Origin of the sequence: Salinicola acroporae, assembly GCF_003206615.1 — a bacterium.
Lineage (GTDB): Bacteria > Pseudomonadota > Gammaproteobacteria > Pseudomonadales > Halomonadaceae > Salinicola > Salinicola acroporae.
Map to the genome: position 1 here is coordinate 403,458 of NZ_PZJW01000006.1, position 112,346 is coordinate 515,803.

Annotated in this window: 114 protein-coding genes, 1 tRNA gene and 1 riboswitch (2 of these 116 cut by a window edge); of the genes, 64 read left to right on the forward strand and 51 right to left on the reverse strand. The window is 63.5% G+C overall.

The features are described 5' to 3' along the window. Both cyoB and cyoA read right to left on the reverse strand, forming a co-directional pair. Positions 1-380 carry the 5' end (the start) of a cytochrome o ubiquinol oxidase subunit I gene (cyoB, locus tag DOM54_RS11195; RefSeq protein ID WP_110716382.1) on the reverse strand. The gene continues 1,603 nt to the left of window position 1, outside the view, so only the first 380 of its 1,983 coding nucleotides appear in the window; the start codon lies at positions 378-380; its stop codon lies beyond the left edge, outside the window. A gap of 4 nt (positions 381-384) precedes the next feature. Next, the gene (gene cyoA, locus DOM54_RS11200; protein WP_338067022.1) at positions 385-1,377 is read right to left on the reverse strand and encodes a ubiquinol oxidase subunit II; all 993 of its coding nucleotides are present in this window, start codon (positions 1,375-1,377) and stop codon (positions 385-387) included. A 410-nt stretch (positions 1,378-1,787) separates the two neighbouring features. On the opposite strand from cyoA, the gene DOM54_RS11205 reads away from it, so the two are divergent. The 3 genes from DOM54_RS11205 to yidD are packed head-to-tail and all read left to right on the forward strand — an operon-like array spanning position 1,788 to position 2,992. Further along, a complete protein-coding gene (locus DOM54_RS11205; protein ID WP_110716384.1) occupies positions 1,788-2,246 on the forward strand; it encodes a transcriptional repressor in 459 nt (152 codons plus the stop codon). A 21-nt stretch (positions 2,247-2,267) separates the two neighbouring features. After that, positions 2,268-2,711: a phosphoribosyl-AMP cyclohydrolase gene (gene hisI / locus DOM54_RS11210; protein WP_110716385.1), complete on the forward strand. Its 444-nt coding sequence runs from the start codon at positions 2,268-2,270 to the stop codon at positions 2,709-2,711. 8 nt (positions 2,712-2,719) lie between these two features. Continuing rightward, positions 2,720-2,992 carry a membrane protein insertion efficiency factor YidD gene (gene yidD / locus DOM54_RS11215; RefSeq protein ID WP_276309677.1) on the forward strand — a complete coding sequence of 91 codons (273 nt, stop codon included), beginning with the start codon at positions 2,720-2,722 and terminating at the stop codon, positions 2,990-2,992. A 16-nt stretch (positions 2,993-3,008) separates the two neighbouring features. Here yidD and DOM54_RS11220 read toward each other — a convergent pair whose 3' ends face one another. Further along, entirely contained in the window at positions 3,009-3,437 is a 429-nt protein-coding gene (locus DOM54_RS11220) for a SufE family protein (protein ID WP_110716386.1), read from the reverse strand. A 175-nt stretch (positions 3,438-3,612) separates the two neighbouring features. Here DOM54_RS11220 and DOM54_RS11225 point away from each other — a divergent pair, with 175 nt between their 5' ends. Then, a complete protein-coding gene (locus DOM54_RS11225) occupies positions 3,613-4,584 on the forward strand; it encodes a DNA-binding protein (RefSeq protein ID WP_110716387.1) in 972 nt (323 codons plus the stop codon). Between the two features lie 13 nt (positions 4,585-4,597). Here the strand turns inward: DOM54_RS11225 and DOM54_RS11230 are convergent, their stop codons facing one another. Then, complete coding sequence (locus tag DOM54_RS11230; RefSeq protein WP_110716388.1) at positions 4,598-5,563, reverse strand: TAXI family TRAP transporter solute-binding subunit; 966 nt, start codon at positions 5,561-5,563, stop codon at positions 4,598-4,600. 205 nt (positions 5,564-5,768) lie between these two features. Next, a complete protein-coding gene (nfuA, locus tag DOM54_RS11235; protein WP_110599700.1) occupies positions 5,769-6,356 on the reverse strand; it encodes a Fe-S biogenesis protein NfuA in 588 nt (195 codons plus the stop codon). A gap of 185 nt (positions 6,357-6,541) precedes the next feature. Between nfuA and metH the strand changes: the two genes are divergently transcribed. The 3 genes from metH (at position 6,542) to DOM54_RS11250 (ending at position 12,593) form a co-directional block, all read left to right on the forward strand. Further along, positions 6,542-10,297 carry a methionine synthase gene (gene metH / locus DOM54_RS11240; protein ID WP_110716389.1) on the forward strand — a complete coding sequence of 1,252 codons (3,756 nt, stop codon included), beginning with the start codon at positions 6,542-6,544 and terminating at the stop codon, positions 10,295-10,297. A gap of 117 nt (positions 10,298-10,414) precedes the next feature. After that, positions 10,415-12,070, forward strand: coding sequence for a nitrite/sulfite reductase (locus DOM54_RS11245; RefSeq protein WP_110716390.1), 1,656 nt, complete (start codon positions 10,415-10,417; stop codon positions 12,068-12,070). Further along, positions 12,060-12,593 (forward strand): DUF934 domain-containing protein, encoded by a 534-nt coding sequence (locus DOM54_RS11250; protein ID WP_110716391.1) that lies wholly within the window; start codon positions 12,060-12,062, stop codon positions 12,591-12,593. The genes DOM54_RS11245 and DOM54_RS11250 overlap by 11 nt, the downstream gene beginning before the upstream one ends. 102 nt (positions 12,594-12,695) lie before the next feature. On the opposite strand, the gene smrA is transcribed toward DOM54_RS11250, so the two are convergent. Further along, the gene (gene smrA, locus DOM54_RS11255) at positions 12,696-13,295 is read right to left on the reverse strand and encodes a DNA endonuclease SmrA (RefSeq protein WP_110716392.1); all 600 of its coding nucleotides are present in this window, start codon (positions 13,293-13,295) and stop codon (positions 12,696-12,698) included. Positions 13,296-13,468: 173 nt separating this feature from the next. On the opposite strand from smrA, the gene DOM54_RS11260 reads away from it, so the two are divergent. The 6 genes from DOM54_RS11260 to pdxH all read left to right on the forward strand — a co-directional run bounded on the left by DOM54_RS11260 (position 13,469) and on the right by pdxH (position 17,664). After that, positions 13,469-13,897 (forward strand): gamma-glutamylcyclotransferase family protein, encoded by a 429-nt coding sequence (locus DOM54_RS11260; RefSeq protein ID WP_110716393.1) that lies wholly within the window; start codon positions 13,469-13,471, stop codon positions 13,895-13,897. A 149-nt stretch (positions 13,898-14,046) separates the two neighbouring features. Next, positions 14,047-14,391 (forward strand): arsenate reductase family protein, encoded by a 345-nt coding sequence (locus DOM54_RS11265; RefSeq protein WP_110716394.1) that lies wholly within the window; start codon positions 14,047-14,049, stop codon positions 14,389-14,391. A gap of 198 nt (positions 14,392-14,589) precedes the next feature. Further along, on the forward strand, positions 14,590-15,234 hold the full coding sequence (gene wrbA, locus DOM54_RS11270; protein ID WP_110716395.1) for an NAD(P)H:quinone oxidoreductase: 645 nt from the start codon (positions 14,590-14,592) through the stop codon (positions 15,232-15,234). Beyond that, the gene (locus DOM54_RS11275; RefSeq protein WP_110716396.1) at positions 15,231-15,617 is read left to right on the forward strand and encodes a DUF2069 domain-containing protein; all 387 of its coding nucleotides are present in this window, start codon (positions 15,231-15,233) and stop codon (positions 15,615-15,617) included. Before wrbA ends, DOM54_RS11275 begins: the two co-directional genes overlap by 4 nt. Continuing rightward, on the forward strand, positions 15,614-16,864 hold the full coding sequence (locus tag DOM54_RS11280; RefSeq protein ID WP_240613870.1) for a hypothetical protein: 1,251 nt from the start codon (positions 15,614-15,616) through the stop codon (positions 16,862-16,864). Before DOM54_RS11275 ends, DOM54_RS11280 begins: the two co-directional genes overlap by 4 nt. Positions 16,865-17,013: 149 nt before the next feature. After that, the gene (gene pdxH, locus DOM54_RS11285) at positions 17,014-17,664 is read left to right on the forward strand and encodes a pyridoxamine 5'-phosphate oxidase (RefSeq protein ID WP_110716398.1); all 651 of its coding nucleotides are present in this window, start codon (positions 17,014-17,016) and stop codon (positions 17,662-17,664) included. Between the two features lie 97 nt (positions 17,665-17,761). On the opposite strand, the gene DOM54_RS11290 is transcribed toward pdxH, so the two are convergent. From DOM54_RS11290 to DOM54_RS11305, 4 genes are all read right to left on the reverse strand, one after another. Continuing rightward, the gene (locus DOM54_RS11290; protein ID WP_110716399.1) at positions 17,762-18,652 is read right to left on the reverse strand and encodes a glycine betaine ABC transporter substrate-binding protein; all 891 of its coding nucleotides are present in this window, start codon (positions 18,650-18,652) and stop codon (positions 17,762-17,764) included. A gap of 80 nt (positions 18,653-18,732) precedes the next feature. Further along, complete coding sequence (locus DOM54_RS11295; protein WP_110716400.1) at positions 18,733-19,575, reverse strand: ABC transporter permease; 843 nt, start codon at positions 19,573-19,575, stop codon at positions 18,733-18,735. After that, entirely contained in the window at positions 19,575-20,777 is a 1,203-nt protein-coding gene (locus tag DOM54_RS11300; RefSeq protein WP_110716401.1) for a quaternary amine ABC transporter ATP-binding protein, read from the reverse strand. The genes DOM54_RS11295 and DOM54_RS11300 overlap by 1 nt, the downstream gene beginning before the upstream one ends. A 181-nt stretch (positions 20,778-20,958) precedes the next feature. Continuing rightward, on the reverse strand, positions 20,959-23,742 hold the full coding sequence (locus DOM54_RS11305; protein WP_110716402.1) for a bifunctional acetate--CoA ligase family protein/GNAT family N-acetyltransferase: 2,784 nt from the start codon (positions 23,740-23,742) through the stop codon (positions 20,959-20,961). Positions 23,743-23,896: 154 nt separating this feature from the next. On the opposite strand from DOM54_RS11305, the gene DOM54_RS11310 reads away from it, so the two are divergent. The 5 genes from DOM54_RS11310 to DOM54_RS11330 all read left to right on the forward strand — a co-directional run bounded on the left by DOM54_RS11310 (position 23,897) and on the right by DOM54_RS11330 (position 27,696). Then, positions 23,897-24,832: a histone deacetylase family protein gene (locus tag DOM54_RS11310; RefSeq protein WP_110716403.1), complete on the forward strand. Its 936-nt coding sequence runs from the start codon at positions 23,897-23,899 to the stop codon at positions 24,830-24,832. A 110-nt stretch (positions 24,833-24,942) separates the two neighbouring features. Continuing rightward, positions 24,943-25,575: a helix-turn-helix domain-containing protein gene (locus tag DOM54_RS11315; RefSeq protein WP_110716404.1), complete on the forward strand. Its 633-nt coding sequence runs from the start codon at positions 24,943-24,945 to the stop codon at positions 25,573-25,575. 63 nt (positions 25,576-25,638) lie between these two features. Then, entirely contained in the window at positions 25,639-25,974 is a 336-nt protein-coding gene (locus DOM54_RS11320) for a DUF1244 domain-containing protein (protein ID WP_110716405.1), read from the forward strand. Continuing rightward, positions 25,971-26,501 (forward strand): molybdenum cofactor biosynthesis protein B, encoded by a 531-nt coding sequence (gene moaB / locus DOM54_RS11325; RefSeq protein ID WP_110716406.1) that lies wholly within the window; start codon positions 25,971-25,973, stop codon positions 26,499-26,501. The genes DOM54_RS11320 and moaB overlap by 4 nt, the downstream gene beginning before the upstream one ends. After that, positions 26,494-27,696 carry a molybdopterin molybdotransferase MoeA gene (locus DOM54_RS11330; RefSeq protein ID WP_110716407.1) on the forward strand — a complete coding sequence of 401 codons (1,203 nt, stop codon included), beginning with the start codon at positions 26,494-26,496 and terminating at the stop codon, positions 27,694-27,696. The genes moaB and DOM54_RS11330 overlap by 8 nt, the downstream gene beginning before the upstream one ends. 7 nt (positions 27,697-27,703) lie before the next feature. On the opposite strand, the gene DOM54_RS11335 is transcribed toward DOM54_RS11330, so the two are convergent. The 6 genes from DOM54_RS11335 to DOM54_RS11360 form a co-directional block, all read right to left on the reverse strand. Beyond that, positions 27,704-28,252, reverse strand: a complete 549-nt coding sequence (locus DOM54_RS11335; protein WP_110716408.1) for an acyl carrier protein phosphodiesterase — start codon at positions 28,250-28,252, stop codon at positions 27,704-27,706. A 25-nt stretch (positions 28,253-28,277) separates the two neighbouring features. Beyond that, a complete protein-coding gene (locus DOM54_RS11340) occupies positions 28,278-28,628 on the reverse strand; it encodes a TusE/DsrC/DsvC family sulfur relay protein (protein ID WP_110599739.1) in 351 nt (116 codons plus the stop codon). Next, positions 28,628-28,918 carry a sulfurtransferase complex subunit TusB gene (tusB, locus tag DOM54_RS11345; protein WP_110716409.1) on the reverse strand — a complete coding sequence of 97 codons (291 nt, stop codon included), beginning with the start codon at positions 28,916-28,918 and terminating at the stop codon, positions 28,628-28,630. Before tusB ends, DOM54_RS11340 begins: the two co-directional genes overlap by 1 nt. A gap of 16 nt (positions 28,919-28,934) precedes the next feature. Then, positions 28,935-29,321, reverse strand: coding sequence for a sulfurtransferase complex subunit TusC (gene tusC, locus DOM54_RS11350; RefSeq protein ID WP_110716410.1), 387 nt, complete (start codon positions 29,319-29,321; stop codon positions 28,935-28,937). After that, complete coding sequence (gene tusD, locus DOM54_RS11355; protein WP_110716411.1) at positions 29,318-29,713, reverse strand: sulfurtransferase complex subunit TusD; 396 nt, start codon at positions 29,711-29,713, stop codon at positions 29,318-29,320. The genes tusC and tusD overlap by 4 nt, the downstream gene beginning before the upstream one ends. A gap of 115 nt (positions 29,714-29,828) precedes the next feature. After that, on the reverse strand, positions 29,829-30,500 hold the full coding sequence (locus DOM54_RS11360; protein ID WP_110716412.1) for a Bax inhibitor-1/YccA family protein: 672 nt from the start codon (positions 30,498-30,500) through the stop codon (positions 29,829-29,831). A 165-nt stretch (positions 30,501-30,665) separates the two neighbouring features. Between DOM54_RS11360 and DOM54_RS11365 the strand changes: the two genes are divergently transcribed. The 5 genes from DOM54_RS11365 to DOM54_RS11385 all read left to right on the forward strand — a co-directional run bounded on the left by DOM54_RS11365 (position 30,666) and on the right by DOM54_RS11385 (position 32,804). Next, positions 30,666-30,756 (forward strand) — tRNA-Ser (locus DOM54_RS11365). A 614-nt stretch (positions 30,757-31,370) separates the two neighbouring features. Next, positions 31,371-31,739, forward strand: coding sequence for a hypothetical protein (locus tag DOM54_RS11370; protein WP_110716413.1), 369 nt, complete (start codon positions 31,371-31,373; stop codon positions 31,737-31,739). A 103-nt stretch (positions 31,740-31,842) separates the two neighbouring features. Continuing rightward, complete coding sequence (locus DOM54_RS11375; protein WP_110716414.1) at positions 31,843-32,085, forward strand: DUF1654 domain-containing protein; 243 nt, start codon at positions 31,843-31,845, stop codon at positions 32,083-32,085. Between the two features lie 107 nt (positions 32,086-32,192). Next, the gene (locus DOM54_RS11380; RefSeq protein WP_162619839.1) at positions 32,193-32,495 is read left to right on the forward strand and encodes a hypothetical protein; all 303 of its coding nucleotides are present in this window, start codon (positions 32,193-32,195) and stop codon (positions 32,493-32,495) included. Between the two features lie 93 nt (positions 32,496-32,588). Further along, complete coding sequence (locus tag DOM54_RS11385; protein ID WP_157958223.1) at positions 32,589-32,804, forward strand: hypothetical protein; 216 nt, start codon at positions 32,589-32,591, stop codon at positions 32,802-32,804. A 15-nt stretch (positions 32,805-32,819) separates the two neighbouring features. Here DOM54_RS11385 and DOM54_RS11390 read toward each other — a convergent pair whose 3' ends face one another. Further along, complete coding sequence (locus DOM54_RS11390; protein ID WP_110716416.1) at positions 32,820-34,529, reverse strand: potassium/proton antiporter; 1,710 nt, start codon at positions 34,527-34,529, stop codon at positions 32,820-32,822. Between the two features lie 82 nt (positions 34,530-34,611). Next, positions 34,612-35,478 (reverse strand): phosphotransferase family protein, encoded by an 867-nt coding sequence (locus tag DOM54_RS11395; RefSeq protein WP_110716417.1) that lies wholly within the window; start codon positions 35,476-35,478, stop codon positions 34,612-34,614. 69 nt (positions 35,479-35,547) lie between these two features. Then, positions 35,548-35,649, forward strand: a riboswitch (TPP riboswitch). Positions 35,650-35,681: 32 nt separating this feature from the next. Here DOM54_RS11395 and DOM54_RS11400 point away from each other — a divergent pair. The 4 genes from DOM54_RS11400 to DOM54_RS11415 all read left to right on the forward strand — a co-directional run bounded on the left by DOM54_RS11400 (position 35,682) and on the right by DOM54_RS11415 (position 39,199). Continuing rightward, positions 35,682-36,425 carry an ABC transporter ATP-binding protein gene (locus DOM54_RS11400; protein WP_110716418.1) on the forward strand — a complete coding sequence of 248 codons (744 nt, stop codon included), beginning with the start codon at positions 35,682-35,684 and terminating at the stop codon, positions 36,423-36,425. Then, positions 36,418-37,194, forward strand: a complete 777-nt coding sequence (locus DOM54_RS11405) for an ABC transporter permease (RefSeq protein WP_110716419.1) — start codon at positions 36,418-36,420, stop codon at positions 37,192-37,194. Before DOM54_RS11400 ends, DOM54_RS11405 begins: the two co-directional genes overlap by 8 nt. 70 nt (positions 37,195-37,264) lie before the next feature. Continuing rightward, positions 37,265-38,275: an ABC transporter substrate-binding protein gene (locus DOM54_RS11410; protein WP_167406512.1), complete on the forward strand. Its 1,011-nt coding sequence runs from the start codon at positions 37,265-37,267 to the stop codon at positions 38,273-38,275. 24 nt (positions 38,276-38,299) lie between these two features. Next, complete coding sequence (locus DOM54_RS11415) at positions 38,300-39,199, forward strand: hypothetical protein (protein ID WP_110716420.1); 900 nt, start codon at positions 38,300-38,302, stop codon at positions 39,197-39,199. A gap of 27 nt (positions 39,200-39,226) precedes the next feature. Here DOM54_RS11415 and DOM54_RS11420 read toward each other — a convergent pair whose 3' ends face one another. Further along, a complete protein-coding gene (locus DOM54_RS11420) occupies positions 39,227-40,018 on the reverse strand; it encodes an alpha/beta fold hydrolase (RefSeq protein WP_110716421.1) in 792 nt (263 codons plus the stop codon). 70 nt (positions 40,019-40,088) lie between these two features. Beyond that, complete coding sequence (locus tag DOM54_RS11425) at positions 40,089-40,769, reverse strand: 7-cyano-7-deazaguanine/7-aminomethyl-7-deazaguanine transporter (RefSeq protein ID WP_110716422.1); 681 nt, start codon at positions 40,767-40,769, stop codon at positions 40,089-40,091. A 272-nt stretch (positions 40,770-41,041) separates the two neighbouring features. Here DOM54_RS11425 and DOM54_RS11430 point away from each other — a divergent pair, with 272 nt between their 5' ends. Continuing rightward, the gene (locus DOM54_RS11430) at positions 41,042-41,344 is read left to right on the forward strand and encodes an ArsR/SmtB family transcription factor (protein WP_110716423.1); all 303 of its coding nucleotides are present in this window, start codon (positions 41,042-41,044) and stop codon (positions 41,342-41,344) included. Between the two features lie 10 nt (positions 41,345-41,354). Here DOM54_RS11430 and sohB read toward each other — a convergent pair whose 3' ends face one another. Next, on the reverse strand, positions 41,355-42,395 hold the full coding sequence (gene sohB / locus DOM54_RS11435) for a protease SohB (protein ID WP_110716424.1): 1,041 nt from the start codon (positions 42,393-42,395) through the stop codon (positions 41,355-41,357). Between the two features lie 128 nt (positions 42,396-42,523). Here sohB and DOM54_RS11440 point away from each other — a divergent pair, with 128 nt between their 5' ends. Further along, positions 42,524-42,844: an SCP2 sterol-binding domain-containing protein gene (locus DOM54_RS11440; RefSeq protein ID WP_110716425.1), complete on the forward strand. Its 321-nt coding sequence runs from the start codon at positions 42,524-42,526 to the stop codon at positions 42,842-42,844. A gap of 8 nt (positions 42,845-42,852) precedes the next feature. Here DOM54_RS11440 and nudC read toward each other — a convergent pair whose 3' ends face one another. The 4 genes from nudC to DOM54_RS11460 all read right to left on the reverse strand — a co-directional run bounded on the left by nudC (position 42,853) and on the right by DOM54_RS11460 (position 45,899). Continuing rightward, positions 42,853-43,623: an NAD(+) diphosphatase gene (gene nudC, locus DOM54_RS11445; protein ID WP_110716426.1), complete on the reverse strand. Its 771-nt coding sequence runs from the start codon at positions 43,621-43,623 to the stop codon at positions 42,853-42,855. Continuing rightward, a complete protein-coding gene (dnaQ, locus tag DOM54_RS11450) occupies positions 43,623-44,372 on the reverse strand; it encodes a DNA polymerase III subunit epsilon (RefSeq protein WP_110716427.1) in 750 nt (249 codons plus the stop codon). The genes nudC and dnaQ overlap by 1 nt, the downstream gene beginning before the upstream one ends. A 53-nt stretch (positions 44,373-44,425) precedes the next feature. Then, complete coding sequence (gene rnhA / locus DOM54_RS11455; RefSeq protein WP_110716428.1) at positions 44,426-44,881, reverse strand: ribonuclease HI; 456 nt, start codon at positions 44,879-44,881, stop codon at positions 44,426-44,428. 100 nt (positions 44,882-44,981) lie between these two features. After that, the gene (locus DOM54_RS11460) at positions 44,982-45,899 is read right to left on the reverse strand and encodes a class I SAM-dependent methyltransferase (RefSeq protein WP_110716429.1); all 918 of its coding nucleotides are present in this window, start codon (positions 45,897-45,899) and stop codon (positions 44,982-44,984) included. Between the two features lie 181 nt (positions 45,900-46,080). Between DOM54_RS11460 and gloB the strand changes: the two genes are divergently transcribed. The 6 genes from gloB (at position 46,081) to DOM54_RS11490 (ending at position 53,814) form a co-directional block, all read left to right on the forward strand. Then, on the forward strand, positions 46,081-46,848 hold the full coding sequence (gloB, locus tag DOM54_RS11465; protein ID WP_110716430.1) for a hydroxyacylglutathione hydrolase: 768 nt from the start codon (positions 46,081-46,083) through the stop codon (positions 46,846-46,848). 77 nt (positions 46,849-46,925) lie between these two features. Beyond that, positions 46,926-48,092 carry a transglycosylase SLT domain-containing protein gene (locus tag DOM54_RS11470; protein WP_162619840.1) on the forward strand — a complete coding sequence of 389 codons (1,167 nt, stop codon included), beginning with the start codon at positions 46,926-46,928 and terminating at the stop codon, positions 48,090-48,092. Positions 48,093-48,194: 102 nt separating this feature from the next. Beyond that, positions 48,195-50,048 (forward strand): extracellular solute-binding protein, encoded by a 1,854-nt coding sequence (locus DOM54_RS11475; protein ID WP_110716432.1) that lies wholly within the window; start codon positions 48,195-48,197, stop codon positions 50,046-50,048. A 9-nt stretch (positions 50,049-50,057) separates the two neighbouring features. Beyond that, positions 50,058-51,131: a microcin C ABC transporter permease YejB gene (locus DOM54_RS11480; protein WP_110716676.1), complete on the forward strand. Its 1,074-nt coding sequence runs from the start codon at positions 50,058-50,060 to the stop codon at positions 51,129-51,131. Continuing rightward, positions 51,131-52,234: an ABC transporter permease gene (locus DOM54_RS11485; protein WP_110716433.1), complete on the forward strand. Its 1,104-nt coding sequence runs from the start codon at positions 51,131-51,133 to the stop codon at positions 52,232-52,234. The genes DOM54_RS11480 and DOM54_RS11485 overlap by 1 nt, the downstream gene beginning before the upstream one ends. After that, positions 52,231-53,814, forward strand: a complete 1,584-nt coding sequence (locus DOM54_RS11490) for an ABC transporter ATP-binding protein (protein WP_110716434.1) — start codon at positions 52,231-52,233, stop codon at positions 53,812-53,814. Before DOM54_RS11485 ends, DOM54_RS11490 begins: the two co-directional genes overlap by 4 nt. A 71-nt stretch (positions 53,815-53,885) precedes the next feature. Here DOM54_RS11490 and DOM54_RS11495 read toward each other — a convergent pair whose 3' ends face one another. From DOM54_RS11495 to DOM54_RS11505, 3 genes are read right to left on the reverse strand one after another with little or no spacing between them, the layout of a single operon-like run. Next, entirely contained in the window at positions 53,886-54,590 is a 705-nt protein-coding gene (locus DOM54_RS11495; protein WP_110716435.1) for a pseudouridine synthase, read from the reverse strand. A gap of 31 nt (positions 54,591-54,621) precedes the next feature. After that, positions 54,622-55,569 carry a magnesium/cobalt transporter CorA gene (gene corA, locus DOM54_RS11500; RefSeq protein WP_110716436.1) on the reverse strand — a complete coding sequence of 316 codons (948 nt, stop codon included), beginning with the start codon at positions 55,567-55,569 and terminating at the stop codon, positions 54,622-54,624. Positions 55,570-55,582: 13 nt separating this feature from the next. Further along, complete coding sequence (locus DOM54_RS11505) at positions 55,583-56,404, reverse strand: amidohydrolase (RefSeq protein ID WP_110716437.1); 822 nt, start codon at positions 56,402-56,404, stop codon at positions 55,583-55,585. A gap of 103 nt (positions 56,405-56,507) precedes the next feature. Here DOM54_RS11505 and rarD point away from each other — a divergent pair, with 103 nt between their 5' ends. Beyond that, positions 56,508-57,488 (forward strand): EamA family transporter RarD, encoded by a 981-nt coding sequence (rarD, locus tag DOM54_RS11510; protein WP_110716438.1) that lies wholly within the window; start codon positions 56,508-56,510, stop codon positions 57,486-57,488. 108 nt (positions 57,489-57,596) lie between these two features. Here the strand turns inward: rarD and fliE are convergent, their stop codons facing one another. Beyond that, complete coding sequence (gene fliE / locus DOM54_RS11515) at positions 57,597-57,923, reverse strand: flagellar hook-basal body complex protein FliE (RefSeq protein WP_110716439.1); 327 nt, start codon at positions 57,921-57,923, stop codon at positions 57,597-57,599. 305 nt (positions 57,924-58,228) lie between these two features. Between fliE and fliF the strand changes: the two genes are divergently transcribed. From fliF to fliR, 13 genes are all read left to right on the forward strand, one after another. Beyond that, positions 58,229-60,067 (forward strand): flagellar basal-body MS-ring/collar protein FliF, encoded by a 1,839-nt coding sequence (gene fliF, locus DOM54_RS11520; protein WP_110716440.1) that lies wholly within the window; start codon positions 58,229-58,231, stop codon positions 60,065-60,067. After that, a complete protein-coding gene (gene fliG, locus DOM54_RS11525; RefSeq protein ID WP_110716441.1) occupies positions 60,064-61,062 on the forward strand; it encodes a flagellar motor switch protein FliG in 999 nt (332 codons plus the stop codon). The genes fliF and fliG overlap by 4 nt, the downstream gene beginning before the upstream one ends. Then, positions 61,049-61,834 (forward strand): flagellar assembly protein FliH, encoded by a 786-nt coding sequence (locus DOM54_RS11530; RefSeq protein ID WP_110716442.1) that lies wholly within the window; start codon positions 61,049-61,051, stop codon positions 61,832-61,834. Before fliG ends, DOM54_RS11530 begins: the two co-directional genes overlap by 14 nt. Next, entirely contained in the window at positions 61,809-63,248 is a 1,440-nt protein-coding gene (gene fliI, locus DOM54_RS11535) for a flagellar protein export ATPase FliI (protein WP_110716443.1), read from the forward strand. The genes DOM54_RS11530 and fliI overlap by 26 nt, the downstream gene beginning before the upstream one ends. Before the next feature lie 173 nt (positions 63,249-63,421). Next, on the forward strand, positions 63,422-63,877 hold the full coding sequence (gene fliJ / locus DOM54_RS11540; RefSeq protein WP_240613889.1) for a flagellar export protein FliJ: 456 nt from the start codon (positions 63,422-63,424) through the stop codon (positions 63,875-63,877). A gap of 290 nt (positions 63,878-64,167) precedes the next feature. Continuing rightward, positions 64,168-65,352: a flagellar hook-length control protein FliK gene (locus DOM54_RS11545; protein ID WP_162619842.1), complete on the forward strand. Its 1,185-nt coding sequence runs from the start codon at positions 64,168-64,170 to the stop codon at positions 65,350-65,352. A gap of 215 nt (positions 65,353-65,567) precedes the next feature. Continuing rightward, a complete protein-coding gene (gene fliL / locus DOM54_RS11550; protein WP_110716677.1) occupies positions 65,568-66,038 on the forward strand; it encodes a flagellar basal body-associated protein FliL in 471 nt (156 codons plus the stop codon). Between the two features lie 18 nt (positions 66,039-66,056). Next, on the forward strand, positions 66,057-67,064 hold the full coding sequence (gene fliM, locus DOM54_RS11555) for a flagellar motor switch protein FliM (protein WP_110716446.1): 1,008 nt from the start codon (positions 66,057-66,059) through the stop codon (positions 67,062-67,064). Continuing rightward, positions 67,057-67,590, forward strand: a complete 534-nt coding sequence (gene fliN, locus DOM54_RS11560; protein ID WP_110716447.1) for a flagellar motor switch protein FliN — start codon at positions 67,057-67,059, stop codon at positions 67,588-67,590. Before fliM ends, fliN begins: the two co-directional genes overlap by 8 nt. Then, the gene (gene fliO / locus DOM54_RS11565; RefSeq protein WP_110716448.1) at positions 67,587-68,015 is read left to right on the forward strand and encodes a flagellar biosynthetic protein FliO; all 429 of its coding nucleotides are present in this window, start codon (positions 67,587-67,589) and stop codon (positions 68,013-68,015) included. The genes fliN and fliO overlap by 4 nt, the downstream gene beginning before the upstream one ends. Positions 68,016-68,077: 62 nt before the next feature. After that, positions 68,078-68,785, forward strand: a complete 708-nt coding sequence (fliP, locus tag DOM54_RS11570; RefSeq protein ID WP_110716678.1) for a flagellar type III secretion system pore protein FliP — start codon at positions 68,078-68,080, stop codon at positions 68,783-68,785. A gap of 57 nt (positions 68,786-68,842) precedes the next feature. Continuing rightward, positions 68,843-69,112, forward strand: a complete 270-nt coding sequence (gene fliQ, locus DOM54_RS11575) for a flagellar biosynthesis protein FliQ (protein ID WP_110599955.1) — start codon at positions 68,843-68,845, stop codon at positions 69,110-69,112. Positions 69,113-69,128: 16 nt separating this feature from the next. Then, on the forward strand, positions 69,129-69,920 hold the full coding sequence (fliR, locus tag DOM54_RS11580; RefSeq protein ID WP_110716449.1) for a flagellar biosynthetic protein FliR: 792 nt from the start codon (positions 69,129-69,131) through the stop codon (positions 69,918-69,920). A gap of 166 nt (positions 69,921-70,086) precedes the next feature. On the opposite strand, the gene flgL is transcribed toward fliR, so the two are convergent. The 11 genes from flgL to flgB all read right to left on the reverse strand — a co-directional run bounded on the left by flgL (position 70,087) and on the right by flgB (position 80,703). Beyond that, positions 70,087-71,298, reverse strand: a complete 1,212-nt coding sequence (gene flgL / locus DOM54_RS11585; RefSeq protein ID WP_110716450.1) for a flagellar hook-associated protein FlgL — start codon at positions 71,296-71,298, stop codon at positions 70,087-70,089. 85 nt (positions 71,299-71,383) lie between these two features. Next, positions 71,384-73,012, reverse strand: a complete 1,629-nt coding sequence (gene flgK / locus DOM54_RS11590; RefSeq protein WP_110716451.1) for a flagellar hook-associated protein FlgK — start codon at positions 73,010-73,012, stop codon at positions 71,384-71,386. A gap of 146 nt (positions 73,013-73,158) precedes the next feature. Next, a complete protein-coding gene (gene flgJ, locus DOM54_RS11595; protein ID WP_110716452.1) occupies positions 73,159-74,250 on the reverse strand; it encodes a flagellar assembly peptidoglycan hydrolase FlgJ in 1,092 nt (363 codons plus the stop codon). Further along, a complete protein-coding gene (locus tag DOM54_RS11600; RefSeq protein WP_240613872.1) occupies positions 74,250-75,320 on the reverse strand; it encodes a flagellar basal body P-ring protein FlgI in 1,071 nt (356 codons plus the stop codon). The genes flgJ and DOM54_RS11600 overlap by 1 nt, the downstream gene beginning before the upstream one ends. A gap of 74 nt (positions 75,321-75,394) precedes the next feature. Further along, a complete protein-coding gene (locus DOM54_RS11605) occupies positions 75,395-76,051 on the reverse strand; it encodes a flagellar basal body L-ring protein FlgH (RefSeq protein ID WP_110716454.1) in 657 nt (218 codons plus the stop codon). A gap of 56 nt (positions 76,052-76,107) precedes the next feature. Continuing rightward, the gene (gene flgG, locus DOM54_RS11610) at positions 76,108-76,890 is read right to left on the reverse strand and encodes a flagellar basal-body rod protein FlgG (RefSeq protein ID WP_110716455.1); all 783 of its coding nucleotides are present in this window, start codon (positions 76,888-76,890) and stop codon (positions 76,108-76,110) included. Between the two features lie 61 nt (positions 76,891-76,951). After that, positions 76,952-77,719, reverse strand: coding sequence for a flagellar basal body rod protein FlgF (locus DOM54_RS11615; RefSeq protein WP_110716456.1), 768 nt, complete (start codon positions 77,717-77,719; stop codon positions 76,952-76,954). A 61-nt stretch (positions 77,720-77,780) separates the two neighbouring features. Then, the gene (gene flgE / locus DOM54_RS11620; RefSeq protein ID WP_110716457.1) at positions 77,781-79,073 is read right to left on the reverse strand and encodes a flagellar hook protein FlgE; all 1,293 of its coding nucleotides are present in this window, start codon (positions 79,071-79,073) and stop codon (positions 77,781-77,783) included. 64 nt (positions 79,074-79,137) lie between these two features. After that, positions 79,138-79,839: a flagellar hook assembly protein FlgD gene (locus tag DOM54_RS11625; RefSeq protein WP_110716458.1), complete on the reverse strand. Its 702-nt coding sequence runs from the start codon at positions 79,837-79,839 to the stop codon at positions 79,138-79,140. Between the two features lie 29 nt (positions 79,840-79,868). Then, positions 79,869-80,279: a flagellar basal body rod protein FlgC gene (gene flgC, locus DOM54_RS11630; protein ID WP_110716459.1), complete on the reverse strand. Its 411-nt coding sequence runs from the start codon at positions 80,277-80,279 to the stop codon at positions 79,869-79,871. Between the two features lie 4 nt (positions 80,280-80,283). Further along, positions 80,284-80,703: a flagellar basal body rod protein FlgB gene (flgB, locus tag DOM54_RS11635; protein ID WP_110716460.1), complete on the reverse strand. Its 420-nt coding sequence runs from the start codon at positions 80,701-80,703 to the stop codon at positions 80,284-80,286. A 209-nt stretch (positions 80,704-80,912) separates the two neighbouring features. On the opposite strand from flgB, the gene flgA reads away from it, so the two are divergent. From flgA to DOM54_RS11650, 3 genes are all read left to right on the forward strand, one after another. Then, entirely contained in the window at positions 80,913-81,686 is a 774-nt protein-coding gene (flgA, locus tag DOM54_RS11640) for a flagellar basal body P-ring formation chaperone FlgA (protein WP_110716461.1), read from the forward strand. 115 nt (positions 81,687-81,801) lie between these two features. Continuing rightward, positions 81,802-82,077, forward strand: a complete 276-nt coding sequence (gene flgM / locus DOM54_RS11645) for a flagellar biosynthesis anti-sigma factor FlgM (protein ID WP_110716462.1) — start codon at positions 81,802-81,804, stop codon at positions 82,075-82,077. A gap of 39 nt (positions 82,078-82,116) precedes the next feature. Further along, positions 82,117-82,569, forward strand: a complete 453-nt coding sequence (locus DOM54_RS11650; protein ID WP_110716463.1) for a flagella synthesis protein FlgN — start codon at positions 82,117-82,119, stop codon at positions 82,567-82,569. A 70-nt stretch (positions 82,570-82,639) separates the two neighbouring features. Here DOM54_RS11650 and DOM54_RS11655 read toward each other — a convergent pair whose 3' ends face one another. After that, a complete protein-coding gene (locus DOM54_RS11655; RefSeq protein WP_110716464.1) occupies positions 82,640-83,017 on the reverse strand; it encodes a histone-like nucleoid-structuring protein, MvaT/MvaU family in 378 nt (125 codons plus the stop codon). Positions 83,018-83,532: 515 nt separating this feature from the next. Here DOM54_RS11655 and DOM54_RS11660 point away from each other — a divergent pair. The 4 genes from DOM54_RS11660 to DOM54_RS11675 all read left to right on the forward strand — a co-directional run bounded on the left by DOM54_RS11660 (position 83,533) and on the right by DOM54_RS11675 (position 86,968). After that, positions 83,533-84,474 carry a GGDEF domain-containing protein gene (locus DOM54_RS11660; protein WP_162619843.1) on the forward strand — a complete coding sequence of 314 codons (942 nt, stop codon included), beginning with the start codon at positions 83,533-83,535 and terminating at the stop codon, positions 84,472-84,474. A gap of 165 nt (positions 84,475-84,639) precedes the next feature. Next, a complete protein-coding gene (locus DOM54_RS11665; RefSeq protein ID WP_110716466.1) occupies positions 84,640-85,272 on the forward strand; it encodes a hypothetical protein in 633 nt (210 codons plus the stop codon). After that, positions 85,269-86,015, forward strand: coding sequence for a DUF3307 domain-containing protein (locus tag DOM54_RS11670; protein WP_110716467.1), 747 nt, complete (start codon positions 85,269-85,271; stop codon positions 86,013-86,015). Before DOM54_RS11665 ends, DOM54_RS11670 begins: the two co-directional genes overlap by 4 nt. After that, positions 86,012-86,968 carry an N-acetylmuramoyl-L-alanine amidase gene (locus tag DOM54_RS11675; RefSeq protein ID WP_110716468.1) on the forward strand — a complete coding sequence of 319 codons (957 nt, stop codon included), beginning with the start codon at positions 86,012-86,014 and terminating at the stop codon, positions 86,966-86,968. The genes DOM54_RS11670 and DOM54_RS11675 overlap by 4 nt, the downstream gene beginning before the upstream one ends. Here DOM54_RS11675 and DOM54_RS11680 read toward each other — a convergent pair. Continuing rightward, positions 86,958-87,509, reverse strand: coding sequence for a helix-turn-helix domain-containing protein (locus DOM54_RS11680; protein WP_110716469.1), 552 nt, complete (start codon positions 87,507-87,509; stop codon positions 86,958-86,960). The genes DOM54_RS11675 and DOM54_RS11680 overlap by 11 nt on opposite strands. 159 nt (positions 87,510-87,668) lie before the next feature. Between DOM54_RS11680 and DOM54_RS11685 the strand changes: the two genes are divergently transcribed. Continuing rightward, on the forward strand, positions 87,669-88,862 hold the full coding sequence (locus DOM54_RS11685) for a benzoate/H(+) symporter BenE family transporter (RefSeq protein WP_110716470.1): 1,194 nt from the start codon (positions 87,669-87,671) through the stop codon (positions 88,860-88,862). Between the two features lie 2 nt (positions 88,863-88,864). Here DOM54_RS11685 and DOM54_RS11690 read toward each other — a convergent pair whose 3' ends face one another. From DOM54_RS11690 to DOM54_RS11700, 3 genes are all read right to left on the reverse strand, one after another. Beyond that, complete coding sequence (locus tag DOM54_RS11690; protein ID WP_110716471.1) at positions 88,865-89,767, reverse strand: transglutaminase family protein; 903 nt, start codon at positions 89,765-89,767, stop codon at positions 88,865-88,867. Between the two features lie 28 nt (positions 89,768-89,795). After that, positions 89,796-92,324, reverse strand: coding sequence for a circularly permuted type 2 ATP-grasp protein (locus tag DOM54_RS11695; RefSeq protein ID WP_110716472.1), 2,529 nt, complete (start codon positions 92,322-92,324; stop codon positions 89,796-89,798). A gap of 175 nt (positions 92,325-92,499) precedes the next feature. Beyond that, the gene (locus tag DOM54_RS11700; RefSeq protein ID WP_110716473.1) at positions 92,500-95,874 is read right to left on the reverse strand and encodes a transglutaminase family protein; all 3,375 of its coding nucleotides are present in this window, start codon (positions 95,872-95,874) and stop codon (positions 92,500-92,502) included. A 219-nt stretch (positions 95,875-96,093) separates the two neighbouring features. On the opposite strand from DOM54_RS11700, the gene DOM54_RS11705 reads away from it, so the two are divergent. Together DOM54_RS11705 and DOM54_RS11710 are read left to right on the forward strand one after the other, a co-directional pair. Next, entirely contained in the window at positions 96,094-97,548 is a 1,455-nt protein-coding gene (locus tag DOM54_RS11705) for a circularly permuted type 2 ATP-grasp protein (protein ID WP_110716474.1), read from the forward strand. A 4-nt stretch (positions 97,549-97,552) separates the two neighbouring features. Beyond that, on the forward strand, positions 97,553-98,551 hold the full coding sequence (locus tag DOM54_RS11710; RefSeq protein ID WP_110716475.1) for an alpha-E domain-containing protein: 999 nt from the start codon (positions 97,553-97,555) through the stop codon (positions 98,549-98,551). 130 nt (positions 98,552-98,681) lie between these two features. On the opposite strand, the gene DOM54_RS11715 is transcribed toward DOM54_RS11710, so the two are convergent. The 3 genes from DOM54_RS11715 to DOM54_RS11725 all read right to left on the reverse strand — a co-directional run bounded on the left by DOM54_RS11715 (position 98,682) and on the right by DOM54_RS11725 (position 101,003). After that, complete coding sequence (locus DOM54_RS11715) at positions 98,682-99,749, reverse strand: zinc-binding metallopeptidase family protein (RefSeq protein WP_110716476.1); 1,068 nt, start codon at positions 99,747-99,749, stop codon at positions 98,682-98,684. A gap of 87 nt (positions 99,750-99,836) precedes the next feature. Beyond that, complete coding sequence (locus tag DOM54_RS11720; protein WP_110716477.1) at positions 99,837-100,256, reverse strand: hypothetical protein; 420 nt, start codon at positions 100,254-100,256, stop codon at positions 99,837-99,839. Positions 100,257-100,397: 141 nt separating this feature from the next. Continuing rightward, positions 100,398-101,003 carry a Yip1 family protein gene (locus DOM54_RS11725; protein WP_206019075.1) on the reverse strand — a complete coding sequence of 202 codons (606 nt, stop codon included), beginning with the start codon at positions 101,001-101,003 and terminating at the stop codon, positions 100,398-100,400. Positions 101,004-101,330: 327 nt separating this feature from the next. Here DOM54_RS11725 and DOM54_RS11730 point away from each other — a divergent pair, with 327 nt between their 5' ends. After that, positions 101,331-103,040 carry a proline--tRNA ligase gene (locus DOM54_RS11730; RefSeq protein WP_110716478.1) on the forward strand — a complete coding sequence of 570 codons (1,710 nt, stop codon included), beginning with the start codon at positions 101,331-101,333 and terminating at the stop codon, positions 103,038-103,040. Between the two features lie 14 nt (positions 103,041-103,054). Further along, entirely contained in the window at positions 103,055-103,660 is a 606-nt protein-coding gene (locus DOM54_RS11735) for a lytic transglycosylase domain-containing protein (protein ID WP_420852749.1), read from the forward strand. Between the two features lie 17 nt (positions 103,661-103,677). On the opposite strand, the gene DOM54_RS11740 is transcribed toward DOM54_RS11735, so the two are convergent. Both DOM54_RS11740 and rfaH read right to left on the reverse strand, forming a co-directional pair. Continuing rightward, entirely contained in the window at positions 103,678-104,193 is a 516-nt protein-coding gene (locus tag DOM54_RS11740; RefSeq protein WP_110716479.1) for an FKBP-type peptidyl-prolyl cis-trans isomerase, read from the reverse strand. A gap of 182 nt (positions 104,194-104,375) precedes the next feature. Then, positions 104,376-104,912 (reverse strand): transcription/translation regulatory transformer protein RfaH, encoded by a 537-nt coding sequence (gene rfaH / locus DOM54_RS11745; protein WP_110716480.1) that lies wholly within the window; start codon positions 104,910-104,912, stop codon positions 104,376-104,378. Positions 104,913-105,104: 192 nt separating this feature from the next. On the opposite strand from rfaH, the gene DOM54_RS11750 reads away from it, so the two are divergent. Further along, entirely contained in the window at positions 105,105-106,562 is a 1,458-nt protein-coding gene (locus DOM54_RS11750; RefSeq protein ID WP_110716481.1) for an AmpG family muropeptide MFS transporter, read from the forward strand. An 18-nt stretch (positions 106,563-106,580) separates the two neighbouring features. Here DOM54_RS11750 and DOM54_RS11755 read toward each other — a convergent pair whose 3' ends face one another. Next, on the reverse strand, positions 106,581-108,401 hold the full coding sequence (locus tag DOM54_RS11755) for an SEC-C domain-containing protein (RefSeq protein ID WP_110716482.1): 1,821 nt from the start codon (positions 108,399-108,401) through the stop codon (positions 106,581-106,583). A 121-nt stretch (positions 108,402-108,522) separates the two neighbouring features. Between DOM54_RS11755 and DOM54_RS11760 the strand changes: the two genes are divergently transcribed. Together DOM54_RS11760 and DOM54_RS11765 are read left to right on the forward strand one after the other, a co-directional pair. Then, positions 108,523-110,436 (forward strand): hypothetical protein, encoded by a 1,914-nt coding sequence (locus tag DOM54_RS11760; RefSeq protein WP_110716483.1) that lies wholly within the window; start codon positions 108,523-108,525, stop codon positions 110,434-110,436. Positions 110,437-110,533: 97 nt separating this feature from the next. Continuing rightward, a protein-coding gene (locus DOM54_RS11765; RefSeq protein ID WP_110716484.1) for a DNA topoisomerase III crosses the window boundary here: on the forward strand, positions 110,534-112,346 show its 5' portion. It continues 215 nt past the right edge of the window; only the first 1,813 of its 2,028 coding nucleotides appear in the window; the start codon lies at positions 110,534-110,536; the stop codon falls past the right edge of the window.

The following is a 112,346-nucleotide window of genomic DNA, read 5'->3' on the forward strand; positions in this document are numbered from 1 at the left end:
ACGACCAGGTTCATCAAACCGATGACCATGGGCATGGCGACGAAGAAGATCATGATCACACCGTGAGCGGTGAAGATCTGATCATAGTGGTGGGGCGGCAGGAACCCTTCGGCACCGCCGGCCGCGATGGCTTGCTGAGACCGCATCATGATGGCGTCGGCGAAACCGCGGATCAGCATCACCAGCGCGACCAGGAAGTACATCACACCGATTTTCTTGTGATCGATGGACGTGACCCACTCGGTCCAGAGATAACCCCACTTGCGATAGTAGGTGATCAGGCCGAGGACCAGGGCACCGACGATACCGATGACCGCCGCGGTGACCATGATGATCGGCTCATGGTATGGAATCGAATCTAAACTGAGTTTTCCGAACATGACGTTACTCCGCTGCCTGCGCACTCATGGGCATTGAAGACTCCCGTGCTTCGTTGTGCTCGCCATGGCTATCGGTACCGCCGTGACCAGCTTTATAACTTTTGATCAGATCGCCGTAGAAGTCGGGCGAGACCTGCGAGAAGTATTCCACCGGATTGGCAATGGAGGGTTTGGCGATCTGGTCATAGTCAGCCGGGAACATCATGCTCTTGGGGGACTGCTTGACCTTGTCGACCCACGCCTGGAAATCCGCATCCGACGTCACGTGCGCGTCGAAGAGCATCTCCGAGAAACCTTCGCCGCTGTAGTGCGTCGAGCGACCACGGAAAGTGCCCACTTCGTTGCCTTCCAGATAGACGTCGTTGTCCATGCCGGCCATGGCGTAGATCTGGCTCCCGAGGTTCGGGATCATGAACGAGTTCATGACCGTGCCCGAGGTGACCCGAAAGTGAATCGGGGTGTCCACCGGAATGGCCAGCTCGTTGACCGTGGCGATACCTTCGTCGGGATAGATGAACAGCCACTTCCAGTCGAGCGAGATCGCGTCGACCGTCATGGTTTCATCTTCGCTGGCGATAGGCTTGTGTGGGTCGAAAGAGTGCGACGTCTGCCATGTCAGGATGGCGAGGAAGAAGATGATGACGCACGGAATTGCCCAGACGAATACCTCGATGATATTCGAGTGTTCCCAGTTCGGCGTGTATTTGGCCGCGAGATTGGTCCCGCGATATTTCCACGCAAACAGGATGGTCATCACGATGACCGGGATTACCACGATCAACATCAAGCCAAAGGCCGTGATGATCAACGACTTCAGACCCTGGCCAATCTGGCCGGATGGATCCATGAGTGCTGATCCACAACCACTCAACAGCAGTGGCGTGGTTAGCCACGTCATCACACTCAAATACTTGAGGGAGTTCCTTTTTCTCATCTCACGACCCCAGTGGAGGAAAGCTTTTCGGCCCTGCAACAATCGGTTAGCGGCCTGCATCATACGCCGCTAGCCAGGGCTGACAACTCTGACACGACGCGCAATGGCGTACCGAGCATCCGACGTCGCCAACGAAGTAGGGATTTCGCGGTCGGCATTGTACCGAAAAATTGGCTTCTGATCAGAGGGTGGCGGGAAACTCTCCGCCTGTGTGGCGATTTGTCGCAGATCGTCGCGACCCGTTTTTGGCCATCTGGATCAGCGTAGCCCAACTCGGTGGCGATCTCAGAATTTTCGTCCTGCACGTGCGCGCCGTGGCGCACTCCAATCATTCGCATAATATATATTATGTTAAATAGGCTATCTCAAGCCGACGCTGGCGAATACCCAGGCCCTGCCGGCCAGCCTCGCCGGTGGCTCCGTGCCACGCGAGCGCGTAGAATGTGCTGCTGTCGATGAAAACGGGAAATTCGATGCTCGATTCGGATGTGCTGCTGAGACAGGCAGATCAACAGTGTCAGGAACGTGGCGTCCGGTTTACGCCGATTCGCCGCCGCGTGTTGGAGATGATATCCAGCACGCCGGGAGGCCTGAAAGCCTACGATCTGCTCGATCGGCTATCGGATGAGCACGCTTCCGCGCGCCCACCGACTGTCTATCGGGCGCTGGACTTCCTGATCGAGCAAGGCCTGGTTCATCGAATCGAATCGCTCAACGCCTATATCGCCTGCCCGTGTCCCGAACACGTGCACCGCTTCCAGCTGTTGATCTGTCGGCACTGCGGCCGTGTCGAAGAGCTTCACCAGGAAGTCGTCGGCGATATGCTGTCGCGGACCGCAAGGGAGCGCGGATTCACGATCCAGCGCCAGACCATCGAGCTGCTCGGCGCTTGTGATGCCTGCCTCGAGAAAGACTCATCCTCGTCTGACTGATTTCAACCTACGGTGACACCCATGTCCGGCCTTTTCCACGATCTCGAGCGTTCTTCATCTGGCGCTCGCGTCGCTATCGGCGATCTACTTTCGGCGGTCAAATGGAATGCCGACGGACTGATTCCCGCCATCGCGCAGCAGCACGATAGCGGCGAGGTCCTGATGATGGCATGGATGAATCGCGCTGCACTGGAAGAGACGCTTGCCACCGGACGTGTCTGCTACTGGTCTCGCTCCCGACAGGCGTTCTGGCGCAAAGGCGAGACATCGGGCCAGCAGCAACATCTCGTCGAGGCCCGCCTCGACTGCGATGGCGATACGTTATTGCTCAAGGTAGACCAGTCGGGACCGGCTTGTCATACCGGCCGACGTCACTGCTTCTATCTGCGTCTGACCCCGGAGTTCGGCGAGGTCGACAGCGACCCCCTGGTTTCACCGGAAACGCTATACGGCCAGAAGCGCTGAGACCCATCGTGATCGCCAAGATAGCCACATGGCTGTTTATCGGGCTGATACAGCTATACCGTTATGGCATCAGCCCGGTGATCGGACCACGTTGCCGATTCTGGCCAACCTGCTCGAATTACGCGCTGGAGGCCATCAACCTGCATGGACCCTGGCGCGGGACGTGGCTGGCCATTCGCCGACTGCTCAAATGCCACCCTTTTCATCCAGGCGGCGTTGACCCGGTGCCCGCCTCCCATCACCGGAAATGCCCATGTCATCAGGCAAATCACCAGAAGTAGGAGCCGGGTCGCCCGGTCAGTGAACCGATCGGCTCCCCTGGGTCTCGCGGGCAATGGCGTAGATGCTTTCGATCATGGCATGCAGTCCATTGCTGCGTGTCGGCGACAAATGCTTGTCCAGCCCCAGCTCTGCCAGAAACCTTGGTTCCCCATTCAGAATTTCTTCGGGTTCGCGATTATCATAGATCCGCATCAGGATCGCGATCAGCCCGCTGACGATAGCGGCATCCGATGTCGCGCGGAATCTCAACCGCCCCGCTTCTTCCGTGGCGCGCAACCAGACGTTGGACTGACAGCCCTCGATCTTGTAATCCGCCACCTTGTCTTCTTCCGGATATTCCGGCAACTGGCGTCCCATATCGATGATGTACTGGTAGCGATCCATCCAGTTGTCGAAGATCGAGAATTCATCCAGTAGCTCGGCCTGGGCCTGCTCAATACTCATTAGCGTCTCCCTAGTCTCTGGTTCGTATTATAAAGGTTGCAGGATCCGATCCCCAGAGTCTGATTCCTTTCATTACATACAGATTTTTACGTATACACCTTACGTAAATCGCCTATGCTGGATACCAGGAGCCACCAGAAGCTCCGGTATCATTGGCAACGCAAGGGAATCAGACATGGCACGCAATGGAATCCGCTACGATGACGTCTGTCGTGCGATCGATACACTCCAGCAGCGTGGAGAAGCGATCAGCGTCCAGAAGGTCCGGGAATTTCTCGGTACCGGCAGCTACACCACCATCAGCGACCATCTGCGCGAATGGAGACTGCGCCAGAGCGGAGACTCGGTACAGGCCATTCCGCGCAACCTCGAGCGCCCCGAGGGACTCGATGCCTGGGTCTCCGATATCTGGGACAAGGCGCAGCGAGCCGCCTACGAGAAACTGGCCGTCTACCGTCAGGAAGCTGACGAGCAGATCCGCGAGGCCGACGACGCCAGCCACCAGGCAAGACGCCAGTGCGAGGATGCCGAACAGCGGCTGCAGGCGCTCAACGAGCATATGCTCCGCGTCCAGGAGCGTCTCGAGAACAAGACCACGGAAGCCGCCCATCTCCAGGCAGAACTGCAATCGCTGCAATCCGCCCAGAGCCAGCAACAGAAGCGTATCGTCCAGCTCGAGCAGACCTGCCAGCGCCATCAATCCAGTCTGGAGCAGGCGGAACAGCAGCATCGTGACGCCATGGCCAAGCAACACCAAGCCAACCAGACCAAACTCGCCCAGGAAGAGAAACGCCACGAATCCGCCGAGTCGCGGTTGATGGGCCTACTGGAGGATGCTCGTCAGGAGCGCTTGAAGCAGGAGAAGCAGTATGAGCAACGCCTGGCGTCGCTGGATCAACGCTGCGAACGCCTGCAGCACGATCTTTCCGAGCAGCGCCGGCAGTATGGCCAACTCCAGGAGTCACTGCGCGCCGACAAGGTCCACATGGAGCAGGCCGAGAGCGAGAAGCGCGTCAGCGACGACCGGGTCAGGTCCATGCAGCAGGAGCGCCAGCGCCTGGAAAGCGAGCTCAAGAATCTCCGTGCCGCCAATCGTGAACTGCACGACAGGCTGTCTCGCGCTGCCCTGCCCCCCACCGCCAGTTGATATCGCACGCCGGTCAATTCTCGGCCGGCAGCAGTCCCACCTCTTCGTAGTAACGACGCGCTCCGGGATGGAGGGGCGCGGTCATTCCCTCGCCAACCATTCTGGCTGGTGCCAACTGCGCCAGTGACGGATGCGAGCGACGCAGTGCCCCCAGATGCTCGAACACCGCCTTGACCAGTCGATAGACATCGTCGTCATCGGCGTCCGAACGTGTCATCAGGGTCGCCCTGACGCCGAAGGTCGTCGTGTCATCGGGCGTGTTGGCATAGGTGCCGCCCGGAATGACAGTGACACTGTAATAAGGCGCGGCCTCGATCAGATGGGCGACGTCGGGCCCGGAAACGTCGACCAGATGGGCACCGCAACGTTGGGTTGCCTCGTCGATGGCTTGCGAGGGATGGCCGACGACGTAGAAAAACGCGTCCAGCTTGCCACTGCACATGACCCGGGTCATGTCCTCGGGTTTCAGTTCACTGGCCAGAGCGAAGGCCCCTTCCGTCTTGCCTTTGACTGCCAGCAAGGCGTTCAGTGTGGCGCGGTGGCCGGATCCGGGATTGCCCACGTTGACACGCTTTCCCAGCAGGTCGTCGAACTCATGGATATCGGCTGACCTGGCGACGACCGTGAACGCTTCGGCATGCAGCGAGAACAGGGCTCTCAAATCGGGGCTGGGGCCGTTGTCGTAGAACTGGGCAATACCTTCGAAGGCCGCATACTGAATATCCGACTGGACGATGCCGAAATCTAGATCTCCATTGCGAACGCTATTGACGTTATAGAACGAGCCCCCGGTCGGCAGGGCCTGACATGTGGCGCCGGTCGCTTGCTGGTAGAGCTGGCAGATGGCGCGCCCAGTGGGGAAATAGACCCCGGATGCGCCCCCCGTGCCGATGACGATGGACGAGTTAGCCCATGTCGGAATAGACCAGAGCAGCGAGGCCAAGGCCAGAAAACCGAAGTAAAACCGCTTCGTGGGCATGGGCGCCTCCGCTCTTGTCACCGCAAAAACCGGCCAGCACAGGCAGGTTGCTGTCATCCAGGTTATCGGCTGCGGCGGCAGAAGCTGAAATCCGGGCAAGTCCGGTGGTTGCCGGGCGATCGCCAGAACGCGAAGAGCGCCCTGATGAGCGCTCTTCGCGGGGGCCGTGAGTCGCAAGCGTGCTGCTTGCAAGCCCTGGCCGGTTTCAGTAGTAGGCGTTGGTGGTATCGGTATGGTCGGTGACGTCGCGAATGCCGGCGAGCTCCGGGATGCGCTCCATCAGGGTCTTCTCGACGCCATCCTTGAGGGTGAGATCGACCGCCGCGCAGCCCTGGCAGCCGCCACCGAACTGCAGCACCGCGACCTGCTCTTCGGTGAGCTGGATCAGGCGGATCTCGCCGCCATGCGATGCCAGGCCAGGATTGATCTCGCTATAGAGGATGTAGTTGACGCGATCCTCGAGCGGACTGTCGGCGTTGACCTTCGGCATCTTGGCGTTGGGCGCCTTGATGGTGAGCTGGCCGCCCATGCGGTCGGCATTGAAATCGACCACCGCCTCTTCCAGGAACGGCACGCTGTTCTTGTCGAGATAGACGCTGAACTTCTCCAGCTCCACCCGCTCGTCGCTGGGCTCCTCCTCGCCAGGACGGCAGTAGGCAAGGCAGGTCTCCGCGTACGGGGTACCAGGCTGGGTGATGAAGACGCGCACGGCGATGTCGTCGACGTTCTGCTTGGCCAGCAACTCGGCCAGATATTCCTGGCCGCTTTCGGTGATCTGAATCGGTTGGCTCATGAGACTGGGGACTCTGCTTGAGATGTACCGTTATGGTAGGAAAAAGCGCGCGCCAAGACAATCCCGAGTGATTTAGTCAGGCTTGTCGTCCAAGTCCCGCCATTCGTGCCTTTCTGATACCATGCGGCCCCTCGGTGTCTCGCGAGGGACGCGACCTGTTTACCTGCCGTTGGAGAGTCACCGCCATGACTGCCATTACCGCCTCTGCCTCGCTCGCCACGCTGAAGAAGACGCTGGGCGAGCGTATCGTGATCCTCGACGGCGGCATGGGGACGATGCTCCAGGATTATGGCCTGGAAGAAGCCGACTTTCGCGGTCAGCGTTTTGCCGATTGGCCTAGCGAACTCAAGGGCAACAACGATCTGCTGACGCTGACGCGATCGGACATCGTCGAATCGATCCACCGCGCCTACCTGGAGGCCGGGGCCGACATCGTCGAGACCAACACCTTCAACAGTACCCGGCTGTCCCAATCCGATTACGGCATGGAGTCGCTGACCGTCGAGCTCAATCGCGAAGCAGCCAGACTGGCAAGGGAGGTCTGCGATGCCGTCGCCGAGGAGACCGGTGTCCCGCGCTATGTCGCAGGCGTGCTGGGTCCGACATCGCGCACCGCCTCGCTGTCACCGGACGTCAACGATCCGGCCAGGCGCAATGTCACCTTCGATCAACTGCGTGACAATTACATCGAGGCCGCCACCGCGCTGATCGATGGCGGTGCCGACATCATCCTGATCGAGACGATCTTCGACACACTCAATGCCAAGGCTGCCATCTACGCCCTGGAGGCCCTGTTCGAGTCCCGCGGCGAACGTCTGCCGGTGATGATCTCCGGCACCATCACCGACGCTTCCGGCCGCACCCTCTCTGGCCAGACGACGGAAGCGTTCTGGAACGCAGTACGTCACGCCCGTCCGCTCTCCGTCGGCTTGAACTGCGCACTCGGCGCCCAGGAGCTTCGGCCCTATCTCGAGGAGCTTTCGAACAAGGCCGACACCTTCGTCTCCGCCCATCCCAACGCGGGGCTACCCAACGAATTCGGCGAGTACGACCAGACCGCCGAAGAGATGGCGGCCATCGTCCGGGAGTTTGCCGACAGCGGATTGATCAACGTCATCGGTGGCTGCTGCGGCACGACGCCGGAGCATATCGCCGCGGTCAAGCGCGCCGTCGACGGCGTTTCGCCCCGGCCCGTACCCGAGCGTCCCGCCGCCTGCCGGCTGTCCGGTCTCGAACCCTTCAACATCGAAGCCGATTCACTGTTCGTCAACGTCGGCGAGCGAACCAACGTCACCGGTTCGGCCCGTTTCAAGCGCCTGATCCAGGAAGAGGACTACACCACCGCGCTTGAAGTCGCCCTGGAGCAGGTCGAGAACGGTGCCCAGGTGATCGACATCAACATGGACGAGGGCATGCTGGAGTCCGAGGAGGCGATGGTGCGCTTCCTCAACCTGATCGCCGGCGAACCCGATATCGCCCGGGTGCCGATCATGGTCGACTCCTCCAAGTGGGAGATCATCGAAGCCGGTCTCAAGTGCATTCAGGGCAAGGCGATCGTCAATTCGATTTCGCTGAAGGAAGGCGAAGCGTCGTTTCGCCACCAGGCCAACGAGTGTCGGCGCCACGGCGCCGCCATCGTGGTCATGGCGTTCGACGAGCAGGGCCAGGCCGACACCTTCGCCCGCAAGACCGAAATCTGCCAGCGCGCCTACCGTCTGCTGGTCGATGAGATCGGCTTCCCCGCCGAGGACATTATCTTCGACCCCAATATCTTCGCCATCGCCACCGGGATCGAGGAGCACAACAACTACGCCGTCGATTTCATCGAGGCCACCCAGTGGATCCACCAGAACCTGCCTCATGCGATGATCTCGGGCGGGGTCTCCAACGTCTCGTTCTCGTTTCGCGGCAACAATCCGGTGCGCGAGGCGATCCACTCGGTGTTTCTCTATCACGCGGTCAAGGCCGGCATGTCGATGGGCATCGTCAACGCCGGCCAGCTGGCGGTCTACGACGATCTGCCGAGCGAGCTGCGCGAGGCGGTCGAGGACGTGGTGCTCAATCGCCGCGACGACGGCACCGAACGGCTGCTGGAGATTGCCGAGCAGTACCGTGGGGACGGCAGCGGCGCGGCAAAGAAAGAAGATCTCGAATGGCGAGGATGGGAAGTCAACAAGCGGATCGAGCACGCCCTGGTCAAGGGGGTCACCGCCTATATCGAAGCTGACACCGAGGAGGCCCGGGCGGCCGCCGCGCGCCCCATCGAGGTGATCGAGGGTCCCCTGATGGACGGCATGAACGTGGTCGGCGACCTGTTCGGCGCCGGCAAGATGTTTCTGCCGCAGGTGGTCAAGTCGGCGCGGGTGATGAAGCAGGCCGTCGCCTACCTGATCCCCTACATCGAAGCGGAGAAATCCGGCGATGTGCAGTCCAAGGGCAAGATCGTGATGGCCACGGTCAAGGGGGATGTTCACGATATCGGCAAGAACATCGTCGGCGTGGTGCTCCAGTGCAACAACTATGAGGTGATCGACCTCGGCGTGATGGTACCGACGGAAAAGATCCTCAAGACCGCGCGAGACGAGAACGCCGATATCATCGGTCTCTCCGGCCTGATCACGCCGTCGCTGGACGAGATGGTCCACGTCGCCAAGGAGATGAAGCGTCAGGGCTTTCAGCTCCCGCTTCTGATCGGTGGCGCTACCACCTCGAAGGCGCATACGGCGGTGAAGATCGCGCCCCAGTACGACGAGCCGGTGATCTACGTCAGCGATGCCTCCCGCGCCGTCGGCGTTGCCAGCCGACTGCTCTCGCCGACCCAGAAACCCACCTACTTCGCCGAGATCCGGCAGGAGTACGACCAGGTCCGCGAGCGCAACGCCAAACGCCGCCCCAAGGCGTCCGATCTACCTTACAGCTCGGCTCGGGAGCGGCGCTTCAAGGTGGACTGGAACCACTTCCAACCGGTCAGGCCTATCCAGCCGGGGATCACCGTGTTCGACGACTACGATCTCGACGAGCTCGTCGAGTTCATCGACTGGACGCCCTTCTTCATGACCTGGCAGCTCTCGGGCAAGTATCCGCGGATACTCGAGGACGAGGTCGTCGGCGAAGCGGCGCGCAATCTGTTTCGCGATGCCCAGGCCATGCTGCGCAAGCTGATCGACGAGCGCCACATTCATGCGCGCGGCGTGATCGGGCTGTGGCCGGCCAACAGCGTCGACGACGATGTGATCGAGGTCTACGCTGACGACAGTCGCGAAACGGTGATCGAACGCCTCCACCATATTCGCCAGCAGAGTACCAAGGGGCGCGACGGCGTGTGCCATAGCCTGGCCGACTTCATCGCTCCGAGGGCAAGTGGCAAGCTCGACTGGATCGGCGGTTTCGCCGTGACTTCCGGCCATGGTGCCGACGAGTTGGCCAAGCGCTACGAGGCCGCCGGCGACGATTACAACGCTATCCTGGTTCAGGCGCTGTCCGATCGTCTGGCGGAAGCCTTTGCCGAGCGCCTCCACGAGCGCGTACGCAAGGAGTTCTGGGGCTACGTGCCAGAGGAGGCGCTGGACAACGACGCCCTGATCGCCGAAAAATATCAGGGGATCCGCCCGGCTCCCGGTTACCCGGCCTGCCCCGATCACACCGAGAAAGCCACACTGTTCCGCCTGTTGGAGGCCACCGCACGCACCGGCATTTCGCTGACCGACAGTTTTGCCATGTGGCCGGCGGCGGCGGTCTCCGGCTGGTATTTCGCCCACCCGTCAGCGAAATATTTCTCCACCGGCAAGATCGGTCGGGACCAGGTCGAGGCGCTGGCCCGGCACAAGGCGATGCCGCTCGCGGAACTGGAGCGCTGGTTGTCGCCCGTGCTCTCCTATGATCCGGAGCGACCAGCAGCCGCTGACGGCGAACGCGACTCCGGATCCGCGCTGGCCTCGTGATGGCGCGGTCGTCATAACGATAAAGCAAGAAATTATGAGTATTTATTCTTTTGTAGAATAAAGCGCACGCGGTAAGGTGCTCTCATTGGCAATCCATGACTAGCAGGATCAGGCCCGATGTATCGCTACGACTCTTATGACCAGACGCTCGTCGACGAGCGCGTTGCGCAGTTTCGCGACCAGATGGATCGCTATCTCGCCGGCAAGCTCGGCGAAGAGGAGTTTCGTCCGGTCAGACTCCAGAATGGTCTTTATATCCAGCGCCATGCGCCGATGCTGCGCATCGCCATTCCCTACGGCATGTTGAGCAGTGATCAGTTGCGCGCGTTGGCAACTATCACCCGGCGCTACGACCGCGGCTACGGCCACTTCACCACTCGCCAGAATCTCCAGCTCAACTGGCCGGCGCAGGAAGACGTGCCCGATATCCTAGCTGACCTGGCCAAGGTCCAGATGCACGCCATCCAGACCAGCGGCAACTGCATTCGCAATACCACCAGCGACCAGTTCGCAGGCATCGCCAAGGATGAAGTGGTCGACCCGCGCCCCTGGTGCGAGCTGATTCGCCAGTGGTCCACGCTGCATCCGGAATTCGCCTATCTGCCGCGCAAGTTCAAGATCGCGGTCACCGGCGCCACCGAAGATCGCGCCGCGATCCACGTCCACGACATCGGCCTGCGACTGTTTTTGAACGACGCTGGCGAGTTGCGCTTCCGCGTTCTCGCTGGCGGCGGCATGGGACGTACGCCGATGATCGGCGAGGTGGTGCGCGCGGACCTGCCCTGGCAGCATCTGCTGACCTACCTCGAAGCCATCGTCCGGGTCTACAACCAGTTCGGTCGCCGTGACAACAAGTTCAAGGCGCGGATCAAGATTCTGGTCAAGGCGCTGGGCGTCGAGGAGTTCGCCCGTCGCGTCGAAGCCGAGTGGGCCCATCTCAAGGATGGCCCGCAGACCTTGAACGAAGGGGCGGTGGACGAAGCCAAGACGCACTTCCCCGAACCGGCGCGTCGCCCGGTCGCCGAATCCGCGATCGTCGCCTACGAGACACTTCGCCAGGAAAATCGCGCCTTCGCCCGCTTCGTGACCAACAATGTCATGGATCACAAGGTGCCTGGCTACAAGGCGGTCACGCTGTCGTTGAAACGTCGCGAGGCAGCCCCGGGCGATATCACCGCAGATCAGATGGACGCCGTGGCGGATCTCGCGGAGACCTTCGGCTTCGGCGAGCTACGCGTCACCCACGAGCAGAACCTGGTGCTGTCGGACGTACCCGTCGACGAGATCGAGGCGCTGTGGCAGCAGCTCGATGCGCTGGGCATGGCCAATCCCACCGTGGGCACCTTGAATGACATCATCTGCTGCCCGGGCGGTGATTTCTGCTCGCTGGCCAACGCGGTCTCGATCCCCATCGCCCAGGCGATTCAGGAGCGCTTCGAGGACCTCGATTTCCTGTATGACCTGGGTCCGATCGATCTCAACATTTCCGGCTGCATGAACGCCTGCGGGCATCACCATGTCGGCAATATCGGCATCCTCGGCGTCGACAAGAAAGGTGAGGAGTACTATCAGATCTCGCTGGGCGGCAACGCCGACGACGACGTGTCGTTGGGCAAGATCCTGGGCCCCTCCTTCTATCGCGAGGATGTCCCGGACGTCATCGACAAGGTTCTGCAGGTCTACGTCGAAAAGCGCCTCGACGAAGAGCGCTTCCTCGATACCTATCGTCGTGTCGGTCACCAGGCTTTCAAGGAGCGGGTCTATGCAGCCTGAACAGGAATTTCAAGAAACGCCGGAGGCCGCGACCGCCACGAGTACGCTGATCAAGCTCGGCAAACCGGTCACCGATACCTGGGGGCTCTCCCGCGACGCGGAGAGCCTGCCCGAGGCTCGCCCCGCCATCGTGCCGCTCGCCTTATGGCAGCGGCATGCGGATCAGGACGGGCTGTCGCCCTGGCTGCCAAGCGACACCGAGTTGACCCCGGAACTGGCGGCGACGCTGGAGAAGTCCCCGCTGGTGGCGATCGACTTCCCCGCATTCACCGATGGCCGAGGCTATACGCTGGCGCGATTGCTGCGGGAACGTTTCGGTTATGCCGGCGAAGTGCGAGCGATCGGCGACGTCCTGATCGACCAGCTCTACTACATGACGCGCTGCGGCTTCGACGCCCTGGCACTGCGCGAGGATCAGGAACTCGAGCCGGCCCTCAAGGCGCTCGCCGCCTTCAGCGTCAGCTACCAGCCCGCCGTGGACCTGAATGAACCCTTGTTCGCCCGCCGCCTGCGGGAGCGCTGATATCGGCTCGGAGCCGGTTTTCCACGCAATGACCCCAGCCAAGGCTGGGGTCATTGCGTTGGGCCAACGATCTCAGTGCTTGTGTACCCGGCACTAGGCAACTCAACCGCGCCGCTTCTGCTGGCGCTCCCGATTGCGCGACCTGGCGCGCTCCGACTTGCGCAGCATCACGAAAGTCGCCCCGATTCCCCCTTGCTGGGCTGGCGCCGAGCTGAAGGCCTGGACCTGCTCGAACTGTTGGAGCCAGTGGCCGAGGTAGGAGCGCACGACGTTGGGGTGACCGTCGTCCTCGCGCGAGCGGCCGTGGACGATGAGCACACTGCGCAGGTCGTGTTCATAGGCATCGCGGAGAAAACCGAACACGGCGCGGCGACACTCTATGACCGGCATGCGCATGATGTGCAATCGCGCCTCGGCGGGATAGCCGCCATGACGCAACCGCTCGAGCACGCCGACCTGGATGCCGTCGCGACGAAACTCGATCGGATCGTGGGCACCGACCAGGTCGACGAATTGGTCGGACAGGAAGTCCCGTTCGTCGTCGCGGGCCTGCTGGGCACTCTCGCGACGCGCGAGCTGGGCGTCGGAGGGTGGCGTCTGGGGCCTGGCAACCGCAGCCTTGTCCCGCCCCTTGCTGATCGGCCGTACATCGGTGCCCAAGGCTTCGCGGAATGCCTGGAAGTCGTTGGCGGCGTGACTCATGATGGCGCTCCTCCGTCGCTGACATCGTTGACGCTTCGACTTCGAATGCTAGCACGGGGTACAGGAGACGCCTCAATGGCCTCTTCGGAACCCGTGCCTGCGTGCGACGCCCGCGCCTGAGGTAAGCTGACGGGCATGTTTCTCGAATTCCATGACGCAGAGCAAGGTTGTCAATGATGCGACGATTCGCCAAGTGGCTGTCGATTCTGCTGGTCGCCGCGGTGATTTTCGCCGGCGGCGGCTTCTGGTACATCTTCATGAGCCCCTACGGCTATCATCCCGCCGAGCCCGCCATCATCGATGAGCGAATTGCCGAGCAGGACGTGTTCGTCTACGGGACACTGCGTCACGACGGCTTGCGCTGGATCATCATGGGAACGCCGATCGAGACGCGGAAGGCGACGCTGAAGGGCTATCGAAAACGGGATCTGGACATTCACCCGCAGCCGGATGGGGAGGTGCACGGCGAGGTGTTGACCGTCGGCCCTGCCGCACTCAGGGCGCTGGATCGCTACGAGCGCCTGGGCGTTCGTTACACGCGGGAGAGCGTCAAGCTGGAAGATGGCACGACGGCCTGGGTCTACAAGCGGTTGCCGGAATAAACCCGACGGTGCTTGCCGTCGTCGGCGGCGATTGAGACCTTCGCTGATCAGCCGCTACAATACCGCTTCCACCCCGTTGCGCTGCCCCGCGTCGATCGATGGCCAGCAACACCTCGCGTCGCACAGCCATAGAAGGTTCCGCCATACCGATGTCAACGCTCACGCTTTACCACAATCCGCGCTGCTCCAAGTCACGCGAGGCCCTGGCGCTCCTGGCGTCGCGGGGGGTCGAGTTCGCCGAACGCCGCTATCTCGATGACCCGCTGTCTCGCCAACAGCTGGAAGGCCTATCCAGGCGACTGGGCGACGACGCCGACCAGATGCTGCGCCGCGAAGAGCCCGAATGGCGGGCGCGAGGCATCGTTGACCCGACCCAAGCGCAAATCATCGACGCTATCGTCGAGCATCCCCGCCTGATGCAGAGACCGATCGCCGATGACGGCGAGTACGCGGTCATCGGGCGCCCGCCGCAGGCTGTCCTGCAACTGATCTAGGCGTTGTACGAAAAATGCCTGCGCTCGGCCATACGGCATTAGAAATCAGCTCAAAGTATTCATCTGCACTCCGTTAGCCGGTGCGTCACTCCGGTCCGCTTTCGCTGATTCTTGCCTTGCCTGGTCATCGCCTGCCGACTTTTCATACAAGGCCTGACGAGCGCGCTTGATGCAAATCGTCCCCTCCGAGGAGAAGTCATGACCGACCATACGGCCTCCAGTGGCCCGATCCTGCCCTACGTCCTGGTGCTCTACTACTCGCGCCAGGGGGCAACGAGAACACTGGCTGAGCAGCTGGCCAGCGGCGTCGAGAGCGTCTCCGGCATCGAGGCGCGACTGCGCACCGTGCCGGCGGTCTCGCCGGTATCCGAGGCGACCGCCCCGGAGATCCCCGACCAGGGGGCGATCTATGTCGAGGAAGCGGACCTGCGCCACTGTTCGGGCCTGGCGCTGGGCAGCCCGACCCGATTCGGCAACATGGCAGCGCCGCTCAAGTATTTTCTCGATACCACCAGCGGGCTCTGGATGAATGGGGCGCTCGTCGACCGGCCGGCTACCGCGTTCACCTCCACGGCCAGCCTGCATGGCGGCCAGGAGAGTACCCTGCTGACCATGCTGATCCCGTTGCTGCATCACGGCATGGTCTACGCTGGCGTGCCGTACAGCGAGACGACGCTGCTTAGCACCCAAAGCGGAGGAACGCCCTACGGCACCAGCCACCTGGCCGGCCCCAATGGCGACCGCGAAGTCGATGCCGACGAGCGCAGACTGGCGTTTGCCCAGGGACGCCGACTGGCCGAGCTCGCCCTGGCGCTCACCTCGATGCGGAGTGCGCGTGCATGAACGAACGTTCTTCGCAACGGCACAACATTGAAGCGCTCCACACGGCCCGGCGCGGCGTGTGGATCGCCTACTCGGCACTGTTGGCGCTGCTGGTGGTGAGCGGTATCTGGCATTATCTCCAGCAGCACGCGCAAGTCGCCGCGCTACTGGTAAGGATCCTGCCGCTGGTGCTGTTCCTGCCGACACTTCTGATGCGACGTCGACGTGGCCACATCTGGCTAACGGCGTTGGGCGTGCTCTACGTCGTCCAGGGCATCATGATCGTGACCAAGGGTGGCGGTTCGGTGCTGGTCGGCGCCGAAATCCTGGCAGCCGGCGCCCTGGCCTTCACGGCCTATCGCTACGTTCGCCTGCGCGGTCGGCTCGACTCACCGTCGGCATGAGACCTTCCAGCGTCCTCATTCTGGCCATGCTGGCCCTGAGCGTGGCCAGCAACCTGTTTGGCTGGCCGATCTGGCCAGCCGCGATACTGGCTTGGCTGGCGACATTGCGGTTGTTCCGCACCCTGCCCCGGACCTCTCGCCGCCAGGCAGGAACGCTGTTTGCGGCCGGTTCGTTGCTGTGGGCGGCAGCGCTGGTGCGCGGCACTCCCTATTCGCCGTTGAACGCGCTGACCATCAATCAGTCGTTGCTGATGATGTTTGCCGGCGTCAGCTTCCTGACCATGGCCACGCCGCAGGCCAGAGCCGACCGCCAGCAGTCGGGCAGTATGCTCGGGACCATGCTGGGTGCGCATCTGTTCGGCGCCGCCATCAATCTTTCCGTGGTCTTCCTTTTCGGCGAACGAATGCAGCGCGAGGGAAGGCTCTCCCGCGCCCAGGCACTCATCGTCGGCCGGGGATTCACCGCCGCCGCGGCCTGGTCGCCGTTCTTCGTCGCGATGGGTGTGGCCTTGACCTACGCGCCGGGCCTCGACTATCTCGGCCTGCTGCCCTGGGGGCTGCTGGCGGCAGCGGCGCTGCTGGCGCTCAACTGGCTTGACGTCCGGCGGCTGAACGCGCCATTCATCGGTTACCCCATCGAAAAGAGTGCGCTGTTGATGCCATGCACGCTGGCGATCGTGGTGATCGGGCTGCACCTGGTCTCACCCGGCCTTTCGATCCCGCTGATCATCGCCATCGTCGCGCCTCTCTTCTCCTTTCTGCTGATGCCTCGCGACAACCGGCGCGAGCGCATGCACCACCAGTTCACCCAGGGTCTACAGCGCCTGGCCCCCCAGTTTGCCCTGTTCCTGGGAGCTGGCGTCATCTCGACGGGGTTGGCGGCACTCCTGGCCAGCCTGCCGGACGGGCTCGACCTGCCGATAGATCACTTCGGCCACTGGCAAGCATGGTTCGCCCTTGGCATCATCGTGGTCGTCTCCTTTACCGGCATTCACCCCCTGATCGGTATCGCCACGTTGGCACCGTTGGTCGCGCCGCTCCACCCCGACCCGACCCTGCTCGGCATGCTGTTTCTCATGAGCTGGGCACTGGGGACCGGCAGCAGCCCCCTTTCCGGCAGCAACCTGGCGATCTGTGTGCGCTACCGGATTGCCGTGCGCGACATGCTGCGCTGGAATCTCCCCTATGCCGTTCTCGGCTGGGGCTGCTGCGGCCTGGTGCTGGCGCTTCACGCGGGCTCGGTCTGACCCGATTCCGCATCAGGGGTGGTTGAGTGTCCAGCGCGGCCAGGCGGGAGAGGTCGATACCCTAGGCTAATGACTGAGAGAGGGTTGACCATCACACTGGCCTGGCGCGCTACAATGATGGCCATTCATCGCATTCGCATGGAGAACAACTGATGAGCGATCTCGCCGGTATGCGACGGGACTACGAAGGTGACGCCCTGGCCCCGGAGAACACGCCCGACTCACCGCTTCCCCTGTTCGAGGGCTGGCTGAAAAAGGCGATCGAGACCGAGGGGTTGGATGCCAATGCCATGACACTGGCAACGGTCGACAGTGCGGGCCATCCCCACGCCCGCATCGTCCTGCTGAAGGGATTCGATCACAGCGGCTTCCGCTTCTACACCAACTACCAGAGCCAGAAAGGCAACGAACTGGCCCACGTTCCCAACGCCGCCGTGGTGTTCTGGTGGCCGGCGCTGCAGCGCCAGATTCGCGTCGAGGGAAGCGTTTCGAAGGTGGACTCCCACCAGTCCGACGACTACTTTGCCAGCCGGCCCCGCCAGAGCCAGCTAGCGGCTTGGGTCTCCCAGCAGAGCGTCGAGATTCCCAATCGCGACTGGATGAAAGAGCGGCTGTCGCGCTTCGAACAGGTCTATTCGGATCAGGATGTCGAACGGCCACCGCACTGGGGCGGCTATCTTCTGGCGCCGCTGGCGGTGGAGTTCTGGCAGGGACAACGCAGCCGGTTGCATGATCGCGTGCGCTACACCCGCCGCGACGAACACGCCCAGGAGTGGCATCGCACCCGCCTGGCGCCTTGAACAGCCACATCGGCTGATCCGCCCGCGGGCTTTTCGCCCAATGCAAAGCGCCCGGTCAGATGACCGGGCGCTTTGCCATGAACTCCAATGAGCGGCGTTACTGGGCCGTGCCGTCGGTCCACTCGGCGACGACATCAGGGTTCTCCTCGACCCACTTCTTGGCATTCTCGTACGGATCCGAACCGTCTTCCTGGTTCATGAGCATGACCTCGCCCATCTGGTCCGGCGTCCAGTGGAAATTATCCAGAATGGCGTAGGCTCCCGGCAATCTCTCCTTCAACCCCTTGTGCACGACCGTATCGATGTGTTCGGCATCACCGTAGGCTTTCTTCGGATCGTCGAGATACTTGAGATCCCAGCGCGCGAACATCCAGTGCGGCGTCCAGCCGGTGACCACGATGTCCGCTTTGTCATCAATGGCACTCGCCAGTGCCGACGTCATGGCGGGACCGCTGCTCGACTGCAGCTGCATGTCGTCGAGGCCGTACTCGTCGATGGCATCTTCGGTCTGCGCCATCAGGCCGGCACCGGGGTCGATACCCACGATCTTGTCGTCGAACAGGTCGGCGTTGGCGTTGAGATCGGCGATCGATGAGACCTTCTCATAGGTATACGCGGGGACGACCAACCCCAGCTTGGTGCCGTTGAGATTGGGGCCGAGGTCCTCGACCTGATCCTTTACCTTGGCCATGTAGTCGCCATGCGTGGTCGGCAGCCAGGCGGCGACGATGGCATCGGCATCACCGGTACCCACCGCCTGCCACATCACCGCGGCGCCCAGCGAGTCCATTTCGACGTCGTAACCCTGCTGCTCGAGCACGGCGCGCACCACGTTGGTGGAGGCGACTTCCGAGGCCCACTCGACATAGGCCAGCTTGACGGTGCCCTTGCTGTCCTGCGCCTGGGCGACACCGGCGGTCATGCTGAGGCCGGCGGCCATCATCAAGGCACCATAGCGAACGGCTTGCGACATTGCGTTGCGTGTCATCGACTTTCCCCTTCTTGTGGTTTACGTACCGCGAGCCTGCTGTCGACGAGCGCTTCGACGACAGCAGGCTCCACCCTGCTTCACTTCGTCTTCTTGCCCCCGCTGAGGGACTGTGTCAGCCGGTCGAGCAGCATCGCCATGATGACCACCGCAATGCCGGCCTCGAAGCCCTCGCCGGGGCGCAGGCGTTGAATGGCTCGCCAGACCTCGCTGCCCAGGCCGTTGGCACCGATCATCGCCGCGATGACGACCATCGACAGCGCCAGCATGATGGTCTGGTTGATCCCGCCCATCAGGGTCGGCAGCGACAGTGGCAACTGGACCTTGATCAGTTTCTGACTGCGTGTCGAACCGTAGGCGTCCGCCGCTTCGATCAGGTCCTTCGGCACCTGCCGAATGCCCAGCGTGGTGAAGCGGATCGCCGGCGGCATCGAGAAGATCACGGTGGCGAAAATGCCGGAGACCGAGCCGATGCCGAAAAACGGGATCGCCGGAATCAGATAGACGAACGCCGGCATCGTCTGCATGAAGTCGAGTATCGGCATGATTACCCGATAGAACCGATCGGATACCGCCGCCAGAATACCCAGTGGCAACGCGATCACGATCGCTACCAGTGTGGCGATGACCACCAGCGTCAGGGTCTGGATCATCGGATTCCACAGGCCCAGATTCCAGATCAGCGCCAGGCCGGCCAAGCCGCCGATCGCCAGACGCCGTCCGCTGAGTTTCCAGCACAACAGTACGATTAGGGCAATCAGCGCCCATTCAGGCAACCACATCAGCCCGTCGTTGAGCAAATTGATGCCGCTTTGCGTCCCTCGCGAGATCGCCCGGGTGACACCGGAAAACTCGGTGGTCAGGAAATCGAGCCCGCTCTCGATCCAGTCGCCCAGCGGGATTCTCGGAATATCGAAATCCATTATTGTTCTCCCGTCTGAGCCAGTTGTTCGAGTACGGCACCCTTGACGATCACGCCCAGCAGGCGTTGCTGGTCATCGATGACTGCCACCGGATAACTCTTACCCTGGAACATGGGGTAGAGCGTCGCCAGCGGCTCATCGGGCCCGATGTGGGGAAAGTCCGTGATCACAAGCTCGTGTATCGAATCCTTGCCAGCCCTCGCCGCCTCATCGACATCATCGACTTCGACGATGCCCAGCAGCTTGCGTTCGCGGTCGACGACGTAGATGGAGTCCAGCGTATTCTCGCTCATCTTGCGCAGCACGGTACGCGGACCGTCGTCGTAGTGGGCGGTGGCACGGACCGGACGCATCACCCGGCGGGAGGTGACGACCCGGGAGCGGTCCACGCCCTCGGTGAAACGAGCGACGTAATCATCCGCCGGGCACGTCAATACCTCTTCAGGAGTGCCGATCTGCACGATCTCGCCGTCACGGAGCAGAATGATGCGGTCGCCGATGTTGAGGGCTTCATCGAGATCGTGGGTGATGAAGATCGTGGTCTTCTTCATCCGGTGCTGCAGTTCGATCAATTCCTGCTGCATGTCCCGCCGGATTAGCGGATCGAGGGCGGAGAACGCCTCGTCCATCAGCAGCACGCTGGCATCGTTGGCCAGCGCGCGAGCCAGCCCGACCCGCTGCTGCATGCCACCGGAAAGCTGGTTGGGATAGGCATGCTCCCACCCCTCCAGTCCGACCTGCTTGAGAGAGTTCTTGGCTTTTTCGGCTCGCTCGGCCTTGTCGACGCCGCGAATTTCGAGACCGTATTCGGCATTCATCTGTACGGTCCGGTGTGGAAACAGCGCGAAGTTCTGGAACACCATCGAGAAGTGCCGGCGACGGCATTGCAGCAGTGCCTTGTCACCGAGCTGAGGAATGTTCTCGCCGCCGATGATGATGTCGCCCTCGGTGGGCTCGATCAGGCGATTGAGGCAACGGATCAGCGTCGACTTGCCCGAGCCGGAGAGCCCCATGATGACGAGAAGCTCTCCCTCCCGGACATCGAAATTGATGTTGGAGAGACCGAGTGTCTGCCCGGTCTTTTCGAGGATCTGGGCACGATTGAGGCCCTCGTCGCGTAGTTTGAGTGCTTTCTTGGCGTCGTCGCCGAACACCTTGCTCAAGTTCCGCACTTGAATCTTGGTTTGCTGTGTGTCGGTCATGTCAGGCCTAGGTTGGCAAAGCAGAAAATGTTCTTCACGCCGTCGTCAGGATACGTGTCGAACGGTATCTGTTGGTGTTGTTAGGTTTCGTATCATACGGTTTTATCGATATCCCTTCAAACGACAATATCCTATAATTGAATGGGCGTTCAAATCACTCCCGTCCCCCCCTCTTCACGGGTCAATCCATCGCCGCATCGAGACGATGACGTTGCCAGTCGCTCTGCGGCTCGTTCAATTTCAGCGTGGCTTCCACGGCGCCCTCCTCGACATTGGTGCGCAACTCGAAACCCAGCGAGACCAGTAGCCGGCGCATCGGCAGGTTGTCGCTGAGGATCGTGCCCACCATGACCAGTGTCCCCACCTGCCGGCTGTAGTCGATCATCTTCCGCATCAGTCGGCGTCCCAGGCCGCTTCCGTGAAGATCGTCCCGAACGATGATCGAGAATTCGGTGCGGATGTTGTCGGAGTCGTTCCATACCCTCACCACGCCAAGCATCTCTTCCGAGGGCGAAGCGGGGCCGGCTGCCCTGCTCTCCTGTCCAGCGGACTGCTCGACACCACGAACCGCGATGAACGCCATCTGGCGGTCGTAGTTGATCTGGCTCAGTTGTGACAGCTCCCGGGGTGACAGCACGGCCTTGTGGTGGAAGTAGCGGTAACGGATGCTCTGCTCGGACAGGAAGGTATGGAAATGGGTGATCAACGGCGCATCCTCGCCACGGATCGGCCGGATCTCGATCTCCATGCCGCTCAATGTCACGGTTTCCCGCAGTTGCTCCGGGTAGGGCATGATCGCCTGGGTCGACGCCGGGCCCAGGTCGAGCGCGAAGTCGACCGCCATCACCCCCTCGTGATTGAGCAGCAACGGGTTGATCTCCAGGCCCTTGAGGCGCGGCAGATCCGAAGCCATCTGAGACAGCTTGACCAGCAGCCGGGCGACCCAGTCGACGGCGCTGGCCGGGTCCTCGCTGTGCTCCCGGATCAAGCGGCCCGCCCGAGTACGGTCCATCAGCTCCTCCGCCAGGCGCATGTTGAGTGGCGGCAGTGCCGTCTGGCGGTCGGCCATGACGTCGACCTTGTAGCCTCCCATACCGAACACGATGACCGGGCCGAACTCCGCATCCCGCGTGATGCCCGCGCATAGCTGCAGCGACCCCTTGCCGCGCTGCATGGTCTGGAGGCAGTAGCTATAGATGGGGCTGTCAGGCAGCGTCTCGCCGACGCGTGCCTCCAGCCGTACGACGGCGTCCACGACGCTGCCCGGCTGCTCCAGATCCTGGATCAGCGAGGCCGCCTGCCGCCGCGACTCGCCCCAGTAGCGAAACGGCTCGCAGTTGTCGCGATGGATGATCTTGACGGCCCAGGGGCCCCGCAGTCGCGCGGTGGCCCGCTCCGCCTGCTCCAGATCGAACACGTACTCGCTGGGCGCGCATTCGATGCCGTAGGCGGCCAGCACCTCGCCGGTCTCCTGGTGCGTCAGCCGGTCTCGCTGGCGGCCCAGGGCGTCGTCGATAAGCGCATGGCAGCGCTGCCGGCTTCCCGTACTGGAGTCGAACGGCAGCGAGGGAGGCGTCTCCTGCAGGAGATGCTGAACCTGGCGATAGCGCACCAGGTGGAGGAAGGCCCTGACGGCCTTTTCCGGCGACACGTAGCTGGGAATGCCGGCGCGATTGCAGGCCGCACGTGCCTCGAGCGCCTCTTTCAGGCCCATCCAACTCACCAGCAGGCGGTGGCGAAAGCGCTGGCGTGCATCGATCAAGGCGTTGGCCGTATCCAGCGATGGCGCTAGCCGCGTCGGCGCGTGAAGCACCAGAACCGCGTCGACATTGGGATCCCGGGTCACGATCTCCAGCGCGCTCAGATAGTCGTCCGGGGTCGCCCTCCCGCCCAGGTCAACCGGGTTGCGTCCCGGTCTACTGACATCCAGCCGGCGCTCCATCAACGCGTCGGCAGCCGCCTCGCCGAGCTCTGCCAGCCGCCCCCCGCCATCGATCAACCTATCGATCGCCAGCAGCGCAGGGCCCACACCGTTCGAGACGATCGCCAGCCGGTCGCCTTTCGGCGGCTTGAGCCGCGACAGCGTCTCCAGGGCGTCGAACAACTCGTCGGAATCACCGACCCGTACGACCCCGGCCCGGGCCAGTGCGGCATCGACGATGGCGTCTCGGCGATCGACACCCGCCGTCGGCGGCACCGGCCTGAGCGTTGCCTCGGCGGTACGCCCGCTCTTGATCGCCAGCACCAGTCGATTGCGCGACGATTCCCGTAGCGCCGTCATGAAGTGACGAGCATTGCCGAAGGCTTCCAGGTGAAGCAGTAGCGCCCGGCAGCGACCGGACTGGTTCAGATAGTCGATAAGGTCGGGCAACTGCACGTCGAGGCTGTCGCCCAGCGTGACAAGGTGGGAAAAACCCACCTCGCGACCGGCTGCCCAATCGATCATCGCGTTCCCCAGCATCCCCGACTGGCCAAGGTAGGCCACGCTGCCATCGCCGATCGGCTGGCTGGCATAGGTCGCATTGAGCTTCATGGAGGGGACCGCGACGCCCAGGCATTCCGGCCCGAGCACGCGCATGCCGGAGCGCAATGTCGCCCGTTCCAGTCGCGCGCGCAATGCCTTGCCGTCGCGGGAATCGTCTTCCAGTGATGCGCCACCCGAGACAATCAGTGCGGCCCTGACCTGCTGGCGCCCCAGCCGCTCCAGCACCGCCGGGACCCCGCTCAGCGGAGAGCAGACGACGGCGAGATCGGGAATCTCGGGAAGATCGGCGATGCGCCGGAAGCAAGTCACACCATGAACCTCCTGGTATCCCCGGGGATTGATCGCCCATACCGGCCCTGCAAAGCCGGCCTGCAGCAGATTCTGCAGGACGATTCCCCCCATCGATTCCGGTTTGGGGGAGGCGCCGATCACCACCAGTGATCTCGGCGCGAAAAAACGGCGCAGGAATTGTGTGGCCACCGTGAACCTCACGACGTCGACAAGGATGCGTTCAACCCTACACGGTCACGTCATCGAGGTTCAGACCCTAGACCAAAGTCGAGGCGAGACAATGTGACTTGTTGCGCCGGCCTCGCTCAGAATGGAGCTACCTCGAACCGGCCGGCGAGTCTCAATGATCACCTCGTATCTCACTCACCCCGATATCACGCTGCACGACATGGGCTCCCATCACCCGGAGTCTCCCATGCGGCTCGAGGCCATTCGCGCCAGACTCATGCTCAGCGGGGTGCTTCAGCAGACGATGCAGTCGGAACCCGGCCCGGTATCGTTGCTCCAGCTCGAGAGAGTGCACGCCCCAGATTACCTCAGCGCGCTTGACGCCCAGCAACCGCAAAGCGGCCTCCAGCAACTCGATAGCGACACCCGCATGGGGCCTTACTCGCTGACTGCGGCATCGCTCGCGGCGGGCGCGGCGGTCCGCGGTGTCGATCTGGTCTGCGGCAACCGCGCCGACAACGTGTTCTGTGCTGTTCGGCCACCTGGCCATCACGCCGAGCGTGCGCTGGCGATGGGTTTCTGCTTCTACAACAATGTTGCCGTGGCGGCCGCCCACGCCAGAGCCGCCCATGGCATCGAGCGGATCGCCGTTCTCGATTTCGATGTCCATCAGGGCAACGGCACGCTGGATATCTTTCATGACGATCCGGCGGTGTTGGTCTGCAGCAGTTACCAGGAATCATTCTACCCTTGGCGTTACCTGACCGGGGCGTGGCCCAACATCGTCAATACCCCCTTGCCTGCCGGCACCGGCAGCCTGGGTTTCCGAGCCGCCGTCGAGCGGAACTGGCTACCGGCGCTGGAGCGTCATCGCCCCCAACTGGTGCTCCTCTCCAGCGGGTTCGATGCTCACCGCGACGACCCGCTGGGCCAGTTGACCCTCGATCACGAGGATTTCCACTGGGTAACCACGCTGGCCATGGATGTCGCTCGCCGTCACGCCGGCGGCAAGCTGGTCTCGGTGCTGGAGGGTGGCTATCACCTCAAGACCTTGCCACTGAGCGTCGAGGCGCACCTGATCGCGCTGCTGGGCCACGGCTATTCGGTCTGAGGTGTCGGAGAGGTCGTTCTGGACGCAGAGCCGCCGCCTCACGCTGTGATATTCTTGCACTACGACACGAGACAACGACTCGACACTCCACGCTCCCGACAGAGAGTTTCATGGCCGCCAGTAACGATCAGGATGCCGCACTGCGAATCGCCGCCGGTCGCAAAGCCTTCGTCGAGCCCCTGCGCCTGGGCGAGCGGCTCAAGGAGATACGGCTCTCGAACCAGTGGACACTTGGCGACGTCAGCACGCGTACCGGCCTGGCCCGATCGACGCTGTCCAAGATCGAAAACGATCAGATCTCGCCGACGTTCACCGCTGTCCAGAAGCTGATTACCGGCTTGGGCATCGATCTCCCCCAACTTCTCAAGCCGACCAAACCCAGGCGCCAGTCCAGCGGACGACGCGATATCACCCCGCGTGGCGATGGCAAGCGCCACCCCACACCGACTTATGAGCACGAACTGCTCTCATGCCAGTTGGCGCAGAAGCGCATGATCCCGTTCAAAACCATCGTGCGGGCGCGTCACTTCGAGGAGTTCCAGGAGTGGGTTCGTCACGACGGCGAAGAGTTCCTGATGATTCTCGAAGGGGAGATTCTGATCTACTCGGAACTCTACGAACCCCTGGCGATGGCGGCCGGCGACTCGCTCTATTTCGACAGCGACATGGGCCACGCCCTGGTCTCCACGAGTCCGAACGATGCCGTGGTGCTCTCCGTCTGCACGCCCGGCGATGGCGATTGACCGAAACGGCACCGGCCATCCGGTCCTGAATGCCACTCATCTTCCACGACAGGAGTTTCTGCTATGCAACACCTTGATGAGCAGACCCGCACCGAACTGGAAGCGGCCGCCTTTCGCCGGCTGCTTCGTCATCTGGACGCGAACAAGGATGTCCAGAACATCGATCTGATGATCCTGGCGGATTTCTGCCGCAACTGTCTCTCTAAATGGCTGGTCAGCGCGGCCAAGACGCGAGGCGCCGAGCTCGACTATGAAACGGCACGCGAGCACGTCTACGGCATGCCCTACGCCGAATGGAAGGCTCACCACCAGGCACCGGCGACCGACGAGCAGCTCGCCGCGCTGGAAGCGCGTCAGGCACGCAAGGCCGGAGCCGACGGCAGCCGGGAAGGATCATGAGCGACTCGTCCTTGATTCCACTGTCGATCGCGGTACTGACGATCTCGGATACCCGGGACGACGCTAGCGATCGCTCCGGGCAGACCCTCGTCGACCGCCTCGAAGCGGCGGGACATCGCCTCGCCGAGAAACGCATCGTGCCTGACGACGTCTATCGGATTCGGGCCGTGGTCGCGGGATGGATCGCCGATGATGACGTACAGGTCGTGCTGACGACCGGCGGCACCGGGTTCACCGGCCGGGACTCCACGCCCGAAGCCGTCGCCCCGCTGCTCGACAAGCATATCGAAGGGTTCGGCGAGTTGTTCCGGCAGCTCTCGTTCGAGGAGATCGGCAGCTCGACCGTGCAGAGTCGCTGCCTGGGCGGGCTGTCCAACGCGACCGTGATCTTCTGCCTGCCGGGTTCAACCGGTGCCTGCCGCACCGGTTGGGACCGGATTCTCCAAGAGCAGCTGGATAGCCGTCACCGCCCCTGTAACTTCGCCAATCTGGTGATCCCGGGACGAGGCACGCAGGATCATGGCTGAGAGAAACCAGAGTGGACTCCAAAGCGTCGAACGTGCCCTGGAAGCACTGCTTGAGGGTGTCACACGGCTCGAAAGCGAACGCATCGACTGTTCGGACGCCGATGGCCGCGTGCTGGTGGGCAACGTTCTTGCCGCCATTGACGTGCCGCCGGCGGACAACAGCGCCATGGATGGATTCGCGTTGGCCAGCGCGGACAGTGGTAGGCAACTGCCGATCTCCCAGCGCATTCCCGCCGGCCAGCCAGCGCAGCCGCTGGCGCCCGGCACCTGCGCGCGGATCTTTACCGGCAGCGAGATACCGGCCGGGGCCGACTGCGTGGCGATCCAGGAAAATGTCGAACGGGTCGGTGACACCGCGATCGTTCCGGTAACCCAGGTTGGACAGAACGTGAGGCGTCGTGGGCTGGACGTGACCATGGGGCAGCCCCTGCTCGGCGCCGGCACGCGCCTGGGCGCAGCCGCGCTGGGACTGCTCGCTGGCCAGGGCTACTCGACGGTCGACGTGGTCAGGCGGCCGAGAGTGGCGCTGCTGCTCACCGGCGACGAGATCGTCGAGCCCGGCCAGTCCCTGGCCCGCGGACAGATCTACAATAGCAACGGCCCGATGCTGGCCACGCTGATCCGACGCTTCGGTGGCGAGCTGGTCAGCCAGGTTCAGGTTGCCGACGATTTCGGCGCTACCCTGGCACGCCTGGAGGAAGCCGCGTCCGTTGCCGATGTCATCGTGACCACGGGCGGTGTCAGCGTCGGCGAGGAAGATCACGTCAAGCCGGCGCTGGAACGGCTCGGAACGCTCTCGCTGTGGCGACTGGCGATGCGACCGGGCAAGCCACTGGCGCTGGGGACGATCGGCTCCACGCGCCTGGTGGGGTTGCCCGGCAACCCGGTATCGAGCTATGTCGGTGCCTGGCTCTACCTGCGGCCACTGTTGGGCAGGCTCCAGGGTTGTTCCGACCAGGAGTCGCTTCCGGTGATCAGCGCCGAGGCGCAGTTCGAGACCCGCGCCCAGGGTCGACGTCACTACATGCGCGCCAATCTCGAGTTTCACGGTGAGCGCATCCTTGCCACGCCCTACCCCGAACAGAGCTCGGCGGTCCTGACCTCCTGCGCCGAGACGAATGCCTTTGCCGTCATCCCGGCCGACAGCCATATTCGTCCCGGTGACCGGGTCGACTGCCTTTGGCTGCCAGGCTAGGGCCGATTTACTCGCGGAAGCGCTGCTGCATGTCGGGCCAGAGCGCGACGAAAGCGGCCTCGAGACTGGCGTACTCGTCGCGCAACCAAGGCGTCAACGCAGCGAGTTGATTAGGGCCGCGCAGCCGCTGGCCGATGCCGGCGATGGCACGGCAGGTGAAGTCGAAGTCGGCGTAGCGCTGCAGCCAGTTGCCATCGATCATCGCCGGCACCAGGCCCTCGAGCCGCGAGGGCGCCGGCCGCGCTCCGAGCACCCGATAGCAGCGCTCGACCAGGCTGGCGTCAGGGTGACGGCTGGCCAGGAAGTGGTCCCAGACCAGATCCAGCGCAATTCCGGCAAAACGCCGCTGGGCCTGCGGCGCCATCCGCAGCAGGTGCAGTACCTCCGCATGACGATCGATGGCGGCATCCACCTGGCGATGGTGACGGATGCCCGCGGCCACGGCCGGCGGCCATGACGCCAGGTGCGCGCCCTTGATCCCGTCGGCAACCAGGTTGCCGTAGAGGAAATCGTCACTGCCTTGACGTGAGAGCCAGGCGTGGGCAAGAAAGTTCATGGCGGGAACCGTTGGCGATCAAGCACTAGAGACAGTTGGTCGGCTTGGGCAGGCCGGCCAGGCGGGCACCGACCTTGGCCGGGCTGTCGGGAAACAGCCGCATTAGATAGATCGAGTTGCCCTTCTCTTCACCCAGGGCCTGTTTCACCGCCTTGACCAGCGGGCGCATGGCTGGCGCCGCCTCGAAGCGCTGGTAGAAATCACGCAGCACGCCGATGATCTCCCAATGGGCGGGTGTCAGCTCGCGTCCCTCGTCCGCGGCCAACGCTTCGGCGACGCGTTCCGACCAGTCGTCGAGCGAGACCAGATAGCCCTCGGGATCGAGAGCGACGGGATGCCCCTCCACCATCAAGGTTCTTGCCGTCCTGGTTGCCATCAGAACCAGCTCACGCAGCGTTCGTGGGTCTCCGTCAGCGCCAGGAAGCCGTTCATGTCGACGACTTCGACGGAAGGATCGACCCGCTTGGCCAGCCCTCGGGCAACCAGATCCTCTTGGAGCACGGATACCCGCCCGCCAAAGGGTTCGAGCGCAGCGCCGGCCGAAGGCTGCGCCGCGTAGCAGGCATCCTCGATCAGCAGCAGGTGATCGTCCGAGCCGAAAGCCTCACTCACATCTTGGTAGGTGGCGGTCGAACGAGGGGACCGGTTGAGCAGATGCAGCATCATGAACGTCGTTCCGAGCCTAGAAAATCAAGGTGTGGGGATGGCGCTGGAGGAGCTCCACCATGGCGCTGGCTTCCAAGGGTACCACCGGCAACATCAGGTCGTCCGCCGAGAGACCGCGTTCGTTCAGCCCCCTGGCGCTAACCCACAGCGTGTCGATGTCATACATCTCCAGCATGGCGAGCTGCGGATGGGTGCCCTTCTGGCCCAGGGGGCCGGCCTGTTGCCCCTTCAACAGCGCGTAGATGCCATCCCCCTGAAACAGCAGACCGACGCGCTGGCCGAACGCCGCCGCAACCAGCGCCACATCCAGACCCTCGCGCAGCCAATGGGTACCGTGGGGCGGATGGCGCAGCACCACCAGCAGATCCTGCGGTACGGGGCGGGAGTCAGAAACGTCGATCATGGCGCGAATGTGATCATTCGATCACTGGTCAGCATGGCATCGACCAGTTGGCCGACCCCCGTCAACTCGAAGGGCGCTTCGAGGCTATGCGACATCACACCATGGCGGCTGGCTTCGCTGACGTCCAGCAGCCCACGGCGCAACCCGGCTGCCACGCAGACCAGCAGTTCCGTGCCATGTTCTTGATGAAGCCGCTTCCAGCCATCGGCCAGGTGGACCTCGTCCTGCGGCGGCGCCATCAGGGCCGATGCGTTGTGGACGCCATCGTGATAGAAAAAGATCGTTTTCATTCGATGACCATTCGCCACGACGGTATCGGCGAAGCGTAGCGCCGACAACGCCGCCTGGTGACTGTAAGGCGCGGCATGTAGCAGTAATGCGTAATTGAGCATGACAACCGATGATTCCGTGCAAGCTGCCGGGAGAAGTCTGTCAATGCTCATGGTATCAAACGGCGAGGCCCCACCGTAGTGGGGCCTCGTCTGCGTCGGTACCACGCCATGGAGATCAGTCGCGAGACATGACGCCCAGGATCGACAGCAGGCTGATGAACAGATTGTAGATCGAGACGTAGAGCGTGACGGTTGCCAGGATATAGTTGGTCTCCCCGGCGCGATTCACGATCTCGCTGGTCTGGTACAGAATCGCCGCCGACGAGAACAGCACGAAACCGGCGGAGACTGCCAGCGCCAGGCCCGGGATGTTGAAGATCAGCGCGGCGACCATGGCCAGTACCAGCACGATGGCGCCCGCCATCATGAAGTTACCCAGGAAGCTGAAGTCCTTGCGCGTGATCAGCGCCACGGCCGACAGCCCCAGGAAGGTGGCCGCGGTCATGCCCAGCGCCGTCATCACCAGCTGCGCCCCGTTGGGGATCGACAGGTAGAGGTCGATGATCGGTCCCAGCGTGAACCCCATGAAACCGGTGAAGGCGAAGATCGCCGCGATGCCGGCACCGGAGTTGGCGGTCTTGTGGACCAGGAACATCAGGCCATAGGCACCGATGAAGAACACGAAGATGTTGAGCTGCGTGACGCCCATCGCCATGGCGGCGCCGGCGGTCACGGCGGAGAATAGCAGTGTCATGGCCAGCAACATGTAGGTGTTGCGCAACACCTTGTTGGTGCTGACCGCACTCGATCGGCGATCGGTGATGTCGTGCGACGTTCGGTAATCCATTTGTCGTCCCCTCAGTTCTGTTGAAACTCACTCATAGACCAGAATGCCCTTGCAAAGTTCCCCTGACAAGCGTTATACGCTCGCGGCAAAGCGAAATAACTCCTTGAAAGCTAAAGAACCTATTGACGCGCCCCAATAAGCTGGTAGTATTCCCCGCCGTAAGCCGGAGGGATGGCAGAGCGGTTGAATGCACCGGTCTTGAAAACCGGCGTAGGTTAATAGCCTACCCAGGGTTCGAATCCCTGTCCCTCCGCCACCTTACATTCGAAAGCCCCGTCAGCTTTATCGCTGCGGGGCTTTTTCGTTTCTGACCCCGTCAAACCGCCCCAGGCCAGTCGTCCTTGAAGGACCGGATCACGTGCGCTCCCTGAACCTTGTACCGTATAACGGCGCAGGATCAGCCCAGCTTCTCCGGGCCGTGGCAGAGAGACATCGGCGCCTATTCACCTCGATCGTTAGTCGCTACTCTCGTGACTCCCAGGATCGCATCGGCAAGCAGGGAGGGAGGGGATGGAAGCTGTATTGACGGCGTTCGTGCCAACCGTCCTGGCCGGGTGTTAGAGCCAGGGTCGGGTCAGTACGCCTCGGTCACCTCGACGGACGCCTGTGGCAAGGTCGCTCGCTACGATATGCCTGCGCAGCGATTTGACGAGACAGCCGGATCAATGGCATTCACGGGACGATGTCCATCCGTGAAGCGTTCGGGACGGCGATCCGAGGTACCAACCTGGAAATCGCCGATAGCGAACCAGGCATTATCCGTGTCGCGATAGCGCCATAGATCCTGGGAATGCCCCCTTCCCCGCCCCTATCTCGGGGTTTGGCGGAGACCGCAGCCCAGCTAGCTCAGTGAAGGAGATGCATCATCTGATGAGCAATACCGACTTGAGTCACACCGCAAAACTCGCCGTTGCCGGACTACTGGCCATGGCCATCATGTCAGCGAGCGCCACGGCCGCGCCGTTCGAGTGTTCGTCGGATAACTTGATGAAGCACGTCAGCGAGCAGACTCGGGAAATCGACGCCTATATATCGAACAGCGACAACCCGCAGCAAACGCAACAGGCGCTGACGAGCATGGCCAGAGGGCTGCGCGAGAGCGGCCAGGTCTCCAGCCATGATGATGAGATGAAGCAGCTGGCGAGCGGCGCGGCGTTCCAGCCCTCCCAGTCATTCTGCGACGACATGCAGACCACCATGACTGCCATTCAGTCGTACATGGAGAGCCATCCGCAATAGGCCTAGAAACGCTCGCGGGATTCTTCTCTCGGCCCGATGACGGTTGTATTGATGCCATCTGTCGCGGATACTGTATGTATGAACAGTTATTGCGGAGCGATCGATGATCATCCCCTTCCCGACGCCCGAGAGACGGCTCGTCCGGCGTATCGAGCAGTTGATTTCGCAAGCGCACGCCAACCACTTCCACCAGGTCGCGATCAGCCGAGGCGTCCACGAACCCATCCGCGAATGGGAGCGTCTCGTAGAACAGTTCGACGACAGTGATCAGGTTCGGGTCATCCATATCACCCATCACGACATTCTGCTGAGCTGGCGACTCCCCACCACCGGACTGGCTTCGTGAGCCAAGGTTGACGACCTTGATCAAGACGCGCGGCGAAATTTTCATCAAAGGGGCGGATGCGTTCGCAAACAGTGCTACGCTGCATCTAGCTTTCAGTGATGTCGACAATGCACCGAGCGTTAATCTATTTCGTCGCCCCCCTTGTCTTGGCTGGCTGTGTGTCGGCGACGCCACGACTGACGGCGACGAACTTTCTGCGAGACAGCAACACCTGTGAACGCCAGACGCACCAGATCGCCGGCGAGCCGGAGTATCAATTGTGCATGGCACGTCTGGGATGGCCGGATCCTCAGACGCAGGCGTCGCTGGAACAGGCCGATGATGGCCGCGACAATCAGAATGCGGGTTTCATTGATGAAGCGATCAACGGCCTTCAGTTCGGTCTGCAGTGGGACCTGGACCCGGACTGACCTTTTTTCGCAATGAATAGCCCCATCCCTTGCCGTACCACGTCGGCACCACAGCCAACCCGACAGCCGATGCATCTTCAGGAGGATTCGATCATGGCAGAGCCATTCGTCGAGATAAGAAAGACGCACAAGCCCGGCAAGCCCGAGCAGGTATGCTATGAGGTCTATGATGGCGATACGGGAGGCAGCCTGGGCCATTTCGCGGAAGCCGCCGAGGCGAAAAAGCGAGCCGACAGCATGAACAGGATGACCTCCCGCGAAACCGGCAAGCGGTTGGACAATCCCACCGACGATGCCGACGTCGAGTGACGCCGGCCTTCGGCCTCAGTGGTAGAGGCGCAACCCCACCCTCGTCACACGATTGCCTTCCATCTCACTGACTACCCAGTGAAAGCCATGCCAGTCGACGTCATCCCCGACGACGGGATGACCGCCGACACGCAGCGCTACGAACTCACCCAGCGTCATCTCCTGCTCCCCCGGGCTCAGGGTCAAACCATAGGCGCCGGCGACTTCCTGCATGAGCGCTTCGCCGTCCAGGGTAAAGGTACCGAAGAAGGCACGTTCGCGCTTGAGCTTCGCCTCCCCATTGAACAGCCGGTTGAGAGTTGGCAGATCACCGGTGCGCCCGATCAGGCAGATAACGTCTCCCAACCGCAAACGGGTACTGCCCTTCGGGTGCAACATGGCATGCTGGCGGAAGATCGCCGAGATCAGGGTCCCCGAGGGCAGACGCAGCAGGCGGATCGGCACGTCATCCAGCGATTCGTTCTCGACCTTGTAGACGAACATCTCGTAGTCGTTCTCCGGGAGCACGCCCAGTTGCCCCCGACGATCGGGCGTCGTGGTCTCCGGTAGCACCACGCGCATCCAGCGAGCGACGCGAGCCAAGGTAGAGCCTTGCAGCAACAGGGAGATCAGGACCACGAAGAACGCCACGTTGAAATAGAGCGTCGCGTTCTCGACCCCGCTTATCACGGGGAAGATGGCCAGCACGATGGGAACCGCGCCCCGCAGCCCGACCCAGGAGATGAAGCAAACCTCTCGCCAGCGAAAGCTGAAGAACGGGACCAGCGAAACGACGACGGCGACCGGACGTGCCAGCACGATCAGGGCGATCCCCAGGATAGCGCTCGGCACTGCGTAATCGATCATTTCCGATGGCGTGACCAGCATACCGAGCACCAGGAACAATCCTATCTGGCTCAACCACGCCAGCCCATCGTGAACGGGAAGAATATGGTTGAGGTGGCGTCCCGGCTGGTTACCGATCATCAGGCCTGTGAGGTAGATGGCCAAAAAGCCGCTACCGCCCGCTGCGCTGGTCGCCCCGAAGATACAGAACCCCAGCGCCAGCGCCAGCAGCGAATAGAGCCCGGGTGCAAGATCCAGCCAGCGCAGCAATTTGGCGGAGACCCAACCGCCCCCCAGTCCGACGGCCAGTCCCAGCCCGAACTGCAGGGCAAATCGCATCAACGTCTCCCCGATGCCCCCCACCGCGCCCGTCAGCAACTCGGCTAGCGTGATGGTAAGAAAGATCGCCATCGGATCGTTGGTACCGGATTCGATCTCGAGCGTCGCGCCCACTCGCTCGTTGAGATTGACGCCCTGCCCCTTCAGCATCGAGAACACCGCCGCGGCGTCGGTAGAACCGACGATCGCACCGACCAGAAGGCCCTCTGTGAGCGACAGGTCAAGCAGCCACATGGCCAGCAGCCCCATGATGCCACTGGTCAGGAACACACCGACGGTCGCCAGCGATAGCGCCGGCTTCAGCCCAACGCGGAACGTTCGCAACCGCGTCCGAAGCCCGCCATCGAGCAGAATCATCGCCAATGCCAGGTGGCCGATCAGGAAAGCCTGGGAGTAGTCGTCGAACTTCAGCCCCAGCACGCCCTCTTCGCCGGCGAGCATGCCAAGGCCCAGGAACAGCACAAGCAGAGGCACGCCAATCCGCGATGATACGCGACTGGCCAGGATACTCAGGGCTATCAGCGCCCCGCAGACAAGGAACAGGCTATTGATCGAGTCCAAGAATCAACCATCGGTTATCAATTGGGGATGCCTTAGTATGCCATGCACGGATACCGTTGCGTGGCGAAAAAGGGCTGCAAATTTAATCTTTTAGCCAGTGAGGATGATGGAGGGTCCGGGCCGTTGCCCGCTCGCCATGGAGCGCCAGCAGCAGTGCCAGGGAACGCATCCCGGGACGATAGCCGGAAAGATCCGGTATGGCATGATAGCGCCGGTAGGTCGCCAAGAACGCGTCTCGCTGGGCGCCACTCTCCAGCACCAACTCGAGCAGGCACAGGTCCCACTCCAGCGGTGCCCAGACCAGCGCCTCCCAGTCGCTCCAGCGCCACTCCTGTGTCCCGGCCAGAAACTGATCACTGCGCAGATCCGGTAGCGACCAGACGACCTTCGACGGCAATGGCCACGACGGCAGGTCGGCCAGCCAGCCACGATTGGGGTGCGTCTCCATGAAATTCCGAGCCCGCCGAGGCCAGCTCGACAGCGGGAAGACGTCGCCTGCGGGATGCCCGAAGCCAGGCAGCGCTTGCCGATGCAGTCGTGCCAGTTGCGTCCCGAGCCGTGCGGCCAACGCCTCGTTCATCGGCGGTGGCGTGGCAGAGCACCAAGGCAGGCTCCAGAGCGGCGCGTTACCCAGCCGACCGACGAAGACCATCGGCAATGGCGACAGCGGCAGGCGAGCCGGCAGCGTCGAGGGAATTCGGGTCAATGCCTCGGGCGTTCTCCAGCGATCGAGACCGAAAAGCTGCTGGATCCCCCACCAGAAGCCATCGCTCGCCGGCGATCTCCTGGCCAGTTTGAACAACTGCGGTGACGCCTCTTCGCTCCGCCATAGCCAGTTGGCGCTGTCCTGCCACCGCAGCGGCAAGGGTATCAGTGACCTGCCGGCCAATCGAGAGACTCGGCGAGTCAGCTCGGGATCCGCCTGAAGGGGGGCATCGTCGATCCGCAATGGTCATTATCCTCATCTCGGTGAGCCCCCTGCCGGTGGGCAGGCGGGGCTGGTCGGCGTACAATCCACTGCACTGGATAGGGGTGCCCGGTCAACGGGCTGAGAGTGCCATGCACAACCCTGGAACCTGAACCGGCTAATACCGGCGGAGGAAATGCCAGCAGTTCTCGCATGACTCCGCCCGCGCCCCATTGGGAGCTGTCATGCCACCGCCCGGACTCATCGTCCGCGATGCTTCGCTGACGTTCGGCGACCGCCCGCTGTTTCAAGCCCTCCAGGCGCGATTCGACGCCGGCAGTTGGACCTGCCTGCTGGGCCGTAGCGGCAGCGGCAAGAGTTCGCTGCTGCGAATGATCGCCAGCTTGAGGCTGCCAGACAACCACCATCTCGTTCTCGATACCAGCGACGGTGCCCCGCTAGGGGGGCGGCTAGCCTGGATGGCTCAGCAGGACCTTCTCGTTCCCTGGCACCGGGTGATCGGCAACGTCATGCTCAGCGCTCACTGGCGTGGCCGCCCCACCGCTCGGGATCGGCAGCGCGCCAAGCGACTGCTGGCCCAGGTCGGTCTGATCGACAAGGCCAGCCATTGGCCTGATGAACTCTCCGGCGGCCAGCGCCAGCGGGTCGCCCTTGCCCGGACCCTGTTCGAGGACGCCAGTGTGGTGCTGATGGACGAGCCTTTCTCCGCCGTCGACGCCATCACCCGACTGGAACTTCATGACCTTGCCAGTCGGCTTCTGGACGGGCGCACCGTGATCGTGGTGACGCACGACCCGCTCGAAGCGTTGCGACTGGCTGACCGAATCCTGATCCTGCAGGGAGAACCCGCTCGACTGGTATCGATGCCTGTACCGGAAGGCCGTCGCCCCCGCTCGCTCGACAACAGCGAGCTGCCGCGTCGCCAGGCTGAACTGGTGGCCGAACTGCGGGAGATGGCGCATGCCTGATCGAGCGCTCTGGAGACGGTTGGCACGCCCGCTGCTGGCACTCGTCACGCTCGCGGCGATCTGGCAACTGGTGCTGACCGTGACCGGGGTCCCGCGCTACATCCTGCCCTCGCCGGCGGCTGTCGCCAACGCGCTGTTCGAACACCGCGGGCTCCTGGCTCATCACGCCGCCATCACCGCCATCGAGATCGTGACAGGGCTGATCGGCGGCATCCTGCTGGGATTGACGACGGCACTGGCACTGGCCCGGTTCCGTGCACTTCGTCGAACACTGCTACCGCTGCTGCTGATCAGTCAGGCCATTCCGCTGTTCGCGCTGGCCCCGATCCTGATGCTGTGGCTGGGTTACGGCCTGGGCCCGAAGATACTGATGGCGATGGTGATCATCTACTTCCCGGTCGCCTCCACCGGCTACGACGGCCTGCGCCAGACGCCCCAGGGCTGGCTCGACCTGGCCCGCACCTTCGGCCTGAGCCGGCGGCAACAGCTGCTGAAGGTCCAGTTGCCGGCCGCCCTGCCGGCACTCGCTTCCGGCCTGCGCATGGCGGCAAGCGCGGCGCCGATCGGCGCGGTGATCGGCGAGTGGGTAGGCGCCAGCCAAGGGCTGGGCTACCTGATGCTCAACGCCAACGCGCGCCTGCAGATCGACCTGATGTTCGCGGCGCTGGTGGTTCTCGTCACCTTCGCCGTACTGCTCTATTTCGGTATCGATACGGCCTTGAGAGTGGCGATGCCCTGGCAGCGGGATCGCACGACTCCCGATCAATGAGAGACGAACGCCGCCGACCGCCACGCACCGAAACGGCTGAATAAACAGCAATGGATAAAAGGAACAGGCAATGACGAAGACGTTTTCCCACCTATGGCGCCGCAGCCTGGCGACGGGCCTGGCCTTGCTCGCCCTGGCCTCGACTCCGCCCACACTGGCGCAGGAGACCGGCGACGATCTCGCGCCACCGCGGATGATCCCGCTGAGCGTGATGCTCGATTGGTACGTCAATCCCGTCCATGCGCCGATCATCATCGCCCAGCAGCGCGGGCTATTCGAGAAACGTGGCCTGGATGTGGACATTCAGGCCCCGGCCGATCCCAGCGTTCCGCCCAAGCTCGTCGCCGCCGGACGGATCGATCTCGCCGTCAGCTATCAGCCCCAGCTCCATCTCCAGGTCGATCAAGGGCTCCCCGTCGTCCGTGTCGGCACCTTGATCGCGACACCGCTGAATGCGCTGCTGGTGCGCGCGGACAGCGGTATCGACGATATTTCCCAGCTCAAGGGGAAAAAGATCGGATACTCGGTCGGTGGCGTCGAGGAGGTACTGCTCGCGGCCATGCTGGAGCACAACGGCCTGAGCCTGGATGACGTCGAGATGGTCAACGTCAACTTTTCGCTGACGCCGGCGTTGATCAGCGAAAAGGTCGATGCCGTGACCGGGGCATTCCGTAACTTCGAACCGGCCCAGATGAAACAGGAGGGCGTCGAGGGCAAGGCGTTCTATATCGAGGAGCAGGGTGTCCCCGACTATGACGAACTGATCTTCGTGGCCAACCGTGAAACCCTCGACCAGCACCGCGATGCGGATCGGCGATTCACGGATGCCATCGGCGAAGCGACATCCTGGATCATCAATCATCCGGATCAGGCCTGGCAAAGCTTCATCAGCTACGATCCAGCACTGGACACCCCCTTGAATGCCGCTGCCTGGAAGGCGACCCTGCCCCGTTTCGCGCTGCGCCCTGCCGCGCTGGACGCCAAGCGCTATCGCGATTTCGAGGCATTTCTGCTGGAGCGGGCCCAGGTCAAGGCACAGAGCCCCGTCTCTCGCCTGGCGGTGGATCTCAACGCGCCGTAGAGAAAAATCGGCTAGATTGATGATATGACTTCAAGATCATCAGCTTACGAGCCGCTACTCTACGACCCTCGGCAGGATCCGAGCCGCATCCTGCCCAGCACGACCCTTCAGGACCTGGGCGCGTTACCCGCGCGCCCGGGAGTCTATGTCTTCTTCGGCAACAATGAACTGCCGCTCTACGTCGGCAAGAGCGTCGACATCCGCAGCCGTGTCCGTAGCCACGTCCAGCAACCGGTATCCAGAAGGCACGCTCAGGTGGTAGCGCAGACCCAGCGTATCGCCTGGCTGCGCACCAGCGGCGATCTTGGGGCCCAACTCCTGGAAGCGGACCTGATCAAGCGCTGGATACCGCTCTACAACCGGCAACTTCGCAAGCGAACGCGCATGGTGAGCTGGAACTGGCCCCTGGGCGAAGCACAGCCGACGCTGACCGACGGCCAGTGGGTGGTCACGGCGCGCTCACGGTTCCATGGCCTGTTTCGCAATCGTCGCGATGCCCAGATGACGTTACGGGACATTGCCAACCAGGAGTCGCTCTGCCTCCAGGTACTGGGACTGGAAAAGGGATCGGGTCGCTGTTTCGGCTACCAGATCAGCCGCTGTCTGGGCGCATGCTGTGGTGCGGAACCTCGGGAAACCCACACCCGGAGAGCACGCGATGCGATGGAACGGCTGCGTATCGAGAACTGGCCGTGGCCCGGTCGCGTCGCCTTCCGGGAGAGCGGGCCCGATGGCGACGTCGGGCTTCATGTCGTCGACCACTGGCACTATCAGGGCAGCGTCAAGCGGCTCGAAAACCTGCAGGCCCTCCCCGACGCCCGTGGCTTCGACATCGACACCTACCGCATTCTCAACCGCTTCCTATCGTCGCCCGACGGCAGGATCGAGCCGATCCCGATCGATGGCGAGATCGACACGACATGATGCCGGTTCGGCCGGAGAGCCGCGCTATCACGAATTGGCGATGAACCGATTGATGGCGTCCCGAAACGCGTCGGGCTGTTCGGCGTGAAGCCAATGCCCCGCGCCCTCCAGCGTCTGCCACTCGACGTTGGGCATCACCGCCTCGACCGTATCGCGCTGACGGTCCTGAACGTAGGGCGAGGCACCACCGCGAATCAACAGCGCCGGGCCCTCGAAAGGCCGGTCGCCGTCTGGTGGCGCGATGATATCCTCGTACCCGGCACCGATTTCGTCGAGGCCGACGCGCCAGTGCATGACGCCATCGTCACCGCGAAGCAGATTGGTCGCCAGGAACTGACAGGTGGCGGCATCGTCGATCTCTTCCTGCATCAGCGCCATGGCATCGCGCCGCGAGGTCGGCCTACCCGCCTCGACCCGTCGCATCGCGGCGAAGACGTCATCGTGGCCGTGGTCGTAGGCGACAGGCGCAATATCGGCGACGATCAAATGCGCCACCCGCGCCGGGGTCGACCGGGCCAGCGTCATGGCGACCTTACCGCCCATCGAGTGGCCCAGCAGATCGAATCGCTCGATGCCGAGATCGTCCAGCAGTGCGATGACATCGGATGCCATCGCCGCATACCGCATTCCCTCGACGTGGGGCGAGCGGCCATGATTGCGCAGGTCAACCGCAACCACGCGACGATCGTTCTGCCACTGCTTGATATGGGAGCGCCAGTTGTCCGCGCTACCGAACAGTCCATGCAGCACGACCAGCGGTAACGCCGGGCTCTCCCCGTCCGATGCGCCGGTGTCGATACAGTGAAGTTGCAATGTCATTCCTCCCGAGATCCGATCCGGCAGCCGGAGCGGCCACCGCTTCCCTCCCTAGAATAACAAAGGCAGCCGGTTATCCCCGCCCGCGTGACATGCCCGGCAGATTGGCCTGATCGCCCCGCGTCAGCAGGCGACGGCCAAGATAGGCCAGCAGGGCGCCGTAGAGTGGCAGGAAGAAGACCAGGCTGATCGATAGTTTCACCGCGTAATCGAACCAGGCGATTTCCACCCAGTGCTCACGCATGAAGGGATCCGGGCCCTGCCAGAAGGCAATGGCGAAGAAGGCGAAGGTGTCCGCCAGATTGCCGGCGATCGTGGACAAGGTCGGTGCGACCCACCAGGCGCGAAGCCTGCGCAGCCGGTCGAACACGTGGATATCGAGCAATTGACCCAGCACGTAGGCCATGAAGCTCGCCAGCGCGATGCGTCCCACGAAGAGATTCCACTCCGTCAGCGCCTCGAGGCCCTGGAAACGCCCCTGCTGGAACAGCACGGATACCGCATAGGAAACCAGCAGCGCGGGCACCATGACCCCGGCGACGATTCTTCTCGCCGCTGGCTTGCCGAACAGTCGCACCGTCAGATCGGTTGCCAGGAAGATGAATGGAAAGCTGAAAGCGCCCCAGGTGGTATGCAAGCCCCACAGGGTGAAAGGGAGTTGAACCAGATAGTTGCTGGCCGTGATCACCAGCAAGTGAAAGCTCACCAGGCAGAGCAAGGCGAAGCGGAATTGACGGTTGTCGAGTGCAAGCATGAGAAACCTTTTTCGTCTGCCGTGGCGCTACGGAGGGCCATCTACCGGAGCCAGGCCGAGGGGTTAGGGAACCCTCTGGGTGATAAAGAGTGATTCAGACGATCAGCAGCGGGCGCGAATTATAGGGATCCCTGCGCGCAAGCACCAGCCCTGCCATCGAGAGACACATCAAAAACCATTGTAACTTTAAGTTACATTAGGCTAATATCAGAAACGCCTGAACATGAGGTTCAGCAGCGGCGATCCGCCCAGCGTGCTTGGGAATTTTGACTATGACGACAATGGCTGCCCCACTGGGAGACCACCAGATTGGCCCAGCGACCGCCACGCTAAAGGCCGTCGCCAACGAGAGCCGGCTACGCATACTCTGTCTTCTGATGCATGGAGAGCGCTCCGTTACCCAGATCAATCAGGAGATGACGCTTAGCCAGTCGGCGCTCTCCCAGCATCTTGCCGTGCTGCGCCAGGAGCGCCTGGTGACGACACGACGCAGCTCTCAGGTGATCTATTACTCGCTGCGTGGCAACGTGGCCGAGCGTCTGATTCGGACGCTCGGGGAACTGGATATCGCGTAGCTGGCGATTGCTAGCGACGCTCCCAGCGCAGGTCGTCGACCCGCTGCAGCACGCGATCGATGCAGTTTTCCATACCGCCTTCCATCCCCTTGCCCAGCCTTCCCAGCAGGCCGGGACGAGATGCCAGCGACACCTTCAGTATTCGCGCTCGATCGCCCTGTCGCGCCAGTAGATAGGCGTCGCTAGTGCCCACCGCATCGACCAGTCCCGCTTCCAGGGCTTCACTCCCGTACCAGATCTCCCCGGTCGCGACTTGCTCGATATCCAGCGAAGGACGACGGGCAGCCACGTAACGCTTGAACAGATCGTGGGTGGACTCGAGGTCCTCGATGAATTTGGTCCGGCCTTCCTCGCTGTTTTCCCCCAGGACGGTCAGGGTCCGCTTGTAACGCCCCGCGGTCAGGAGCTCGACGTCCACGTCGTGCCTTTTCAGCAGACGGTGAACGTTGGGTATCTGCGCCACGACGCCGATCGAACCGATCACGGCGAAAGGCGCCGCGATGAGATGGTTGGCGCAGCAGGCCATCATGTAGCCGCCGCTGGCCGCGACCTTGTCGACGCACACCGTCAGCCGCGCTCCCGCATCACGCAGGCGATCCAGCTGTGCCGCTGCCAACCCGTAGCTGTGCACCAGCCCGCCGCCGGACTGCAGGCGCAACACGATCTCGTCTCCATCGCGAAGCTCTTCCAGCAGCAGGGATACCAGCTCCGCCAGCGCCGGCGTGCCCGAGGCCTTGAGGTCGCCGTCGAAATCGAGCACCCACACTCGCTCCGTGTCCTGCGATGTCTCCTGCTTGTCTGCCTGCTTGGCGGATTTACGCAGCCGCTTGGCCAGCTGTCGGCGACGTGCCTTGGGCTCGGCGGCCAGGCGCAATTGTCGAGACCGGCGCTGAAACCGCTCGTCGAGCGCCGTGACCGTCAACCTGGCTTCGTTATCGCCCCGACCTCGACGCCGCCCGTGAGCCATCAGCGCCAGAATGATCCCGATGGCGACGACCAACGTTACTGTCTTCGCCAGAAAGAGGCCGTACTCGGCCAGCCATTCGATCACGTCACACTCCTTGGTTCGGAAACTTCTTCGGTTTGAGCAACTCGCCAGAGGCGATTAAGCTGCTCCGGCGCTTGCGTGCCGATACCGGCAATGATCTGCTTAGCGCTTCTGTCACGGGAGATGTCATCATGACCGACGATCCATTGATCGCCAAACTCAGGGCCCGATTCGACGCCAAGGCGGCCGAAGGTGTCTCGGCCGTCTATCAGTTCGATCTCGACGATGTCGACGATTACCACATGACCATCGACGACGGTTCGCTCGACATCCAGCCTGGCCGCCATCCGGATCCCGGCGTCACCATCATCAGCGACACGGCAACGCTGATGGCGCTGGTCAGGAAGGAACTCAACTCGATGCAGGCGTTGCTTACGGGCAAGGTCAAGGTCAAAGGCGATATTGGCCTTGCGAGCCGCCTGCCCAAGCTCTTCGCCAAGTCCAGTCACTAGGCCGCGCGTCAACGCATCGCGACTGCGCCGCGGTGGGTCTCGATCAACTGACGGGAAATCGAGTACGCCGGAGGCAGTTGCGGCAACGTCGCCGGACTGAACCAGGCCGCATCCACGATCTCCTGGCCATCGATATGAATATCCCGGCTGGCCGCTTCGGCGAAAAAGCCCATCATCAGCGAGTGCGGGAATGGCCAGGACTGGCTCTTGAAAAAGCTGACCCGCCCGACGTCCACGCCCACCTCCTCCATGACCTCGCGGCGAACGGCAGCCTCCACGGCCTCCCCGGGTTCGATGAACCCCGCCAGGGTCGAATACCGCTGGGGCGGGAAGCGAGGGCCGCGCGCCAACAGCATATCCCTGCCATGGGTCACCAGCGTGATGATGCAGGGCGAGATCCGCGGATAACCGCGCAAGCCGCAGTGATCGCACTGCATGGCGAACTCATGGGTCAAGCGCCGGGTGGCGTGGCCGCACCGCCCGCAGAAACGATGGTCGCGATCCCAGCGAGTGACCTGCAGCGCGGTCGCCAGCAGCTCGCTTTGCGTGACGCTCACCTGGGCCAACCAGTCACGGAAGCCTGGCCAGTCATCGCCGTCCGCCTCGACCACGACGGCGACTGGCTCGCCCTCCCAGTATCCCAGCCGCAGCGCCTGGTCCGGCCACCGCCGGCAGTAACCGAGCATGCTGCTCGATTCGGCCGGCGCCACCCCAGTGCCGTTCATTCGCAGCAACCAGCCGCCGACGACGTCCATCGGGGGTATTTCCCGCCGTAGCATCAGTGCTGGGTCTCCGCCGCCGCCAGCGCATCCCAGTGGCACTCGCCGGCCGCCTGCCGAATCTGCTCGAGACGCTGATGGTGAGCCTGCCACTCGGCCTCGCTGGGTCGGGTGACCGCTAGCGTCAAGCCTTCGCGGTCGATACGCCGCAGCCCGCTGGCACCGCCCGCCTCGCGATCGCCGCCCTCGTCGTTGCCTGCCAGCGACAGCGCGGTCTGCCCCCCGGTCATGGCGAGATAGACGTCGGCAAGGATCTCGGAGTCCAGCAGTGCGCCGTGCAGCACGCGCTGACCGTTGTCGATGTCGTAACGCTTGCAGAGCGCATCGAGGCTGTTGCGCTGCCCCGGGTGCATCTCGCGCGCCATCTTCAACGTATCCAGTACGCTACAGTGCTCCGCCACCGGCCCCAGCACGGGTTCGCCGCGCGCTGCTTTCAGCAGTTTGAATTCATGATCGAAGAACCCGACATCGAAAGGCGCATTGTGGATGACCAACTGCGCGCCCCGCATGAACTCCCAGAGTTCGTCGGCGATCTGCGCGAACACTGGCTCGTCGGCGACCCGCTCGTTGGTGATACCGTGAATCTCGACGGCTTCCGCCTCGATGTCCCGCTCCGGATTGACGTACTGATGATAGGTCCGCCCCGTGAACCGGCGGTTGATCAGTTCGATACCACCGATCTCGATGATGCGATGGCCTTCACGCGGATCGATGCCGGTAGTTTCCGTATCCATGACGATCTGGCGCATGGTTGTCCTCGCTGTTGTCTGGCGCTATTGCTGTCGTTGCGGACGGTAAATCGCTATCTGGCCGCGCGACGCCCGGCGACCACTTCATCGATCGCCTCGTTGACCAGCCGGTCGGCCGCTTCGTTGCCCTGATGTCCGCTATGGCCCTTGACCCAATGCCACTCGATGCGGTGACGGCGGGTCTCGGCAAGCAGCTCCCGCCAGAGTTCCGCGTTTTTCACCGGCTGCTTCGCCGCGGTTACCCAGCCCCGCTTCTGCCAGCCGTGGATCCATTCGGTGATGCCCTTGCGGACATATTGGGAATCGGTCCAGAGGGAGACCCGGCACGGCCGGTCCAGCGCCCGCAGCGCCTGAATGGCGGCCATCAGTTCCATGCGGTTGTTGGTGGTCTCGGCCTCGCCGCCCTTTATCGGCTTCTCGTGTCGGCCGGAGACCAGCAAGGCCCCCCACCCACCGGGGCCCGGGTTACCGCGGCACCCACCATCGGTGTAGATCGTCACGGCAGGCATCGTAGGGGATTCAGAGGTCGGGGCGGACAAGACGTACTCTCTCAGTGTCAGGCGATCTTGGGTATCTATCGGTATCGATGCGATCGGGTCTGTATCCCGCTCAGGCAATCGTACGGGAAGAGCCGTTGCGCATGGTGGCACGCGGTTCGCGTCGCTCCTGCCTCGATGCGGCTTCCAGACCCTCGTGATCGTTGCCCGGCGGCCACGGCAAGGGCGCGGAGGTCGCCCGGCACCTGGCACTGACCGGCGTCGGATTCGACGCCTCGCGATCGCGCGACCGACTGGGCCCGGTCTCCTTCGCCAGCCCGAGCCAGGCGCCCGACCGGCGACCCTGGAGCACCGGCTCACGCAACTTGATGGGCTGGACGGGTATATTGCGCCGACGTGCCACCAGCAGGTAGGCAGTCGCCAACGGCACGTTGTAGCGGCGACCGAGCGTTTCCAGCCGATCGCTTCCAATCGCCCGGCCAGGCAATCGAAAGCCGCAGTAGTCTACCCGCTCGATCTCGAAGTCGACAAACGCCAGCCAGTCGCGCAGCCGTCCCGGCGTCCGCCACTGACTCTGCCATGGCGCCGGACGCTTGCCCCGGCGGGCCGCGGCTGGCCCGAACGGATGCCAGCCAAACACCAGCAAGCGGCCATCGGCGCGGGTGACGCGAGCGGCTTCCTGCAGTACGTGATGCGGCCGTTCCACCGCTTCCAGCAGATGATGCAACAGCGTCAGATCGATGCTGTCGTCGGCCAATGGCAGGCTATCGGGCAGGCATATCAAGCTGTTTCGGGTGCGGACGAGATCGGGGGAAGGCGCCCAATCCAGAGCGTGTCGGATGGGGCACATATCGCTCATCAAGGGCGCCATCCCCAACTGCAGGCTCACGATGCCGCGGTGCTGTTCACAGTGCGGCCCAAGGCAGGCGCGCTCGGCTCGCCATAGCGAGAGACCTGATGCCGATTCCCAGAACCGGCGACCCTCCCGGACGGCGGACTGCAAGCTCTGAACGGGCGACGAGATTGACACGGGCGACTTTACTCCCCAAGGTTAGCGCTTTTTGGCGATGATTCGAAGCGGCTCTCCACGTCACACGTTCGCGCCCAGACGATGATCGCCTCGGTGAACCTGCGGCCGACGTGCGGGTCACAACGACGTTCGAACCCCGACATCCGAATCTCGAGACCAACCTGCCGGAGAAGCATGCCACATGTTGACCGTGATGCCGATTCCCGCGCTCCAGGACAACTATATATGGGTGCTGCGTCAAGATACCCAGGATCGTGTCGCCGTTGTCGATCCCGGTGACGCCGATCCCGTGATTGCCTGGTTGGAGCAGGAGAACCTGACCCTCGACACCATCCTCGTCACCCATCACCACAAGGATCACACAGGCGGGCTGCAAGCGCTGACCGAGCGCTACGCGCCGCAGGTCTACGGTCCCGCCAACGACGCCATTCCCGGTGTTCTCCACCGCGTCGGCGAGGGCGATGAATGTCGGGTCCTGGGGCGGCGCTTCGAGGTCTACGCCGTTCCCGGCCACACCCTGGATCATATCGCCTTCCACGCCCCCGGCACACCAGGATTGCTGTTCGCCGGTGACACGCTCTTCTCCGGCGGCTGTGGGCGACTGTTCGAGGGCAGCCCCCTGCAAATGCAGGAATCGCTCGCCAAGCTCGACGCCCTGCCCGAGGACACACTGGTGTTCGCTGCCCACGAATACACACTGGCCAACCTCGCTTTTGCCGCTGCTGCCGAGCCCGACAACGCAATTCGGGACAGCTACCGGAGCGAGTGCCAGAAGGCCCGCGATCTCGATCGCCCGACCTTGCCGACCACCATGGGCCGGGAGCGTCAGATCAATCCTTTCCTGCGCATCGGCAACCCAGGTCTTCTCGAAACGCTTCGTCGGCAGGGGCCGGTTGGTGACGACGCGTCGGCGTTTGCCACGCTGCGAGCCTGGAAGGACCGCTTTTGATCGTCACCGTCGAAGACGGAGGTATCCACCGTCGGCCGCGTCGATTGGCCGCCGGTGTCATCAAGGATTTTGAACGCATGAATTTTCGAACCCGACGCTGTCGGATTGTCGTCGGCCTCACGGGCGGCCTGCTGTTGTCGACGCTCCCCTTCACGGCAGTGGCCAAGGAGGCTTCGGCTACCGCCAGCAGTGCCTCCCGGCACTCGTTCTGGTCCGCTCTCGCCTTGCAAAGTCGTCGCGCCCCCGATGCCTGGACCCGGCTACGCAACGGCTTTCGGCTATCTCACGAGAAGGCCAACCCTCGGGTCGCCGCATGGCTCGACTGGTATCGCGCCCATCCCCAGCACGTCGAAAGGGTCGCATCGCAGGCCAAGCCCTGGCTGCGCTGGGTGACGCAGCAGCTGGAGTCCCATCGGTTGCCCAGCGAAATCGCGCTACTGCCGTTCATCGAAAGCGGCTATGACCCGACGGCCACCAACCCCGGTGGCGCCGCTGGATTGTGGCAGTTCATGCCGGCGACCGGTGATGCGATGGGCCTGTCGCGCACCGCCTGGTACGACGGGCGCCACGACGTCGTCGCCGCCACCGACGCGGCGATGAGCTATATCCAGCAGCAGGCCGACCGCTGGTATGATGGCGATATCCCGCTGGCGCTGGCCGCGTACAACGCTGGCGCGGGCACGGTCAACGCCGCCAGAGAAGCGGCCGCCAATCGCGGAGACCCGATCGACTATTGGCATCTGCGACTGCCCGCCGAGACCATGGATTACATTCCGCGCCTGCTGGCGCTCTCCGAAGTCATCGCCGAGCCAGAGCAGTACGGCGTGGTCCTGCCGTCGATCCCGGACAAGGTCCAGTTCGCCCAGGTCGATACCGAAGGGCCTTTGACACTCTCGATGGCAGCCGATCTCGCGGGCGTCGACCCGCAGACCCTGCGAGCGCTGAACCCGGGTTTCAAACGGTCGTCGACACGACCGCGCGACGATGCCAGTATCCTGGTGCCGGCGGCGGCCAAGCAACGTTTCCTGGCCAATCTCGCCACACTACCCGACTCGGAGCGCACGGTGCTGAACCGCTATGTGGTTCGCCGCGGCGACACGCTCTCCGCCATAGCCGCGCAATTCGGGGTCAGTGTTGGCGAGATTCAGCGCGAAAACGACCTCGACGGCAGCACCATTCGCATCGGACAGGCGTTGACCGTCCCGTCCATGGCGCTGGCCCAGAACGGCGACGCCAGACGCTAGCCCCCCGGAGCAAGTACTGTGACATCACGGTCGTTGCCGATGAAACGTAATGGAACGCCAGGTACCCGTGCAGACCGCCGCACCGACTGGAGTATGTCGACAATGGCTGGACTTCGATGGCTGCTGGTGGCCATCACGCTGGCCGCTCCGCTGGCGCTAGCCGACGACGGCCAGCTCGATGCCACCGAGCAAGCGCATCGCAATGTACCGACCGTGCACGCCATTGCGCTCTACGACGATCCGGCACTGCCCCCGGGCTTCCAGCATCTGCCATACGCCAACCCCGAGGCGCCCAGAGGCGGTACGTTGCGCCGCGCGGCCAACGGCAGCTTCGACTCGACCAATCCCTTCATCATCCAGGGCACGCCAGCGGATGGGCTCAATCAGATCTACGACACACTGATGGAGTCCAGCGCCGACGAGCCGTTCACCATGTATGGGCTGCTGGCCGGAGGGATACGGCTCGACCCGGATCGCCACTGGATGGAGATCGATCTACGCCCCGAAGCGCATTTTCACGACGGCCATCCCGTCACCGCCGAGGACGTGGTGTTCAGCTTCGAGCTGCTGCGCGACAAGGGCTCGCCCTTCTATCGCGCCTACTACGCCAGCGTGGAGTCGGTCTCGGCGGTGAGCGAACGAACGGTGCGATTCGAGTTCTCGAACAACCAGTCGAGAGAGCTGCCGTTGATCCTGGGTCAACTGCCGATATTGCCGGAGCACTACTGGCGGGAGCGCGAGTTCACGCGGCCCACGCTCGACAAGCTTCTGGGCTCCGGTCCCTACGAGATTGCCGAGATCGACCCCGGCCGGCGCATCGTCTACCGACGGGTCGACGACTACTGGGGCCGCGACCTGCCGCTGAACCGGGGCCGCTACAATATCGACCGCCTGGTCTACGACTATTTTCGTGATCAGTCGGTCGCCCTGGAAGCCTTCATGGCCGGGGCACTGGACATGCGTATCGAAAGCAGCGCCAAGAACTGGGCGACGGCCTATGACACGCCAGCGGTCGAGGATGGCGCCATCCAGCGGGTGATCGTCCCGGATGGGCAGCCCGCCGGCATGCAGGGCTACGTGATCAACACCCGTCGAGCGCAGCTCGACGATCCACGGGTCCGCCGCGCGCTGGGCCTCGCGTTCGATTTCGACTGGGTCAACCAACACCTGTTCTACGGCGCCTATCAGCGCACCGAGAGCTACTTCCAGAACTCGGAGATGGCGGCCAGGGGGCTGCCCGGAGACGAGGAACTGGCGTTGCTCGATCCGTATCGCGACCAACTGCCTGCCGCGGTGTTCGATCAGCCACTACCGATATCGCAACCGGAAGCGCTCCGTCCGCGCCTGCGGGAGGCACTCGGGCTGTTGCGTCAAGCTGGCTATGACGTGCGCGACGGCACTCTGGTGAACCTCGAGACCGGTCGACCATTTACCCTGGAGTTCCTGCTCTACGATAGCCAGTGGGAACGTATCACCCAGCCCTTCGTCCGTAACCTGGAACGGCTCGGTATCCGCAGCAAGATTCGGGTGGTCGACGTCAATCAATACCTCGACCGGCTGAGACGCTTCCAGTTCGACATGATCGTCGGCAACTTCCCGCAGTCGGCCAATCCGGGTAACGAGCAGCGGGATTTCTGGACCAGCGAATACGCCGATGTCCCCCAGAGCCGAAACCTGGCCGGCGTGCGAGACCCAGTCGTCGACGCCCTGGTCGATGATTTGATTCGTGCGGACAGTCGCGAAAAACTGGATACTGCCTCGCGAGCACTGGATCGCGTCCTGCAATGGGGCTTCTACGTCGTGCCGCAATGGAATTTCGATGGTACCCGCGTCGCGGTGTGGAACAAATTCGCTTATCCCCGACCTTTCCCGCGCTATACGCCCGATTTCTCGGTCTGGTGGGTCGACCCCGAACGGGCTGGCGCCATTGCCGCCCGTCAGCGCGGACAGGAGTGATTGCCGATCATGGCCAGCTATGTCGTTCGCCGTCTGCTGTTGATGATTCCGACGCTGCTGGGAATCCTGCTGCTCAATTTCATCATCGTCCAGGCGGCGCCTGGCGGCCCCATCGATCAGATGATGGCCCGCTTCGAGGGCTTGAGCAGCACCGCGAGCACCGGCCTCGAGGGCGGTGGCGGAGATAGCGTCGGCGGCAACGACTCTCGGCGCCTCCAGGGCGTCAACGACCAGTTGCGCCAGACGCTGACCGAGGAGTTCGGGTTCGACAAACCGGCCTGGGAGCGCTTCGCTCTCATGCTACGTGACTACGCCACGTTCGATCTCGGTGACAGCCTGTTTCGGGGACAGTCGGTTACCGCCCTGATTCTGGATCGGCTGCCGGTGTCGATCTCGTTGGGCCTTTGGACCACCCTGCTCGTCTACCTGATCTCGATCCCTCTGGGCATTCGCAAGGCGCTACGCCATGGCAGCGCCTTCGATATCTGGTCCTCGGGGGTGGTGATCGTCGGCTATGCCATCCCTGGCTTCCTGTTCGCCATCCTGTTGATCGTGGTATTCGCGGGGGGCAGCTACCTCAACTGGTTTCCCCTGCGCGGGCTGACCTCGGTCGATTTCGGCGAGCTGTCCCTGCTGGGCAAGATCCAGGACTACTTCTGGCACATCACGCTGCCCGTGGCCGCCTCGGCGATCGGCAGCTTCGCCACGCTGACGATGCTGACCAAGAACAGCTTCCTGGACGAGATCCACAAGCAGTATGTGCTGACCGCGCGCGCCAAGGGCGCCTCCGACCGGCGCGTGCTCTACGGCCATGTCTTCCGCAATGCCATGCTGATCATCATCGCCGGCATGCCGGCGGCACTGATCGGCATCTTCTTCACCGGCTCACTGCTGATCGAGGTGATCTTCTCGCTCAACGGCCTGGGGCTGCTTGGTTTCGAAGCCGTGATGCAGCGTGATTATCCGTTGATCTTCGGTACGCTCTATCTCTATACCCTGATCGGCCTGCTGCTGAAACTGGTCTCCGACCTGACCTATGTCTGGGTCGACCCACGCATCGACTTTGCTACCCGGGAGTCGTGATGACACCGAATCGACGTCAGCGACTCTCGCCGATCACCCGGCGCCGGCTCCAGGTGTTCCGGCGTCACAGGCGCGCTTACTGGTCGCTGTGGCTCTTCGGACTACTGTTCGCGTTCAGCCTCGCCGCGGAACTGGTCGCCAACGACAAGCCGATCGTGATGGAGTATCAGGGCGAGTGGTACATCCCCATGCTGGTGGATTACCCGGAGACCGAGTTTGGCGGGTTTCTCCCCACCACCGCCGACTACCGCGACCCTTTCGTGCACGAGCAGATCGAGCGCCACGGCTGGATGCTCTGGCCACCGGTCCCCTTCTCCTACCAGACCCTCGATCGCGACGTTCAAGGCCCGGTTCCCTCCCCGCCGGGGGCACGCCACTGGCTGGGAACCGACGACCAGGGGCGCGACGTGTTCGCGCGGGTACTCTACGGTTTCCGCCTGTCGGTGACATTCGCCCTGGCCCTGACCGTGGGATCGATCCTGCTCGGCGTCCTCATCGGCGGCGCGCAGGGGTACTACGGCGGCAAGATCGACCTGTTCGGCCAGCGCCTGATCGAGATCTGGTCGGGACTGCCCGTGCTGTTCCTGCTGATCATCCTGGCCAGCCTGGTCGAACCCAACATCTGGTGGCTGCTCGGCATCATGCTGCTGTTCTCCTGGCTGGGCCTGGTCGACATCGTGCGTGCTGAATTCCTGCGTGCCAGGAACCTCGAGTACGTCAAGGCGGCCCGAGCCATGGGCCTGCCGTCCCGGTTGATCATGCGGCGCCATGTGCTGCCCAACGCCATGGTTGCCACCCTCACCTTCATCCCGTTCCTGTTCACCGGTGCCATCACCACCCTGACTGCGCTCGACTTTCTCGGTTTTGGCCTGCCACCGGGCTCGCCATCGCTGGGCGAACTGGTGGCCCAGGGTAAGAACAACCTGCAGGCGCCATGGCTCGGCATCACCGCCTTTCTCTCCCTCAGCGTAATGCTGTCGCTGCTGGTGTTCATCGGCGAAGGCCTTCGCGACGCCTTCGACCCGCGCCATATCGTGACGTCGACGACTACGGCGCGACCTCCACTAGCGGCAACGACCCACGCACAGGAGAGCCAGCCATGAGTGAAACGCCCCTGTTTGAACTGCGTCGGTTCTCGGTCCACTTCGGTGAGGCGCAGGCAGTGTCCGAGCTTGATCTGCATGTGGATCACGGCGAGACCGTGGCCATCGTGGGCGAGTCCGGTTCGGGCAAGTCGGTCAGTGTGCTCGGCGCGCTGGGGCTGCTCCCGCCCGGGAGTCAGGTGACGGGGACGCGCACCTTCGCCGGCCGCGACCTGGATCGGTTGAGCCGGCGCGAATGGAACGAGCTTCGCGGCGGCAGCATCGGTTTCGTCTTTCAGGAGCCGATGACCTCGCTCAATCCACTGCACACTATCGGCAAGCAACTGCGGGAAACGCTGCGTCTGCACCAGGGGTTGCGTGGCAACGTTGCGACGCGACGCGCCCGGGAGCTGCTGACGCAGGTCGAGCTTCCCAGAGTCGACGAGCTGATGGCTGCCTGGCCTCACCAGCTCTCCGGGGGCCAACGTCAGCGGGTCATGATCGCCATGGCGATCGCCAACGAGCCACAGCTGCTGATCGCCGACGAACCGACCACGGCATTGGATGTCACGGTGCAGCGGCAGGTTCTGGCGTTGCTGGACGAGCTCCGCCAGCGCCTCGGCATGGGCCTGCTGTTGATCAGCCACGATCTCAATCTGGTCCGGCGCCACGCCGACCGGGTGGTCGTCATGCAACAGGGCGAGCAGGTGGAGAGCGGCCCGGCTCAAACACTCTTCGAGACACCGCAGGCGGCCTATACGCGCCAGTTGATCGATGCCGTGCCCTCTGGCCGCCCCAGGCCGCTGCCACCGCAGAGTGAGCTGCTGCTGAGTGCCAGCGATTTCAGCGTAACGTTCAAGCGGGCCAAGCCGCTGCTGCGGCCCCGCCCCCCTGCTTTCGTCGCCGTCGAACCACTGTCGCTGGAACTCCGCCGCGGCGAGACGCTCGGCGTGGTCGGCGAGTCCGGATCGGGCAAGTCGACCCTGGCCTCGGCACTCATTCGACTACTGCCCTCCAGCGGTGAAATCCACTTCGCCGACCAGCGTCTGGACCAGCTGGGCGGAGAGGCACTTCGACGCCAGCGGCGAGCGCTCCAGATCGTGTTCCAGGATCCCTACGGCTCGCTTTCGCCGCGCCTGTCGGTTGCCGACATCATCAGCGAAGGGCTACGCTTTCATCACCCCGAGCTGGCGCCGCCGGAGGTAGCGGGCCGTGTCGCCGAGGCCCTTCACGACGTTGACCTGCCGGCGGATTGCGGCCACCGCTATCCTCATGAATTCTCCGGCGGTCAACGCCAGCGTATCGCCATTGCCCGCGCGCTGATCCTGAAACCCAGACTGCTGATCCTCGATGAACCGACCTCGGCATTGGATCGAACGGTACAGAAGCAGTTGATCGAGCTGTTGCGTGACGTCCAGGCGAAGCATGACCTCACCTACTTGTTCATAAGCCACGATCTCGCCGTGGTACGTGCGATGGCACATCGGATTCTGGTGCTCAAGGATGGCAAGGTCATGGAACAGGGCGACTGCGAAACGCTGCTCCGCTCGCCCCAAACCACCTATACGCGAGCCCTCATCGAAGCCTCTTCGCTGACCTGATAACGCTTGGACCGTCTATTTTGAGTTGAAAGACAAAGATAACGGTATAAATCTATCGGCCGCTGACGCGATCATTCGAAGGCCGCGACTTCTTCCGGACGTAGATGGCGACACTCCCCCGGCGCCAGCTCCGGATCCAGCACCAAGGGGCCGATGGATTCACGATGCAAGGTCACCACCGTATAACCGACCGCCGTCAGCATCCGGCGAATCTGGTGGTAACGTCCCTCGGTCACTCCGACGATAACCTCGGACTCGCCAACGGCCTCGAAAGTCGCAGGCTTCGTCGGTTTCTCGTCGCCATTCAACATGACTCCCTCCGCGAACTGCCTCGCCACGCGCGCCGCGTCGGTGGCGGACAGGATTTCGCCCAGTGTCGCCCTGTAGCGCTTCTCGCAAGCGTGGCTGGGCGAGGTCACGCGATGGGTCCACTTGCCATCATCGCTGATCAGCAGCAGTCCCGAGGTATCGACATCCAGCCGCCCTACCGGATGCAGGCGCTCGATCTGCTCGATCTCGATCAAGCTCATCACCGAGGGATGGTGGGCCGGGCGCAGCGAGCACTCCACTCCGACCGGCTTGTGCATCATCAGATAACGCCAGCCGATCCGTGTCAGCGCGGCCCCCTGCCAGCGAATGTCCTGGGTATCGGATACCTGGCGCGAGGCGTCGCGCACGGTCTCGCCATCGACGCTGACTTCCAATTGGCGCAGGGCACGCTTGGCCTGGCTGCGCGTCAGCTCGGTGGCTTCACTGAGAAATCGGTCCAACCGCATGGGTTCGAGTCACTCCTGGATGGGCGGCAGGTTACAGCCAACCGCGATATTTGAAGTAGAGATAGGGAGAGATCCCCGACAGCGCCATCAGACCGATCGCCAACGGATAGCCGAAGCTCCAGTTGAGCTCCGGCATCACCTCGAAGTTCATCCCGTAGATACTCGCGATCATGGTCGGCGGCAGAAACACCACCGAGGCGATGGAGAAGATCTTGATGATCTGGTTCTGCTCGATGTTGATGAACCCCTGCGTGGTATCCATCAGGAAGTTGACCTTGTCGGACAGGAAAGTGCTGTGCGACATCAGTACCTCGACGTCCTGCAGCGCCTCCTTGGCCTGCTCCTGCAGCTCGGCGTGATAGCGCAGATGGCGAATGAGGAAGTAGAGCGAGCGCTGGGTATCCATCAGGCACAGGCGGATCTTGCCCACGCTGTCCTCGACCTTGGCCAGTCGATCGATCGCCTCTTCCAGGTCAGCATCCTCGATCTCCAGCACCATATGGCTGACCTGCTCGAGGTCGCGGTGCATATCCTCGATGCTGTCGGCAAGGTTCTCGACCTTCTGCTCGAACAGCGTGACGATCAGCGACTGTGGTGAATGAGCCTCGGTCTGACCGCGCCGTGCGCGCAACCGGAACAGGCGGAAATCGGCCAGGTCGTCCTCGCGCAGCGACAACAGCCGCTGAGACTGGAGAATGAAGACCACGGTGTTGGTCTGATGCTTGCCCTCGTTGCGGGACAGAAACAGCGAGTGGACGTGCAGGCCGTCGGTATCGGTGAAGAAACGCGCCGACGACTCGATCTCCTCGATATCGGTGTTGGCCGGCAGCTCCTCGGCGAGGAACGGTTTCAGTGCCTCGCGGTCATCATCACCGAGGTCGTAGGCATCGATCCAGTTGGCCTCCAGCAGGCGTTCGGCGATGGCGCCGTCGCTAAGCTCCTGAAAATCGGTCTGGTCGAGGCGAAAGGTGCGGATCATTGCCCATCCTTATTCATGGCAGGTGATCGTCGAGGTCGATCAACGCGAAGGCATCCGCGTCTCTCCAGGCAGGGAAGGTATCGCGAAACGATGACAGCGCCGCCGCCGACAAGGTTACCGTCTCCACGAACGGCGTGTCGGTCGGATGATCGATCATCAGCTCGCCCTTGAAGTCCACGACCATCGAGTCACCCGCATACGTCAGCCCGTTGCCGTCCCGCCCCACGCGGTTGACGCCAATGACGTAACCGAGATTCTCGATCGCCCTGGCCTGGAGCAGGGTCCGCCAGGGCCGTCTGCGCGGCGCCGGCCAATTGGCGACACACAATAATGCATCGTATTCGAAAGGTTCGGGCGCGCTCGGTCGCTGCCGCAGCCAGACCGGGAACCGCAGGTCGTAACAGACCGACAGCAGCAGCCGAAACCCCTTCAGCTCCACGATCTTGCGGGCCTGCCCCATCGAGTAGTGCAACGGCTCGTCACCCATCCGAAACAGATGGCGCTTGTCGTAGTGTTCGACACCGCCATCCGGTGTCACCCAGTAGAGCCGATTGTATCGGGCGCCACCATCGGCAATCGCCAGGCTGCCGGCGATCGCGCAATCACGCTCTCGCGCCTGGCGTCGCATCCAGTCGAGCGTGGGGCTTGCCTCGGCCGGCTCCGCCATCCCTTCGGCATTCATGGTAAAACCGGTGGCGAACATCTCCGGCAGCACGATCAGGTCCGTGCGACTGCCGTCCAGCGTGCCCATGCGGTGATCCAGCAGCCGCCGATTGGCCTCGGGACTTTCCCACTCGAGCTCGCTCTGGACGAGGCTGACTCGTAGCTCGTTCATGGCACTTCCTCCTGCCGCCTGTCGGGATCCATCAATTCGTCAATGCGAATGGCTGTCATGATAGATTACCCGGCCTCCAAACCCGAGAACCACGAGTCGCGACATGTCGGCATCCCCCTCAGACGAGACCCCGCCAGGCAACGTGAAGCCAGTGACCGATGCCCCACGCCACGAGGCCCGTCGCGGCGTCGGTTACGGCGTTACCGCCTACGCCCTCTGGGGATGCTTTCCGCTCTTCTTTTCGCTGTTCGACGGGGTCCCGGCCTTCGAGGTGCTGATCCAGAGAATTCTCTGGTCTTGCATCTTCCTGATCGTCGTGGTCACGCTGATGGGGCGCTGGCCCGCCATCCGCAGCGGTTTCCCGGGGCAGCGGGAAACGATCCGCGGGCTGGGCTGGATTCTGGGCTGCGCGCTGCTCATCGCGCTGAACTGGGGGCTCTACATCTACGCGGTGGAAACGCATCGGGTGCTGCAGGCGAGTCTGGGCTATTTCATGACGCCGCTGGTCAACGTCGCACTGGGCATGCTGGTCCTGCGCGAACGGCTCGGCCGCTGGCAAAAGATGGCGATAGGGCTGGCACTGGCGGCCGTGATACTGCAACTCGTCCTGCTGGGGACCCTGCCCTGGATCAGCCTGGTGTTGGCCATGACGTTCGGCAGCTACGGTCTGCTGCGCAAGCGCGTGCCACTGGATGCGCTATCCGGCCTGCTGGTGGAGACCAGCCTGCTGCTGCCGCTGAGTCTGGCGACCCTGGCCTGGCTGGCATGGCACGGGCAGTCCCATTTCGGTGCCAGCCTCGATGTCACAGCGCTGATGATCGTCAGCGGCGTGGTAACCACCCTGCCGCTGCTCGCCTTCGCCGGCGCCACCAAGCGCCTGACCCTATCCACCATCGGCTTCCTGATGTATCTCAACCCCACGCTGCAGTTTCTGCTGGCGCTGTGGATTTTCGGCGAGCCCCTCGTCTGGCCTCAGTTGCTGACCTTTGCATTGATCTGGATCAGCCTCGGGCTCTACTCGGTGGGGGCGTGGCAGAGCCATCGCAAGGCTCTCGCCCATGGCCCCGATCGAGTGGCGGGATGAATGCCCCGGGTCGACTTCCGCCGCGGGGGAACGCGGCAGGGATGCCCACCCGGGGCCGGCGGTGCCTGGGCACGAACCGGAAGATCGCAGGGCAGACATCACCGAGCGCTAGACTTGCAGACCCATGATCTCTTTATAGGCAGTTACCAGGCGGTTACGCACCTGAACCCCCATGTCGAAGGAGACACTCGCCTTCTGCATGTCGATCATCACGTCATTCAGTGCCACGTTCGGATCCCCGGCCTGGAATGACATCGCCTGCTGGTTGGCGACCTGCTGCATCTGATTGATTCGTCCAAGCGATGCCTGGAGCTCACCGGCAAAACTGCCACCGTTCTCGGTCAGTGCTTGCGGCGATGCCGCGGCCTGGCCGCTTGCCTGGGTCGATAGCGCCTGCATCTGCTGAAGCGCTGCTTGAATGGCTGGAGCACTCATTTGGGGTCCCTGTATGACGATGCTCACGGTCATGATGCCGGGAGCCGTCGTGGTAATCGACGCTGGCAGCCTATCAACAGCGTGACTACGACCATCGCGGTAAATGCGTGCGAAAACACCGGCTTTTCCCACCTTCAGCGTTAACAGACCGACACATAATGGCTGCCATCAAACTAACGCCCCGGCCAGAGCCACATCGGAGCAGCATCCCGAGCGTGTCGAGGTACGGATGAGCAGACGCGTTGCAGGGAGCAGACTACTGCCATGTTGTCGAGTTGCACCACGTGCCATGATCGGAGCACGACATGAGCACGGCCACGTCGCCCAACGACACCACAAGCCCAGGTAATTCGTCCGCACGGCCATCGACCCGGCAAACCGCGTCGGAGACTGCCGCTGGCGGACGCGACTGGTTGAGCAAGCTGCAGGGAAACCCGCGCATACCGCTCATCGTGGCCGGCGCCGCAGCCGTCGCCGTCGTGATCGCGCTGCTGCTCTGGGCTCGCGCGCCGGAGTACCGCGTCCTCTACTCTACCCTGACCGATGCCGACGGCGGTCGCATCATCAATCAGCTCGACGCCATGGGCGTTCCCTACCAATTCAGCGAAGGCGGTCAGGCGCTGCTGGTCCCCGCCGACCAGGTCAGGCCCATTCGCCTCAAGCTGGCGGAGCAGGGTCTGCCCGAGGCCAGCGGCGTCGGCTTCGAGCTGATGGACGATCAGGCCTTCGGCATCAGCCAATTCGCCGAGCAGGTCAACTACCAGCGCGCGCTGGAGGGCGAACTGGCCCGCACCATCGGTACGCTGGGCAGCGTCGCCCGGGCCCGCGTCCATCTCGCCATGGCCAAGCCGTCGGTATTCGTCCGCGAGAGTCAGCCCGCCACCGCCTCCGTCGTACTTGATCTCCAGCCGGGCCGGGTCCTGGGCGAGGGTCAGGTCAATGCCATCGTGCACATGGTTTCCAGCAGCGTGCCCCAACTGGCCGTAGACGATGTCACCGTAATCGACCAGAACGGCGACCTGCTCAGCCGCCCCGCCAGCAACGCCAGCCAACTCGACGGCAGCCAGCTCGATTACGTCAGCAACCTCGAGAACCAGTATGCCGATCGCATCGAGGCGATCCTCGCTCCCATCGTCGGCGCGCGCAACGTCCGGGCACAGGTCACCGCCCAGGTCGACTTTTCCCAGCGGGAGCAGACGGCGGAACGCTATGGTCCCAATCAGGCACCGAACGAGGCAGCGGTTCGCAGCCAGCAGAGCAGCGCTTCGTTCCAGAGCAACGGCGATCTCGCCATGGGCATCCCCGGTGCCTTGAGCAACCAGCCGCCGGGTACCGTCGCCTCGCCGATCAACGCTGCGGCAACCCAGGCTCCGGACCCGGATCAGAACGCCGCCGACGACAACGGCAACCAGGCCGACGGTCAGGCAACGGACACCCAGGGCACGGACACCCAGACCGCGAGCAATACCGACACTGGCCAAGTGCATCGTGACAGTACGATCAACTACGAAGTGGATCGCACCGTCGAACACGTCAAGCAGCATAGTGGCGACATCGACCGTCTCTCGGTCGCGGTCGTGGTCAACTATCGCGACGGCGTCGATGATGCGGGCAACCCGACCCGCGTCGCCCTGAGCGACACGGAGATGGACCAGATCCGTGGCCTCGTGCGGCAGGCGATGGGCTTCTCGGAGGCACGCGGCGACGACCTCGCGGTCGTCAACAGCCCCTTCCAGGCCAATGCGCCGGAGTTCAACACGCAGCCGTGGTGGCAGACGCCGGAGGTCTGGAGCCTTGCCAAGAGCGTGCTGAAATATCTCGTCGTGGCGCTGGTCGCACTGTTCCTGTGGTTCAAGCTGGTCAAGCCGTTGATTCGTCGCCAGACCCGCGAACCGGTGCCGGCACAAGCGGCTTCGCCGATGTCCGCCAGCGATGCGGCGGCCGCGGCGGCAAGCTACCAGAGTGTCGGCGGGGGCGCCGGTGTCGACAGCGCGAGCCGCACCGGTGGTGCGTCGCGTGGACGAGATCGCAACCGGCGCGGTGCCTCGAGTTACGAGCAGGATCTCAAGGACGTCCGTGAAATCGCCCAGGAAGACCCGCGCCTGGTCGCCATGGTCGTCAGAAGCTGGATGGATAAATCATGACGACGGCAATGACCGGCGCCCGACGTGGCGCCATCCTACTGCTCTCATTGGACGAGGATAGCGCGGCCGAGGTATTCAAGTACCTCTCGAGCCGCGAGGTGCAGGACATCAGCCAGGAGATGGCCAAGTTGGGGCAGGTCTCCCACGAGGAGATGGCGCTCGTTCTGCGGGAGTTCCACGACGAGACCGAGCAGTTCACCGCCATCAACCTGCACTCCAACGATCATATCCGCGCGGTACTGACCAAGGCCCTGGGCAGCGAGCGCGCCAGCAGTCTGATCGAGGACATCCTGGAGAGCTCCAACACGGCCTCCGGTATCGATTCGCTCAATCTGATGGAGGCGTCGATGGTGGCAGAACTGATCCGCGACGAGCATCCGCAGATCATCGCCACCATCCTGGTGCACCTGGAGCGCGGCCAGGCTGCCGATATCCTCGAGCTGTTCGACGAGAAACAGCGCGATGACATCATGCTGCGCATCGCCACATTCAGCGGCGTGCAGCCGGCGGCACTGCAGGAGCTCACCGAGGTGCTCAGCTCGATGCTGGACGGCACCAATCTCAAGCGCAGCAAGATGGGCGGCGTGAGAACCGCGGCCGAAATTCTCAACCTGATGAATTCCGCGCAGGAGGAGCAGGTCATCAACGTGGTCCGCGCCCACAGCGAAGATCTGGCGCAACGCATCATCGACGAGATGTTCCTGTTCGAGAACCTGCTGGATATCGACGACCGTGGCATCCAGCTGGTGCTACGCGAGATCGAGACCAACTCGCTGGTCATCGCGCTGCGGGGCGCGGAGGACGCGCTGATCGACAAGTTCACGCGCAACATGTCCCAGCGTGCGGCACAACTGATGCGCGAAGACATGGAAAATCGCGGGCCGGTGCGCCTATCCCAGGTGGAGAACGAACAGAAAGCGATCCTCGGGGTCGTGCGGCGACTGGCGGACTCCGGCGAAATCGCCCTGAGCGGTGGCGACGATGGCTACGTCTGATCGTGACAGCCACCCCACGTCCGGCGCCCATGGCGAGTGGCACCGGTGGCAGATGGAGGAGCTGGGCTACCCGCCCGCTTCCGAGCCGTCCGCCACGCATGCCGACGCTCGCCGGCGTCGCCAGCGTCAGGATGCCGAGGCCAAGGCACGCCGGAGCATCGCAGAAAAAGCCCGACTCGAGGGGCTCGAGCAGGGCTACCGCGAGGGACACGAGCAAGGCTACCAGGCTGGCTACAGCGGGGGTGTCAAGGAGGGTAACGCCGCCGCCGAGCTGGAGTTCAACAAGCGGCTGGACATGTCGCTGGCCCCACTCGCCGGCCTGGCCGACAATTTTCGCTTGGCGCTGGCGTCGCTCGACGCCGAGATCGCGGACCAACTGGTCGAACTGGCGCTGATCGCCGGTCGCCAGTTGGCCGGCGAATCGCTGGCTGCCAAGCCCGAACATATCCTCAGCGTGGTGCGGGAACTGCTCGATGCCGACACCACGCTGAACGGCAAGCCTCGGCTCTGGCTGAACCCGCAGGATCTCGAACTGGTGAAGTCGACGATGAGCGATACGCTCGAGGCCAGCGGCTGGGAATGCCACGCCGACCCGACGCTGGAGCGTGGCGGCTGCCGCGCCACCAGCGCCGGCGGCGGCCTGGATGCGAGCCTGAGCACCCAGTGGAAGGCCATTCTCGATCAGCGCCGACGCTCGCGAACCGGTTCGGCCTCCACGGAGTCAACGCTCGTGAAGGGAAATTCCGATGACGGAGAAGCGCCCGGTGAGTGACATCGGCCAGTCGTCAAAGGCACCGGAAGTGGCCTCCCATCATCAACGCTGGCGCCTGGCGCTTGACAAGGTCACCCAGCGGGTCGAATCGCTCTCCCACTACCGTTACGAGGGGCGGGTCACCCGCGCCACCGGACTGGTGCTGGAGGCCGTAGGTATCCGTCTTCCCCTGGGCAGCGCCTGCCTGATAGAACTCTCTGCCGGCACCGGGAACGGCGAGGGCGAACGGTTTGCGGAAGCCGAAGTCGTCGGCTTTTCCGGGGACAAGTTGTTCCTGATGCCACTGGCCGACACCAGCGGCCTGCTCCCCGGCGCCCGCGTACTGGCACTCAGCGGCAACCGCCTAGACGTTGCCAGCGCGAGACGCTTTCCGCTGGGCGACGGGCTGCTGGGGCGCGTCGTCGACGGCAATGGCCGCCCTCTCGACGACCACGGCCCCCTCGAGCAGTTGCCACACGCCCCCCTCGAGACACCCCCCATCAACCCCTTGGCCCGAGCCCCCATCGACACCACCATCGATGTCGGGATTCGCGCCATCAACGGCCTGCTGACCGTGGGTCGCGGCCAGCGCATGGGCCTGTTCGCGGGCTCCGGGGTGGGCAAGAGCGTACTGCTGGGCATGATGGCCCGCTACACCGACGCCGACGTCATCGTCGTCGGCCTGATCGGCGAGCGCGGGCGCGAGGTCCAGGATTTCATCGAGAACATCCTCGGAGAGCAAGGATTGGCCCGCGCCGTGGTGGTGGCGGCCCCCGCCGACACCTCGCCGCTGCAACGCATGCAAGGCGCCGCCTATGCCACGCGCCTGGCGGAGGATTTCCGCGACCAGGGGCGCAACGTGCTACTGATCATGGATTCGCTGACGCGATACGCCATGGCCGCTCGAGAGATCGCCCTGGCGATCGGAGAGCCTCCGGCCACCAAGGGCTATCCCCCGTCGGTATTCGCCAAGTTGCCGGCGCTGGTCGAACGAGCCGGCAACGGCAAGCGCGGCGGCGGCTCGATCACCGCGTTCTACACCGTCCTGACGGAAGGCGACGACCAGCAGGATCCGATCGCCGATTCCGCTCGCGCCATCCTCGACGGCCATATCGTCCTATCGCGGCAGCTGGCGGAGAGCGGCCACTACCCCGCGATCGATATCGAAGCCTCGATCAGCCGCGCCATGCCGGCGGTAGTCGATACCAGGCGTCTGCGTCAGGCCCAGGGGTTCAAGCAGATGATCTCCCGCTACCAGCGCAACCGCGACCTGATCAACGTCGGCGCCTATGTCAGCGGCCAGGATCCTCAACTCGACCGCGCCGTCGCCCTCTATCCAAGGCTGGAGACGTTCCTGCAGCAACGGATGAACGAGACGGCTGGAATCGACCATACCCACACCGAGCTCGACCGGCTCATCCCGATCAACGACTGACCTGTGATCCTGGCGCATCGTCCCCTACCCCCTGATCTCGAACGGGAATAGTGGCTTTTTTTAGCGCTTATCGAACCTTTGGGGTGGCATCGGCGCGGTCACAATGAGAGCCGTTGAATTCTCCCGTCGCCATGATGACGGACGAATGGATAGGAGGTAACGCTTTGGCCAACATGCAAGCCATGGAGATGCTCCGAGACCTGGCACAACGCAGTAGTGACAAGGCCGTGGAGAGTCTCGGCCAGTTACAGCGTCAGCAGCAGGAAGCCCAGACCCAACTGGGTCAACTCCAGCGCTATCGGGAAGAGTACCAGCGCAAGCTGCACGACAGCCTGACGCAAGGCGTTTCCTCCAGCCAGTGGCGCGACTACCAACAGTTCATCGGCTCTCTCGACAAGGCGATCGAACAGCAGCAGCGACGGCTCGGCGAGCACCAGACGCGGGTCGACAGCGGCAGGCAGCATTGGCAGGGCGAACGCCGCAAGCTCAACGCCTATGAGACGCTGCATGCTCGGGGAGAGCGCGATGCCGCCTATCGTCAGGCTCGCCAGGAGCAGCGTCACAGCGACGAGATGGCCGCGCAGCTGCTACGTCGCCAGCAAGACGCCCGACACTCGCAGCAAAGCTGAATTAGAGATTCGGCGCACCGAATCGAGGCCTGATCCGAAGCGTCACCCGACCACGAAACCGACGGCCCCCGCCCATGGAACTTTCTGCAATCACTGCCCTGACCTCGCCCCCGGATCGTAGCGCGAGTACCAAAGACAGGGCCTCCAGCGAGAGCGCCCCCTTCGCCGACTCCCTGCAGCGGGCGACGGCCGAAAAATCACCGCGACCGGCCGCACAGGCCGGCGCGAGCGCCGCGAAGGCACCAAATTCGGACGCCAATGGCCGGGCGAGCGGTGATCTGGCGAACGCCGTGGCGGCACAATCGCCTGCCACCGAGGAGGCCGAGGCCGGCAGCGCGCCGCCGGTCGCGCCTGCCGTTCCCGTTCTGCGGGGGCTCGACGAGGAGGACATGTCCAACCTTCGGGCCATCCTGGCCAGCCTCTCGCCCGCTGCCGACGATCCGTCGGACACGAAAGCGATCGATGGGGAGTCGAGCCCGCTCGATGCCGAATCTCTGGCGGCCATGGTCGCCGGCTTGCCGCTCGCCGTGGTGTCGCAGCCACCGAATGCCGCGAGCGGCAATGGGCCCGCCTTGCCGAACGTTGGGCAACGGGCCCTGGCACAGCAGATCCTCAAGGCCACCGCCACTGCATCGCCGGCCGATGGTCCCGCCGCACTCGAGGCATCACCCGTCGACGTCGATCAGGCTGGAACCCCGGATCGCGCCAAGGCACCGACCAGCCCGCCAGGATTCGGGGGGTTGCTGTCAGCCGTCGATAGCCGGCGCAGCGATGGCACCATGCCAGGGGCCAATCCCGGCGTTACCGCCATGAATGGTCAAGCGCCCGTCCTTCCCGGCGCGCCGGACAGCGCGGCCGTGGCCACGGCCAGCCAGATTGGCGATGCCGCATCGATCAGCCTGCCCGAGCGAAATACCCAGGATGCCGGCCCCGTTCCGACGCCCCGCTCGGATTTCGGCTCGTTGGCGAACGCCACTACGTCACCGACCGGCGCGGCGAGCCCCGCATCGGCGGGCTCCTCGACGCCCGGCTTGATCAATGCCCCGGTACAGTCTCCCCAGTGGCCAGCGTCCTTCGGCCAACAGGTACTGCAGATGCACCAGCGCGGCGACCAGCAGATGTCGCTTCGCCTTCATCCCCAGGAACTGGGGCCACTGAGCGTCTCCCTGACGGTCCAGGATCAGCAGGCACAGCTTCAGATCCTGTCGACGCACGCCCCAGTTCGCGCCGCCGTCGAAGCGGCAATCCCCCAGTTGCGTCAGGCGTTGGCCGATAGCGGCATCGCGCTGGGCGAGACGATGGTGGGCGATCAAGGCCACTTCCAGCAGGGTCACTCCTCCGGCGATGACCGTCCGAACCGCGGCGGGAGCGCTGCCGGCTCTTTGTTGACGGCGACGGGCATCGAGCCGGTCGATGACGTCACGGCGCGCGGTATCACGTTGACCGGCAATGGCAACATCAACCTTTACGCCTGACCGGCGCTGCCGATAACACGGATGACGGTTGGCCCGTGCCAGCCGTGACACCACGTCGTGCGGTGAGCCGACGACCGCAGCTTCCCTCCCTGTAGCACCGTGACACGAAAGGGGAAGTTGACCGACCGGAAGGCGTCTTTTCCGTCGATCGCCAGGTCTCCTGCCACCGCATAATCCGCTGCAACTTCCAGAGATGACCCGTAATGGCAGAAGCGATGGCCGCACCCCGTAAAAGTCGATCCCTACTCGTGGTAGGGCTCCTGATCGTCCTGCTGGCGATCGCGAGTTCGATCGCCGTGTACTTTTTCCTCGACGCCCGTGGTGGCAGCGAGGCGACCGATGTCGTCGAGGAGCAGCCGACCGAACCTCCGATGCCGATATTCGTGACCATCCAACCGTTCACGGTCAACTTGCAGAGCGACTACGGCGACCGACTGCTCTACGTGGGTCTGTCGCTGCGCGTCAACGACGATCAGACCAGTGAGTTTCTGACCCAGCACATGCCGGAAGTTCGCAGCCGGTTGCTGATGCTGCTGTCCGGCAAGAGTGCGGAGGAGCTGATCAAGCCCGAGGGCAAGATCAAGTTGAAGCAGCAGATTCTCGGTCTGTTCGACGACCCGATCACCACGCCACAGCCCACGTTATCCATCAGTGACGTGCTGTTCTCCGATTTCATCGTGCAGTAAGCGGACGCCAGGCCAACCATGTCCCAAGACGACCTGTTATCGCAGGAAGAGATCGATGCCCTCCTCAACGGCGTCAGCGGCGATGACGACAAGCCCGCCGACGAGCCGCAAGGCGAGCGTCGCACCCGCCCCTTCGATCCGGCAAATCAGCATCGGGTCGTTCGCGAGCGCCTGCAGGCGCTGGACATCATCAACGAGCGTTTCGCGCGCCTGTTTCGGGTCGCGCTGTTCAACCTGATTCGACGCAGTGCCGACATCACCGTCTCCGGCGTGCGCTACCAGAGCTATAGCGAGTTCGCGCGCAACCTGCCGGTACCGACCAACCTCAACCTGATCAGCCTCAGGCCGCTGAAGGGAACGGCTCTGCTGGTGTTCCCGCCGGGCCTGGTCTTCATGGTGGTGGACAACCTGTTCGGTGGCGACGGGCGATTCCTGACCAAGTCGGACGGTCGCGAATTCACGGCCACCGAACAGCGGATCATCCAGCGCCTGATGTCGTTGGCACTGGAGGGCTACAGCGATGCCTGGAAATCGATCTATCCCCTGGAGATCGATTACATGCGCTCGGAGATGCAGGTGCGCTTCGCCAACATCACCAATTCGCCGAACGAGATCGTCGTCAACAGCACGTTTCATCTCGAAGTCGGCAATCTGGCCAGCGACTTCAACATCTGCATACCGTTTTCCATGATCGAACCGATTCGGGACATTCTCTCCAGCCCGATCGGCACGCTCGACAGTGACGATACGCAATGGGAATCGCGCATGGCAGGCGAGATCAAGCAGACCCAGGTCGAGCTGATCGCCGATTTCGTCAAGATCCCCTCGACCATTGGCGACGTGCTGTCGCTGGAGGTCGGGGATGTTCTTCCCATCGACATTCCCAAGGCCATCGACGTGCGCGTCGACGGTGTGCCGGTCATGACCTGCGAGTACGGTAACCGACAAGGCCAGCGCGCACTGCGGGTGAAACATCTTATCGACCATGGTACGTACTCCGCCATGAAGGACTTCGACAATGAGTGACGATCAAAAACCGGGATCCCAGAAGGGAGCCTCCGACACGGCCGGCGACAGCCAGCAGGAAGCCGAGGATCTGTGGGCCGCGGCGATGGCGGAACAGGGCGTGGAGCCCGAGACCGAAGAGACTGAAGCGCAGGCTGCCGAGACAGAGCCCGCCCAGGCACCCGATGTCGACGCCAAGGCGAAATCGACGCCCGCGACGGCAAGCTCGGTGGATGCCGGTATCTTCCAGTCCTTCGATCAGGGGGGAAGCGATACTCGCCAGCCCCGCGACCTGGGCGTGGTGATGGACATCCCGGTCAAGCTCTCGGTGGAGCTGGGCAGAACCCGCATCACCATCAAGCAGCTGCTGGAGCTCGCCCAGGGCTCGGTCGTGGAGCTGGACGGTCTCGCCGGCGAACCCATGGACATCCTGATCAACGGCTACCTCATCGCTCAGGGCGAAGTGGTGGTCGTGGATGACAAGTACGGGATTCGAATCACCGAGATCATCACGCCGTCCGAGCGCGTCCAGAAATTGAACCGATGAACGAAGCTACCCTGCAGCAGGCTACCCAGGGCGGCGGCGGTGACAGCATCGGTCTGCTGATGATGGGCAAGACCGCGGTCTCCCTGCTGGTTGTCGTCGCGATCATCCTGGCCTGCGCCTGGCTGCTCAAGCGCCTAGGCCCCAATCGGCGGGCAGGTACCCAGCATCTTCGCGTGGTGGCCAGTACGCCGGTGGGACAGCGCGAACGCGTGGTGATCGTCGCCGTCGCGGATCGCTGGCTGGTGCTGGGGGTCGGAGGCGGACAGGTGACCAGACTGGACACTCTCGAGCCACCGACGACGCCCGACGTCGAGCCCCCGGGATCAGCGCCTGGCGGCTCCTTCGCCAGCCGCTTCGCCCAGGCGCTGAAGCAGAATGCCCGGGGCGCGGTTCGCGGCCGGCAGAATGGACGGGACGGCAGCTAGTGGTGATGACGCTCCGACTCAACCCACGCCACCTCGCCGCCGGCCTGGTGGCGGCGCTGGCAATGACCGCAAGCCAGTGGGCGCTGGCGCAGGCCCTGCCCGGCATCGTCAGTGAGCCAATGCCCGATGGCGGCCAGCGCTGGTCGCTGAGCCTGCAGACCCTGCTGTTCCTGTCGTCGCTCGCCTTCCTGCCGGCGATGCTGCTGATGATGACCTGCTTCACCCGAATCATCATCGTCCTGGGGCTTTTGCGCACGGCCATGAGCACGCCGTCGGCACCGCCTACCCAGGTCCTGCTGGGACTTGCGCTGTTTCTCACCTTCTTCATCATGTCGCCGGTGCTCGACCGGGTCTACGACGAGGCCTGGCAGCCCTTCTCGGCCGAGCAGATTTCACTGGAGGAGGCACTCGACCGGGGTAGCCAGCCATTCCGTGAATTCATGTTCGCGCAGACCCGCGAGGCCGACCTGGCGATGTTCGCCCGCATCGCCGACATCGGCGCAATGCAGGGCCCGGAGGACGTTCCGATGCGGATCCTGGTACCGGCATACGTCACCAGCGAATTGAAGACGGCATTCCAGATCGGCTTCACGATCTTCATTCCGTTCCTGATCATCGATCTCGTGGTGGCCAGCGTGCTGATGGCGCTGGGGATGATGATGGTGCCACCGGCCACGATCTCGCTGCCGTTCAAGTTGATGCTGTTCGTGCTGGTCGACGGCTGGCAGCTCCTGATCGGTTCGTTGACCCAGAGCTTCTATTTTTCCTGAGTTCCTGACATGAATCGCGTCGTGATGGCATGTCCCGGGACCGCAAGGAGGTGAGCAATGTCTCCCGAGATGGTAATGAGCCTCGCCTATCAGGGCATGAAGGTGACTCTGATGATGGCCGCGCCGCTGCTGCTGACCGCGCTGCTGATCGGCCTGTTGGTGAGCCTGTTCCAGGCCGCGACGCAGATCAACGAGATGACCCTCTCCTTCATCCCCAAGATCCTCGGTGTCTTCGCCATGCTGATCGTGTCCGGCGCCTGGATCATCCAACTGCTGGTCAACTTCACCCGGGAACTGCTGCAGAACATTCCCCAGATGGTCAGTTGAGACGCTGCCGCCGGCGATGATCGACATCACCTCCGACCAGTGGCTGGGCTGGCTGCAGCTGTTCTTCTGGCCCACCGTTCGCATCCTCGCGTTCTTCATGGCCTCTCCGCTATGGAGCCTTCCCAGCGTACCCACGCCGGTCAAGGCCCTGTTCGGCGCCGCCATCGCCATCGCTATCGCGCCGTCACTGCCAGCGATGCCGACGATCCCGCTGTTCTCGCTGGAAAGCCTCGGCATCATGATGCAGCAGATCCTGATTGGCATTTCCATGGGGATGGTGCTGCGGATCATGATCGCCGTGGTGCAGACCGCCGGCGAATTCATCAGCATGCAGATGGGGCTGGCATTCGCCACGTTCTATCAGCCGGATGCCGGTACCAACACCATGGTGCTGTCGCGAATGCTGGAGATGCTGACACTGCTGATGTTCCTTGCGATGAACGGGCACCTGATCACCATCGAGATCCTGGCCTGGACCTTTGAGGCGCTGCCCGTCGGCGCGACCTCGATCGATGCCAGCTTTGCCGAGACCCTGGCCCGCTGGGGAGGCACCATCTTCTCCTCGGGCCTGCTGATGGCCATCCCTATCGTCACCGCTCTGCTGCTGATCAATCTGTCGCTGGGCATCCTCAACCGGGCTTCTCCGCAGCTGTCGATCTTTTCCGTGGGTTTCCCGATGACGCTGACTGCCGGCCTGGTACTGATCACCGCACTCATGCCGGATCTTGGCGGGTTCTGGAACGACCTGTTCACCCAGCAACTGCGCTTCATGCAAGGCATGATCGAGCAGATGGGGGGTACACCCTGAGACGACGGGGTCGGCCCGAAAGTCATCGCCCCCATGGGCACGATGCCACTGTCGAAAGACACCAACGAGAAGGGCGCACCCACTGGATGCGCCCTTCTTGCTGCTATCGCCCTGCCGCTCCCGCCCTCGACCGCTACCCCAACCGGCCGCCGGAGCGCCTGTATGCTCACATCATCTCGAACAACGACGTTCCCTGGAGGTCGACGAAGGCTTTCTGCGCTGCCTGCAGCCCGACCTGGCGCAGCACGTAATCGGAGATCGCGGTGGTGTAGTCGAGATCGATCAAATCGCTCTGGGTCTGGGTGTAGCTGATCTTGCGATCGCTGCCCACGGTATCGAGTGTGTCCAACTCGTTGAGGCGCGCGCCGACGGAAGCCCGAACGGTCAGCACGTTATCCAGCGCGTTGTCCATCTCGCGGCTGGAAGTCGACAGCGTATTGGCGAAGGCAGCCTTGTCGGCGTCGGAATCGAGCGGGTTCTCCAGCGCCGAGAGCATGTTCTCCAGCGTGGTGAAGACATCCGGATTCATGTTCTTCGCGGTGCGGACGTCCAGCGCATCACCATCTGCCGGCGTGCCTTCCAGGGTGAGACGTATCCCGCCGAACTCCAGGGTGGCGCTGGTGCCGTCGTAATTGCCGGTGGTGTCGCCATCCGGTCCGCTGATCGTGTAGTCGAAAGTGCCATCGCCATTGGCACTGAACGAAATGGCGTAATCGTCACCATACCCCGGCGCAGTGGTATCGACGACTTGCGGGCCAGTGAACGTCAGTGCCCCGGCGTTATCGGCGCCGGCCCTGGCGACATAGCCGGCCCCTCCCGCCACGGTCTGGAATACGTCCCGGCCGGTATTGCCCACTTCCATCAGGCGCGAGGAATCCACTTTCTGCTGGCGAACCTGATCGGAGCCGGCATACTGCACCGCGCCGGAAGCATCCTTGACGAAAGGCTCGGCTCCGTCCTGATAGCCACCGAACAGATAGCTGCCGTTACCGTCGGTCGAGTTGGCCTGGCCGAGAAGCGCTTCGTAGACGCCGCGCATCTCGGTCGCCATCGACTGGCGATCCGCATCGCTCATAGTGCCGTTGCCGGCCTGGATCATGAGTTCCTTGGCACGGGACAGCGAGTCGGAGACGCTGTTGAGAACGCTCTCCTCCTGGCTCAGCGAGTTGCGTGCGGTGATCCGGCTGTCATTCTGCTGGGCGTTGGAAGCCAACGACTGCGACACGCCGACCGCACGCGAGGCGGCCTGGGGATCGTCGGAGGGACGCACCACGCGCTTGCCGGAGGCGATCTGTTCGCCCACCTGCATGAAGGCGCCCTGCTGGCGGTTCATCGAGCTGACACTGCGCTCGAACATCATCACGGTGCTGACACGCACGGCTCTCTCCTCGAAGGCGCCTCGACTCGGCGCACTCAATGGCTATTCAATAACGACGCGAGGTCGGCTCTTGGCGATCACTGGATCAGGCCCGCAGGCCCAGGATCGTATCCAGGATGGTCGAGCCCGCCTCGATGATCTTGGCGTTCGCCGAGTAGTACTGCTGGTACTGCAGCAAGTTGGCGTACTCTTCATCCAGGTTCACGCCCGAGTCGGCCTGCTGGTAGGCGAAGAGCTGGTCGCTCAACCCCGTTTGCGTGGTGAGGTTGGCCTGGGTGATCGCGGCCCGATTACCGACATCGCTGACCAGCGAGGCGTAGCCCCCGCTGAATGTCTTGCTGCCGCCGACCAACCTCTGATTCTGCAGGTCAAGCAGTGCCAAGGCGTTGCGGTTATCGCCGCTACCGCCACTGTCGGCATCCGCGGCGGCAATCTTGTCGGTATCGGCTACCGCCACCTCGAACACGCCCGCGGCGTTGCGCGTCGGCTGGAGCATGAAAACGTCACCCTCGGCGGGCGTGCCACTCGGCGTCAGGGTCACGCCACCGACGGATAGCGTGCCATCTCCCGCTGGCAATACCGAACGGATCTCGCCGCTACCGAGGTTCTCTACCGAATAGCTGCCGTCCGCCTGATAGGTGAGCCGATAATCGTCAGCCGTCAGCTCGCTGACATCACCATACTCGGCGGCCAGCGAACCGGTTCCGTTATTGACCGCACTGCTGATGACGGTCGGGCTGCCGATGGCGAAGAACGCCTCGCCGGCATCGCCGTTCAGATCCACCCCGGCTTCATGCTGGGCGTTGAAGCTGCGGGCCAGCGTCACCGCCAGCTGGCCGAGCTGATTCTGGGCGCTATCGAGGGTTTCGCTACGGAAACTGAGCAATCCGCCCAGCTCGCCTCCCTTGATGACGGATTCCTTGAGCGCAGAGCGCGTTCCACCGCCATCTTCATAACCAAGCGTGATGGACGAGGGATCTTCATTGTCCTTCATCGCCACCAGATCGAACGACTTGTTGCCCGCGACCAACGGCATGCCGTTGGAGAGCGATACCTGGTAAGTGGACCCGTCCTGCACCTGAACGTTGACGTCGACCAGATCGCCGAGATCGCTGACCAGCTTGTCGCGCTGATCGAGCAGGGCATTGGGCTCTTCACCGCTACGGGCCCGCGCCAGCGTCACCTGCTTGTTGAGATCGGCGATCTGGTCGCTGAGGTTGTTGACCTGAGTGACCACGTCGCCAATCTGGCCGTTGATGCCCTCGCGCATGTCGCTGAGATAGCCGTCATAGGCACGGAACTGCGCCGCCATGCTGCGAGACGTACCCAACACACCTTCCCGAGCCGCCGCATCTGCCGGCGAACCGGTCAGATCCTCGACACTGGAGAAAAAACCCTGCATCAGCGTCGTCAGGCCAGAGTCGCTGTCCGCCAGCAGATCGTCGATCTGATTGACCTGGCTCTGGTAGGTCTCCAGTGCCGACTGCCGGCTGTTGACCTGATTGAGCTGCGAGCTGATATAGCTGTTGTACTGGCGCTGGATACCGTCGACGCTGACGCCGGATCCGGCGCCGCCGCCACTGGCATTCTGGCCCAGTAACGTCAGTTGTCGACTATAGCCATCGGTATAGACATTGCTGATGTTGTTGCTGGTGGTGGACAGCGCGTTCTGTGCTGCGCTCAACCCACTGAGACCAATCGAAAACAGGCTCATATCGCTATCCCGTGAAACGCCATCAAGAGTCCGGCGCGGATCCGTGCAAAGTTATGATTTCTATCGGCTGTATCCGCCATTTCTTGAATCCTGGCCGGGGCGATTTCGCAACGTTTTGTTACTGCGCACCGCCATTCGGACAAGTCCTAGAAAATCGCGGAAGGTAACGTATCCGGACCGAAGGGGTTGTCGTCATCGCTGGCGGCGGCCGCCAGTAACCCGCGGTCAGGGATGACGTCCAATCCGCCCAATTGCGCCATGATCGCCTGGAGCTTCGTGGCATATCGCGGATCCGTGGCGTAGCCGCCCTGCTGCAACGCCAGGGCCGCCTCGTCGGGCGACGAAGCCGCCACCACCCCTTGATAGCGGGGGTTGTCTCCGATCAATCTGGCGTAGTCGGCGAACGCCTCCGTATAGGAGTCGTAAACGCGGAACCGGTCGGCCATCTTGATCGGCCGGCCGTTCACGTATTCGGTGGTGGTGATTTCCGTGGTGGCGCCCTGCCAGGACCGGCCGGCCTTGATGCCGAACAGGTTGTGACTGTTTCCACCCCCTGCCGTGGGGATCTCACGCTGCCCCCAACCGGTCTCGAGTGCGGCCTGGGCGAGGATCAGTTGGGCCGGCACACCCGAGGACTGCTCGGCGCGTTGGGCCGGCCCAGCCAACTGCTCGAGGAAGGCACGAACGTGGGCCGGGCGGTCGTCGAAGTCGGCGCCCGACATCCCGGTTGTCCCTGCAGCCGCGAACTCGCTGGCGGTCGCGCCGCCACCGGAGGACCCGGGCACCGCCATGTCGTGCCGGGACACGTCCGGCGCGAATCCGGGGGTACGCAGGCCGCCGTGCAGCAGCCGCGGCGTGCCGCGGGGGATACCGGCAATCAAGGTCGAGGCGTCATCCCCCTTGCTGGCGGTCGGCAGCGCCGATGTCCCGGGCAAACCGCTACCCTCGAGTTGCTGCATGAGTTGATCGGCCAGTCCCAGCCCCTTTCCCGCCAACTGCTGGGCCCACTGCTGATCCTGCATCGATCGCATCATGTCCATCTGATGGCTCTGCAGCAGCCCGGACTTGGGACTGGCATCGCGCATGCTCTTGAGCATCATCTGCAGAAAGACGGCCTCGAACTGGCGCGACGCTTCCTTGAGGCTGCCCTGCGGAGAATTCGCCGCGCTGTACTTGAGCCGCTGGACGCTCTGGACATCGAGCGCGAACTGGCCGGAGAGATCGTTGCCCAGTGCCATCAGATGATATCCAGTTCAGCGTTGAGCGAACCTGCGGACTTCAGCGCCTGCAGGATCGACATCAGATCCTGTGGCGAGGCCCCCAGGGCATTCAGTGCATTGACGACATCCATCAGGTCGGCGCTGGTCTGGACCACCTGCAGTGCCCCACCCTCCTGCTGCACGCTGATATCGGCGTTCGGCACCACGACCGTATCGCCACCGGCCAGCGCGTTGGGCTGACTGACCTGTGGATTGGAGTCGATGACGATCGACAGGTTGCCGTGGGCGACCGCCGCGCGGTTCAACGTCACGGTATCCGACAGCACCACGGAGCCGGTGCGGGCATTGACGATTACCTTGGCGGGGCCGCGCTCGGTGGTGACGTTGACCCCCTGCACCCGGGCCAGGAAGGTGACGCGATCGTTGCTGTTGGCCGGTAGCTTGAGCTGTACCGTCCGCCCATCGAGCGCGGCCGCCACCGGCGCGCCGAACTCCTGGTTGATCGCCGCCACCATCCGGCGTGCGTTCTCGAAATCGGACTGTTTGAGGAACAGGTCCAGCGTGCCGCTGGCGTCGCCCAGGCGCACCGGCACCTCCTGCTCGACCAGCCCGCCCCCCGGAATTCGTCCCGCCGCCAGGTGGTTGACGGACACGCTGCTGCCGGCCGCCTGGGCACCGGCGCCCCCGACGTAGACGTTGCCCTGGGCCAGGGCATAGACACGACCGTCCGCGCCCTTGAGCGGTGTCATCAGCAGCGTACCGCCCCGCAGACTGTCGGCGTTGCCGACGGAAGAGACGGTGACGTCAATCTCTTGCCCCTGGCGCGAGAACGGTGGCAACTTCGCGGTCACCATGACTGCGGCGACATTACGCAGCTGCATGTTGGTGCCAGCCGGAATCGTCACCCCCAGTTGCGACAGCAGGTTGGTGATGCTCTGGCCGGTGAACGGGGCCTGGGTGGTCTGGTCTCCCGTACCGTCGAGACCGACCACCAATCCATAGCCGACCAGCGGGTTGTCACGCACGCCCGAGAAGTTGGCGAGATCCTGGATGCGCTGGGCCTGCGCACCGAGGCTGAGCAGCAGCATCGTCACCAGCACCAATGTTTGCGCCAGCGACGGGCGGCAGGACCGGATAGAACGAAACAGGCGGATCATAGGCATCAGAAAGGCGAGACGTTGAGGAAGAAGCGCTGCAGCCAACCCATGGTCTGCGCTTCATTGATATAGCCGTCACCGATGTACTCGATGCGGGCATCGGCGACCTGGGTCGACTGCACGGTATTGGCACCGGTGATCGCCCGGGGGTTGACCACGCCGGAGAACCGGATGTACTCGGTGCCCTGGTTTATCGCGATCTGTTTCTCCCCCCGGACCTTGAGGTTGCCATTGGCCAGCAGGTCGTAAACGGTCACGGTGATCGTCCCGGTAAAGGTGTTGTTGGCATTTGCCCCCCCGGAACCGTTGAACACGTTCTCGCCCGCCAGATCCGTGCCGTACCTTTCGAGGAAGTCGATCGGGTTGGGCACCACCCCCGGCGTGAAGGTGGTGGATCCGTTGCGAGTGGCGTTCGCGGCGGAGTTCTTGCTGGCGCTGACCTGCTCGTCGAGCACGATGGTGATGATGTCGCCGACCTGGCGCGGGCGCCGATCCTCGAACAGTGGCTGGAAACCAAAGCGCGCCTGGTAGATGGAGCCGTTGGCCTGGGCCGGCGGCGTCGAGGGAATTTCCACCGGTGCGGAATTCTCGACCACGGAGTGCCTGGGGATCTGCGCACAGCCCGCCACGACCAGCGCCAGCCCCAGGCTGATCAGCATCATCACTCTGCGCCACGTCGTGGCTAGTTCTGCGGTCAGCAACACGCGACTTCCCCGGTTTATAGCTGCGTCAGACGCTGGAGCATCTGATCGGACGTTTCGACGGCCTTGCTGTTGATCTCGTAGGCACGTTGCGTCTCGATCATGCTGACCATCTCCTCGACCACATTGACGTTGGAGGTCTCGACATAGCCCTGGTAGAGCTTGCCAGCGCCATCCAGGCCCGGGTTGAGGTCGGTACGTGGACCCGAAGCATCGGTCTCGAGGTACAGGTTCTGGCCGATGCTCTGGAGTCCTGTCGGATTGATGAAGGTGGAGAGCATGATCTGCCCCACTTCATTGCTCTGGGACGTTCCCGGCTGGGTGACGGATACGGCACCGTCCTGACTGACGGTGATCGAGAGCGCGTTCTGCGGGATTACGATCGGCGGATCGACGGGATAGCCGCTGGCGGTGACCAGTTGGCCGTTCTCGTTGACCTGGAAACTGCCGTCGCGAGTGTAGCCGGTGGTACCGTCCGGCATCTGCACGGCGAAGAACCCCTTGCCGTTGATCGCCAGGTCGCGGGAGTTTTCGGTATTCTGCAAGCCACCCTGGGTATGCAGTCGCTCGGTCGCCACGGGGCGAACACCGGTACCCACCTGCATGCCGGAGGGCAAGGTATCGACTACCGACGACTGAGCGCCTGGCTGGCGCACGTTCTGGTAGAGCAGATCCTCGAACACCGCGCGAGATCGCTTGAAGCCGTTGGTCGAGACGTTGGCCAGGTTGTTGGAAATCACATCCAGTTTGACCTGTTGCGACTCCAGACCGGTCTTGGCCGTCCATAGAGATTTGATCATGACAGGAACCTCACTATCGGTGCGCTAGCGCGGGGGCCGGCACCGCTGGTCGAAATTGGCATCAGCTGGTCAGCGAAAGCAGACTGTTGGCGCGCTGCTCGTTCTCGTCCGCGCTTTCGATCACTTTCATATGCATGTCGTAGCGCCGGGCGCTGTCGATCATCGAGATCATCGCGTCGGTCGGGGTGACGTTGCTGCCCTCGAGCGCCCCGGGAACCAGCCGCCGGGTATCGTCGGCCGGCAACGGGGCCGCGACGTCCTCGCCTTCTGCCGGCACCCTGCGGAACAGGCCATCTTCCCCGCGCACCAGATTGTCATTGCCCGGAACCACCATCTTCAGGCGCGCCAGCGGTGCCACGGCGTCCGGGTTCTGGCCCGGCTCCAGCACGCTGATCGAACCGTCCGCCGCGATCGTCACGTCGCCCCCGAGCGGCACCACAATAGCCTGGCCATTGTCGGAGAGGACCGGGTTGCCGAGCGACGTCAGCAGGCCGGTGGCGTCGACCTGGAGATCGCCGCGCCGGGTGTAGGCCTCGCCGCCGTCCGGCGACTGCAACGCCAGCCAGGTGTCGCCGCCCTGCAGCGCGACGTCGAGGCTGCGCCCGGTGGTACTGATGGTGCCCGGCGTGAAATCGGCGCCGGGCGTGGTCATCATCGAAGCGATGCGCGTCGGCAGGCGCGCGTCGCCCTCCACGGGCACCGCGCGGAAAGCCATCAGCTCGCCACGAAACCCAGGGGTACTGACGTTGGCCAGGTTGTTGTTGACCACCGACTGCTGAGCCATGGTCTGGCTTGCGCCACCCCCGGCGGTATAGAGAATCCGGTCCATGCTGAAACCCTTTGGATGCGAGGTGGCTGCCGGTCAAGACATGACCGGCAGCGAGCCGTTGTCAGCGCAGCTGGGCGATCTGATCCATGACTTCGGACTGCGTACGGATCGAATTGGTGTTGGCCTGGTAGTTGCGCTGCGCAATGATCAGGTTGACCAGTTCCTGGGTCAGATCGACATTGGAAGCTTCCAGCGTCTCGGCCTCGATCGATCCCAGCGTGCCCGTCCCGGCGATACCCAGCAGTTCGTTGCCGGAGGTGGCGGTCGCCGCGAACAGGTTCCCACCAGAAGGCGACAGCCCCTCGGGGTTGCGGAAGGTGGCCAACGCGATCTGACCGAGATCGACGGTCTTCTCGTTCGAGTAGCTGCCGACGACGGAGCCGTCATCGGCAAAGCTGACGCCCACCAGGGCGCCGGACGCGTAACCATCCTGCGCCAGGCTCTTGACCGTGGAGTCGTTGGAGAACTGGGTACTGCCCGCCATGTTGAAGGTCGCGCTGATCGGATCGACGCCGTCGCCCAGCTCGTTGTCGGTGAATGCCAGGTTCGGCCAATTGACCGGATTGGCGGTGGCGTCTGCACCGTCGATGGTGGCCAGCTTGCCGGCGCTATCGAACGTCGCGGTGAGCGTCTGATCGGTGAGCACGCCGTCCAGCGCCGTGCGGGCGCTCCAGGCATTGTCTCCGGTCTTCTGGAAATACAGCGTGGCGTTGTGCTGCGCGCCCTGCGAGTCGTACACCGTGAAGCTGGTGGAATAGTTGTAGGCGATGGATGTCTGCTGGGTGGTGTCTTCCGCCGTCTTGGCCGCGAGATTGTCGTAGAGCACGGCGGTCGAGGAGTCGTCGGCCACGGTGGAAGCATCCAGGTTGAACTGAATGTTGATCCCCGTTCCGGTGGCACCGGTAGCGCTGGCCGGCATGTCTGCCGCCGGCACGTTGAGCACCTGCGGCTGGCCACCGACGACAACACCGGAGTTGACGTTGGTGGCATCCGCCAGGCCGTAGCCCATCAGCCGGGCGCCCTGGGCGTTTTCCAGAAATCCGTCGGCGGTCAGCGTCAACTGGCCGTTGCGCGAGTAGCCGACCTCGCCCTCCTGCTGAAAGCGCAGGAAGCCGTCGCCGCTGATGGCGATGTCCAGGTTGCGTCCGGTGGACTCGAGGCTGCCGGTGCTGAAGTCCTGGAGCACGCCGGAGACCCGAGTACCCAGGCCCACGGCGCTATTGGCGAATACGTCCGAGAACTGGACCGATCCGCTCTTGAACCCCTTGGTCTGGGAGTTTGAAATATTGTTGCCGATTACATCCAACTGCTGGGAAGCGGCGTTGACGCCACTCAATGCCTGCGAAAAGCCCATGACTGATCCCCTACGTTTATCGGTTGCGTCCGCTAGAACGGTTGATGTCGTTACTGAAACTCACTCAGAGAATCTGACGTACTTCCGAGAGCGCCACGGGATCCTGAGCGTATCCCAAGTCGAGCTGGGCGCCGCTCGCCCCCTGAATCACCCCGTTGACCAGGGCGTAGTTCAGCGCAGCCGGCGCGTAGGTCTCATCCCCCACGATGCCGGTCAGGGAAGCCGTGTAGGTGCTGTTGACGGCGGCGCTGGAGCCATCGGCCAACTTGCCATCCCAGGTAAAGCTGTGGACGCCTGCGGCCAGGGGCCCGGTTGAGAAGCTGTCGATGATCTCGCCGCTGGCACCGCGAATATCGATCTGCAGATCCTCGACGGCACTATCCAGCTCTACGCCGATCGGCGTGGTGACCACGCCATTGGCGTCATCGGAAGATCCCACCAGGATCCTGTTTCCCGGCACCATCACGCCCTGACCGATCAACGCCGTGGCCTGCAACGCCTGGCCCGCGTCGATCTGGTCGGTAATCGCGGACAGGCTGTCATTGAGTTTCTCGATGCCGCTGACGGTGTTGATCTGAGCCAGTTGCGCCGTCATGTCCGAATTTTCCATCGGGCTGGTCGGATCCTGGTTCTTCAACTGCGTCACCAGCAGCGTCATGAAACGATCATTGAGCTCGCTGCCGGAGTCGACCCCCGTGGCAGAGCTCTTGGTGGCCGCACCATTGATGTTGGCCAAGGTACTGTTGCCGATCACCGGACTGGACATGACATCTCCTCGCTATGGACCGACACCGATCAGCCTTCGCCGATGGTGAGTGTTTTCGTCATCAGCGTCTTGGCGGTGTTCATGACCTCGACGTTGGCTTGGTAGGAGCGAGAGGCGGCGATCATGTCCACCATCTCGTTGACTGGGTCGACGTTGGGCATCGTCACGTAGCCCTGGTCGTCCGCCAGAGGATGCCCCGGCCGATACTCCATCCGCATCGGCGTGGTGTTGTCCTCGATCACGCCGTTGACGCGAACACCGCCGGCACTGCCGCCCTGCTGGCTCATCGCCTGGAACATCACCTGCCTGGCGTGATAAGGCTGCCCGTCAGGACCGGCGACACTATCCGCGTTGGCCAGGTTGCTGGCCGTCACGTTCATCCGCTGTGAATTGGCGGACAGCGCCGAGCCGGAAATTTCGAATACGCTGAACATCGACATCGTGTTACTCCGATTGCATGGCTTTCTTCAGCCCTTGGATCTTGCGACTGACGAAAGTGACATCCGCCTGATAACGCAACGAATTGTCGGCAAAGGCCGAGCGCTCCCTATCCATGTCGACCGTATTGCCATCAAGGCTGGGCTGATCCGGCACCCGATAGAGCAGATATCGGACGCCCGTCCCGCCAACGGCCTGCCCGGGAATGTGCCGGGCAGAGGTCCGCGCCAGTGACAGCCCACCGGAAGCCTCGCTGCGGCCCTGCTCCATCACCCGATTCAACTCGGCGCGAAAATTGAAATCCCGGGCCTTGAAGTTGGGCGTATCGGCGTTGGCGATGTTATTGGCCAGCACCTGCTGGCGCTCCGCACGAAGGTTGATGGCCTCCTGCTGGAAGCGCAGCGCGTTATCCAACTTGTCGAACATGCCGTGCACCTCGAGTGGCGTTCGCTGGAAAATTGACAGAGTGGAGAATAGCGGCGGGATGTTCGTGGCAATTGTGTAAACAGACCCTTAATTGCGCGCCATTTTTATCAATGCCTGGCGGCGGGCCCGTTTAAAATCGCTTCCACTATGGGGAATTCCGTCGATCGACGCAGTACACCGCGAGCCTGCCAGCCACCGAGGTCCATGCCATGCGAGCAGATCCGTCCGAAACGTTTCAGCGCGCCCGGTCGAAGTGCCGCCCCGGTCTGCGCCGGGTCGCCTGGACCACAGCCATGACGCTGATGGCGCTACTGTTCGCGCTGTCGCTGTTGCCAATACCCTCGATATCGCAGGCGGATACGCAGGTCCCACCGGACGATGCGATCAGCACGAGTGTGACGCACTTCCTTCAACAGCAAACCGCGTCTCTCGGAGATCAAGTCAAGATAGCGCTTCAGGATCGAGCAGCCGATCTCGGGGATTGTCCGACGCCCCAACCTTTTCTGCCTCGACCTGGGGTCCCCCAAGGCCGGGTAACCGTGGGCGTGCACTGCGGCAGCGACAGCAGCCGCACCCGCTATGTGCAGGCAACGGTTTCCGCGGTCGTCCGTCATCTGGTGGCCAGCCAACCTATCGAGCCGGGGCAAAGGATCGACGCAATGGCGCTGGACTGGCAGCAGACGGACATTTCCCGTCTCCGCCGTGGCTATCTGGACGATCCCGCCGAGGCGGCCGGCATGGTCGCCACCCGTCGCATACCGCCGGGCACCACCCTGACCGAGAGCATGGTGCGCAAGCCCTGGATGGTGAAACGTGGCGACACGGTGGTGCTCACCGCCGTCGGCCAGGGCTTTAGTGTGAGTCGTAACGTCGAGGCACTGGACAACGGTGGGCTGGGGAGTACGATTCGTCTCAAGACCGAGAACAATCAGATCCTTCAGGGGCGAGTGACGGGACAGGATCGACTGCGGGTCGACTTCTAGCGTGCCCGGATAAATTTCTTAACAAAACTCTTCCTTAATTGCTTTCAGCTTCCGCGGGCGCTGCCGATAACGTAGGAAACCCCGTCATCGTGCATCCAGCCATGAGGTAACGACTTTGAAAATCGACCAGACACAGCCGCTGACTCGCCCCACGCAGAACGAAGCCGCCGAGCAGCGCAAGAGTGTTGAATCGCTGGGAAACGCCAAGACGGCGGCCGGTTCGACCACGACGTTGAGCCAGATCCCGACCTCTGACGATAGCGGCGACATCGACACTGCTCGCGTCAACGACATTCGCCAGGCCATCTCCGAGGGCCGGCTCGAACTCGATACCGGCAAGATCGCCGACGGCCTGATCCAGAGCGTCCGCGACATGCTGGGTGAGCGTTAATCATCTGACTGACTTCAGGTCCGGACTCAGGAATCTTCCATGACGCCAGCCGAATTGCTCCGCGAACAACAAGCCCTGCTGCAAGCTTTCGCCGAAACGCTGGATGCCGAGGCCACTTGCCTCGGCTCGGGTAACGCCGATGGCGAACGCCTCAGCACGCTGGCGGCGTCGAAGCAAAAGCAACTGAGCGAGCTTGATCGACTTGAAGCGCTACGCAGGGAGCAGCAACGGTCGCAGGGATTTGGCGTCGGCAGCCAAGGCGCGGCCCAGTTCGCCAATGCGACCGGCATGGATGAGACCTGGCAGCGGATTCGACGATTGGCGGAGCAGGTTCGCCAAACCAACCGGCTCAACGGCCATATCATCTCCCAGCGGCTGGAGCATAACCAACAGGCTATCGATTTCCTGAATCGGGCCATTGGTGGCAGCGTCTATGGGCCAAGCGGCCAATCCCGACATGGCGGCTTCGGCGGCATCAGTTCCAAGGCCTAGAAAGCAAAACCCTCCACCAAAACGATGGCAGAGGGCTCTTTCGACCAAGCGCAGTAACAATGGTAAATGTTTAGTCTTCCGTTCTGACGACCCAAGATTCGACGGTATCGCCGCCGTGCTCGTCCTTCCAGGCCTTCAAGGTCTTGTGATTGCCGCCACGCGTCTCGACGACTTCACCCGTCTTGGGGTTCTTGTAGATTTTTAGCTTGCGCTTGCGGCGTCCTCCCGCGGAGCTCGCCGGCGTTGCAGAGGCCTGGGAGCCCTCGGCAGGACTCAGCAACTCAATGACGTCCCGCGTCGTCTTGCCGTATTCCGCCATCAGTGCCTCGAGCTTCTCCTTGAACTCGAGTTCGGATTTCAGGCGCTGATCACCCTCCATGCGTTTCAGCTCTTCTTCAAGCTGCTTCAGAAGCTGTTCTTTCTTGACATAATCGCTGAGTAGAGACATTCGTCGTTCCGTTGCGGATTGGTTTAAGCGAAGACATTATTGCCGATATTTACAAAGTTGCAAGGCTTGTCGGGATGATTTTTTTACGCATCCCAATTACCGATATTTATTAACTCACGATCCTTTTCACTTCATATCCGCGAACCGACTCCAGGCTATGACGGACCAGCATTTGCCATGAGATCAAAACGCCATCGCCAAACTCGGCGCCATATTCGTCTCGGCAAAAAACAGCACAAGGGATATTTCGGTGCCAGTTTGATTGTTAAGACTTTATCCGAACAAGCAGCCCTCAAGATTACCAGCCTGCAAAATCTGGATAAGCGCTCGCTAAATCAATGACATCTAATTACTTATGGTTCCGGCGATAGCGCTACAGTTAGCCCACGGAACGTCGATATTGAACTGGAGACCACGCGTATTCCCGCCTCGGCACGAATGGGTGCGCGTTTCACTCACCCGACGACGGACTGCGGTCTTCGGCAACCAGGACATCGGTTCAAGACATGCCGAAAATGAAAAATCACTTATCGATCCGGGCATTGGGGGTCCTCGCCGGGATCTGGATAGGCAGCTCGCTTGGCACACTGACGGCGGCCTGGCTCGTGACGACCGCTGGCGGGACGTTCGTGACGGTCGTACTGGCCGGCCTACCTGTCGGGCTCGCGGGGCTGGCGGCCACGCTGTGGCTGATAAACCAGCAACTGCTGATGCCAGTCAGACGCATGGCCGATCATGTCCGCCTCGAACATGACTTCAGCACCACGCCTCGTGAAATGCCCTTCGACCTCTCCAGCCGTGCCGATGCCGTAGGTCTGCTGGCACGGCAACTGCAGCGTTTGATCGAGGAGTCGAGAAGCCACCACGCGGCGCTGCTGGAGCAGACCCTCAACGACCCGCTGACGGGACTCGGCAATCGTCGAATGCTGAAAAAGCGCCTGGATATGCTGGTCCCGCTCAGTCGCCGGCTGAGCTGTACGGTATCGGCGATGATGGTCGACGTGGATCACTTCAAGGCATACAACGACAATTATGGTCATCCGGCAGGCGACAGCTGCCTCGTGGATATTGCCGGGGTGTTGAGGGATACTTTTCGTCGAGATACCGATGTCGTGGTGCGTCTCGGTGGTGAAGAGTTTCTGGTGCTGCTGATCAATACCGGCAATGAAGAAGCCCGGGCTTTGGCAGACGCGATGCGAGGCATGATCCAGGCGCTGGGATTGCCACATGAGTACTCCCCCGTTGCCCCTGTCGTCACCGTCAGCGTTGGCGTAGTCACGAGTCCCAATGGCTTGCTGATCGATATCGACGAAATGATCAATCACGCAGACCAGGCACTGTACGACTGCAAGGAACACGGACGAAATCGGGTGGCTGCGAGACTGATCGGTGCCGACAACACGCCGGCAGCGAATACCGCCGCCGTCGAGCCGGTCGCTCGGCCATCGGAGGGATAACAAAATTTACAAGCATGTACTGGATAGACATCCAGTACTCGTTTACCTTCATCTTATTGATATCTTCAGCGCTCTGCGCTAATAGCTTTTTTTATGCATAAGCGTAAAAATAGCTTTTTTATACTATAATCTAACCACCTAAGCTGGATATCGATAAGGAGTCTCATGACATCGATCGGCGTGCTCAGTGGAGACATCGTGGCTTCCCGCGATATTGCCGACAAACGCAAGTTGCGCGGCGCGATCGATACCGGTATCGAGCGGCTCGGCCAGACGTTTGACGCGGTGGGCACGCGGTTCCGTGGCGACGCCTTTCAACTGGCCGTTCCGAGGATCGAGGACACCATCTTCGCGGCCGTTCTCATGCGTGCCAGCCTGCTCGAGCACTCTCCTTCTCGACGCCAGACCTGGGACGCACGAATCGCCATCGGTATCGGCGAGGGCGAAGTGCCCGCGCCGGACGACTTCATCAATGCGGATGGGGAGGCATTCGTGCGCTCCGGTCAGGGCCTGGACGCGTTGGGCCAAGGCCATCAACGGCTGGGCCTGTTCCTCCCATCACCCCAACCGGATCTGAATCTGCTGATCCAGTTTGCCGATGACATCATCAGTCACTGGAGCCACAACGCCGCGGAAGTGGTTCGCCTGAGCCTAACCTCCGATCACTCCCAAAGTGAACTGGCCAAACGCCTGGAACGCTCTCAACCGACCATCAATCGCCGCCTGAGCGCAGCACGCTGGTCGCTGATCCACGCCTTTCTCGAGTTCACCCGGGAACGCCTGGAGGCCATGAAATGAGCGAGAACGGTCTGTCGCTGCTCCTGGCGCTGCTGCTGTCGCACACCGTCGCCGATTTCATTCTGCAGAGTGACGCCTGGGCGCGCCAGAAGCAGCAACACCATTTCCGCGCGCGCTCGCTCTACTGGCATGTCGGCATTCACATGTTGCTGTGCCTGGCCATCCTGATCGCTTTTGGCATTCCCTTGCGTGAGGCCTTGATCAGCACGGGAATCGTGGGTTTGACCCACTGGATGATCGACACGCTGAAAAGCTACATGCCAGCCCACCGCGTCAGCTTTTTCGTTTTCGACCAACTTCTCCACCTTCTGGTTCTGGTCGTCGTCTGGTGGTGGGTCATCGGTGGCAGCGCCCTGCCCCTCGCCATCGATACGAGCCTGTTGTGGCAACCCCCAACGCTGCTGACTGCCCTGGCGTATCTGCTGGTCCTGCGCCCGTCTTCGGTCCTGATCGCGCTGATCATGCGTCGCTGGAGCGAGGGCGTCGATACCCGTGGCACCCTGGCCGACGCGGGCGCCCGAATCGGCATGCTGGAGCGTTTTCTCATTCTGACATTCGTGCTGAGCAACCAGATGGCCGCGATCGGCTTTCTCCTGACCGCCAAGTCGGTGCTGCGTTTCGGCGACCTCTACGAAGATCGCGACCGGAAGCTCACTGAATACGTGCTGTTGGGCACGATGTTGAGCTTCTCGATCACCCTCACACTGGGCCTACTGACACGTTATCTGCTGAGTGTGCTATGAAGCTCCCTGGCACGCGGTCGCTGCACCAACTCATCGCCCCGCTTGTGGCCCTGCTATCGCTGGCAGCGTTGGCCGGCTGTGCCGGTTCATCGAACATGGAGATCCGGCCAGGGTATGTGGCGGACCACACCTACCAGTCGCGGGCCTACAATCACCGCGTCCGCTACCTGATCCTGCACTACACCGATTCTGAAGCGCCTCGCGCCCTTAGCACACTGCTTGGCCCTCATGTCAGCTCGCACTATCTGGTGGCTCGGCACCCGGGGGCCGAAGGCGGCGGCCCCCGAGTGTGGCAGCTGGTCGACGAGAACGATCGGGCCTGGCACGCCGGGCTCAGCGCCTGGGAAGACCGCACTCAACTCAACGACACGTCCATCGGCGTCGAGATCGTCAATCGTGGGCCTCGCGAAACGGCTGCGGGTAGGCAGTGGCAGTCCTATCCGGCCCCGCAGATCGAGGCAGTCATCGCCTTGGCGAGAGATATCATCCAGCGCTATGACCTTCCTCCGACCTCGATTCTCGGCCATTCGGACATCGCGCCCTCGCGCAAGATCGACCCGGGGCCGCGCTTTCCGTGGAAGAGGCTGCACGAAGCCGGCGTGGGAGCCTGGCCCGACGATGAAGACACCGACACCTATCGGCGTCGTTTCGCCCACTGCTCGCCAACCATGGCGCAATACCAACACGCGCTGAGCGCCTACGGCTATCGACTCGCGGCGACGGGCATCCTCGACGAGGAGACCCGCGACGTCACCAGAGCGTTCCAGATGCACTTTCGACCCGCCAGCTATGCCGGCCAACCGGACGACGAGACCGCCGCCATTCTCTGGGCGCTGCTGGCCCGCTATCGGCCACAGGCGCTGGTGGAGACCGATCTGGCGGTGCCGAGGGGCTGTCTCGAGCCGAAGCAAGAGACAGTCGACAGCGCCCGGGTACAGCAATTCACGCACTGAAAGGATAGTGAATCAGATCGTGAACCTTTGCTGGCGCCCGCCCCCGGTTGCGATACCCATGCGGCTGGTCCGCCGCGAAGCGCAGCACTTCCCCTGCCGCCAGCGTTTGCCACTCCCCCTCGACGAAAAGCTCCATCTCGCCTTCCAGCACGACCACGTGCTCGATCACCCCCGGAGCATGCGGCGACGACTCGCTCAGACAGCCCTGAGACAGCTCGATCGCAAACATCTCGAATCCGAGCATCGGGTCGAACGCGAACAGCGGTGTGACGATCATGCCGGAGGCATCACGGTGCCTGGGAGGTGAGGTCGGGCGATGCACGACACCGCTTTCACCAACCAGGAAACGCGATAGCGGTGCCTGCAGTCCGCTGGCGATCTTCCACAGCGTCGCGATGGTTGGGGTCGACTCGCCCCGCTCGATCTGACCCAGCATTGCCTTGCTGACGCCGCAGAGCCTGGCGACCCGGTCAAGGCTCAGGCCGCGCTCAGTGCGGAACTGCCTCATGCGCTGCCCGATGGCCGCAAGATCTGGACTCATGATCCCTCCCAATGCTTATACCCCCGGCGCCAGGTCCAGGCCGCCGCCCTGGACCGCTTCCGTTGTGCCACTTCGCCAGTGTCGTGCGCGATAGCGGAGATTGTCGAAATTCGCGATGTGCGTTATAACGCACATCCCATCTCGATTTCGAGCATTGACATGGCACCTCCCCCGGCCAAGCGCCAATCCCCTCCGCCTCTATTCACCGCCTCGCACATCACGGCGGGATTCGTCGCCGTGCTGGTCGGCTACACCAGCTCCGCGGTGATCATTTTCCAGGCAGCGGCGGCAGCAGGCGCGTCGCCGGCGCAGATCGGTGGCTGGCTGAGCGCGCTCGGTCTCGCCATGGGCCTCACGTCGATCGGCCTCTCCCTGCACTTTCGGCAACCGATTCTGACGGCCTGGTCGACGCCGGGGGCGGCCCTGCTGGCTACCAGCCTGCCCGGCCTGCCACTGAGCGAAGCCATCGGTATCTTCCTGTTCAGCGCCGCAATGGTCGTCGTGTGCGGCGTCACCGGTTGGTTTGCCAGACTGATGCAGATCATCCCCCAGTCCATCGCCGCCGCCATGCTGGCGGGCGTTCTACTGCGCTTCGGCCTCGACGCCTTTGCGTCGATGGAGACCGACTTCATCCTGGTGCTGTCGATGTTTCTGACCTACCTCGCCGCCCGGCACTGGCTGCGTCGGTACGCCATCCTGCTCGTGCTGGTGGTGGCGCTCGGCGTCGCCGCCCTGCTGGGAGAGATCGACGCGGCGGGAACCCATCTGATCCTGACGCTGCCACAACCCATCTGGCCGACTTTCTCGTTGTCCAGCCTGATCGGCGTGGGCATTCCACTCTTCGTGGTGACGATGGCCTCTCAAAACGCACCCGGTGTGGCGACGCTGCGGGCAGCCGGCTACGATACCCCGGTATCGCCGTTGATGATCTGGACCGGGCTGACAACGCTTCTGTTGGCGCCGTTCGGCGCATTCAGCATCTGCCTGGCGGCCATCACAGCGGCCATCTGCATGGGACCCGACGTCCATCCGGAGGCCGACAAACGTTATCCCGCGGCCATGTGGGCAGGCGGATTCTATTTGCTGGCAGGTCTCTTCGGCGGCTCGATCGGGACGCTCTTCGACGCCTTGCCCCCGGGGCTCGTACTGGCGATAGCCGGGCTCGCGCTGCTGCCAACCATCGGGAGCAGTCTTCATCGCGCGCTATTGGAGGCCCACCAGCGTGAGGCCGCCCTGGTGACCTTCCTGGTCACCGGTTCCGGCGTCACGCTGTTCGGCGTGGGTGCCGCATTCTGGGGGCTCGTGGCCGGCATGCTGGTACTGATCACCGCCTCCCCGCAGCGCCCGACCTGACCTCAGATACCGCTCAAGGCGCCTTGCCGGAAGCCTTCCCCGGGGCTCTCGATCGGCTCGACATCCACCGCCACCTCGAGTTCGTGGGCGCCGCCGCCGTTCATGACCCCTTTGAGCGGCGGCACATCACCGTAATCCCGCCCCCACCCCAGCACGAGATGGCGCTCGCCCGGCACACTGCCGTTGGTGGGGTCGTACTCGAGCCACCCCCAATTCGGAATGTGCACCGCCACCCAGGCATGCGAGGCATCGGCGCCAACCAAGCGCGGCTGTCCGGGCGGCGGCAGCGTCTCGAGGTAGCCGCTGACGTAGCGTGCCGACAACCCCAGAGAGCGCAGGCATCCAATCATCAGGTGCGCAAAGTCCTGGCAGACACCCCGCCGCGCTTCCAGCACCGTCAGCACCGGGGTAGCCAGCGACGAGAACTCGGGATCGTAGGTGAAATTCTCGAATATCCTGCGGTTGAGATCGTCCACACCCTCTCTCAGCGACCGACCCGCCGGAAAGCTGGGCGCGGCGAACGCGCGCAGTGCAGGCTCGCGGGATACGAACGGAGAATCCAGCTGGAACTGCCGCAGTTCCGGCGTACGGCCGGCATGACGCGCCGCGGATTGCCAGTCATCGTCGATCTCTTCCGGCGGCAGCGGCCGTCCCAGTGTCTCCAGACAGGTGATGGCCGTGACCGACAACGCCATATGAATCTCCTGGACACTGAAGAAGTTCACCCGATTGCCGAAGAAGTCGACCCGCTGATGGCTGACCGCGGGGCGCGGCACGATATCGAGCTCGGTGCCATCGACCCTCTGCCAGGAGAGCGCTCGGGGCACTACTCGTGCCTCGTTGTGACACAGTGATACCGGCGCGGCGTAATCGTAACGAGTCGAGTGGCGGACACGGTAACGCATGACGAAATCCTGTAACGGTAGACGTGGCCTATGGCGCCTGCATGGGGACCAACTGACGCGGCGTTTCGACGTGGCTGAAATGGCTGTGCTCGATGGCGAGCGAAAGGCTGCCGAGCGGCGCGGCCAGCGCATCCAGCAGCACCGCCAGGGCCTGCCTGGCATCGTCGTCGTCATCCAGTCTCGAGAGCCGTTCCAGATCGGCCAGGTGCAGCGCCGAACGCGCCTGGATCAGCAGGCGGGCCTCTTCACTTCGGTAAGGGGTGTTGCTGGGCTGCGGCAGGCGCTCGATCTGGCGCTCCAGGCGCTTGAACATGTAGCCTACCGAGCGCGGGTTGGCCTCGTCGAACAGCAGCAGATCGAGAATGGCTGCGGGATGAAGCTCGCTCCGATAGCGTCGCCGGTAAGCTGTCGCATTGTCGGTCGTGGCCAGGACCACGTCCCACAGTGACTCGCCGGCATGAGCCGAATCGATCAGCGCCAGTCTCAGCAGAGTCAATGTCGCCAGGGAGCGCTCGAGGAAACGCCCGATATCCATGAAACGCCAGCCGAAATGGTGCGGCATGGTCTCGTTGCAAAGCCCGAAAAAGGCAGCGAGTTGCGTGATCACCGTCTCCACCGATCGACGCCCCTGATCGATGCCCGCCAGGGGGAGGCGGCCCGACTCCTGCCGCAGTTGATTGAAGACCCGCCAGGCATCGTCACCGAGATGATCGCGCACCGCGCGACAGTTGTTGGCCATGCGTGAGACGAGCGTCGGCAGGCTGCCGTCCCGGTCCTGCTGGAACAGCGCCAGCAGGCGTTCGCGATACGCGGAGAAGCGTTCCTCCGACATCTCGTCGGGTGAGAGTGCCTCCGGCTCCATCAGGTGCAGGATATCGGCCAGCGTGTCATCCGCGAGCCCTTCTTGATCCTGCTCGAGCAGTCGGTAGAGCGCTTCGCGCAGCAGCCGGGAGCGGACATCGAGACGCTCGCCATAACGCCCCACCCAGAACAGACTATCGGCAACGCGACTGGGAAGATCGGCACCGTCACGCGTCACCACCAGAGGCTGTCGCGAACGTCGCAACCGGCTGACGTGGGGCTGCGGTTCGTAGGCGGTAACCCAGACGTCCTTGACGCACTGGCTGGACCGCATGGCAGTCTCCGGCGCGCCCTGCCAGGCCACGCCGCCGGGCATTACCTCGTAGTCGCTGAAGCGGTAGTCCGCATCGAAGACCGCCTGGCTGAAGCAGCGGACATTGAATGTCGAAGGCGCCAGGCGGGCGCAGTCGCGGCTGAAAAACGGCGCGGTGGCGGCGACCAGCGGCTGCTGGGCCACATACCGGTCCGGTTGGGCAACGATCGACTGGCGCAGGCGTCCGGCCGCCTCTTCGCTGAGACCGGCGGGAGAGACCCAATTCCGATCGCCGTCGAGGCGCTGGAAGTCCAGCGTCTCGAAGCCCGCCATCGCCCAGGCGAGCCCTTCCGGTTGCCCGCACCAGTGGCGTTCGGGGCTGCCGATCTGCAACGTCTCGCCGAGCAACCGCTCGCACAGTGACGGCAGGTAGGCGGCGATCAGGGGATGCTCCAGCGCTCCCACCCCCGGCGGGTTGGCGACTCCGACGCCACCCGCCCGTATCGCCTCCAGCAGGCCCGGCACGCCGATCAGCGAGTCGCCACGCAGTTCCAGCGGATCGACCCAGCCGTCGCCAATATGGCGCAGCAGCACGTCGACGGGCTGGAGGCCACCCAGCGTGCGCATCCAGAGCCGTGAATCCCGCACCACCAGATCCCCGCCTTCCACCAGCGCCAGATTGAGATAGTTGGCCAGATAGGCGTGTTCGAAATAACTGTCGTGGCCAGGCCCAGGCGCCAGCAGCGCGATGGTGGGATGATCGAGATTGAATCGTGACAGCGACGACAGAGAATGGTGTTGCGCGCCGAGAAACCCGGCGAGTCGCTTCAGCGGTGCGTTGCGGTAGAGGTCCGGCAGCGCGCGGGCCATGGCGATACGGTTCTCGAGAGCGAATCCCATCCCCGAAGGAGACTGGACACGGTCGGCCAGCACCTGCCACTGACCCTCGGCGTTCCGGGTCAGATCCACGCCGTGCAACAGCAAGCCCGAGTCGTCGTCGCTGAAGAGTTGATCGCATGGAAGCAGAAAGGCAGGGTTGGCATACAGCGCATCGGCCGGCAGAATGCCCTCCGCCAGCATCCGGCGGGGGCCGTACATATCCTTGAGCACGGCGGCCAGCAGCCGGCTGCGTTGACGCAAGCCCTGCTCGAGGCGTTTCCATTCCCGAGGAGAGATCACCAGAGGCAGCGGATCCAACCACCACTGCCGGCGACTGCCCGCTTCGTCATTGGGCAGGTTGTAAGTCACGCCATTCTCGTGCAGCAGGTGCTGCACTTCCTCCGCTCGCTGAACCAGCGACTCCCGCCCCAGTCGTTCCAACTGGTGGAGCAGCGGCAGCCAGCGGCGGCGCACCGAGCCATCGGAAGCGACCAGCGCATCGTGGACATCGCCGGAGGTATAGGTCTCCAGCCAGGAAGGGCGAAGCGTCTCGGTTACTACCATCGTCTTTTATCTAGGTATGCGCCGGGACTCCTTCCCAGCGGCCATTCATCACCGGGCTCCTGCCGGTGTCGTGGGGCCGGCCAGATCGCCGCCCCTCTCTCCACTGTAACGCGCTGGACTAGCAACGCTCGATTCAAAAAACTTGCGCCCGACGGATGATGGGCTGGAACCGAACCTAGCCGATCCCCGTCGTCCGTTCACGTAGATCCAGGGTGAACGGATAATCGTCACTGATCGATGCGTCGGGCACGTCATGGGTGCCCTGGCGGTGGCCGTGAGGCTGGAACCGGGCCAGGCGACGCGCCTCGGCCTCATTGGCATTGACCGGGAAAGTCTCGAAGTTGCGCCCGGCCGGATGCGAGACGTGATAGCGGCAGCCGCCGATCGAGCGCCGATTCCAGGTGTCGATGATGTCGAACACCAGCGGCGCGTGAACCGGGATCAGGGGATGGAGCGCCGACGGCGGCTGCCAGGCCCGGTAGCGTACCCCGGCCACCGCCTCGCCATTGCGCTCCGTGGCCCTCAACGGCACGCGGTGTCCATTGCAGGTCACCACGTAGCGATCGCCGCTCATCCCGCCTACCTTCACCTGCAGACGCTCCACCGAGGAGTCCACGTAGCGCGAGGTGCCACCCCCGGCGGCCTCCTCGCCAAGCACGTGCCATGGCTCGATCGCCTGACGTAGCTCCAATTCAACGCCCTGATACTGCACGCGCCCGAGAACCGGGCAACGAAACTCCAGGAACGGGGCGAACCACTCCGGCTCGAAGACCATTCCATCGTTGCCGAGTTCGACCAGTATCTCCTCGAGGTCGCGCCAGAGATAGTGCGGCAACATCCAGCGATCATGCAGCGCCGTGCCCCAACGTACCAGATTGCCGTATGCCGGGCGGTCCCAGAAGCGCGCAACCAGCGCACGGATCAGCAAGCCCTGCATCAGGCTCAGGCGGGGGTGCGGCGGCATCTCGAACCCGCGCAACTCGAGCAGCCCCAGCCGGCCGGTGTCGCTATCCGGCGAGTAGAGCTTGTCGATGCAGAATTCGGCACGGTGGGTATTGCCGGTGAGGTCGGTCAGCAGATGGCGGAAGAGCCGATCCACCAGCCAGGGCTGCGCGGCCTCCTCCCGACTCAATTGACCCAGCGCGATCTCGAGCTCGTGAAGCGACTCGTGACGTGCCTCGTCCACGCGCGGGGCCTGACTGGTGGGGCCGACGAACAATCCCGAGAAGAGGTAGGAGAGCACTGGATGCCGCTGCCAATAACTGACCAGGCTACCGAGCAGCGCTGGCCGACGCAGGAACGGCGACTCCGCCGGTGTCGCTCCACCCAAGGTCACGTGATTACCGCCACCGGTGCCGGTGTGGCGGCCGTCGAGCATGAACTTTTCGGCCCCCAGACGCGTCTGTCGGGCCTCTTCGTAGAGGATCTCGGTCTGGGCGACCAGTGCCGCCCAGCTCGGCGCCGGCATGATATTGACCTCGATCACCCCGGGATCCGGGGTGATCATGAACTGTCTGAGGCGCGCATCGGCGGGCGGCGGATAGCCCTCGACGAACACCGGCATCTCAAGTTCCGCAGCCGTATGCTCGATCGCCGCGATCAACGCCAGATAGTGGTCGATCTCCGTCACCGGCGGCACGAAGACGTAGAGCTGGCCATCGCGCGTTTCCAGGCACAGGCTGGTACCGATGACGTCGGGCTGGTCGTTGACCGCAGTGGCTTCGGCACTCCCGGCAGCATGGCGGTTACTGCTCAAGGCGTTGTAAGGCAGACTCTCGGCGCTCTCCAGCCGCCCATCGGTTTCCGCGTCGGGCCTCGCCATGGCATGCCTCACTGCGTGGTAACGACGCGTCACACCAAAGTGCGGGTCGGCCATGGCCAATGGCGGCGCCCACAGCGACCGTGGCTGATCGACACCTCTGAACGCCGACTGGGGTAGCGACGACAGCGGCAACCGCAGCCCCATCGGCGAATCGCCCGGAATCAGGTAGAGATGATCGCGCCGCAGCGGCCACTCGCCACTCTGCCAGCCACCCAGCCGGGGGGCGTAGCGCAGCGGTAGCGCATACCCCGTCACGGTGCCGAGCCCCCTTTCCAGTAGCCGGGCCAGCCGGCGGCGCTCTTCATCGTCGTCGAGATCGTGCTCGCGAGGATCCACATCCACCGCCAGCGTCTGCTCGCGCCACAGATAGTAGATGGCATCCTCGTAGCCCGGCAGCAAATGGCCAGCGTCGACTCCCAGATGCCCGGCAAGCGCCTCGCCAAAGCGTAACGCATCCGTGGTGGCGTAGCCGGGGTCGGCGGTTTCGTCTGCCAGCCAGCGCTCGTCACGCCATACCGGCACCCCATCCTCGCGCCAGTAGCAGGCCAGCGCCCAGCGCGGCAACGGCTCGCCCGGATACCACTTGCCCTGGCGATAATGCAGCAACCCACCGGGTGCGAAAGCGCGACGCAGACGCTTGAGCAACTGACCGGAGAGCTTGCGCTTGGTCTCGCCCTGAGCTGCGGTGTTCCACTCGTCGGCCTCCATGTCGTCGACAGACACGAACGTCGGCTCGCCCCCCATGGTCAGCCGCACGTCGCCGGCCACCAGCCGTTGGTCCACCTGCTCGCCGAGCCGGTCGATCGATCGCCATTGCTCATCGCTGTAGGGCCGGGTGACGCGGGGATCCTCGTGGATTCGCTCGATGCTCATGGCGAAATCGAACGTCACCTCGCATTCGTCGGAATAACCGACGATGGGCGAGGCGCTGGTGGGTTCCGGTGTCGCGGCCAGCGGAATATGGCCCTCGCCTGCCAGCAGCCCGGAGGTGGGGTCGAGCCCGATCCAGCCGGCGCCGGGCACGAAGACCTCCGTCCATGCGTGCAGATCGGTGAAGTCGGTTTCGGTGCCGGAAGGACCATCGATCGACTTGACGTCCGCCGTCAGTTGGATGAGGTAACCGGACACGAAGCGCGCCGCCAGGCCGAGGTGGCGCGCAATCTGGACCAGCAGCCAGGCGGAATCCCGGCACGAGCCGCGGGCTTTCCCTAGGGTCTCTTCCGCGCTCTGGACACCTGGCTCCATTCTCACCAGGTATTGGATGTCCTGCTGCAGGCGCTGGTTGAGCCGCACCAGAAAATCGGCGATGGCAAAGTCACCCTTGGGCACCCCGGCCAACCACTCCGTCAATCGCGGGCCGTGCTCGCGAACTTCCAGATAGGGCGCCAGTTCCTTGCGCAGCGCTTCCGGATAATCGAACGGATAGCGTTCGGCATAACTCTCGACGAAAAAGTCGAACGGGTTGATCACCGTCATCGGCGCGACCACCTCGACCGATACGTCGAGACGCGTCAATGGCTCCGGGAACACCACGCGGGCGATGAAGTTGCCGAAGGGATCCTGCTGCCAGTTGAGGAAGTGCGGCTGAGCCGAGATGTTCAGTGAGTAGGCTTCGATCGGCGTGCGGCAGTGCGGCGCCGGCCGCAACCGAATCAGATGCGGGGAGAGGCCGACCGGGCGATCGAACACGTAAGAGGTACGGTGAGACAACGCAACACGTAAGGTCATGGCGATCTCTTGGTCGAGTGAGGGTCTCGTCGTGGACTTCGTGACACAAGATTGAACAAATTCAGGCTAACAGGGTAGGCATTTAACGTGACAGCGACATGGGCCTCTCACTATGCTTGATCGTGCATGCCGACTCTTTATATACACGGTTTTGCCACAATGGGCGACGCGATAACACTTAACAACTGCGTCCTCGATCCGCCGACAGGAGTCTTCCCCATGGCCAATGTGGATTGGACGCACTATTCGAACCAGCACTTCTACGACGAACTGCTCAGCACCAACGGCATTCCCCGGGAAGCGGCCAAGCCGCTATGCGACATCCTCGCCAGCTTCACCTCCAAGGAACTCGACGAACGCAAGATCGCCGCGGAAGTGGCCATACGGACGATGGGTATCACCTTTACCGTCTACTCCGAGGGCAGCACCATCGACCGGGCCTGGCCCTTCGACATCGTGCCTCGCATCATCCCGGCCAAGGAGTGGCGAGTCGTCGAGGCGGGGCTCAAGCAGCGCGTCGATGCGCTGAACCTGTTCATCGATGATCTCTACCATGACCAGCAGGTCGTCAAGGATGGCGTGCTGCCCGGGGAGGTTCTGGCCCAATCGGTCAACTTCCGTCCCCAGTGCATGGGCATCGACCCGCCGCATGGCGTCTGGGCCCACATCTGCGGCTCCGATCTGGTTCGCGACAGCGACGGGACCCTCTATGTCCTCGAGGATAACCTGCGGGTGCCCTCCGGTGTCTCGTACATGCTGGAGAATCGCAACGTCACCAAGCGGGTATTGCCCGAGCTGTTCGAGACCGGCCGCATCCTGCCGGTCGACGACTATCCCGCCCAGCTCTACGACATGCTGGCCAGCATGTCGCCACGCCCCAGCGACGAGCCGCAGATCGTGGTGCTGACCCCCGGCATCTACAACTCGGCTTATTACGAACACGCCTATCTCGCCCAGCAGATGGGGGTCGAACTGGTCCAGGGATCCGACCTGATCGTGGACGACGACGATATCGTGCACATGCATACCGTCGATGGGCTCAAGCGTGTCGACGTGATCTATCGGCGCGTCGACGATCTTTTCCTGGACCCGGAGGCTTTCCACCCGGATTCCCTGCTCGGCACGCCGGGGCTGATGCGGGCCTGGCGGTCGGGGAAGGTGGCGCTGGCCAACGCTCCCGGCGCCGGTGTCGCCGACGACAAGGTGGTCTACGCCTTCGTGCCCAAGCTGATCAAGTACTATCTCGACCAGGAACCGACCATCCCCAACGTCCCCAGCTATCTCTGCATGCTCGATGAGGATCGCCGCTATGTACTCGATCACCTCGATGAGTTGGTGGTCAAGCCCGCCAACGAATCGGGCGGATACGGCATGCTGATCGGCCCACGGGCCACCGAGCAGGAGCGCCGGGAGTTCGCCAGGCGCATCGAGGCCGATCCGCGCAATTACATGGCGCAGCCCACGCTTGCCCTATCCACCGCACCTACACTGTTCGACGGGGCTCCGGAACCCCGCCACGTCGATCTGCGACCCTTTATCCTCTCCGGCCCCGAAACGCACGTCACCATGGGCGGACTGACCCGCGTGGCCCTGGTCAAGGACTCGCTGGTCGTCAACTCTTCCCAGGGTGGAGGCAGTAAGGACACCTGGATCGTCGAAACCGAGGGGGAGTGAGACCATGCTGTCACGAGTTGCCGAAAATCTTTACTGGCTGGCGCGCTACGTCGAGCGCGCCGAGGACACGGCCCGACTGATCAGCGTCAATAGCAACCTCCTGCTCGACATGCCCGGCAAGGCGGCGCTGAGCTGGTCGACGCTGATCGACATCACCGGCAGCGGCGAAGTCTTCGACACCCTGTTCGAGGAACGCAACGAACGCAATGTGGTGGATTTTCTCTGCCTGTCACGCGAGCACGACAGCTCGATCCTGTCGTCGCTGGCCAACGCGCGGGAAAACCTGCGTACCACCCGCGACGTGGTACCGCGGGAGATCTGGGAAGAGGTCAACCGCTGCTACCTGGAGATCAGCGAGCAGACGCAGAGCGGCATGAAACCGCGCCAGCGCGATGGGTTTCTGAAGAGCGTGACCCGGGCCTGCCAGACGCTGACCGGCTTGATCGAGGGCACCTTGAGCCACACCGAAGCCCGCACCTTCCTCTCGCTGGGGCGTCATCTCGAGCGCGCCGACATGACGACGCGGATCATCGATGTGCGCTCCGGCAATCTGCTCCCCCGCAATCCGGAAGAGCTGATCCCGTTCGAACACCTGCAGTGGATGAGCGTGCTCAAGTCGCTGACGGCCTACCAGATGTATCGCCAGAATGTGAGATTGCGGGTAAGAGGACCGGACGTGCTGCGCTTTTTGCTGCAGAACCGCGCCCTGCCCCGGTCCGTGCTGCGCAGCCTGGATGAAGTCAGTTGGGAGCTGCAGTCGCTGCCCAACCACGATCGTCCTTTGGCGGTCGCCGCCCTGGTCCGCGCGGAGGTTGCCGAAGCGGACGTCCAGTCGCTGGCGCGCGCGCCGGATCAGTTGCACCAGTTGATCGACGAGTTCCAGATTGGCTTCAACAATCTTCACGAAGCGATCGCCGGCGCCTACTTCGCGGTGAGCGAACGGCCGGTCAAGTCGTCGCAAAGCCAGGAGCAGACGACTCTGGACCACGACGATGACGATTGACGAAAATTGACGCGGGCTTCGGGACGCGGCGTCGGGAGGACGGCCATCCAGAAAATCGCCAGCGTGGGCCACGACGTGACCCGATGCGCCTCGGCACATCGGGCCTGTATGCTTCGTCCCCACTCGCTTTTCAGGCGGTCGTCGTCGCGCCTCTCGCCACCAATTGATGGACGTAACGGAGCTTGTCACGAATCGGTGGCGTGATGATCAACGGCACGATGTCCAGCAACCCCATCTCGCGATTGAGTTCGTTCAAGGCGAGGCCGATCTGCTGGTAGGCCAGGATCATGTCATCGATACCGCCGTCGTGCTCGGCCCGGCGCATGCCCAGGCTGGCGGCCGTATCGAGCACGGCGACGATGTCCTGATAGGCGGCGAAGGTCTCGGCAAAATCCTCCCAGGCGTGCATGGTCGCGTAGGCCGAGACATGGGATCTCTGCCAGTCCGGCGCGGGCCCCTGCTCGTAGTAGCGCTCCAGCGCCTCGGCATAGGTCGGGGAGTCGTGATCCCCGAAGACAGCCCGGCTCCCCTCCTCATCCTGCCCCTTGATCAGCAAATCCCAGTAATAATGGCCGATCTCGTGGCGGAAGTGGCCGATCAGGGTCCGGTGGGACTCGTTCATATCGACGCGCAGGCGCTCCCGCTCTGCGTCGTCGGTCTCCTTCAAATTGATCGTGATCAAGCCTTGGGCATGGCCGGTATAGACTTTCTCGCTGCTTCCGGTCGATCGCCAGAGGCCGGCGTCCGGCATGGCATCGGCCATGAACGCGAAACTGAGCGGCAATGGCGATCCGTCCTGGGGAGCGGGATGCGGCAGGCCGATCAGGTCCAGGGTGTAGAAAAGCCGCCGCTTGGCAGCTTCCAACGCTGCCCAGCGTGCCCGATGCCCCTCGACCGAGAGATCGGGAATCACCGCATTGTGCCGACAGCAGTCACAGAGCCCACCATACGCCGCGTGATCTTCCGCAGTCTGCATCCGATTGCAGACGCCCTCGCTGGCAAAGTTGAAGCATTTGACCAGGGCCTGGCCACATCCCGGGTTGGCACAACGGTAGCCGACCTCGCTATCCGGGATCATCGCCGCGATGGCTTGGCACGAAGGGCACCAGCCAACTTCGGCATCGCAGACGACGCACCGGGTATTATCGAAGAACAGCCGACTCGGCGGCTTGCAGTGATGGCATTCGAACGTACGCATGACCAATCTCCCTATCAGTGGCGCAGCGAGGCCGACGGCGGAATGATTCCACACGCCAGACAAGAAGATTAGCAAAATGCAGCAGACTCAGGAGTCCATCGCGTCGCCACGATCGAATTCGATTCTGGAGAAGGCCTGATCCAGGGTTTCCACACGTTCCACCACCGGGGGGTTCCCAGCCTCGATATCGCGCCCGGTACGAGTCTCGATCAGCGCGGCGAGCGACGTGCCGTCGAGGTGGCCGTCATAGTGAACGCTATCGATCGAGGCATCGCCGGAGCCCGGCAGATAGATCGTGTTATTGGAAAAGTCCACCGCGTAGGCGATTACACCGGGGATGATGAACAATAGCAGCCCCAACCCGTCGGCAATCGCCACGCCAGGATCGATGCGACCCTGGAGCTGCCCCTTGCGCTCGGGATAGAAGAGCGTGCCGCAACCGGCAAGCGAGAGGATGAGCCCGGAGATGACCGCGCCCGCCACGAGACGTCGCAATAGTGAAAGCATCGAAAGGTTCCAGTGACAGATGGTGACGCAAGGTAACCTAATCCATCACCCATCGTCAGTCCAGGCATCATGGCTGGCCAGGTATTTTCGAAAGTGGCGCCCGAGCGACGGTCGGGCGCCTGGCCAAAACCGGCCACTGGCTCAGACCAGTGACGCGCCGTAACCCCACAGCAGCACGGTAATGGCCAGCAACGCCTCCAGCACCAGTACGCCAATGGCAAGCGCAGCGCTCGAAGCCCGCATCCCCTCGTGCTGATCGATACCGAGGAACGACGGTAATCCCGCGTAGACGAGGTAGACCGTGTAACAGAGTCCGGCAATGCCGGCCAGCAGGCACAGCCACACCAGCGGATAAAGGGCCACCACGCCGCTCAGGAACATGGGGGTCGCCATGTAGCCCGCGAACACGACGCAATGGCTCAGATCCGGGCGCTCGGGATAGCGACGCGCCAGCCAGTGGATGACGTTTCCCATCAGCCACACGGCCCCCAGAATCAGCGCATAGAAGATGATGGCCAGCAGCACCGCCGTCGATGGCGACACGCTCACCGTCTTCGCCATCCCGGTCTCCGTCGTCCCGAAGTGCCAACCCACCACGGTCGTGCCGATGAAGGCGCAGACCACCGGGATGGCGGCCATCAGCAGTACGTGAGATCCATAGAAGTGCGACACGGTCTCGTTTTCGCCACGAATCTGTTGCCATTCGCGATTGGGATGCGTGAGCAGCCCCCAGACGTGATGAATCATGAAACACCTCCTTCCGGCGCGGGCCGCCAACGACGGATTGTCGATGGTGTCCTGTTCCGCTTGCCTCTCCGACGATGCCGGATGCGGCCCTGTCTCTCACTATAGAAAAGATCGTCAGAGTGAACAGTCGAATCTCAGATGAAGTGCGAGTCAGCGAGACGGTGCGAGCGGAGTGCGGCTCTGGCGAGGAGGTTTTTGCCGAGCACCCTTTCCCGCCTGCTGTTCCCCTCTCTATACTGGCCGCCCGATGATTGACTGCAGATCTCGCCATATCGAGCATATGCCGCGTTCCGCTTGACGCTGATGAATACAGGAAAGAACACCCCCATGCGTGCCAGCCAACTACAGATCTCGACCCTCAAGGAAACACCGGCGGACGCGGAGATCGTCAGCCACCAACTGATGTTGCGAGCCGGCATGATCCGGCGCCTGACGGCGGGGCTCTACACCTGGCTGCCAGTAGGCGTAAGGACGTTGCGCAAGGTCGAGCGCATCGTTCGCGAGGAGATGGACCGGGCCGGCGCGCAGGAGGTGTTGATGCCGGCGGTACAGCCCGCGGAACTATGGCAGGAGTCCGGACGCTGGGACGAATATGGCCCCGAGCTGCTGCGCCTCAAGGATCGCCATCAACGCGACTACTGTGTCGGCCCGACCCATGAAGAGGTGATCACCGACCTGGTGCGGCGCGAGATCGGCAGCTACAAGCAGTTACCGACCAACTTCTACCAGATCCAGACCAAGTTTCGCGACGAGATCCGCCCCCGTTTCGGCGTCATGCGCTCCCGCGAATTCATCATGAAGGATGCGTACTCGTTCGATACCGACGAAGCCGGGCTCAAGGCTTCCTATCAGCGCATGTACGACGCCTATGTCCGGATCTTCACCCGCCTGGGCCTCGATTTCCGTCCGGTACTGGCCGACAACGGTTCCATCGGCGGTACCGGCTCGCACGAGTTCCACGTGCTGGCCGATTCCGGCGAGGATGCCGTGGTCTTCTCCACCGGCTCGGACTACGCCGCCAATATCGAGAAGGCCGAGGCGCTGCCGCCCGCGGGCGCCGAGCGCGATGCTCCGCAGGAAACCATGCGTCAGGTGCCCACGCCCGGCGTCCGCACGATCGCGGCACTGGTCGACGGCTTCGATCTTCCGATAGAGAAGACCGTCAAGACGCTGATCGTGCATGCCGCCGATGGTGGCCTGATCGCGCTGATGGTGCGTGGCGATCATCAGCTCAACGAGATCAAGGCCGAGAATCTCGAGCTCGTCGCGGCGCCGTTGACCATGGCCAGCGAGGAGGAGATCCGGGCCGCCATCGGCGCGGGTCCCGGCTCGCTGGGGCCGGTCGATTTGCCGCTACGACTGATCGTCGATCACAGCGTCGCCCTGATGAGCGATTTCGGTGCAGGTGCCAACGTCGACGATCACCACCTGTTCGGGATCAACTGGGAGCGGGACCTGCCGCTGCCGGCAGTCGCCGATCTGCGCAATGTGGTCGAAGGCGACCCGTCGCCGGATGGCAAGGGCACGCTGTCGATCACCCGGGGCATCGAGGTCGGCCACGTGTTCCAGCTCGGTCAGAAGTACTCGCGGGCCATGAACGCCACCGTTCTCGATGACAGCGGTCAACCGGCGACCGTGTGGATGGGCTGCTACGGCATCGGCATCACCCGCGTGGTGGCGGCGGCCATCGAACAGAATCACGACGCCGGCGGCATCATCTGGCCCGACGCCATCGCGCCCTTCCAGCTGGCGATCGTGCCGATGAACGCCCACAAGTCGGACCGGGTTCGCGACACCGCCGACAGGCTCTATCAGGAACTGACCGCTGCCGGCATCGACGTGCTGCTGGATGATCGCGACCTGCGCCCCGGGGTGAAGTTCGCCGATCAGGAGTTGATGGGCATCCCGCACCGCCTGGTGGTCGGCGATCGCGGACTCGACAAGGGCGAGCTGGAGTACAAGGGGCGTCGCGACAGCGATGTCACCATGGTGGCGCTGGACGACCTCCACCCCTTCCTCGACGCCAGGTTCGCCTGATCACGCGCCAGCTCGTGACACGGTCTCTTCTCGTGCTGGCGACGACGACCTGGCTCGTCGCCGCCAGCGCGCATGCCGGGGAGCAGACCGCAAGCGGAGTCGACGAGCCGCCCTCCCGGGCGCTGCTCGATGCCCTGTCGCGGGTCATGGCGGCGCCCGACGGGTTCGAGGATGTCTTCGACGCTCAGGTATGGCTACTGGACATGCAGTCGCGACTGGCCAGACGACAGCCCAAGGCTTACCCCTCCCGGCCTCGGCGGCTGGCACTGCTCGAACGCATCCATGCCGAAGCCAGGCGTGCCGGTCTGCCGCCCGAGCTGGTCCTGGCGCTGATCGATGTGGAGAGCCGCTTTCAGCCCGCGGCAGTTTCGTCGGCCGGGGCGCTGGGGTTGATGCAGGTGATGCCGTTCTGGAAAGCCGAGATCGGCCGTCCGCAGGACGACCTCCACGATATCGACACCAACCTTCGCTACGGCTGCACCATCCTCGCGCACTACCTCCAGCGCGAGCAAGGTGACTGGACCCGTGCGCTGGCTCGCTACAACGGAAGCCTGGGCCGCACGAGCTATCCGGAGCAAGTGATGCAGGCCTGGTTCAGCCGGTGGTGGGTCGATCGCTGACCCCGCCTCCGATTCCGCTAGCGTTTACGATCCTCGACCTCGGTGTGTGATGTACCCGGCGGGAGCGGATGGCCCTTGGCCAGCTCGGCCCGTGTCGCCTCGCGCACCGCCAGGATCTCGATGTCGTAGGTCAGCGTCTCTCCTGCCAGCGGATGGTTGGCATCCACGGTGACCCGAGCATCGTCGATCGCGACTACCGTGACCGTGCGCGGACCATCCGGCCCCTGAGCCTGGAACCGCTGGCCGGCCTTCAACCCTTGGTCCTGTGGGAAAGCCGAGCGCGCACTGACGCCGACCAGCGCTTCGTCGCGCTCGCCATAGGTTTCGTCAGGCGCCAGCGTGACGCTCAGCCGCTCGCCGGAGCGCCTTGAGGCCAGCGCGCTCTCCAGTGCCGGGAACAGATTGCCGTGGCCGTGAAGATATTCGAGTGGTTGTTGACGCGCCCGGGAATCGTCCAGGGTGCGACCTCGCTCGTCCGCGAGGACATAGTGCAGGGTCGTAACGTGAGACGTTTCGATGGCGAGCTGACTCATGATGACTCCGGGGTTGAGGGTGAGAGTTGTGGCGATGGATCGACGGCTGGCGCCGGCCCGAGAAATGCCCGCGCGCGCTCACCCAGACAGGCTTGACCATCGACTGGCGGCAGCCCGGCCAACATGCCCATTGATCTGTTGTGCCTCGCGCGGCTGGCGCTCATCGATGCCTCGGACAGCGGTCAGGAGGGATGCTTGCGCAACGCCCCCACAGGCACCTCGAGACGCTGGGTCTGCTGCAGCAGGTTGAGCAGCACGATGGCCCGCTCCTCGCCCTTCTGCGCTTCGAAAACGGCCTGAAGCGCACGGAAAGGCCCGTCGGTGATCTCGACGATATCGCCCTGGCGATAGTAGACATTGGCACGATCACGACGGCTGTCGGCGCTGATGCGATCACGGAGCGTCTCGACCAGTGCATCCTGGACGAATACCGGCTCGTTACCGAAACTGACCAGCCGCAGCACACCGCGGGTGGAGCGGATCGGCCGCCAGTTACTGGCCATTCGATCGAGACGAATGAAAAGGTAGTGCGGGAACAGCGGCTCGGACACCCAGGCGAGCTTGCCACGGCGGCGCTTCTGGACCTCGAGCACCGGGTGGAACACCTCGTAGCCCTGGTTGTCGAGATGTTCACTGGCACGAAACGACTCGCCGCCCTTGCATTGGATCACGTACCAGCGGGGTAGCGACTCGCCGTCCTGCGTCGGCTCACCGGTCATCGAACTATCCTTCCTGATCACAGCCACTAAAGAGACAATCCCTGTCGTCTGGCCCGCTGCCGGGGCAATATCACCTGCTATCGCGGCATCGCCAGCGCGCCATTCGGACCAGACGCGACAGGCCATCTAGCGTACCATTTTCGATCCGACTCGTCCGCCCGCGGCGAGTCGACCCGGTTTTTGGGAGGTTGCATGCAACGCGAGCCACGTGACTGGCTGACATCCTTGCGCGTCTATCTGCGGGCCCCGGTCATGACCTTGCTGTTCCTGGGGTTTTCCGCCGGCCTACCCTACCTGCTGGTGTTCTCGACGCTTACCGCCTGGCTCGAGGATAGCGGCGTCGAAGTGGCCGCCATCGGTTTCTTCAGTTGGGTAGGACTGCTCTATTCGATCAAGCTGTTCTGGGCGCCGATCGTCGACCGCGTCAGGCTGCCGCTGATCGGGCGCTGGCTGGGCCAGCGCCGCAGCTGGATGCTGCTGGGCCAGTGCCTGATCGGCGGTGGCCTGCTCGGCCTCTCCGGGTTGGACCCCGCTAACCACCTGCCGCTGGTGGCGGTATTCGCCCTGGTCACCGCCTTCGGCGCCGCGACCCAGGACATCGTCATCGATGCCTATCGTATCGAGTCCGGCGAAGCGGCCATCCAGGCGGCCATGGCATCGACCTACATCATCGGCTATCGCATCGGTATCGTGATGGCTGGCGCGGGTGCGCTCTATATCGCCGACGCCGCCTCCTGGGCGGTCGCCTACTTGAGCATGGCCGCGCTGGTGGCGGTGGGCATGATAACCGTGCTGGTTCGGCCGGAGCCGCCTCGTCCGCAGAGCCTCTCGGTGGTGCTGTTTCATCCCCGGGTCAAGCGCTTCCTGCGCCAGCGCCGACAGCGGCCCGCCTGGCAACGTCAAGCCGGCGCCTGGCTGATCGCCGCGGTGGTCTGCCCGATCAGTGACTTCTTCCAACGCTACGGCCGGCTGGCGCTGTGGTTGTTGCTCTTCATCGGCATCTACCGGATCAGCGATATCTCGATGGCGGCGATGGCCAATCCGCTCTACCTGAGCCTGGGCTTCACCAAGAGCGATATCGCCAGTGTCACCAAGGTCTTCGGCGTGCTGATGACCATCGGCGGCGGGGTACTGGGCGGCTTGCTGGTGGTCCGCTACGGACTTGGCCGAATGCTGATCTTGGGTGCGCTCGCGGTGGCGCTGACCAATCTGCTGTTCGCCTTGCTCGCCACCGGCGGCAACAGCCTGCCACTGCTGGTCGTCGCCATCACCGGCGACAACCTGGCCAATGGACTCGCCAGCACGGTCTTCATCGCCTTCCTGTCGAGCCTGACCTCGCGTACCTATACCGCGACCCAGTATGCGCTGTTCTCGTCGTTGATGACCCTACCCGGCAAGTTCATCGGCGGTTTCTCCGGCCTGGTGGTGGCCGATCTCGGCTACGCCAGTTTCTTCGGCATCGTCTGCCTGCTGGGCCTGCCGGCCGTGGCGCTCGCCTGGTGGCTCAGTCGCCGCCTGCCGACGCTCGATGGTGAAGAGATCGAGACCGGCAGCAAGACGGCTGGGCACCCGGCCCCGACGTTTCAGAAGGGAGAGGCACGCCCGCCGGTGCGTGCCGACGGGCGCCAAGGCGAGGAGACGGGCCGCTGAACTGCCCGCCGAAAGCCTTCAGCCGAGGGAGGTTCGTTGCCGGGAGAGCCACTCCAGCGCGCCGTCGGATGCCACCCACTGGTCGCGCATCAGTTGGCGATACTGCCAAGCCTCCGCCCTCGTCCCCGGCTCCGGCATGTCCTCGCCGAGTCGCGCCGGGCGGGGCCTGTCCTCGCAAAGGATGGTGAGGATATAGGGGTTGGAAGCGTACACGTCCCGCAGCACGGCAAGCGCATCGTCATGCCGGGTCAGGCGATAGAGCGCCAGCACCCTGCCCATCTGCACCCCCAGCATCTCGGCGCCTTCCGGCCCCTGCTCGCTCACCGCCAGCGCCTGCTCGTCACGCCCCTCGCGGAGCAGTTGATCGATCACCAGCTCGCGCAGACCGAGGCTGTCCTCCTCGTCCAACGCCAGCAGGCGCTGGGCGAGTCGACGCGCCTCCTGGCCGGCGCCTCGCTCCATGCCGATGACCAGCGCGAGGCCGGTCCGCAGCAGCGTGGCATTGTCCGCGTCGTGCCAGGAGAAGGTCCCACCGGCGTCCTCGAGCTGGCTCAGCCAGAAACCGTAGCGCTCGGCCAGCGGCGTGAAGAAGGTGTCGACCATCCACGGCAAACTCCCGAAGCGACTGGCCAGTGCCAGCGTCAGCGCCTGCATCACGCGAGGCGCGTCGAGCCATTCCGGATTCGAACACAGCGCCTGCAGCCACTGCGGTGCGGTCATCCAGGGATCGCCCAGAAACCCGAGTGCTGCATCTTCGTCGATCTCGACTTCGCAGGCCTCGGCCCAGCCCCGGTAGAGCGACTCCTCTCGGGCGCTGGGCTCGTACAGCAGCGCGCCGTCATCGGCGTGGCTCAACGCGAGGCGTGGCGGCCGCTGCTGGGTGTGCAGCAACGCCTGCAGCGCCGTCAGTGGGCCGGACAGCGCCTCCTCGGAGTGAATCACCTGCTCCGCCAGCGCTGCCTGGGGATCGTCGGCCAGCTCGGCAATGAATTCGAGCTGATCCGGGTCCAGGTGATGCTGGCGCGACAGCCGCCGCCACCAGAAGGCCGCCCGCTGCCGCGCCTTGCCGACATTACCCTCGTGCAGCAGCACCATGGCTTCGATATAGGCCAGGGAGGGCGAGTCCGGCAGGGTCCGCTGCGCGCTCTGGAACGCCTCCCGGGCGCTGGCGAGATCCCCACTGTCCAGGTGCATCAGGCAGAGCCGCTCCAACGCCGCGCCGCGCAGAAAGTCAGGTCCCGCCGCCATCACCCGCTCCAGCAGGGCGCCCCGCTTGCGGTGAAAGCCACGCTCCTGGTAGAGATCGACCAGTATCTCGAACGCCGGCTCGATCTGCTCTTTCAGCGCCTCCCAGTCCCGATTGCCAGCGAACAGTGACTCCAGGATCTGCTGTGCCCGGCCGTTGTTGCCGCTCTCGGCCGACACGATGCCCGCCTCCAGCAGGGCCTGGGCCGGCGCCTTGCGGCTGTCCAGGGCCGCCTTCAATGTCTCTCCCCGCCACTCGCGTAGCGACAGCATCCACATGAGATGCCCTGGTATCACGCTGGGCATCTCGACGCGGGCGCAACAGTCGCGGTAGAGCCGTCCCGAATCGCACCAGCATGGCTCGTCGCGCTTGGGCTCGGCCAGCGGCTCGGTATCGAAGTCACGCCGCTTGAGCGGCGTCTGGTTCCAGATCAAGGGGGCAAGCGCCTGAGCCAGGTCGAGGCTGCCGCCGCAGTGTTCGACCCCCTCACTGCGGGCCCATGCCATCATCGTCGGGTAGTGTTCATTGGCGCGAATCGCCTCGAGGGCACCGCTGGCAAAGCCCAGCAGTTGTTCGACCCAAGCTGTCAGCATGGCATTCCTCCGTTTTCTGGTTCCATCCTAGCATGCCGGGCAAGAGCGCTGGCGAGTGCCGCCACGGGGTGATAATTTAGCCGCCGCCAAACCCCGTCGTCGCCGCCAAAGAGGAGCGCCCGTGCTCTTGCCGACTCCGTTTCGTCGTCCTTCGCAGCCGACGGACAGCGATGCGCCTCAGGTTCGACTGGAACGTGAAGGCCGCAATGAAATCCGGCGGATCACCGCGGCGGTGGAAAAAGTGCCGTGGACCGTCAGTCTGCTCCAGATCCTGTGGACCGCGGGGCCGGTAACACTGCTGGGTGCCTGGGGGGGCTACCTGCTGGGGTACGGCAAGGCGCCGACGCTGGAAAACTACATCTTCTTCATCTCGTTCACGGTCATTACCGGTGCGGCGGGGATCATCGCCAACCTGCTGCATCATCTCACCGGCGGACGACGGCTGGAGCGGACCTCGAACCGCATCGAGCGCGTCATCAAGACGCTGCCGGAATTGCTGCTGGCCACACGCAACCTGATTGTCGAAAGCCTGGAAGGCGATGCGCGGCGCCGCGAGGCCGCCGCCATGCTGCTGCGCAAGCAGGATCTTTCGCCCGAGGGTGTCGAACTGGCGGCGCTCGAGCTGCTGGACGATCGCGAAAGCGCGCGCCTGATCGGCCAGATCGACGTCTACCGTCGGGTCGGGCTTCATGCCCGCGTCAGTGACCTGGTCGCCACCTATCGCGACGCGATCGAACCCCGCTTCACCGAGCTCTACGACCTGGCGCCGGCCGCGATCACGCTGCTGAGAGAGCGCTTCGGAGGCCATGCGCCGGACCCACGCTACGGTGTTCCCCGGGACGAGCACTTCATCGAGCGCGTCATGGCCGCGATCGAGAGCGACAATGACCTGCTGATGACACTGCAGGACGTCGAGGAGATGGTGATCCTGGCATTCGAACTGATCAGCGGTCGCCAGATACCGGTGCTTTCGTTCGAATACCGGGGCCGCTGGAAGCTGGCGCGGGCGTTCGACGGCCTCGAGGAGGCGCGGGCCCGGCACCGTATCGCCCAGGCCACCGGCCTCTCCCGCCTGAAGGCCCTGAACACCTATCTCATCGAGCACTCGGTGACCCCGCTCGCCGAGAGCGTCGCCGGACAGCGCGCCGACGCACTGCTGACCCATAGCGTGGCCGCCATCGACGATCTGAGCGAGAGGATCCAGTCGCTGGCCCACGCCATTCACACCGGGCGCAGCGACGACCGCCAGACCCTGCGTCGTCAGGCGGAAGTGCTGACCAACGCGATCAAGCTCTACAAGAGCGTCTCCAGTGCCTACAACGAGGTCGGCCGCAGCCACGCACATCGGCTGCGAATGGCCCAGCGCTGGGACGCGGTCAGCGCCGACCTCTCCGACAACTCGACCCGTCTGCGACTCGGCCCGGGTCGTCGAGGCCTGCGCATCCGCGAGAGCAAGATCGCCCTCGACGACGAAGCCAAGGCCGTCGTCTGCAAACAGCTCGGGCGCTATCTCGAGAAGGCGAACATCGGCACCCTGAGGGAGAGGCTGCGACAAGCCGAGCGAGACACTCAGCTCAGCGTGGGCGTCGAAAGTGCCAAACGCGTCGCGGTCGAGATATTCCTCGCTCTGGAGCCTCACGTGCATCTGTCGCGTCCGGCCGTGCAGCGTGCCATCAACAGCACCAACGCGGCGGACTTCGGCCAGCTCGAGCCCAATCTCTCGGTGGCGGCGAAAGCGGCGATGGGATCGGCCATGGTTCGCGAGATCGAGACCGACCTGTCGCGCACGGCGGAGTCGCTGGCGCTGGCCCTGGTCAAGCATTACCGGGTCGCTCTGGAACCGGAGGCGATGGCGTTCCTGCAGCGCCAATACGGTGCCCGGGAGAGCACGCTGCAGATGCTGACCAACGTCAACCTGGAGCGTGGCGAGACGCCCAATGTCAGCTATCTGAGCATGGCCCCGCCGGCGGTGGGAACGCCCCACCGTCACTGGTACCGCGCCCTGGTGCGCGCGCGCCGCCACCTCGAGAAGTGAGTCGCCACCGCCCGCTCCCGTCCGAGCCGGGGCGTTTCCCGCAACGCCATGTCACGGCAGAATCGAGCCTTGACCCCAAGTATCACCGGAGCGCGCCATGCGTTTGATCATCGCCGAAAAACCGAGTCTCGCCCGCGCCATCGCGGATGCCCTGCCGGTCAAGGCGACACGCCGCGAGGGCTATCTCGAGGCCGGCGATACCGTGGTGAGCTGGTGTCTCGGCCATCTGCTGGAGCAGGCCGCCCCCGAGCGCTACGACCCCAGGTACAAGCAGTGGCGGCTGGACGACCTGCCGATCGTTCCCGAGCGCTGGCAGCTGGTACCCCGCAGCCAGGCAAGGGCGCAGTTGGCCGTCCTGCGCAAGCTGGTCAAAGGGGCCGACAGCGTGGTGCATGCCGGCGACCCCGACCGCGAGGGGCAACTGCTGGTTCAGGAAGTCCTCAATCACCTGAACTGGAACCGGCCGACACAGCGTCTACTGGTGCAGGATCTCAACCGACCCGCGGTGGCCAGGGCGCTCGCCAGCCTCGAGGACAACCAGCGCTATCAGCCGCTCTACGCCGCCGCCGAGGCCCGCTCCCGCGCCGACTGGCTCTACGGCATCAACCTGACCCGGGCCTGGACGCTGATCGGGCGCCAAGCCGGGTTCGACGGATTGCTGTCGGTGGGTCGGGTCCAGACGCCCGTGCTGGGACTGGTGGTACGCCGAGATCGCGATATCGCCGCCTTCGAGCCCAAGCCATTCTATCTGCTGTGGGCCGACCTGAAGGTCGCGAGAGGCGCGTTGAGAGCCTGGTGGCAACCCGGCGAACGCCATCTGTTGGACGGCACATGTTTTGATGAACAGGGCCGCCTGCTCGATCCGCGCCCGGCCGAGGCGCTGGCGCAGCGTCTCGTCGGTGCCCAGGGCCATCTCGTCGAACTCGACCAGAAGCGCAAGCGCCAGGCCGCCCCGCTGCCCTATTCGCTGTCGTCGCTGCAGATCGATGCGGCGCGCCGCCACGGCCTGTCGGCGAAGCGGGTCCTCGACGTCTGCCAGACGCTCTACGAGCGTCACCAGTTGATCACCTACCCCCGCTCCGACTGCCGTTACCTGCCCGCCGCGCATCACCGGGAGGCAGCCAGGACCCTGACCGATGCCTGTCGCCTCGATGGCCAGTTGCAGGAGTGGGTCGGGCGGGCGGACTTCGGCCTGCGTTCCAAGGCATGGGACGACACCAAGGTCGGGGCCCACCACGCGCTGGCACCAACGGGCCGTCCGGCCGACCTGAACAGGCTGAGCCGCGACGAGGCCAACCTGTTCCGGTTGATCGCCCGTAACGTGCTGGCCCAGTTCTACCCGGCACTCGAGACCTACGAGACCCGGGCCGTCTTCGAGCTCATCGGCGAGCGCTTCCAGGCCCAGGGGCGGGAGGTTCTGGAGCCGGGCTGGAAGCCGCTGTTCACGACGCGCGACGACGTGCCAGCCCTGCCGCCGCTGACCAGAGGCGAAACGGCCAGCGTGACCGACGCCAGCTGCGAGGCTCGCGAGACCCGGCCACCGGAACCCTTCACCGATGCCAGCCTGATCAAGGCGATGATGAACATCGCGCGCTACGTCGAGGATCCCGCCGTCAAGCGCACGCTGCGCGAGTCCGATGGCCTCGGCACCGAGGCGACCCGTGCTGGCATCATCGAAACACTGCTGACGCGGGGCTATCTGGTTCGCGATGGAAAAGCGATCAGGGCCACGCGCACCGGCCATGCACTGATCGACTCGCTGCCGCCGGCCGCGACGCGCCCCGAGCGCACCGCCCTGTGGGAGCAACGGCTCTCGGCGATCGCCGAGAACCAGGACGCGCCGGCACCATTCCTGACCGCGCTGATCGAGGACCTCCACGCCCTGCTGGCCCAGGCGGACGCCGGGCGCC

Coding starts and splice junctions, on each gene's coding strand:
- cyoA (WP_338067022.1), bottom strand. CDS start 1,377: ATGATGCAGGCCGCTAACCGATTGTTGCAGGGCCGAAAAGCTTTCCTC.
- DOM54_RS11205 (WP_110716384.1), top strand. CDS start 1,788: ATGCTCGATTCGGATGTGCTGCTGAGACAGGCAGATCAACAGTGTCAG.
- hisI (WP_110716385.1), top strand. CDS start 2,268: ATGTCCGGCCTTTTCCACGATCTCGAGCGTTCTTCATCTGGCGCTCGC.
- DOM54_RS11220 (WP_110716386.1), bottom strand. CDS start 3,437: ATGAGTATTGAGCAGGCCCAGGCCGAGCTACTGGATGAATTCTCGATC.
- DOM54_RS11225 (WP_110716387.1), top strand. CDS start 3,613: ATGGCACGCAATGGAATCCGCTACGATGACGTCTGTCGTGCGATCGAT.
- DOM54_RS11230 (WP_110716388.1), bottom strand. CDS start 5,563: ATGCCCACGAAGCGGTTTTACTTCGGTTTTCTGGCCTTGGCCTCGCTG.
- nfuA (WP_110599700.1), bottom strand. CDS start 6,356: ATGAGCCAACCGATTCAGATCACCGAAAGCGGCCAGGAATATCTGGCC.
- metH (WP_110716389.1), top strand. CDS start 6,542: ATGACTGCCATTACCGCCTCTGCCTCGCTCGCCACGCTGAAGAAGACG.
- DOM54_RS11245 (WP_110716390.1), top strand. CDS start 10,415: ATGTATCGCTACGACTCTTATGACCAGACGCTCGTCGACGAGCGCGTT.
- DOM54_RS11250 (WP_110716391.1), top strand. CDS start 12,060: ATGCAGCCTGAACAGGAATTTCAAGAAACGCCGGAGGCCGCGACCGCC.
- smrA (WP_110716392.1), bottom strand. CDS start 13,295: ATGAGTCACGCCGCCAACGACTTCCAGGCATTCCGCGAAGCCTTGGGC.
- DOM54_RS11260 (WP_110716393.1), top strand. CDS start 13,469: ATGATGCGACGATTCGCCAAGTGGCTGTCGATTCTGCTGGTCGCCGCG.
- DOM54_RS11265 (WP_110716394.1), top strand. CDS start 14,047: ATGTCAACGCTCACGCTTTACCACAATCCGCGCTGCTCCAAGTCACGC.
- wrbA (WP_110716395.1), top strand. CDS start 14,590: ATGACCGACCATACGGCCTCCAGTGGCCCGATCCTGCCCTACGTCCTG.
- DOM54_RS11275 (WP_110716396.1), top strand. CDS start 15,231: ATGAACGAACGTTCTTCGCAACGGCACAACATTGAAGCGCTCCACACG.
- DOM54_RS11280 (WP_240613870.1), top strand. CDS start 15,614: ATGAGACCTTCCAGCGTCCTCATTCTGGCCATGCTGGCCCTGAGCGTG.
- DOM54_RS11290 (WP_110716399.1), bottom strand. CDS start 18,652: ATGACACGCAACGCAATGTCGCAAGCCGTTCGCTATGGTGCCTTGATG.
- DOM54_RS11295 (WP_110716400.1), bottom strand. CDS start 19,575: ATGGATTTCGATATTCCGAGAATCCCGCTGGGCGACTGGATCGAGAGC.
- DOM54_RS11300 (WP_110716401.1), bottom strand. CDS start 20,777: ATGACCGACACACAGCAAACCAAGATTCAAGTGCGGAACTTGAGCAAG.
- DOM54_RS11310 (WP_110716403.1), top strand. CDS start 23,897: ATGATCACCTCGTATCTCACTCACCCCGATATCACGCTGCACGACATG.
- DOM54_RS11315 (WP_110716404.1), top strand. CDS start 24,943: ATGGCCGCCAGTAACGATCAGGATGCCGCACTGCGAATCGCCGCCGGT.
- DOM54_RS11320 (WP_110716405.1), top strand. CDS start 25,639: ATGCAACACCTTGATGAGCAGACCCGCACCGAACTGGAAGCGGCCGCC.
- moaB (WP_110716406.1), top strand. CDS start 25,971: ATGAGCGACTCGTCCTTGATTCCACTGTCGATCGCGGTACTGACGATC.
- DOM54_RS11330 (WP_110716407.1), top strand. CDS start 26,494: ATGGCTGAGAGAAACCAGAGTGGACTCCAAAGCGTCGAACGTGCCCTG.
- DOM54_RS11335 (WP_110716408.1), bottom strand. CDS start 28,252: ATGAACTTTCTTGCCCACGCCTGGCTCTCACGTCAAGGCAGTGACGAT.
- DOM54_RS11340 (WP_110599739.1), bottom strand. CDS start 28,628: ATGGCAACCAGGACGGCAAGAACCTTGATGGTGGAGGGGCATCCCGTC.
- tusB (WP_110716409.1), bottom strand. CDS start 28,918: ATGATGCTGCATCTGCTCAACCGGTCCCCTCGTTCGACCGCCACCTAC.
- tusC (WP_110716410.1), bottom strand. CDS start 29,321: ATGATCGACGTTTCTGACTCCCGCCCCGTACCGCAGGATCTGCTGGTG.
- tusD (WP_110716411.1), bottom strand. CDS start 29,713: ATGCTCAATTACGCATTACTGCTACATGCCGCGCCTTACAGTCACCAG.
- DOM54_RS11360 (WP_110716412.1), bottom strand. CDS start 30,500: ATGGATTACCGAACGTCGCACGACATCACCGATCGCCGATCGAGTGCG.
- DOM54_RS11370 (WP_110716413.1), top strand. CDS start 31,371: ATGAGCAATACCGACTTGAGTCACACCGCAAAACTCGCCGTTGCCGGA.
- DOM54_RS11375 (WP_110716414.1), top strand. CDS start 31,843: ATGATCATCCCCTTCCCGACGCCCGAGAGACGGCTCGTCCGGCGTATC.
- DOM54_RS11380 (WP_162619839.1), top strand. CDS start 32,193: ATGCACCGAGCGTTAATCTATTTCGTCGCCCCCCTTGTCTTGGCTGGC.
- DOM54_RS11385 (WP_157958223.1), top strand. CDS start 32,589: ATGGCAGAGCCATTCGTCGAGATAAGAAAGACGCACAAGCCCGGCAAG.
- DOM54_RS11400 (WP_110716418.1), top strand. CDS start 35,682: ATGCCACCGCCCGGACTCATCGTCCGCGATGCTTCGCTGACGTTCGGC.
- DOM54_RS11405 (WP_110716419.1), top strand. CDS start 36,418: ATGCCTGATCGAGCGCTCTGGAGACGGTTGGCACGCCCGCTGCTGGCA.
- DOM54_RS11410 (WP_167406512.1), top strand. CDS start 37,265: ATGACGAAGACGTTTTCCCACCTATGGCGCCGCAGCCTGGCGACGGGC.
- DOM54_RS11415 (WP_110716420.1), top strand. CDS start 38,300: ATGACTTCAAGATCATCAGCTTACGAGCCGCTACTCTACGACCCTCGG.
- DOM54_RS11420 (WP_110716421.1), bottom strand. CDS start 40,018: ATGACATTGCAACTTCACTGTATCGACACCGGCGCATCGGACGGGGAG.
- DOM54_RS11425 (WP_110716422.1), bottom strand. CDS start 40,769: ATGCTTGCACTCGACAACCGTCAATTCCGCTTCGCCTTGCTCTGCCTG.
- DOM54_RS11430 (WP_110716423.1), top strand. CDS start 41,042: ATGACGACAATGGCTGCCCCACTGGGAGACCACCAGATTGGCCCAGCG.
- DOM54_RS11440 (WP_110716425.1), top strand. CDS start 42,524: ATGACCGACGATCCATTGATCGCCAAACTCAGGGCCCGATTCGACGCC.
- nudC (WP_110716426.1), bottom strand. CDS start 43,623: ATGCTACGGCGGGAAATACCCCCGATGGACGTCGTCGGCGGCTGGTTG.
- dnaQ (WP_110716427.1), bottom strand. CDS start 44,372: ATGCGCCAGATCGTCATGGATACGGAAACTACCGGCATCGATCCGCGT.
- rnhA (WP_110716428.1), bottom strand. CDS start 44,881: ATGCCTGCCGTGACGATCTACACCGATGGTGGGTGCCGCGGTAACCCG.
- gloB (WP_110716430.1), top strand. CDS start 46,081: ATGTTGACCGTGATGCCGATTCCCGCGCTCCAGGACAACTATATATGG.
- DOM54_RS11470 (WP_162619840.1), top strand. CDS start 46,926: ATGAATTTTCGAACCCGACGCTGTCGGATTGTCGTCGGCCTCACGGGC.
- DOM54_RS11475 (WP_110716432.1), top strand. CDS start 48,195: ATGGCTGGACTTCGATGGCTGCTGGTGGCCATCACGCTGGCCGCTCCG.
- DOM54_RS11480 (WP_110716676.1), top strand. CDS start 50,058: ATGGCCAGCTATGTCGTTCGCCGTCTGCTGTTGATGATTCCGACGCTG.
- DOM54_RS11485 (WP_110716433.1), top strand. CDS start 51,131: ATGACACCGAATCGACGTCAGCGACTCTCGCCGATCACCCGGCGCCGG.
- DOM54_RS11490 (WP_110716434.1), top strand. CDS start 52,231: ATGAGTGAAACGCCCCTGTTTGAACTGCGTCGGTTCTCGGTCCACTTC.
- DOM54_RS11495 (WP_110716435.1), bottom strand. CDS start 54,590: ATGCGGTTGGACCGATTTCTCAGTGAAGCCACCGAGCTGACGCGCAGC.
- corA (WP_110716436.1), bottom strand. CDS start 55,569: ATGATCCGCACCTTTCGCCTCGACCAGACCGATTTTCAGGAGCTTAGC.
- DOM54_RS11505 (WP_110716437.1), bottom strand. CDS start 56,404: ATGAACGAGCTACGAGTCAGCCTCGTCCAGAGCGAGCTCGAGTGGGAA.
- rarD (WP_110716438.1), top strand. CDS start 56,508: ATGTCGGCATCCCCCTCAGACGAGACCCCGCCAGGCAACGTGAAGCCA.
- fliE (WP_110716439.1), bottom strand. CDS start 57,923: ATGAGTGCTCCAGCCATTCAAGCAGCGCTTCAGCAGATGCAGGCGCTA.
- fliF (WP_110716440.1), top strand. CDS start 58,229: ATGAGCACGGCCACGTCGCCCAACGACACCACAAGCCCAGGTAATTCG.
- fliG (WP_110716441.1), top strand. CDS start 60,064: ATGACGACGGCAATGACCGGCGCCCGACGTGGCGCCATCCTACTGCTC.
- DOM54_RS11530 (WP_110716442.1), top strand. CDS start 61,049: ATGGCTACGTCTGATCGTGACAGCCACCCCACGTCCGGCGCCCATGGC.
- fliI (WP_110716443.1), top strand. CDS start 61,809: ATGACGGAGAAGCGCCCGGTGAGTGACATCGGCCAGTCGTCAAAGGCA.
- fliJ (WP_240613889.1), top strand. CDS start 63,422: ATGCAAGCCATGGAGATGCTCCGAGACCTGGCACAACGCAGTAGTGAC.
- fliL (WP_110716677.1), top strand. CDS start 65,568: ATGGCCGCACCCCGTAAAAGTCGATCCCTACTCGTGGTAGGGCTCCTG.
- fliM (WP_110716446.1), top strand. CDS start 66,057: ATGTCCCAAGACGACCTGTTATCGCAGGAAGAGATCGATGCCCTCCTC.
- fliN (WP_110716447.1), top strand. CDS start 67,057: ATGAGTGACGATCAAAAACCGGGATCCCAGAAGGGAGCCTCCGACACG.
- fliO (WP_110716448.1), top strand. CDS start 67,587: ATGAACGAAGCTACCCTGCAGCAGGCTACCCAGGGCGGCGGCGGTGAC.
- fliP (WP_110716678.1), top strand. CDS start 68,078: ATGACCGCAAGCCAGTGGGCGCTGGCGCAGGCCCTGCCCGGCATCGTC.
- fliQ (WP_110599955.1), top strand. CDS start 68,843: ATGTCTCCCGAGATGGTAATGAGCCTCGCCTATCAGGGCATGAAGGTG.
- fliR (WP_110716449.1), top strand. CDS start 69,129: ATGATCGACATCACCTCCGACCAGTGGCTGGGCTGGCTGCAGCTGTTC.
- flgK (WP_110716451.1), bottom strand. CDS start 73,012: ATGAGCCTGTTTTCGATTGGTCTCAGTGGGTTGAGCGCAGCACAGAAC.
- flgJ (WP_110716452.1), bottom strand. CDS start 74,250: ATGGCACTGGGCAACGATCTCTCCGGCCAGTTCGCGCTCGATGTCCAG.
- DOM54_RS11600 (WP_240613872.1), bottom strand. CDS start 75,320: ATGCTGCTGCTCAGCCTCGGTGCGCAGGCCCAGCGCATCCAGGATCTC.
- DOM54_RS11605 (WP_110716454.1), bottom strand. CDS start 76,051: ATGATGCTGATCAGCCTGGGGCTGGCGCTGGTCGTGGCGGGCTGTGCG.
- flgG (WP_110716455.1), bottom strand. CDS start 76,890: ATGATCAAATCTCTATGGACGGCCAAGACCGGTCTGGAGTCGCAACAG.
- DOM54_RS11615 (WP_110716456.1), bottom strand. CDS start 77,719: ATGGACCGGATTCTCTATACCGCCGGGGGTGGCGCAAGCCAGACCATG.
- flgE (WP_110716457.1), bottom strand. CDS start 79,073: ATGGGCTTTTCGCAGGCATTGAGTGGCGTCAACGCCGCTTCCCAGCAG.
- DOM54_RS11625 (WP_110716458.1), bottom strand. CDS start 79,839: ATGTCCAGTCCGGTGATCGGCAACAGTACCTTGGCCAACATCAATGGT.
- flgC (WP_110716459.1), bottom strand. CDS start 80,279: ATGTCGATGTTCAGCGTATTCGAAATTTCCGGCTCGGCGCTGTCCGCC.
- flgB (WP_110716460.1), bottom strand. CDS start 80,703: ATGTTCGACAAGTTGGATAACGCGCTGCGCTTCCAGCAGGAGGCCATC.
- flgA (WP_110716461.1), top strand. CDS start 80,913: ATGCGAGCAGATCCGTCCGAAACGTTTCAGCGCGCCCGGTCGAAGTGC.
- DOM54_RS11650 (WP_110716463.1), top strand. CDS start 82,117: ATGACGCCAGCCGAATTGCTCCGCGAACAACAAGCCCTGCTGCAAGCT.
- DOM54_RS11655 (WP_110716464.1), bottom strand. CDS start 83,017: ATGTCTCTACTCAGCGATTATGTCAAGAAAGAACAGCTTCTGAAGCAG.
- DOM54_RS11660 (WP_162619843.1), top strand. CDS start 83,533: ATGAAAAATCACTTATCGATCCGGGCATTGGGGGTCCTCGCCGGGATC.
- DOM54_RS11665 (WP_110716466.1), top strand. CDS start 84,640: ATGACATCGATCGGCGTGCTCAGTGGAGACATCGTGGCTTCCCGCGAT.
- DOM54_RS11670 (WP_110716467.1), top strand. CDS start 85,269: ATGAGCGAGAACGGTCTGTCGCTGCTCCTGGCGCTGCTGCTGTCGCAC.
- DOM54_RS11675 (WP_110716468.1), top strand. CDS start 86,012: ATGAAGCTCCCTGGCACGCGGTCGCTGCACCAACTCATCGCCCCGCTT.
- DOM54_RS11680 (WP_110716469.1), bottom strand. CDS start 87,509: ATGAGTCCAGATCTTGCGGCCATCGGGCAGCGCATGAGGCAGTTCCGC.
- DOM54_RS11685 (WP_110716470.1), top strand. CDS start 87,669: ATGGCACCTCCCCCGGCCAAGCGCCAATCCCCTCCGCCTCTATTCACC.
- DOM54_RS11690 (WP_110716471.1), bottom strand. CDS start 89,767: ATGCGTTACCGTGTCCGCCACTCGACTCGTTACGATTACGCCGCGCCG.
- DOM54_RS11695 (WP_110716472.1), bottom strand. CDS start 92,324: ATGGTAGTAACCGAGACGCTTCGCCCTTCCTGGCTGGAGACCTATACC.
- DOM54_RS11700 (WP_110716473.1), bottom strand. CDS start 95,874: ATGACCTTACGTGTTGCGTTGTCTCACCGTACCTCTTACGTGTTCGAT.
- DOM54_RS11705 (WP_110716474.1), top strand. CDS start 96,094: ATGGCCAATGTGGATTGGACGCACTATTCGAACCAGCACTTCTACGAC.
- DOM54_RS11710 (WP_110716475.1), top strand. CDS start 97,553: ATGCTGTCACGAGTTGCCGAAAATCTTTACTGGCTGGCGCGCTACGTC.
- DOM54_RS11715 (WP_110716476.1), bottom strand. CDS start 99,749: ATGCGTACGTTCGAATGCCATCACTGCAAGCCGCCGAGTCGGCTGTTC.
- DOM54_RS11720 (WP_110716477.1), bottom strand. CDS start 100,256: ATGCTTTCACTATTGCGACGTCTCGTGGCGGGCGCGGTCATCTCCGGG.
- DOM54_RS11725 (WP_206019075.1), bottom strand. CDS start 101,003: ATGATTCATCACGTCTGGGGGCTGCTCACGCATCCCAATCGCGAATGG.
- DOM54_RS11730 (WP_110716478.1), top strand. CDS start 101,331: ATGCGTGCCAGCCAACTACAGATCTCGACCCTCAAGGAAACACCGGCG.
- DOM54_RS11740 (WP_110716479.1), bottom strand. CDS start 104,193: ATGAGTCAGCTCGCCATCGAAACGTCTCACGTTACGACCCTGCACTAT.
- rfaH (WP_110716480.1), bottom strand. CDS start 104,912: ATGACCGGTGAGCCGACGCAGGACGGCGAGTCGCTACCCCGCTGGTAC.
- DOM54_RS11750 (WP_110716481.1), top strand. CDS start 105,105: ATGCAACGCGAGCCACGTGACTGGCTGACATCCTTGCGCGTCTATCTG.
- DOM54_RS11755 (WP_110716482.1), bottom strand. CDS start 108,401: ATGCTGACAGCTTGGGTCGAACAACTGCTGGGCTTTGCCAGCGGTGCC.